Annotated in this window: 121 protein-coding genes and 2 pseudogenes (1 of these 123 cut by a window edge); 36 read left to right on the top strand and 87 right to left on the bottom strand. The window is 52.8% G+C overall.

Features of this window, described 5'->3' with window-relative positions:
- On the bottom strand, nt 1–216 hold the 5' portion of the coding sequence (locus GON22_RS15285; RefSeq protein WP_160396960.1) for a hypothetical protein. It extends 567 nt beyond the left edge of the window; the window shows 216 of its 783 coding nt (coding positions 1–216); its start codon is at nt 214–216; its stop codon lies beyond the left edge, outside the window.
- Nucleotides 217–447: 231 nt separating this feature from the next.
- On the opposite strand from GON22_RS15285, the gene GON22_RS15280 reads away from it, so the two are divergent.
- Both GON22_RS15280 and GON22_RS26450 read left to right on the top strand, forming a co-directional pair.
- On the top strand, nt 448–1,113 hold the full coding sequence (locus tag GON22_RS15280) for a DUF1963 domain-containing protein (protein ID WP_160396959.1): 666 nt from the start codon (nt 448–450) through the stop codon (nt 1,111–1,113).
- A gap of 7 nt (nt 1,114–1,120) precedes the next feature.
- Nucleotides 1,121–1,270 carry a DUF1963 domain-containing protein gene (locus GON22_RS26450; protein WP_160396958.1) on the top strand — a complete coding sequence of 50 codons (150 nt, stop codon included), beginning with the start codon at nt 1,121–1,123 and terminating at the stop codon, nt 1,268–1,270.
- 103 nt (nt 1,271–1,373) lie between these two features.
- Here GON22_RS26450 and GON22_RS15270 read toward each other — a convergent pair whose 3' ends face one another.
- The 3 genes from GON22_RS15270 to GON22_RS15260 are packed head-to-tail and all read right to left on the bottom strand — an operon-like array spanning nt 1,374 to nt 3,112.
- The gene (locus tag GON22_RS15270; protein WP_160396957.1) at nt 1,374–2,204 is read right to left on the bottom strand and encodes a DUF4097 family beta strand repeat-containing protein; all 831 of its coding nucleotides are present in this window, start codon (nt 2,202–2,204) and stop codon (nt 1,374–1,376) included.
- A 34-nt stretch (nt 2,205–2,238) separates the two neighbouring features.
- Nucleotides 2,239–2,796: an HAAS signaling domain-containing protein gene (locus GON22_RS15265; protein ID WP_160396956.1), complete on the bottom strand. Its 558-nt coding sequence runs from the start codon at nt 2,794–2,796 to the stop codon at nt 2,239–2,241.
- 1 nt (nt 2,797) lies between these two features.
- Nucleotides 2,798–3,112 carry a PadR family transcriptional regulator gene (locus GON22_RS15260; protein WP_160396955.1) on the bottom strand — a complete coding sequence of 105 codons (315 nt, stop codon included), beginning with the start codon at nt 3,110–3,112 and terminating at the stop codon, nt 2,798–2,800.
- A 242-nt stretch (nt 3,113–3,354) separates the two neighbouring features.
- On the opposite strand from GON22_RS15260, the gene GON22_RS15255 reads away from it, so the two are divergent.
- Together GON22_RS15255 and GON22_RS15250 are read left to right on the top strand one after the other, a co-directional pair.
- Nucleotides 3,355–3,924, top strand: a complete 570-nt coding sequence (locus GON22_RS15255) for a GNAT family N-acetyltransferase (protein WP_160396954.1) — start codon at nt 3,355–3,357, stop codon at nt 3,922–3,924.
- Between the two features lie 158 nt (nt 3,925–4,082).
- Complete coding sequence (locus GON22_RS15250; protein ID WP_160396953.1) at nt 4,083–4,736, top strand: Gmad2 immunoglobulin-like domain-containing protein; 654 nt, start codon at nt 4,083–4,085, stop codon at nt 4,734–4,736.
- Nucleotides 4,737–4,748: 12 nt separating this feature from the next.
- Here the strand turns inward: GON22_RS15250 and GON22_RS15245 are convergent, their stop codons facing one another.
- The 4 genes from GON22_RS15245 to GON22_RS15230 are packed head-to-tail and all read right to left on the bottom strand — an operon-like array spanning nt 4,749 to nt 8,821.
- The gene (locus tag GON22_RS15245; RefSeq protein WP_160396952.1) at nt 4,749–4,952 is read right to left on the bottom strand and encodes a hypothetical protein; all 204 of its coding nucleotides are present in this window, start codon (nt 4,950–4,952) and stop codon (nt 4,749–4,751) included.
- On the bottom strand, nt 4,949–6,217 hold the full coding sequence (locus GON22_RS15240) for a Ger(x)C family spore germination protein (RefSeq protein WP_160396951.1): 1,269 nt from the start codon (nt 6,215–6,217) through the stop codon (nt 4,949–4,951). Before GON22_RS15240 ends, GON22_RS15245 begins: the two co-directional genes overlap by 4 nt.
- On the bottom strand, nt 6,198–7,319 hold the full coding sequence (locus tag GON22_RS15235; RefSeq protein ID WP_160396950.1) for a GerAB/ArcD/ProY family transporter: 1,122 nt from the start codon (nt 7,317–7,319) through the stop codon (nt 6,198–6,200). The genes GON22_RS15240 and GON22_RS15235 overlap by 20 nt, the downstream gene beginning before the upstream one ends.
- Nucleotides 7,316–8,821 carry a spore germination protein gene (locus tag GON22_RS15230; RefSeq protein ID WP_160396949.1) on the bottom strand — a complete coding sequence of 502 codons (1,506 nt, stop codon included), beginning with the start codon at nt 8,819–8,821 and terminating at the stop codon, nt 7,316–7,318. Before GON22_RS15230 ends, GON22_RS15235 begins: the two co-directional genes overlap by 4 nt.
- Before the next feature lie 195 nt (nt 8,822–9,016).
- On the opposite strand from GON22_RS15230, the gene GON22_RS15225 reads away from it, so the two are divergent.
- Entirely contained in the window at nt 9,017–9,595 is a 579-nt protein-coding gene (locus GON22_RS15225) for a hypothetical protein (protein WP_160396948.1), read from the top strand.
- Between the two features lie 131 nt (nt 9,596–9,726).
- Here GON22_RS15225 and GON22_RS15220 read toward each other — a convergent pair whose 3' ends face one another.
- Nucleotides 9,727–11,124, bottom strand: a complete 1,398-nt coding sequence (locus tag GON22_RS15220) for an MATE family efflux transporter (RefSeq protein ID WP_160396947.1) — start codon at nt 11,122–11,124, stop codon at nt 9,727–9,729.
- A gap of 255 nt (nt 11,125–11,379) precedes the next feature.
- Between GON22_RS15220 and GON22_RS15215 the strand changes: the two genes are divergently transcribed.
- Both GON22_RS15215 and GON22_RS15210 read left to right on the top strand, forming a co-directional pair.
- The gene (locus GON22_RS15215) at nt 11,380–12,243 is read left to right on the top strand and encodes a lipoate--protein ligase family protein (protein WP_160396946.1); all 864 of its coding nucleotides are present in this window, start codon (nt 11,380–11,382) and stop codon (nt 12,241–12,243) included.
- Nucleotides 12,244–12,336: 93 nt separating this feature from the next.
- The gene (locus GON22_RS15210; protein WP_336604317.1) at nt 12,337–14,652 is read left to right on the top strand and encodes an ATP-binding protein; all 2,316 of its coding nucleotides are present in this window, start codon (nt 12,337–12,339) and stop codon (nt 14,650–14,652) included.
- A 79-nt stretch (nt 14,653–14,731) separates the two neighbouring features.
- Here GON22_RS15210 and GON22_RS15205 read toward each other — a convergent pair whose 3' ends face one another.
- The 8 genes from GON22_RS15205 to GON22_RS15170 all read right to left on the bottom strand — a co-directional run bounded on the left by GON22_RS15205 (nt 14,732) and on the right by GON22_RS15170 (nt 24,835).
- On the bottom strand, nt 14,732–16,810 hold the full coding sequence (locus GON22_RS15205) for an ABC transporter ATP-binding protein (protein ID WP_160396945.1): 2,079 nt from the start codon (nt 16,808–16,810) through the stop codon (nt 14,732–14,734).
- A gap of 148 nt (nt 16,811–16,958) precedes the next feature.
- Entirely contained in the window at nt 16,959–18,704 is a 1,746-nt protein-coding gene (locus tag GON22_RS15200) for an ABC transporter ATP-binding protein (RefSeq protein ID WP_160396972.1), read from the bottom strand.
- A 385-nt stretch (nt 18,705–19,089) separates the two neighbouring features.
- Nucleotides 19,090–19,593, bottom strand: coding sequence for a threonine/serine exporter family protein (locus GON22_RS15195; RefSeq protein ID WP_442954379.1), 504 nt, complete (start codon nt 19,591–19,593; stop codon nt 19,090–19,092).
- Between the two features lie 36 nt (nt 19,594–19,629).
- Complete coding sequence (locus tag GON22_RS15190; RefSeq protein WP_160396944.1) at nt 19,630–20,403, bottom strand: threonine/serine exporter family protein; 774 nt, start codon at nt 20,401–20,403, stop codon at nt 19,630–19,632.
- Nucleotides 20,404–20,481: 78 nt separating this feature from the next.
- On the bottom strand, nt 20,482–21,132 hold the full coding sequence (locus tag GON22_RS15185; RefSeq protein WP_160396943.1) for a TVP38/TMEM64 family protein: 651 nt from the start codon (nt 21,130–21,132) through the stop codon (nt 20,482–20,484).
- A 113-nt stretch (nt 21,133–21,245) separates the two neighbouring features.
- Nucleotides 21,246–22,517 (bottom strand): hypothetical protein, encoded by a 1,272-nt coding sequence (locus GON22_RS15180; protein WP_160396942.1) that lies wholly within the window; start codon nt 22,515–22,517, stop codon nt 21,246–21,248.
- A gap of 237 nt (nt 22,518–22,754) precedes the next feature.
- Nucleotides 22,755–23,540, bottom strand: a complete 786-nt coding sequence (locus tag GON22_RS15175; RefSeq protein ID WP_160396970.1) for a YheC/YheD family protein — start codon at nt 23,538–23,540, stop codon at nt 22,755–22,757.
- Nucleotides 23,541–23,632: 92 nt separating this feature from the next.
- On the bottom strand, nt 23,633–24,835 hold the full coding sequence (locus tag GON22_RS15170) for a serine hydrolase domain-containing protein (protein ID WP_160396941.1): 1,203 nt from the start codon (nt 24,833–24,835) through the stop codon (nt 23,633–23,635).
- Between the two features lie 232 nt (nt 24,836–25,067).
- On the opposite strand from GON22_RS15170, the gene GON22_RS15165 reads away from it, so the two are divergent.
- Both GON22_RS15165 and GON22_RS15160 read left to right on the top strand, forming a co-directional pair.
- A complete protein-coding gene (locus tag GON22_RS15165; protein WP_160396940.1) occupies nt 25,068–26,027 on the top strand; it encodes a metallophosphoesterase family protein in 960 nt (319 codons plus the stop codon).
- Between the two features lie 151 nt (nt 26,028–26,178).
- A complete protein-coding gene (locus tag GON22_RS15160; RefSeq protein WP_160396939.1) occupies nt 26,179–27,204 on the top strand; it encodes an ABC transporter substrate-binding protein in 1,026 nt (341 codons plus the stop codon).
- A gap of 111 nt (nt 27,205–27,315) precedes the next feature.
- On the opposite strand, the gene GON22_RS15155 is transcribed toward GON22_RS15160, so the two are convergent.
- From GON22_RS15155 to GON22_RS15125, 7 genes are all read right to left on the bottom strand, one after another.
- Nucleotides 27,316–27,555, bottom strand: a complete 240-nt coding sequence (locus tag GON22_RS15155) for a hypothetical protein (RefSeq protein WP_160396938.1) — start codon at nt 27,553–27,555, stop codon at nt 27,316–27,318.
- A gap of 290 nt (nt 27,556–27,845) precedes the next feature.
- Nucleotides 27,846–28,133 (bottom strand): alpha/beta-type small acid-soluble spore protein, encoded by a 288-nt coding sequence (locus tag GON22_RS15150; RefSeq protein WP_160396937.1) that lies wholly within the window; start codon nt 28,131–28,133, stop codon nt 27,846–27,848.
- A gap of 166 nt (nt 28,134–28,299) precedes the next feature.
- Nucleotides 28,300–29,043 carry a DsbA family oxidoreductase gene (locus GON22_RS15145; RefSeq protein ID WP_160396936.1) on the bottom strand — a complete coding sequence of 248 codons (744 nt, stop codon included), beginning with the start codon at nt 29,041–29,043 and terminating at the stop codon, nt 28,300–28,302.
- Between the two features lie 42 nt (nt 29,044–29,085).
- Complete coding sequence (locus tag GON22_RS15140) at nt 29,086–29,436, bottom strand: DoxX family protein (protein ID WP_160396935.1); 351 nt, start codon at nt 29,434–29,436, stop codon at nt 29,086–29,088.
- 118 nt (nt 29,437–29,554) lie between these two features.
- Nucleotides 29,555–30,013: an RrF2 family transcriptional regulator gene (locus GON22_RS15135; RefSeq protein WP_160396934.1), complete on the bottom strand. Its 459-nt coding sequence runs from the start codon at nt 30,011–30,013 to the stop codon at nt 29,555–29,557.
- A 148-nt stretch (nt 30,014–30,161) separates the two neighbouring features.
- Nucleotides 30,162–31,484 (bottom strand): PD40 domain-containing protein, encoded by a 1,323-nt coding sequence (locus tag GON22_RS15130; RefSeq protein WP_160396933.1) that lies wholly within the window; start codon nt 31,482–31,484, stop codon nt 30,162–30,164.
- A 32-nt stretch (nt 31,485–31,516) separates the two neighbouring features.
- Nucleotides 31,517–32,320: an AraC family transcriptional regulator gene (locus GON22_RS15125; protein ID WP_160396932.1), complete on the bottom strand. Its 804-nt coding sequence runs from the start codon at nt 32,318–32,320 to the stop codon at nt 31,517–31,519.
- Nucleotides 32,321–32,464: 144 nt separating this feature from the next.
- On the opposite strand from GON22_RS15125, the gene GON22_RS15120 reads away from it, so the two are divergent.
- Entirely contained in the window at nt 32,465–33,688 is a 1,224-nt protein-coding gene (locus GON22_RS15120) for an MFS transporter (protein ID WP_160396931.1), read from the top strand.
- Nucleotides 33,689–33,919: 231 nt separating this feature from the next.
- On the opposite strand, the gene GON22_RS15115 is transcribed toward GON22_RS15120, so the two are convergent.
- From GON22_RS15115 to GON22_RS15045, 15 genes are all read right to left on the bottom strand, one after another.
- A complete protein-coding gene (locus GON22_RS15115) occupies nt 33,920–34,087 on the bottom strand; it encodes a hypothetical protein (RefSeq protein ID WP_160396930.1) in 168 nt (55 codons plus the stop codon).
- 108 nt (nt 34,088–34,195) lie between these two features.
- Complete coding sequence (locus tag GON22_RS15110) at nt 34,196–34,870, bottom strand: S-layer homology domain-containing protein (RefSeq protein WP_237179173.1); 675 nt, start codon at nt 34,868–34,870, stop codon at nt 34,196–34,198.
- A 210-nt stretch (nt 34,871–35,080) separates the two neighbouring features.
- Entirely contained in the window at nt 35,081–35,281 is a 201-nt protein-coding gene (locus tag GON22_RS15105; protein ID WP_006040622.1) for a cold-shock protein, read from the bottom strand.
- 206 nt (nt 35,282–35,487) lie between these two features.
- Complete coding sequence (locus GON22_RS15100; RefSeq protein WP_160396928.1) at nt 35,488–36,036, bottom strand: class I SAM-dependent methyltransferase; 549 nt, start codon at nt 36,034–36,036, stop codon at nt 35,488–35,490.
- Nucleotides 36,037–36,138: 102 nt separating this feature from the next.
- Nucleotides 36,139–36,948, bottom strand: a complete 810-nt coding sequence (locus tag GON22_RS15095; protein WP_202113253.1) for a hypothetical protein — start codon at nt 36,946–36,948, stop codon at nt 36,139–36,141.
- Entirely contained in the window at nt 36,945–37,823 is an 879-nt protein-coding gene (locus tag GON22_RS15090; protein WP_160396927.1) for a hypothetical protein, read from the bottom strand. Before GON22_RS15090 ends, GON22_RS15095 begins: the two co-directional genes overlap by 4 nt.
- A complete protein-coding gene (locus GON22_RS15085; RefSeq protein WP_160396926.1) occupies nt 37,813–38,952 on the bottom strand; it encodes a hypothetical protein in 1,140 nt (379 codons plus the stop codon). Before GON22_RS15085 ends, GON22_RS15090 begins: the two co-directional genes overlap by 11 nt.
- 63 nt (nt 38,953–39,015) lie before the next feature.
- Nucleotides 39,016–40,032 carry a hypothetical protein gene (locus GON22_RS15080; protein WP_160396925.1) on the bottom strand — a complete coding sequence of 339 codons (1,017 nt, stop codon included), beginning with the start codon at nt 40,030–40,032 and terminating at the stop codon, nt 39,016–39,018.
- Nucleotides 40,019–40,609 carry a sigma-70 family RNA polymerase sigma factor gene (locus tag GON22_RS15075; RefSeq protein WP_336604316.1) on the bottom strand — a complete coding sequence of 197 codons (591 nt, stop codon included), beginning with the start codon at nt 40,607–40,609 and terminating at the stop codon, nt 40,019–40,021. The genes GON22_RS15080 and GON22_RS15075 overlap by 14 nt, the downstream gene beginning before the upstream one ends.
- A gap of 38 nt (nt 40,610–40,647) precedes the next feature.
- Nucleotides 40,648–41,265: a hypothetical protein gene (locus GON22_RS15070; protein ID WP_237179172.1), complete on the bottom strand. Its 618-nt coding sequence runs from the start codon at nt 41,263–41,265 to the stop codon at nt 40,648–40,650.
- A gap of 24 nt (nt 41,266–41,289) precedes the next feature.
- Nucleotides 41,290–43,356 carry a molybdopterin-containing oxidoreductase family protein gene (locus tag GON22_RS15065; RefSeq protein WP_336604315.1) on the bottom strand — a complete coding sequence of 689 codons (2,067 nt, stop codon included), beginning with the start codon at nt 43,354–43,356 and terminating at the stop codon, nt 41,290–41,292.
- A gap of 125 nt (nt 43,357–43,481) precedes the next feature.
- A complete protein-coding gene (locus GON22_RS15060; protein ID WP_160396921.1) occupies nt 43,482–44,930 on the bottom strand; it encodes a DEAD/DEAH box helicase in 1,449 nt (482 codons plus the stop codon).
- Nucleotides 44,927–45,256: an MGMT family protein gene (locus tag GON22_RS15055; protein WP_160396920.1), complete on the bottom strand. Its 330-nt coding sequence runs from the start codon at nt 45,254–45,256 to the stop codon at nt 44,927–44,929. The genes GON22_RS15060 and GON22_RS15055 overlap by 4 nt, the downstream gene beginning before the upstream one ends.
- A 222-nt stretch (nt 45,257–45,478) precedes the next feature.
- Nucleotides 45,479–45,931, bottom strand: coding sequence for a hypothetical protein (locus GON22_RS15050; RefSeq protein ID WP_160396919.1), 453 nt, complete (start codon nt 45,929–45,931; stop codon nt 45,479–45,481).
- 103 nt (nt 45,932–46,034) lie between these two features.
- Complete coding sequence (locus GON22_RS15045) at nt 46,035–46,697, bottom strand: glycosyltransferase (RefSeq protein ID WP_442954380.1); 663 nt, start codon at nt 46,695–46,697, stop codon at nt 46,035–46,037.
- A 274-nt stretch (nt 46,698–46,971) separates the two neighbouring features.
- On the opposite strand from GON22_RS15045, the gene GON22_RS15040 reads away from it, so the two are divergent.
- The 3 genes from GON22_RS15040 to GON22_RS26445 all read left to right on the top strand — a co-directional run bounded on the left by GON22_RS15040 (nt 46,972) and on the right by GON22_RS26445 (nt 49,967).
- On the top strand, nt 46,972–47,397 hold the full coding sequence (locus GON22_RS15040; RefSeq protein ID WP_160396917.1) for a DUF1641 domain-containing protein: 426 nt from the start codon (nt 46,972–46,974) through the stop codon (nt 47,395–47,397).
- A gap of 37 nt (nt 47,398–47,434) precedes the next feature.
- The gene (locus GON22_RS15035; protein ID WP_160396916.1) at nt 47,435–48,616 is read left to right on the top strand and encodes an NAD(P)/FAD-dependent oxidoreductase; all 1,182 of its coding nucleotides are present in this window, start codon (nt 47,435–47,437) and stop codon (nt 48,614–48,616) included.
- Nucleotides 48,617–49,043: 427 nt separating this feature from the next.
- Entirely contained in the window at nt 49,044–49,967 is a 924-nt protein-coding gene (locus tag GON22_RS26445) for a collagen-like protein (protein WP_160396915.1), read from the top strand.
- A gap of 135 nt (nt 49,968–50,102) precedes the next feature.
- Here the strand turns inward: GON22_RS26445 and GON22_RS15025 are convergent, their stop codons facing one another.
- From GON22_RS15025 to GON22_RS15005, 5 genes are all read right to left on the bottom strand, one after another.
- Nucleotides 50,103–51,458, bottom strand: a complete 1,356-nt coding sequence (locus GON22_RS15025; protein WP_160396914.1) for a polysaccharide deacetylase family protein — start codon at nt 51,456–51,458, stop codon at nt 50,103–50,105.
- A gap of 47 nt (nt 51,459–51,505) precedes the next feature.
- On the bottom strand, nt 51,506–52,222 hold the full coding sequence (locus GON22_RS15020; RefSeq protein ID WP_160396913.1) for a hypothetical protein: 717 nt from the start codon (nt 52,220–52,222) through the stop codon (nt 51,506–51,508).
- 165 nt (nt 52,223–52,387) lie between these two features.
- Nucleotides 52,388–52,594, bottom strand: a complete 207-nt coding sequence (locus GON22_RS15015; RefSeq protein ID WP_160396912.1) for a hypothetical protein — start codon at nt 52,592–52,594, stop codon at nt 52,388–52,390.
- Nucleotides 52,595–52,690: 96 nt separating this feature from the next.
- The gene (locus GON22_RS15010; RefSeq protein WP_160396911.1) at nt 52,691–53,206 is read right to left on the bottom strand and encodes a phosphotransferase family protein; all 516 of its coding nucleotides are present in this window, start codon (nt 53,204–53,206) and stop codon (nt 52,691–52,693) included.
- 313 nt (nt 53,207–53,519) lie between these two features.
- Complete coding sequence (locus tag GON22_RS15005; protein ID WP_160396910.1) at nt 53,520–53,807, bottom strand: hypothetical protein; 288 nt, start codon at nt 53,805–53,807, stop codon at nt 53,520–53,522.
- A gap of 94 nt (nt 53,808–53,901) precedes the next feature.
- Between GON22_RS15005 and GON22_RS15000 the strand changes: the two genes are divergently transcribed.
- Nucleotides 53,902–54,342 carry a MarR family winged helix-turn-helix transcriptional regulator gene (locus tag GON22_RS15000; RefSeq protein ID WP_160396909.1) on the top strand — a complete coding sequence of 147 codons (441 nt, stop codon included), beginning with the start codon at nt 53,902–53,904 and terminating at the stop codon, nt 54,340–54,342.
- Nucleotides 54,343–54,439: 97 nt separating this feature from the next.
- On the opposite strand, the gene GON22_RS14995 is transcribed toward GON22_RS15000, so the two are convergent.
- Complete coding sequence (locus GON22_RS14995) at nt 54,440–54,898, bottom strand: CBS domain-containing protein (RefSeq protein WP_160396908.1); 459 nt, start codon at nt 54,896–54,898, stop codon at nt 54,440–54,442.
- A 116-nt stretch (nt 54,899–55,014) separates the two neighbouring features.
- Entirely contained in the window at nt 55,015–56,388 is a 1,374-nt protein-coding gene (locus tag GON22_RS14990) for an aldehyde dehydrogenase (protein ID WP_202113252.1), read from the bottom strand.
- Between the two features lie 66 nt (nt 56,389–56,454).
- Between GON22_RS14990 and GON22_RS14985 the strand changes: the two genes are divergently transcribed.
- Nucleotides 56,455–57,129, top strand: a complete 675-nt coding sequence (locus GON22_RS14985; RefSeq protein ID WP_160396907.1) for a lysoplasmalogenase — start codon at nt 56,455–56,457, stop codon at nt 57,127–57,129.
- A 71-nt stretch (nt 57,130–57,200) separates the two neighbouring features.
- Here the strand turns inward: GON22_RS14985 and rlmN are convergent, their stop codons facing one another.
- From rlmN to GON22_RS14970, 3 genes are all read right to left on the bottom strand, one after another.
- Nucleotides 57,201–58,271, bottom strand: a complete 1,071-nt coding sequence (gene rlmN, locus GON22_RS14980) for a 23S rRNA (adenine(2503)-C(2))-methyltransferase RlmN (RefSeq protein WP_160396906.1) — start codon at nt 58,269–58,271, stop codon at nt 57,201–57,203.
- A gap of 186 nt (nt 58,272–58,457) precedes the next feature.
- Nucleotides 58,458–59,690, bottom strand: a complete 1,233-nt coding sequence (locus GON22_RS14975; RefSeq protein ID WP_160396905.1) for an MFS transporter — start codon at nt 59,688–59,690, stop codon at nt 58,458–58,460.
- Between the two features lie 16 nt (nt 59,691–59,706).
- Nucleotides 59,707–60,138 (bottom strand): MerR family transcriptional regulator, encoded by a 432-nt coding sequence (locus tag GON22_RS14970; protein ID WP_160396904.1) that lies wholly within the window; start codon nt 60,136–60,138, stop codon nt 59,707–59,709.
- Between the two features lie 203 nt (nt 60,139–60,341).
- Between GON22_RS14970 and GON22_RS14965 the strand changes: the two genes are divergently transcribed.
- Nucleotides 60,342–61,235: a copper amine oxidase N-terminal domain-containing protein gene (locus GON22_RS14965; protein ID WP_160396903.1), complete on the top strand. Its 894-nt coding sequence runs from the start codon at nt 60,342–60,344 to the stop codon at nt 61,233–61,235.
- A 387-nt stretch (nt 61,236–61,622) separates the two neighbouring features.
- Here GON22_RS14965 and GON22_RS14960 read toward each other — a convergent pair whose 3' ends face one another.
- The 4 genes and pseudogenes from GON22_RS14960 to GON22_RS26440 form a co-directional block, all read right to left on the bottom strand.
- Entirely contained in the window at nt 61,623–61,898 is a 276-nt protein-coding gene (locus GON22_RS14960) for a hypothetical protein (protein WP_160396902.1), read from the bottom strand.
- Between the two features lie 110 nt (nt 61,899–62,008).
- Nucleotides 62,009–62,239: a hypothetical protein gene (locus GON22_RS14955; protein WP_160396901.1), complete on the bottom strand. Its 231-nt coding sequence runs from the start codon at nt 62,237–62,239 to the stop codon at nt 62,009–62,011.
- Between the two features lie 141 nt (nt 62,240–62,380).
- Nucleotides 62,381–63,123 (bottom strand): annotated as a pseudogene (locus GON22_RS14950) (SDR family NAD(P)-dependent oxidoreductase).
- Between the two features lie 692 nt (nt 63,124–63,815).
- On the bottom strand, nt 63,816–63,944 hold the full coding sequence (locus GON22_RS26440) for a hypothetical protein (RefSeq protein WP_272898800.1): 129 nt from the start codon (nt 63,942–63,944) through the stop codon (nt 63,816–63,818).
- A gap of 155 nt (nt 63,945–64,099) precedes the next feature.
- Between GON22_RS26440 and ilvB the strand changes: the two genes are divergently transcribed.
- The 5 genes and pseudogenes from ilvB to GON22_RS14925 all read left to right on the top strand — a co-directional run bounded on the left by ilvB (nt 64,100) and on the right by GON22_RS14925 (nt 69,195).
- Entirely contained in the window at nt 64,100–65,848 is a 1,749-nt protein-coding gene (gene ilvB, locus GON22_RS14945) for a biosynthetic-type acetolactate synthase large subunit (protein ID WP_160396900.1), read from the top strand.
- 11 nt (nt 65,849–65,859) lie between these two features.
- Nucleotides 65,860–66,330: pseudogene (gene ilvN / locus GON22_RS14940) on the top strand (acetolactate synthase small subunit); the annotation flags it as partial.
- A 137-nt stretch (nt 66,331–66,467) separates the two neighbouring features.
- On the top strand, nt 66,468–67,076 hold the full coding sequence (locus tag GON22_RS14935) for a cyclic nucleotide-binding domain-containing protein (protein WP_160396899.1): 609 nt from the start codon (nt 66,468–66,470) through the stop codon (nt 67,074–67,076).
- Between the two features lie 55 nt (nt 67,077–67,131).
- Nucleotides 67,132–67,872: an SDR family oxidoreductase gene (locus GON22_RS14930; RefSeq protein ID WP_160396898.1), complete on the top strand. Its 741-nt coding sequence runs from the start codon at nt 67,132–67,134 to the stop codon at nt 67,870–67,872.
- A gap of 432 nt (nt 67,873–68,304) precedes the next feature.
- Nucleotides 68,305–69,195 (top strand): TIGR01777 family oxidoreductase, encoded by an 891-nt coding sequence (locus GON22_RS14925; RefSeq protein WP_160396897.1) that lies wholly within the window; start codon nt 68,305–68,307, stop codon nt 69,193–69,195.
- 125 nt (nt 69,196–69,320) lie between these two features.
- On the opposite strand, the gene GON22_RS14920 is transcribed toward GON22_RS14925, so the two are convergent.
- The 4 genes from GON22_RS14920 to GON22_RS14905 all read right to left on the bottom strand — a co-directional run bounded on the left by GON22_RS14920 (nt 69,321) and on the right by GON22_RS14905 (nt 75,337).
- On the bottom strand, nt 69,321–72,119 hold the full coding sequence (locus GON22_RS14920) for a starch-binding protein (protein WP_160396896.1): 2,799 nt from the start codon (nt 72,117–72,119) through the stop codon (nt 69,321–69,323).
- A 488-nt stretch (nt 72,120–72,607) separates the two neighbouring features.
- Nucleotides 72,608–73,075, bottom strand: coding sequence for a heme-degrading domain-containing protein (locus tag GON22_RS14915; RefSeq protein ID WP_160396895.1), 468 nt, complete (start codon nt 73,073–73,075; stop codon nt 72,608–72,610).
- Nucleotides 73,076–73,168: 93 nt separating this feature from the next.
- Complete coding sequence (locus GON22_RS14910) at nt 73,169–74,608, bottom strand: sensor histidine kinase (RefSeq protein WP_160396894.1); 1,440 nt, start codon at nt 74,606–74,608, stop codon at nt 73,169–73,171.
- The gene (locus GON22_RS14905) at nt 74,609–75,337 is read right to left on the bottom strand and encodes a response regulator transcription factor (protein ID WP_160396893.1); all 729 of its coding nucleotides are present in this window, start codon (nt 75,335–75,337) and stop codon (nt 74,609–74,611) included.
- 163 nt (nt 75,338–75,500) lie between these two features.
- Between GON22_RS14905 and GON22_RS14900 the strand changes: the two genes are divergently transcribed.
- Nucleotides 75,501–76,403 (top strand): hypothetical protein, encoded by a 903-nt coding sequence (locus tag GON22_RS14900; protein WP_160396892.1) that lies wholly within the window; start codon nt 75,501–75,503, stop codon nt 76,401–76,403.
- 91 nt (nt 76,404–76,494) lie between these two features.
- Here GON22_RS14900 and GON22_RS14895 read toward each other — a convergent pair whose 3' ends face one another.
- Nucleotides 76,495–77,511, bottom strand: a complete 1,017-nt coding sequence (locus GON22_RS14895; RefSeq protein ID WP_160396891.1) for an SDR family oxidoreductase — start codon at nt 77,509–77,511, stop codon at nt 76,495–76,497.
- 43 nt (nt 77,512–77,554) lie between these two features.
- Nucleotides 77,555–78,364 (bottom strand): lipase family protein, encoded by an 810-nt coding sequence (locus GON22_RS14890; protein WP_202113250.1) that lies wholly within the window; start codon nt 78,362–78,364, stop codon nt 77,555–77,557.
- 223 nt (nt 78,365–78,587) lie between these two features.
- Here GON22_RS14890 and GON22_RS14885 point away from each other — a divergent pair, with 223 nt between their 5' ends.
- Nucleotides 78,588–79,649 (top strand): LLM class flavin-dependent oxidoreductase, encoded by a 1,062-nt coding sequence (locus GON22_RS14885; RefSeq protein WP_202113249.1) that lies wholly within the window; start codon nt 78,588–78,590, stop codon nt 79,647–79,649.
- 553 nt (nt 79,650–80,202) lie between these two features.
- Here GON22_RS14885 and GON22_RS14880 read toward each other — a convergent pair.
- On the bottom strand, nt 80,203–81,060 hold the full coding sequence (locus GON22_RS14880) for an AraC family transcriptional regulator (protein ID WP_160396890.1): 858 nt from the start codon (nt 81,058–81,060) through the stop codon (nt 80,203–80,205).
- A 375-nt stretch (nt 81,061–81,435) separates the two neighbouring features.
- Between GON22_RS14880 and GON22_RS14875 the strand changes: the two genes are divergently transcribed.
- Complete coding sequence (locus GON22_RS14875; RefSeq protein WP_160396889.1) at nt 81,436–82,005, top strand: hypothetical protein; 570 nt, start codon at nt 81,436–81,438, stop codon at nt 82,003–82,005.
- A gap of 76 nt (nt 82,006–82,081) precedes the next feature.
- On the opposite strand, the gene GON22_RS14870 is transcribed toward GON22_RS14875, so the two are convergent.
- A complete protein-coding gene (locus GON22_RS14870; RefSeq protein ID WP_160396888.1) occupies nt 82,082–83,254 on the bottom strand; it encodes a YhgE/Pip domain-containing protein in 1,173 nt (390 codons plus the stop codon).
- A 176-nt stretch (nt 83,255–83,430) separates the two neighbouring features.
- Here GON22_RS14870 and GON22_RS14865 point away from each other — a divergent pair, with 176 nt between their 5' ends.
- Entirely contained in the window at nt 83,431–84,075 is a 645-nt protein-coding gene (locus tag GON22_RS14865; protein WP_160396887.1) for a TetR/AcrR family transcriptional regulator, read from the top strand.
- Between the two features lie 80 nt (nt 84,076–84,155).
- Here GON22_RS14865 and GON22_RS14860 read toward each other — a convergent pair whose 3' ends face one another.
- Nucleotides 84,156–84,911 (bottom strand): glycosyltransferase, encoded by a 756-nt coding sequence (locus GON22_RS14860; protein WP_160396886.1) that lies wholly within the window; start codon nt 84,909–84,911, stop codon nt 84,156–84,158.
- A 59-nt stretch (nt 84,912–84,970) separates the two neighbouring features.
- Complete coding sequence (locus tag GON22_RS14855; protein WP_160396885.1) at nt 84,971–85,558, bottom strand: TetR/AcrR family transcriptional regulator; 588 nt, start codon at nt 85,556–85,558, stop codon at nt 84,971–84,973.
- A 354-nt stretch (nt 85,559–85,912) separates the two neighbouring features.
- On the opposite strand from GON22_RS14855, the gene GON22_RS14850 reads away from it, so the two are divergent.
- Nucleotides 85,913–87,379: a methyl-accepting chemotaxis protein gene (locus tag GON22_RS14850; RefSeq protein WP_160396884.1), complete on the top strand. Its 1,467-nt coding sequence runs from the start codon at nt 85,913–85,915 to the stop codon at nt 87,377–87,379.
- Nucleotides 87,380–87,429: 50 nt separating this feature from the next.
- Here GON22_RS14850 and GON22_RS14845 read toward each other — a convergent pair whose 3' ends face one another.
- The 3 genes from GON22_RS14845 to GON22_RS14835 are packed head-to-tail and all read right to left on the bottom strand — an operon-like array spanning nt 87,430 to nt 89,635.
- Nucleotides 87,430–87,873, bottom strand: coding sequence for an NUDIX hydrolase (locus GON22_RS14845; protein ID WP_160396883.1), 444 nt, complete (start codon nt 87,871–87,873; stop codon nt 87,430–87,432).
- A 15-nt stretch (nt 87,874–87,888) separates the two neighbouring features.
- A complete protein-coding gene (locus GON22_RS14840; RefSeq protein ID WP_160396882.1) occupies nt 87,889–88,359 on the bottom strand; it encodes a hypothetical protein in 471 nt (156 codons plus the stop codon).
- A gap of 37 nt (nt 88,360–88,396) precedes the next feature.
- Complete coding sequence (locus tag GON22_RS14835) at nt 88,397–89,635, bottom strand: chromate transporter (RefSeq protein ID WP_160396881.1); 1,239 nt, start codon at nt 89,633–89,635, stop codon at nt 88,397–88,399.
- Nucleotides 89,636–89,865: 230 nt separating this feature from the next.
- On the opposite strand from GON22_RS14835, the gene GON22_RS14830 reads away from it, so the two are divergent.
- A complete protein-coding gene (locus GON22_RS14830; protein WP_160396880.1) occupies nt 89,866–90,330 on the top strand; it encodes a MarR family winged helix-turn-helix transcriptional regulator in 465 nt (154 codons plus the stop codon).
- Between the two features lie 31 nt (nt 90,331–90,361).
- A complete protein-coding gene (locus tag GON22_RS14825; protein WP_160396879.1) occupies nt 90,362–91,657 on the top strand; it encodes an MFS transporter in 1,296 nt (431 codons plus the stop codon).
- Nucleotides 91,658–91,745: 88 nt separating this feature from the next.
- Here the strand turns inward: GON22_RS14825 and GON22_RS14820 are convergent, their stop codons facing one another.
- The gene (locus GON22_RS14820) at nt 91,746–92,270 is read right to left on the bottom strand and encodes a hypothetical protein (RefSeq protein WP_160396878.1); all 525 of its coding nucleotides are present in this window, start codon (nt 92,268–92,270) and stop codon (nt 91,746–91,748) included.
- Nucleotides 92,271–92,285: 15 nt separating this feature from the next.
- The gene (locus GON22_RS14815) at nt 92,286–92,888 is read right to left on the bottom strand and encodes a TetR/AcrR family transcriptional regulator (RefSeq protein WP_160396877.1); all 603 of its coding nucleotides are present in this window, start codon (nt 92,886–92,888) and stop codon (nt 92,286–92,288) included.
- A 156-nt stretch (nt 92,889–93,044) separates the two neighbouring features.
- On the opposite strand from GON22_RS14815, the gene GON22_RS14810 reads away from it, so the two are divergent.
- Both GON22_RS14810 and GON22_RS14805 read left to right on the top strand, forming a co-directional pair.
- On the top strand, nt 93,045–93,803 hold the full coding sequence (locus GON22_RS14810; RefSeq protein ID WP_160396876.1) for an SDR family oxidoreductase: 759 nt from the start codon (nt 93,045–93,047) through the stop codon (nt 93,801–93,803).
- Between the two features lie 168 nt (nt 93,804–93,971).
- Nucleotides 93,972–94,568 carry a YdeI/OmpD-associated family protein gene (locus GON22_RS14805; RefSeq protein WP_160396875.1) on the top strand — a complete coding sequence of 199 codons (597 nt, stop codon included), beginning with the start codon at nt 93,972–93,974 and terminating at the stop codon, nt 94,566–94,568.
- 45 nt (nt 94,569–94,613) lie between these two features.
- On the opposite strand, the gene GON22_RS14800 is transcribed toward GON22_RS14805, so the two are convergent.
- The 3 genes from GON22_RS14800 to GON22_RS14790 are packed head-to-tail and all read right to left on the bottom strand — an operon-like array spanning nt 94,614 to nt 96,742.
- A complete protein-coding gene (locus tag GON22_RS14800) occupies nt 94,614–95,363 on the bottom strand; it encodes a class I SAM-dependent methyltransferase (protein ID WP_160396874.1) in 750 nt (249 codons plus the stop codon).
- Between the two features lie 21 nt (nt 95,364–95,384).
- Nucleotides 95,385–96,347, bottom strand: a complete 963-nt coding sequence (locus GON22_RS14795) for a hypothetical protein (protein ID WP_160396873.1) — start codon at nt 96,345–96,347, stop codon at nt 95,385–95,387.
- Between the two features lie 26 nt (nt 96,348–96,373).
- Entirely contained in the window at nt 96,374–96,742 is a 369-nt protein-coding gene (locus GON22_RS14790) for a winged helix-turn-helix transcriptional regulator (protein WP_160396872.1), read from the bottom strand.
- 158 nt (nt 96,743–96,900) lie between these two features.
- Between GON22_RS14790 and GON22_RS14785 the strand changes: the two genes are divergently transcribed.
- Together GON22_RS14785 and GON22_RS14780 are read left to right on the top strand one after the other, a co-directional pair.
- Nucleotides 96,901–98,100, top strand: coding sequence for an MFS transporter (locus tag GON22_RS14785; RefSeq protein WP_160396871.1), 1,200 nt, complete (start codon nt 96,901–96,903; stop codon nt 98,098–98,100).
- A complete protein-coding gene (locus GON22_RS14780) occupies nt 98,100–98,954 on the top strand; it encodes an aldo/keto reductase (protein ID WP_160396870.1) in 855 nt (284 codons plus the stop codon). Before GON22_RS14785 ends, GON22_RS14780 begins: the two co-directional genes overlap by 1 nt.
- A gap of 420 nt (nt 98,955–99,374) precedes the next feature.
- Here GON22_RS14780 and GON22_RS14775 read toward each other — a convergent pair whose 3' ends face one another.
- The 4 genes from GON22_RS14775 to GON22_RS14760 all read right to left on the bottom strand — a co-directional run bounded on the left by GON22_RS14775 (nt 99,375) and on the right by GON22_RS14760 (nt 102,530).
- Complete coding sequence (locus tag GON22_RS14775; protein ID WP_006040550.1) at nt 99,375–100,232, bottom strand: class II fructose-bisphosphate aldolase; 858 nt, start codon at nt 100,230–100,232, stop codon at nt 99,375–99,377.
- 271 nt (nt 100,233–100,503) lie between these two features.
- Entirely contained in the window at nt 100,504–100,845 is a 342-nt protein-coding gene (locus GON22_RS14770) for a zinc ribbon domain-containing protein YjdM (RefSeq protein ID WP_160396869.1), read from the bottom strand.
- 131 nt (nt 100,846–100,976) lie between these two features.
- Nucleotides 100,977–101,519: an NADPH-dependent FMN reductase gene (locus GON22_RS14765; protein WP_160396868.1), complete on the bottom strand. Its 543-nt coding sequence runs from the start codon at nt 101,517–101,519 to the stop codon at nt 100,977–100,979.
- A gap of 123 nt (nt 101,520–101,642) precedes the next feature.
- The gene (locus tag GON22_RS14760) at nt 101,643–102,530 is read right to left on the bottom strand and encodes a LysR family transcriptional regulator (protein ID WP_160396867.1); all 888 of its coding nucleotides are present in this window, start codon (nt 102,528–102,530) and stop codon (nt 101,643–101,645) included.
- A 133-nt stretch (nt 102,531–102,663) separates the two neighbouring features.
- On the opposite strand from GON22_RS14760, the gene GON22_RS14755 reads away from it, so the two are divergent.
- Both GON22_RS14755 and GON22_RS14750 read left to right on the top strand, forming a co-directional pair.
- Entirely contained in the window at nt 102,664–103,710 is a 1,047-nt protein-coding gene (locus GON22_RS14755) for a zinc-dependent alcohol dehydrogenase family protein (protein ID WP_160396866.1), read from the top strand.
- A gap of 17 nt (nt 103,711–103,727) precedes the next feature.
- The gene (locus tag GON22_RS14750) at nt 103,728–105,182 is read left to right on the top strand and encodes an aldehyde dehydrogenase family protein (RefSeq protein ID WP_160396865.1); all 1,455 of its coding nucleotides are present in this window, start codon (nt 103,728–103,730) and stop codon (nt 105,180–105,182) included.
- Between the two features lie 82 nt (nt 105,183–105,264).
- Here the strand turns inward: GON22_RS14750 and GON22_RS14745 are convergent, their stop codons facing one another.
- The 5 genes from GON22_RS14745 to GON22_RS14725 form a co-directional block, all read right to left on the bottom strand.
- A complete protein-coding gene (locus GON22_RS14745) occupies nt 105,265–105,720 on the bottom strand; it encodes an oxidoreductase (protein ID WP_160396864.1) in 456 nt (151 codons plus the stop codon).
- A gap of 126 nt (nt 105,721–105,846) precedes the next feature.
- Nucleotides 105,847–106,122: a hypothetical protein gene (locus GON22_RS14740; protein ID WP_160396863.1), complete on the bottom strand. Its 276-nt coding sequence runs from the start codon at nt 106,120–106,122 to the stop codon at nt 105,847–105,849.
- 101 nt (nt 106,123–106,223) lie between these two features.
- Entirely contained in the window at nt 106,224–106,964 is a 741-nt protein-coding gene (locus GON22_RS14735; protein ID WP_160396862.1) for a class I SAM-dependent methyltransferase, read from the bottom strand.
- Between the two features lie 21 nt (nt 106,965–106,985).
- On the bottom strand, nt 106,986–107,438 hold the full coding sequence (locus GON22_RS14730; RefSeq protein ID WP_160396861.1) for a GNAT family N-acetyltransferase: 453 nt from the start codon (nt 107,436–107,438) through the stop codon (nt 106,986–106,988).
- A 26-nt stretch (nt 107,439–107,464) separates the two neighbouring features.
- Nucleotides 107,465–108,412 carry a DMT family transporter gene (locus GON22_RS14725; protein WP_160396860.1) on the bottom strand — a complete coding sequence of 316 codons (948 nt, stop codon included), beginning with the start codon at nt 108,410–108,412 and terminating at the stop codon, nt 107,465–107,467.
- A 141-nt stretch (nt 108,413–108,553) separates the two neighbouring features.
- Here GON22_RS14725 and GON22_RS14720 point away from each other — a divergent pair, with 141 nt between their 5' ends.
- Entirely contained in the window at nt 108,554–109,027 is a 474-nt protein-coding gene (locus tag GON22_RS14720; protein WP_160396859.1) for a copper amine oxidase N-terminal domain-containing protein, read from the top strand.
- 53 nt (nt 109,028–109,080) lie between these two features.
- Here GON22_RS14720 and GON22_RS14715 read toward each other — a convergent pair whose 3' ends face one another.
- The 7 genes from GON22_RS14715 to GON22_RS14685 form a co-directional block, all read right to left on the bottom strand.
- Complete coding sequence (locus tag GON22_RS14715; protein WP_160396858.1) at nt 109,081–109,620, bottom strand: hypothetical protein; 540 nt, start codon at nt 109,618–109,620, stop codon at nt 109,081–109,083.
- A 114-nt stretch (nt 109,621–109,734) separates the two neighbouring features.
- The gene (locus GON22_RS14710; RefSeq protein WP_160396857.1) at nt 109,735–110,388 is read right to left on the bottom strand and encodes a sterol desaturase family protein; all 654 of its coding nucleotides are present in this window, start codon (nt 110,386–110,388) and stop codon (nt 109,735–109,737) included.
- A gap of 36 nt (nt 110,389–110,424) precedes the next feature.
- The gene (locus tag GON22_RS14705; protein WP_160396856.1) at nt 110,425–110,979 is read right to left on the bottom strand and encodes a pyridoxamine 5'-phosphate oxidase family protein; all 555 of its coding nucleotides are present in this window, start codon (nt 110,977–110,979) and stop codon (nt 110,425–110,427) included.
- 141 nt (nt 110,980–111,120) lie between these two features.
- Complete coding sequence (locus tag GON22_RS14700) at nt 111,121–111,564, bottom strand: SRPBCC family protein (RefSeq protein WP_160396855.1); 444 nt, start codon at nt 111,562–111,564, stop codon at nt 111,121–111,123.
- 28 nt (nt 111,565–111,592) lie between these two features.
- Nucleotides 111,593–112,105, bottom strand: coding sequence for a MerR family transcriptional regulator (locus tag GON22_RS14695; protein ID WP_160396854.1), 513 nt, complete (start codon nt 112,103–112,105; stop codon nt 111,593–111,595).
- A 128-nt stretch (nt 112,106–112,233) separates the two neighbouring features.
- Entirely contained in the window at nt 112,234–112,689 is a 456-nt protein-coding gene (locus GON22_RS14690; RefSeq protein ID WP_160396853.1) for a GNAT family N-acetyltransferase, read from the bottom strand.
- A 75-nt stretch (nt 112,690–112,764) separates the two neighbouring features.
- On the bottom strand, nt 112,765–113,358 hold the full coding sequence (locus tag GON22_RS14685; protein ID WP_160396852.1) for a TetR/AcrR family transcriptional regulator: 594 nt from the start codon (nt 113,356–113,358) through the stop codon (nt 112,765–112,767).
- Between the two features lie 243 nt (nt 113,359–113,601).
- On the opposite strand from GON22_RS14685, the gene GON22_RS14680 reads away from it, so the two are divergent.
- Nucleotides 113,602–114,051 carry a carboxymuconolactone decarboxylase family protein gene (locus tag GON22_RS14680; protein WP_160396851.1) on the top strand — a complete coding sequence of 150 codons (450 nt, stop codon included), beginning with the start codon at nt 113,602–113,604 and terminating at the stop codon, nt 114,049–114,051.
- Nucleotides 114,052–114,268: the final 217 nt, after the last annotated feature.

The raw sequence follows: 114,268 nt of genomic DNA, 5'->3' as shown, positions 1-114,268 counted from the left end.
CTGCAAGCTAGACAGCATATAGCATGCCGGCCATATGACCATCCCCACCATAATAATTCCCCAGAGCATAGCCACATTGCCGCTTGCGTACCGATACGCCAGATAAATCGATAACCCAGCCACAGCAACCGCGATCCCAGCGATGACGCGCTGGGACATCATCACGAACGACCCTTGCCGAAGTTCTTTGCCGAAGCAAGCCAACCAAGCTTTCATAATCAACAGCCTCCTCTTTCCTTTTCTCTGTACCAGTGTTCTACTTAGATAGTACACTAACACTTATATGCAGTCAATCGTTTCCATGACACAATTTAGAAATTTTTAATTTTGTTGTTTAATTGGCTATTGCTATACTTTTAATGAACCGACGAAAAACCCCCAGCAGCTTGGGGGAAGTTTGTTTCATGACGCCTTAGGCGCCTAACTCTGTCTGCTGGAGGAATATCCATGAATTACGGCCAAATTCACAGCATAATCAGCAGATTAGGGCTATCCGAATATTCCCATGAAATCATGCAAGCCATCAAACCCTCCGTTCGAATGGCACTACACCCTGCCCAAGAACAAGAACTGGCACTGGGATGCACCAAATTCGGAGGGAATCCCGATCTTCCGGCGAGTTTCCAATGGCCAGTTGATGGTGACGAGGCGTTCTCCTTCTTATTTCAATTGAATTTACTGGAGTTAGCTGCATATAACATCGACAGCCCGCTGCCCCAAGAGGGTATATTGTCTTTTTTCATCAATCCGGCCACATTGTTGAGCGAGGAACAGCATCTTCATTCGCATGCCAGAGCATTTCACTTCACTGGGACAGATAGCCTCGTTAGAAGAGAGCCTCCATTGGCAGCAAAAGCCGGCTATCCAACGAGCAGCACCACGTATCTCACTGAACTTACTCTCCCGCCTGCAGAATCCTCGTTCGCCGTCCGTTTAGGATTCGATTATGCCCAGCCGACAGAACTCGTTAACTATCAGGGTTTATTAACGCAGTTGAACGCTAGTTGCGATCCATCCGAACAGCCTTATCATCGGATTGGCGGATATCCAGACCAATTGCAAGGGGATCTTGAACGAAGAGCGAGCGCGATGAGTGCGATGTTTGGAGTCTGATGGTACAGTGGGTTGGCAGCTTCTGTTGCAGATCGATTCGGAGATGGTGAACGCGAACATGATGTGGGGAGACGGGGGCAGGCTTTATTTGATGATCCATGAAACAGATTTATTGCGCAACAATTTCGACCACGTCATTGGCATCATTCAGTCTTAGTCCGGCTTCACCGCGCTAGACGCGAAGAAAAGAGGAGCTGGCGGGAACGCCCGCGAGCCCCTCTTTTCCAATGCCGGGGCTATCCCCGTTGGTGTGCCTTTCCTTATTGCTGTTCGTTCATGGTGAAGTCGCCGGAGTCCGTGAACACCTTCACGGCAGGGCTGCCAGTTCCAAAAGTTTGGCTCAGCGTGCCGCCGCTATCAACGATTCCAGCGCCCCACCCGATTACGCCGTCACCGGAGTCAGAGGTGTAAGATACGCTCCCGTTTACCGGCTTGCGTGCCAATTGGAAAGCAACATCTCCGCTGTCGGTTCGAATGTCCGCTCCCCAGGCCAGCTCTTTGGCACTCCAGAGCAAATCACCGGAATCTGATTCGGATTTAAGGGAGCCTTCCGAATCCTCAAACACTTGGTCGCCGCTGTCTGTATCTGCCTCAATCGTCTTGGCTTTAAGCTGTTTGGCCATAAAGTCCCCGGAATCGCTTTTGAGCAATACTGCATCTGCTGCTAAGCCCACCAGTTCGACATCGCCAGAGTCCGTATCAACGGTTATCGATTCGTAGGTGCGGAGCGGAACTTCAATGGTCATTTTGAGACGGACGATGTTAAAGCCCACTATGGCTTGCTGCTGGAGCGCCCTCACGCTCAATGTCCCATCCTTTGCGACAGCATCAAGCTTCTCGCGCTGCTCTTGCTTTGCGCTTGCCTTACCCTCTAACCGGACAACGATTTCCCCTTCGCCACCGGGCACAATACGCACATCCTCACTATCTGTGTCCACCTTCAACCGCTCGATGCCTTCCGCCTTAATCGAAGTTTTCTCGTTCACCTGAACGGTTCCGAACCAATCGTCCTGCCAGCCACTCCATGGCGACAGCAGTCCAGCCGCTCCAATCGCGATTAAAATAATGCCGATCCCTATCCATTTACGCATCTATTGCACTCCTTCCGTATCGTTTGGATCACTATTAACGGCTGCTTTCCTGTATCAGCCTTCGATTCGCTTGCAAATAACGGGACGTGCCACGGACAAACCAGCGGGTTAGCGCTTTCGTCAGCACACCAAACAGAATGCCGAGGCCCGTTGTAATCAATGCAAGCGAGATGCCTGCCATGCCGCTATGCGAGTCTTGGACGAAGCCGCCCCATAGTGCAAGCAGCGCACTGCCGAAGAGCGCAACGACGACCGCCCACAGCGAGATAATAACTGCTATTACGGCGATAAACGGAGCCAGCACGAACAACAGATTGAATACCCCCAGGCTTGTGCCAATCAGCATGGCTCTGGACAGCTGCATCAGGCTTCCGCTCTTAACCGCCTTCTCCATGCCCATGTTTAACTTCAGTTCCCTAGCGATATCCCGCGGATCGCCAAGCTCCAGGCAAATGTCTGCCTCCGGCTGCCCATTCTCGATCGCTAAGCGAAAATGCTCGGTGTAATCGGCTAACCATTCGCGGCGCAGCGGCTCGGGTACATCCTTAAGCTCATGCTCCAGCATTTTTAAATACTGCGTGCCTGTCGTCATCTTATAGCCCCTCCCCAATCCATTCGTTAACTGCCTTCGTAAACATGTGCCACTCATCGGTCAATGCAGCAAGCTTTGCCCTGCCTTCCTCCGTCAGCCGATAATACTTGCGCGGGGGGCCTCCTGGCGATTCACGCAAGTAGGTCGTAAAGTAGCCCTCTTGCGTCAACCGGTTCAATATCGGGTATACACTGCCTACCGCGATATCGAACTTGCCCGAAATCGTGACGGCCAGCTCATAGCCATAGCGATCTTCCTTAGCGGCCAGCACCATGACGCACAGGTCAAGCACGCCTTTTTTAAATTGCACGTTCATTGGCATCACCACCTATTCAACATGGGGTACTATTCTTCAATAAATAATAGATGATCTGGAATCAGTATACAACCAGCTATTCATCATTGCAATATAGTATTCAAAAATGAATAGCCTATTTTTTCAAGCCCGCTGGCCAAGGTGCCGTTACGCCCCGGCGCCTGTATCATATGGATAATGTAGACCATAATAGGGACAGCCTCTGTTCGCAGGGATTGGACATCACGAAGGAGTGAAGCATCATGTATATTCGCGCAGCAGAAGCAGGAGATGCGGAGGCGGTTGCCCAATTAATTTACGAAGCGATTGATGATATTGCATTTCAATTAACGGGGGAGGGAACTAAAGAAGGGGCGGTAAAAGCGCTAAAGGAGCTTTTTCTCCAAGCTGGCAACCGGTTTAGTTCAAGCCAGGTGCTCGTAGCGGTGCATGAAGAAGCAGTGGCAGGCATGATTCTCTGTTACTACGGCGGCGACGCCGCGGCGCTCGATGCGCCGATTCGGGAAAGGCTGAGGCGCGTAAAGGGCGGCGTTATGCCTGCCATCGACAAGGAAGCCGACGAGGATGAGTATTATATCGACTCCGTTGCCGTATTTGCCGCCTACCGTGGGCTTGGCATCGCGAAGGCGCTGCTGCAATCTGCAGAGGACGCAGGGGCTGCCCATGGCTATAAGCGAATCGCGCTCAACGTCGAGTATGGGAACGATCGGGCGCATAGGCTCTACCACTCGCTTGGTTATGTGCAGGACAAGGACGTTCCGATTAATGGGCATGCCTACCGGCATATGGTGAAGCCGCTGCCTAGCGCATAATGAAATAGCAGATGAGCATAAATGGCGGCTTTAGCCCGTATTTATGGTTAAGCGCAACAACGGACAGGCTCGCGGCGTCGAATATAAAGCAGCAATGCTTCAAGTCCAAGCCGGCCGGCCAGCAATAAATAGCCCGTCTAACATCGGAGGTTGATGGAATGGCACGAAAGATGGAACGATTGCAGAGGCATACCAAGCGTACATGGGGAATCGCCTTTCTGGCGCTAATGCTCATGCTCGGGCTGCTAGCAGGCTGTGCCGATAAAGAAAGCCTAAGCCCCTCGGAGCCGCCTGCTCCACTGCCAACGCAGCCAACCGGCCAGGCACCTGCAAAAACAGCCAACGGCCCTGCCACTAGCAACGCGAATAATGGCGGCTCACCATCCCCTACAACGGGAACCGGGAAACCGGCAACCAAGCCGGCAGCACCAACGAAACCGGCGAAGCCCGCACCGGGTAAACCCACCATTGTCGCGGAGAATAAAGCCTTTCGCGTGTTTGCACCTGCCGAGAACAGTACCGTGGGCAAAACCTTCACCGTGAAAGGCGAAGCGCGCGTCTTCGAAGCCGCCTTTAGCTATTCCTTCGAGGACGGGCACAATGTGCTTGCTGAGGGGCATGTCATGGCGGACATGGGCGCGCCAGAGTGGGGGAAATTCTCGTTCAACGTCACCATCAAGGAAGCGAGCAGCCCTGTCGGCATCCTCACCCTCTATGAATCCAGCGCCAAGGACGGGAGCAAAATCAACGTGCTTCATATTGCAGTGAAATTCGCGGATGGCATCGTGAAGCCGGTTCGCGAAGGTGAATAACGAATAGCGGCATTACGAATCGGCCGGCGGAGGCGCTCCCTCCGCCGGCTTTTGCTGGGCGCTAGGATTATTCGTTGCCTGCTGGCTTTTCCATGTTGGCTCATACTGGCGGAACCTTATGCCCGCCCAGTAAAACAGCGTCGGAATGATCACGCATAACATGGCGCTCGCCATAATCCTCCCCGAAGGCAGCCGCCCTAACAAGTGCTCCATCATTCCGCTCCCTCCGTTCGATCAATATTGCCGCTCCGCCGGATGACGGTCTTCACTTCAACCTGAATCGGGCTGCTAGAAAACAACTGCTCGCCCTGCTCCCACTGTGGCGCAAGCTTTTGCCACTTCCTGTAGTGTTTTCTGTGCAGATAAGAGCCTAGGCCAATCACATCACAGTGATATTGCTGCTGCAGTTTGCTAATTGTCTTCTCGGTAAGCCGTTTGATTTCCTTAGCGGTTGCTTCCTGCATGCTGTGCATTGTACTTGCTGCCAATGTGTCCTGCGTGTAAGATGTTTCATTTAACGTCCCTTCCACCTGGACGTTTATCTTGAACGTAGGCAGCCCATTAGAACCAAACGAGGCACGCAGGTGCCGTTTCATCCGTTCAATCGCGAATACCCCCAGCTCATTGCCATTCTGAAACTCGATTTGGCCGCCTTTGATATCTCCTCGCAAGAAATTCAACCCTGCTGTCTCTTCCCCATCTAGAAATCCAACCAACTGCTTCGACTGCCCGCTAAACACCGCGGCATCGGATACCGTTGAAAACGTCCGATTGCCATCTTTCACATTTTGAATGACGAAGCTTTCGTGTTTCAACAAAAATTCATGCACATCCCCGATACGGGATTCGGGCAAAATGCGCGAGCTTTCCTTCGTGTTGCTGGAGACCAGCTCTAGGTAAGTTGCTGGCAGCTTATCCTCCGGCGGATGGGTATTCAAGATCTGGGCAGCCTTGCTGCGCGTAACCATGATTCGTGTGGAGCGGCGCATCTCGCTCTCCCGCAGGAAGAAATCGATGGCATTGGCGAATTGGTCCCCCTGCCGCGCCACTTCCTCAGACAAAATAATAACCTTAAGATGCTCGAAAAAAGGGGGACGGCTCGTACGCTGGGCCAGCTTGGCAACCATCGCCGCCATGCTGCTTCCCTGGACGACCATGTGATAGTAAGCTTTTCCGCTTATTTGCTCGCCATTCTGGGTCCCTCTCATGCCGCTTGGCGTTACGATCTGGTAAGTGACGCTATAGAGCGGACGTTTGGTTAGTTGCCCCGCTTTCTCCTTCGTCGGCTCTTCGACTTGCTCCTCCGTCTCATGATCCATCCCATCACCAGATTGCTGATCTTTCATCGGCGAATCAATGCCAACCGCCACAACAAAGCCTCGCTGGTCAATCTCAACCCGATCCCAGCAGCCGGCCAGGCACAGCAAGCTCAGCAACCCTGCTATTAGAAAGGCCAGCCGTCTAAGCGCTGCCGTTGCCATGCTTTGCAGCCCCTTTTTTGCCCCTGCCCAATAAAAGCAAGAGAATCGGAATTGTAATGCCGAAGCTTACCGCGAAATAACTGATCAACGTTCCGAGCATTGAAAACTCCGACATATTTTGCGGAAACATACAGACCAGATAAATAATCGGCGCGAGGATAACAATGCGGACTCGTTTCGTCAACCGCTTGAATAGAAAGCTTAGGCACTCTGTCGCCAAATCAAATCCCATCGCAGCCGTATTGAATACCGTCATGATCCATATCACAAAAAATAATGATTCGAATCGCTCGAAAAAATTGCCGGGGAAATTAATTTCTTTGGCTAATTCGATGGTTGGGTACACGATATTAACTGTGCCAATATTAGAAAAGATGCCGATTGCCAGCTGATAAATCACAAGATAAACCACAACCGGCACTGTTATTCCCGCCATAACTGCCTTGCCCGCTTTCTCTGGCTTATCCATAAACGCGATATAGTACAAGATGATTTCGAAGCCCAGCAACGAGAAGATGACCTCTTTAGCGCCCTTCAAGATTCCAGAAAAGCTAGTTACGACTAGCGGCTGCAAATTTTCGACCTCAAACCACCTGTAACCAAAAAGAACAACGATGCCCACCACCAACAGCACTGCAGGCAAGAAGAGCACATTCAACCGCAAAATGCCCGACCGGCTGCCTGATGCGGCATACACGATAACTAAAATAAACGCGAGCGACACATACTCCACCGGTGTACGATTAAATAAATACTGTTTGGATATATCTGCAATCGCTCTCGTCTCGTACGCGCAAAACCCCATAAAATAAAGGCCCTGCAGCACAGCAAGCACGCAAGCTAACGGACGGCTGATCAAGGAGCTGGCATATTCCAAAAACGGCTGTCCGCCTGTACGCACCGCCGTCTTGGTGACAAGCATGCCAAGCAGCATGGCAACGCCGCCGGCAAGCACGATGGATATCCAGCCATCGAATGCGACTGTTTCCTTCGCAAGCGCTCGCGGCAGTGATAGAATGCCTACGCCGATCAGCATAGACGCAATCGTCATGCTCATCTCCAAGGGCGTCAAGGGACGCTCCCCAAATGATGTTTCCCTCATCCATTGCGCCCCTCTTTCTCTTGTTGGTTCTGGCGGCCCTTATTCATGGTCTCCATAATATCCGGCCGGCGTTGCATCGCCTTAACCGGCATTCTCAGAATGAAGTCGCTCCAATCGTCCATCCGAAGGGGAGCAAGCGGCGCCGTATACGGTACGCCAAAACTTTTCAAATTCACGATGTGAATGCAGTTAATAATGAGCGCAAGGACAATGCCATACAAGCCGAATATGCTTCCCGCCAGCATAATGCCGAACCGCAGCAGCCGAATTGAAATCGCAAACCCATATGATGGGCTAGCAAACGAAGCGATCGCCGTCACGGCAACGACCACGACCATCACCGGGCTAACGATGCCCGCCGATACTGCTGCTTCGCCGATGACGAGCCCGCCGACCACCCCGATCGTCTGGCCAATCGATTTGGGCAGGCGAATCCCAGCTTCCCGCAACAGCTCCAGCGTGCCCTCCATCAGGAAAGTCTCTACGACCGCAGGAAAGGGCACGCCTTCGCGCGATCCCGCTACTGAAAAAGCAAGCTTCGAGGGAAGCAAGCCATGATGATATTCCAGCAGCGCGATGTAGATGCCCGGCAAAAATAACGCTGCGAACACGGCAAGCACGCGCAATATTCGCAGCACGCTGGACAATATCCAGTTCTGATAATAATCTTCCGGCGATTGAATGAATGAGGTAAGCGTAATGGGAAGGATCAATTGGAACGGCGTACCGTCCACCAGTATGCCTACCCGCCCTTGCATGATCGCCCCAGCTACCTTGTCCGGACGTTCCGTGTTCAATATTTGCGGATAAGGCGTCAATGTATTGTCCGTAATCCATTGCTCGATGAAGCCAGAGCCTTCTGGGTCATCCATATCAATCGATTCGACCCGGCGCCGAACCTCTTGAATGAGCATGGGATTAACGACTCCGTCAATATACGCAAGGATGACCTCCTTTTGCGCTCTGCGCCCGATACGATACGATTCTAAGCGCAACTTCGGGTCACGAATGCGGCGGCGGACCAATGCCGTGTTCGTGCGAATATCCTCCGTAAATCCGTCGCGCGGCCCGCGAATAAGCGCCTCTGTCTGCGGTTCCTCGACAGAACGGCTTTTCCATCCTTTGCTCCCGACAATCGTAATTTCCGGGCTGCCTTCGACAAATAACAGCGTGTCCCCGGTCAGCAACGACAGGATACTGTCATTCCAATCGCTTGATCGTTTAATCTCCTGAAGCATAAGCCGCTCGCCAATCCAGGCAGAAGGGCCTGCTAAGCTCTCCTCCATTGTCATTTGAACAAGCCGCTGGACGAATTGCTTATCCGCTAGGCCTTCGATACATACAATGGCAATGGATGTTGTTCCTCCGGCGGTGGCGGCGTTTCGAATAACCAAATCTTCCGGGGACGCTAGCAACTGCTGAATAAACTGAATATTAGCAGCCACTGATGAAGACGGCTTCACTGTTGGGGAAACTTCCTCTATTGGACTCAGCTCTTTCACGCCAACCGCTCCCCCACTTCTATTGTGCATATCATAACCTTGGCATAGGTTGCCCTCACGTGGGATTTTTATGAAAAAAATTTGGATATCCTTACTTATAGAACCACTCATAAACCAACTTAGGCATGCAACATTCTATTGCTTCACATCCGTCTAATCCGTATTAGCAACAACTTATAGGAAAGGGTGGCCCTTATGAACATATATCGCGCACCACACAAACAAGCCGTCGGAGCAGCCATCTTGCTTGCACTCTGTTTAGCGCTTATCGCTGGCTGCGGCAATAGCTCTACAGCAGATAAGACAGGCGCTACAAGCAAGCCCGATTATTCGAAAGAAACAAGTGCTTCCAGCACAGCAGCCACCCCAAGTGGGGACCAATCGGCGGAAGTATCCATTGCCTCGGCAGAGGAAACGACGAGCAATCCTTATGAAGTTGCCGGCATTACAGATGCGGCTGCATTCGACGCCATGTTCGGGCAAGTCCAATTGGCAGTTGCAGCAGATGACCGCGCCAAGGTCGCCAGCTTGGCGCTGTATCCGCTCCGCGTCAACTTCGCTGAAGGGCAATCGGTGCAAATGAAAGATGCCAGGCAGTTCATCGCGCAGTACGATACCATCGTAACCGGGCAGGTGAAGGAAGCTTTGCGCACGCAGGACAAGAAGGGCTTGTTCGTGAATGCACAAGGCGTCATGGCGGGTGCAGGCCAAATGTGGTTTGGCGGAACGGCGGAGACGCCCCAGAAGTATGGCATTATTGCTGTGAATCCTTGAATGAAAACAGGGGTTGCCCCGTAAGCTGTTTAGCTTACGGGGCAACCCCTGTTGTTCGATAAAGAAGTGGCTTATGCCGTTGCATTTCATGCAATGGCTCGCACTCTGGCTACTACCGTGCCGCAGCAAGCTTATACGGAAGCTTCCGCCGCGCCATGCACTGGCTCGTGCTTCACGAGCGCATGCTTCTCCCACTTGCGGGACTTCCAGCGGAAGTACATAATAATCGCGCGCAGCCATTCATCCGATGCGATAGCCAGCCAGATGCCCGGCAGCCCCATATCGAGCTTGAACACGAGCAAATAGCCAAGCGGTACGCTGATGCCGACCATCGTTATCATACCGATCCAGAGCGGGTACTTGGCATCGCCCGCAGCACGCAGCGAGTTAATGAGAATAATATTGATCGTCCGCCCCGTCTCCAGCACGATGCTGAACAATAGCACATGCGCCCCAAGCTTAATGATTTCCTCGTTAGACGTGAAGATGCCCATTAAGGAATAGCGGAAAATGATAACGATGGCAATGACGACGACCGACACAATGCTCGCAGACCATGCGCTTTTCCATACGCGCACATACGCCTCATCCTGCCGATTCGCACCAACTAGGCGGCCGACGATGATCGATGTTCCGACACCTACAGCAAACGCGAACAGGTAGATGAACATGGATATATTTTGCGCATATTGCCTTGCCGACAATGCTTCATCGCCTAAGTAAGTTGCATAATAGAGGAAAACGATCTGGCAAGCATGATACATCACTTGCTCGAAAGCAGACGGAATGCCGATCTTTAAAATTTTACCGATATATTCCTTCGTCAAGTTGAAGTAATACTGAAATTGAATACGCCACTTCATAACACGATACAGCAACCAGAAGAACACGATGCTTGCTAACGCACGGCTAACGATAGACGAGATCGCTGCCCCCTGAACGCCAAGCTCAGGCGCGCCAAACTTGCCGAAGATGAGTACGTAGTTGCCGATAATATGAACCAGATTCATGCCGAGCGAGACATACATCGCTTCCTTCGTATACCCGTGTACCCGCACGATAGCCGCTACCGAATTGATGATAGCCTGAAGGAATATCGCTCCGCCTACAATGCCAAGATAACTTGTAGCGTAGTCTAGCGTATCGCCTTTCAGGTGCATGCCTTCCATCATCGTGCCGCTCATGAACAAGAAAAATACGCTGATAACGAGCCCGACAATTAAATTGAGCGTTACGGACAACGCCGAAATTCGTGAAGCCCCTTCATGGTTCTTTGCTCCGATATATTGCGCTACAACGATTGAAGCGCCATTGCCGATCACCTCAAGGATGAGCAGCGCAATCATCATATACTGATTCGCAGCCCCGACCCCGGATACCGCATTGTCAGACAAATCGCTAAGCATGAACGTATCGGCTATCCCCATTAACATAAACAAGAAAATTTCTAAAAATATCGGCCAAGTCAGCAGAAACAAATTGAGTTCCTTGGACTGATCCTTGCCGCCTGAAGCTGCAGTCGCACTCATATAATAATTTCTCCTATCTGTAGATTCCCCAACTGGACTAGGCTGTAACAATAACTCTCGGGTATCGTAACACAGCTATACAGTGAATACACCCGGGGGTGCGGTTCTTTTTATATGTAGAATTGGCAAGTAAAAAAGTACCGTTAAGCGTGTAAGCGCAACCACTTGGAAGGGCTTACCCATAGGGGTCAAATAAGGTAAAATAAGACCACTATAAATCAACGGGTATCCCCAATAGAGGAGCAAACGACGCCAATGGTGGAATGGAACAACGATGATTACGCAGGGATGCTCCTGCTGGATCGAATGAACGAAAGCACCGAATCAACCGATGCGCTGCACGCTTTCGCGCTGGACGAGCTGCTCTGCCGCCAAGCGGGGGAAGGCGGACCGCCGATCTGCCATCTATGGCGCCATCCGCGCGCCTTCATTCTAGGCCAGCGAGATGCGCGGCTGCCGCAGGCAGCTGCTGCTATTGGGCGCCTCACGGCGGCATCGGTCCAAACCGCTGTACGCAGTTCAGGCGGCGCTGCCGTACCGCTTGATATGGGCGTCGTCAACGTATCGCTCATCCTCCCCATTGGACGGACAGATGAGGCTGGGCTCCGGTTTAATCATGATTTTGAACGAATGTACGCGCTGGTCCGCCAGGCATTAGCATCCGTGAACGTAAATGAACAAGTCGACAAAGGCGAAATTGCCGGCGCTTACTGCCCCGGCGACTATGACCTGAGCATTGGCGGGCTAAAATTTTGTGGAATCGCCCAGCGCAGGCAAGCCAAAGCGCTCATCGTGCACGCCTTCGTCGTTGCGGAAGGCAGCGGCCGTGCGCGAGCGGCAGCCGTGCGCGCTTTTTATGATGAAGCGGCGGGAAATATCGCCCCTAGCGGCAAAACCTATCCGCATGTGGAGCCGGGCAGCACCGCCAGCTTAGAGGAGCTGACTTCGATTGGCACACAGGCTTCCGCCACTTTCGCAGAAGGCGTCAAACGCGCCATCCGCGCTTGCCAGCGTCCAGAGGCAATCGCCCAATCCGCTGCTAAGCTCCGCCTTCCGGATGCGGACCAGCTAGCAGGAATGATTGCCGCATTGCGAAGCCGTTACCATTTTACACCTTGAAGGATAATGTCGAATCTAGTCGAATAGGCTACTAAGGCATTGTCTGCTGACAAGCATGCCATGCAGATGAACGCTTGAATAGGAGGGCATGACGTGTCGATTAAAGCCAAGCTGTCGATTGCCATCTCCTTGGTAGTCGCCATTATATTGACGCTCAATATCTCAATTTACTATGCCGCGGCCAAAGACGAACTCGAAGACGCAGCCGAACGCCGGATGTCCCATATCGCCAATCAGGTAAACCTGTCGGTGAAAGCGGCGGAAAACGCGCAAGAAACGATTGAAGCGGCGTTAGCCGAGCGGCTTCGTGCCGTGGCGATTGCTGCCAAGGAACAACTAAACCCCGACATTAGCCAAGTGACGAACGAGCAGCTCGTGAAGCTCAGCCAAGAGCTGGGCGTCAACGATATTTCGCTATGGCGCAAGCATCCTGACGATATCATCATTGAAAAATCTTCGAATCCGGAGGAAATCGGGCTAAGCTCCCGGTCGATGGATTACTTTTACCGTGCTTTTCAACAGCTATTCAAATACCACAATGCCGCTGTAACGCAGGGCCAGCGGCTCGACAACTTCTGGTCAGGGCCAATTAACTTTGCTAAATCCAATCCGGATCACATTAACAAGTGGGGCTATTATTACGACGGCACAACCAACTATATGATTAATCCTTTCATTGATGCCAAGCCTTTGCTTGCCTTTGATCAGGAGCACGGCACCGAAACGATCATCCACAGCATCCTGAACGATACGCCAGAGATTATAGAAATAGCCGGCCTCGATCCCCGGTTTTTCGGGAAAGAGCCGATTCTCAAGTTTAAAAAAGGCGAGCTCGTTCACAATTTGGACGTACGCGGCGTTATCTTCGGCACCTATACGCAATATAGCGAGGCAGCCGATGCACCGCTTGTCGAACAAGCTGTGAAAACAGGAAAGACCGTCACAGCCGATACCGACGAAGATGGCCGGTCCATTCGCAAAAGCTTTTACCCTGTCGCAAGCGAACATCCTTATGCCATCGGCATTCAATTCGACATGGCCACAATAGGCAAAGAGCTGCGCAGCCAGCTGTTGCTGCATGCCAGCATCTCGCTTGGCCTTCTGCTGCTTACGCTCGCGGCTAGCTACTGGCTTGCCGGCGTATTCATGCGGCCAATTACAGCCGTGCTGCGCAAGGTCAATGCAATGGCACAAGGCGACTTCGATACGCCGATCCCGATGCATGCCAAGGATGAGTTCGGACAGCTCATCTCCCATGTCAATGATATGGGGCGCAGCTTAAGCCGGTATACAGGCGAGCTCAAGTCCGCGGCGGGTGAGCTTCGGGAGACCAAAGATTATTTGGAATCGCTCATCTTCCACACTTCCGACTCTGTTCACGTCAGGGATCTTGACGGCCGGATCGTCCGTGTCAATCTCGCATTCGAGAAGCTGTACGGCTGGAGCGAAGAAGAGGTAGCCACGGGGCACATTGCCTATGTTCCACGCGATCGGGAGGCAGAATATGCCGAGATGAGCAACCGCATCCTGCGCGGCGAACTTGTTAATGGGTTCCAAACGGAACGTTATACGAAGGATGGGCGCAAGCTCGATATTAGCATTACCGTCTCCCCGATCCGAGGCGCTGATGGCGCCATCGTCGCCTTCTCCTGCATTTCAAGGGATATGACGGAGCAAAAGATCACCGCTGAACGGCTTCTTCGCTCTGAGAAGCTCTCTGCCGTCGGCCAGCTTGCAGCAGGCGTCGCGCATGAAATTCGCAACCCGCTCACGACGCTGCGCGGCTTTGTTCAACTCGGCGCAAGCCGTGGGAAGCTGGGCAATGAACATCTTGGCCTGATGCTTACTGAATTGGACCGGATCAATGCTATTGTCAGCGACTTCTTGGTGCTGTCTAAGCCGCAAAAAATGCAATATGTACATACCGATGTATGCCAGATCATGAGTGATACGCTGCTCCTCCTGGGGACAGAAGCATCGATGCAGGGCATAACGATCGAAGCTTCGCTTGATCCAAGCGGTGCTGCCCTCATTTGTGAGCCGAATCGGCTAAAGCAGGTGTTCCTCAATATCATGAAGAACAGCTTGGAAGCAATGCCTAGCGGAGGCACGTTATCTGCCCATGTCATGAACAGCGGCGACGCCGTGGAAATCAGCGTCTCAGATACCGGACGGGGCATCCCTGCTGAAGACCTTCCGCGCCTTGGCGAACCATTCTTCACAAGCAAAGACAACGGCAACGGGCTCGGTCTCATGGTATCGCAGCAAATCATAGCCCAGCATCGCGGCACCATGCTGTTCCACAGCGCCGTCGGCGTCGGAACGCGCATCGAGATTCGGCTGCCACAGCAACTGGCGGACACGGAGAAGGAACCTTCACAGCCTCTGCCCGAGCCGCTGCTCCTATAACAAAACCCGCAAGGCCAAGTATGTGCGCTTGAACGAAGCGCCGCTTGCCTTGCGGGTTTTGTTGGCTTTACCGCTTATTTCAAGGCGTGACCGCAGCCTCGCCCGCCTCAGCCGATGCAGCACCACCGCCAAGCTGGAGCTGGTACATGTCATAGTACTTGCCGCTATGCGCCATCAGCTCGTCATGGTTGCCCCGTTCAACGATCCGCCCGCGGTCCAAAACGAGAATTTGGTCCGCTCCCCGAATAGTCGACAGCCGATGCGCGATAACGAAGGTCGTGCGGCCTTTTTTCAACACATCCAGCGCCGCCTGAATAATCGCTTCCGTCTCGGTATCGATGCTCGCCGTCGCCTCATCCAAGATGAGGATCGCTGGATCATACGCCAGCGCCCGTGCAAATGAGATCAACTGCCGCTGGCCTGCGGACAGCGTCGCGCCTTTCTCGACTACCGGCTCATCGAGACCGCCCGGCAGTTGCATGAACATGTCGTACGCGCCAACGTCGCGCAGCGCTTGCTCGATACGATCACGGCCGATCAACGGGTTATCGAGGCTAACGTTCGACGCAATCGTGCCCGTGAACAGAAACGGATCCTGAAGCACAATGCCCATATGTTGGCGAAGCAGCTGCTTCGGAACGTCCCGCACATCGGTGCCATCCACCTTGATGCTCCCTTTGCCCTGTTCGACATCGTAGAACCGGAATAGCAGATTCAGAATCGAGCTTTTGCCAGAGCCAGTGTGGCCAACCAAAGCAACGGTCTCGCCTTGGCGCGCTTCAAACGTAATGTTGCGCAGAACATACTCGTCGTCCTTATAAGCGAACGATACGCCTTCAAATGCAACTTCGCCTTTGCTGCGCGGCAGGCTGCCAGCCGTAACGTCTGTTCCTTCTTGGTCCAGCAGTTCAAATACCCTTCCTGCCGAAACGCGCGCCGTCTCCAGATTCGAGAGCTGGTTCACGATGCCGACGATCGGCTGGAACATCCGGTTCATATAATCGATGAAGGCGAAGAGAACACCAACCGTTACATACGCACTGAGTTCACCGCCCCAGAAGAGCCAGAGCGTGATAGCGAACAACAGGTTGCGAAGCACGTTCACCAAGTTATGTGACGTAAATGAGTTCAGGCTTAACAGCTTATTCGCATGGTTAAAGTAGTCCTTGTTCAACTCATCAAACTCCGCCATCGTCTTCTTCTGGCGGCGGAACGCTTGGATGATTGGCATCCCTTGAATCGACTCATTGATCATGCCGTTAATATCACTCAGCTTGCTGCGAATCGCTTCGTTAATGCGGCCCGCATACCGCCGATAGATAACCACCCATAGGATGAGAATCGGAACGAGCGGCAACGCAATGAGTGCCAACGTTGGATCAAGCAGGAATAGCGCACCTAGTATCGCTGTCATGTAGATAATGCCCGAGAAGAAGTTCGCTAGAACCGCCACGAACAGCTCGCGTACAGCCTCTGTGTCATTCGTAATGCGGGAAACAACCTTGCCCGCGGGCAAATTATCAAAGTAATGGACCGGCAACCGTTGAATGTGGGCGAAAACATCCTCCCGCATCCGCTGGACGATTCGATTGGAAGTCGTTAACAGCAGCAAGCGCTGCCCGTACGTGAACCCAGCCGCTATAACGAGCAAGCCAAAGTAAGCGCCCGCTGACTTAAGCAGCCTAGGCAGCTCTGGCTTATAGAAGCTGTAAAGCTCGCTTTTGGACAGTTTCACCGCCGGATAAGCTGCTTTCTCTCCTGTCTTGGAAACGATATTCAGCGTGCCGTCGGCCACAGTTCGTGCGCCGTCGATTGCCACGTGGCCGTCTATGAAGTAATAATCACGACCCACTTGGAGGATGCGAACCTCTGTGCCCTTCTGGCCATCAGTGGGGAGCCGGTCCTCCCGCTTATAGTTCTTGCCTTTATACGAGGCGGAGCCGCTCGTTCCAGCCACCTCATACCAAGGCTTCTTCTCGATGCTGAGGATGTTCTGGTCGATCATCCGCTGCGCGACTAATGGACCGACTAGCTCCGAACATACGGCAAGCGCCAATAGCACGAGCGCCAGCACGATTTTGCGCTTATAGAGCATGGCATAACGGAACAGCCGCTTGCCTGTGCCTGCCGGTTTGGTCGTTATCACTTGGTTTTGCATGAATGTGTACACCTTCATTTCTATATCTAAAATACGTCCGGACCGCCGGCCAGCGGCTTGCCCGGGTGACTTGATCTTCGATCATACGGATAGCTAACGCAGTTTCAATCTAAAATGCGTTACTCCGCCTCCGAGGCTTCGCTTTCGCTTATGCTTCCGCAAGCGCCTCCAACTGCTGCCGCTCAAACTGCTCCTTGTACCAGCCGCCTAGCTCCAGCAACTGCTCATGCGTGCCTTCTTCGGTTACGCGCCCGCCATCCAGCACAAGAATCCAATCCGCATGCTGTACAGCCGACAGGCGATGCGTCGTAATGAGTGTCGTTTTGCCAGCTCGTTCCGTTCGAATGCCCTCGATAATTTCGGCTTCCGTACGTGCATCGACGGCAGACAACGCATCGTCGAGCATAAGAATTTCTGGATTGGCGATAAGCGCCCTCGCAATGCTGACCCGCTGCTTCTGTCCGCCGGACAGCGCAACGCCTTTCTCGCCAACCATCGTTTCCAGCCCTTCGGGCAGGAACAAAATATCCTTGGCGAATGAAGCCCGCTCCAACGCACGCTGCAAATCCGCTTCCTCCGCCTCTGCTTTCCCGAATAAGATATTCTCGCGAATTGTACGGGAGAACAAAATCGGCTGCTGCGGCACGTAGCCGACCCAGCCTAACATTTGGTCAACGGCAATATGCTCCAGCGATGTGTCCGAGACGGCAATCGTGCCCGTACCCAGCGGGTATTCCCTTAATAACTGGCGCAGCAACGTTGTCTTGCCGCTGCCAGTCCGCCCGACAACCCCGAGCGTCTGTCCCTGATTAAGGTGGAATGACACCTGTTCGAGGTTATCCACCGCCGAGGATGGATAGCGGAACGTCACGTTATCAAACGTAATCGAATCCGGTGCTGCGACCTGCTTCGGCTGCTCGCTGTCCGCCACGTCCGGGGCATATGCGAGCGTTTCCGTTACGCGGTCGAGGGACGCATTGCCCCGCTGCATAACGTTGATTAGCTCCCCGATGGCGAACATCGGCCAGATCAGCATCCCGAGAAAGATGTTAAACGAAACCAGTTCGCCGAGTGTAATTTGGCTGTGGAAGACGAGATAACCCCCGTAACATAAGCCGATCAAGTAACTAAGCCCAATTAGAATCTTATTCGTCGGCTCGAACAGCGCGTCGACTCGCGACACCTCAATGTTCCGCGCGAGCACTTCCTCCGTCTTCGCCTGGAATCGGCTGCGATCAGCCTCTTCTTGCACATAAGCACGGACTACACGAACGCCAGCAACCGATTCCAGCACTTGGTCGTTTAGCTCGCCGAACGCATTCTGCGCTTTCATAAACCGGTCATGGATACGGCTGCCAAAATACTTCAAAGCCAATGCCAACAGCGGCAGCGGCAATAGCGCAGCCAGCGTTAGCTTCCAGCTGATGAGCACGACCATCATGAACAGAATCGTGACCATGAACAAGGTGGAGTCGACAAGCGTCAAAATGCCGAACCCCGCTGTTGTCGAGATCGCACCCAGGTCGTTGGTCGCGCGAGCCATCAGGTCCCCCGTTCGGTTGCGCTCATAGAAGGTCGGAGTCATGCGCAAAAATTGCTTCATCAGGCGCGTACGAAGCAGGCGCTCCAGCAATATCGCGCCTCCGAACAGCTGATACATCCACACATACGTCATAAAGTAACAAATGACGGTCAAGCCAATCCAAGCGCCAATGACCGCATAAAACGAGCCATCACTGAGACGGCCCTGCTGGATGCCATCAATGGCATAACCGAGCAGCTTCGGCGGGATGACCTCCAAGAAGCCAACAATTGTTAATAAAATAATAGCTACCGCGTAGCGTTTCCGGTGTTCCCGGAAAAACCAACCTAGCTTTCGCAATACGTTTAACATAGGGACAAACCCATCCTTTCCTTGCCGTCCAATCCCATCCGCTAGCGCCAACATAAACACGAAAGGCGCATCGCCCCATTGTGCGATACGCCTTCTCTCCGCCATCAACGAACACCAGTTCGTAGCCAGCGGTGCAAAAAAGGCGCATAATTACGATACGTAATCATGCGCCACGGTAAGTGCGAGTGTCTAAGCTTAGCCCCGTGCGGATGGATTACGTTTCGATTGACCATTGTTCATTCCAGCGTTAGAGAGATGAATAAAATTAATCATGTCGTAATCCTCCTTTCGGTAATTTAAAGCTATTTGCAACTTTACCATCGTTAATAATTGGTGTCAATGGACTTTTTTGATATGCGCGCCGGCCTATTCGTGAAACCCCCGTCTAACCTTGGGAGCGTTTACTTCCGCTCAACAATCGGGTAAGCACCGGATTGACAACTTCCGACAGCACGAGCCCGATCGCGATTGCTCCAGACAGCATGAACGCTTTGGCCGCTAGCGGGAGCGAATCATCATAACGGTTTTCAACGACGCTTCGCATCGCGTCATACGCGACTCCGCCGGGCACGAGCGGGATAATGCCTGCTACGCTGTACACGATAACAGGCGTTCTATAAAGCCGGGCCATCAGCTGGGCGATGACTGTAACAGCGAGCGATGCGGCGAGCGTCGCCGGGACGGCGTCAATCTGGGCATCAAGCAGGACGTAAATGATCCAACCGACCATGCCGGCAAGCCCGCATTGCCCTAGCGTCCTGCGCGGAACGTGGAACAGGATCCCGAACGCTGCCGAAGCCACGAAGCTAGCCGCAGCTTGTCCAGCAAGCGGCAGCATTTTGGTCCACTCCCAGCCTGCTTGTAACATATATGCCATCGCCATTGCCATTGTCCCGCGCCTCCCTTGCATCGTTGTTCAAACCAATTAATATACCGACAGGACGAACGCGATGCCCGTACCGATAGCGAACGCTGTCAGAAACGCTTCGGCCCCTTTCGACAAACCGGACACGAGATGCCCCGCAATCAAATCGCGAACGGCATTGGTCAGAAGCAAGCCAGGAACAAGCGGCATCACGGAACCGATAATAATGCGGTCCAGCTCCTGCCCCAGCCCCGTCTGGACGAACAGGTACGATAATGTGCCGACGACTACAGAAGCTAGAAACTCCGCGAATAGCTTGACCGGCACGACGCGGTGAAACAACAGCATCGCTGCAAACCCGCAGCCGCCTGCCACGAGCGCTGGCAAGAAGTCCGCGAGCGTCCCTTGAAACATCAGCAGGAAACAGCCGCTCGCGAGCGCCGCAGCCGCGATTTGCAGCCACGAACGATATTCCGGCTGCTCCGCCTCGACCTTGCGCAAAAGCTGGCAGGCCTCGTTCGGGGACAGCTCCCCTCTGCCAATCTGGCGGGAAATATCGTTGACGAGCGTTACCTTATGCAGGTCCGTCGACCGTTCCGAAATGCGAATAAGCCGCGTCACCGGCGCAGCGCCATCAATCGCGAACAAGATGCCGGTAGGCGTGACGAAGCTGTGGGAGTCCGGCTTGCCAAAGGCAGCAGCAATGCGCATCATGGTGTCCTCCACGCGATACGTTTCGCCGCCGTTTTGCATCATGATTTTGCCTGCCAACAGGCAGGTTTCCGTGATTCGGTCTAGCGCATGCTGCTGCTCTTTAAGTTCCGGCTGCTCCATCCCCATGCCTCCTTGCCCTTTTGTACGCTTGTTCGCGGCTGTCTGTTTATATCTTCATGCGATTGTATCTTTATGTGTTCACTTCGCTTTTACATCGGTTATTGCGTCGCTTCCAGCGCTATTGCGTGCCGCCTCACTGCGCAAATACCGGGATTCTATTCGCTTCATAACGACGAGTGACAGCACCACCAGCAGCACCACATATAACAGCAGCGCCGGGTTGCGGTAGTACCTGCCTACATCGTGGCCGACTAGCGACACCGCGAACACCATCACAGCTTTGCCCGTGCCAACAGCGAGCAAGAACGAGCGAAACCGCATTCGCGCAATTGCCGCTGCGATATTGACGACGACGAATGGCCCGACGGGAAAAATGCTTAACACAAACACGTAGCTAAATGCGTTGCGCCGCACCCACTGGAGCCCTTTTTGCACCTTCTTCCGCTGTGCGTACCGTTCCAGAAACGGATGTCCGGCAACTTTTCGCGCGATCGCGAACGTAACCAGGCAACCCGCCACAAGCCCTAGCCAGGAATAAAGAAAACCTAGCCATAATCCGTACACCGCCGCGTTTACCCCCACAATAACAAGCGTTGGGAGCGGCGGCACGAACGACTTCATAAATGTTAGACCGATGCCTGGGAGCGGTCCGAACGACCGGTATTTCTCCAGCAAATCGAGTAGCGTATGCTCATCCGTTAACATTTGGACCCATTCCGATATCCCCATCCCTGCAACCTACTTTCATCTCAAGAAACCGCCCCCGATCCCAGGCTCGAATGCCTAGACTTGCAAGCGGCTCTATTTTTCCCTGTCGACTAACAGTTTATGTAAAATAACAGCTAGACTCGACCGGCACAGCGCCGAAACGCTTCCCGCGTCTCCTCCCGCTGGCGAAGCAGTTGTTCCTTCGTCCACGGCCCGCCTTCTGAGGCGGCAAGATCCTGCTCGATAAGGCGAAGCATCCAGAGCGAGAACACAGCTGAAAAAAGGCTGTACTCGCGCAGAAACGCCTCCAGCTTCTTCGGCACGAGCCCTTCTGCCGCCTGCTCCCAATATGCCGTCAGCAGCCGCTCCCATGCTGCATCGTCGACTTGGCGCGGAAACAACGGATGCGCCATATCGATCGCATGATGCAAGTCCCAATAAGGGCTGTTTCGATGCACATGCCCCCAGCCCAGCACGCGGAGCTTGCCGGATGCTCCTGCGGCACTTAAGCTGGCGTTATCGCTGGTGGCTTGCGTCTTGGCGTTATGGCTAACGGGGGAAATCGCGTTGCTTCCGGCGGGGGGAGCAGCATTAACAGGCAAAGCTGTGCTAACGTCCACGCCATAGCTACATGTACCACGGCGATCCGCCGTCCCGTAATTGCCCGCGTGCAAATTGCCATGGCATAGCGCGTAAACGATCACCGGCGGCGCTTGCTTCATCGCATTGCATACGCGCAGAACGAGTGATTCCGCTACGCCGAAAACGAGCGGTTCTTCACTTGCTTCGTGCGCATTGCCCGTATCCGCAGACGTTACTGAACCCCGCCAATCCCAACCAAGCTCCGTCAGCAGGTCAGCCGCCATCTCCACATAATCGGGTTTTTGTCCCCGCTCGGGGCCAAGTGCCATTGCGCCAGTCGGCAGTGCATGCCAACGTGCCATATGGCCAATCAGCTCTAACGCTGCACCCTCCGAGAACCTATGGTCTAGCTCACCTACATCTTCATATACGAGCCAAGCACGCTGTGTATCTTCGCAGGGCAATGCCGCGTTAGATGTTAGCTCGAGCACAGCGCCAATCGCTGCCTCGGGTCCCAATCCGGATTCTGGGCTACTGTCGGGTAACGATGCCGATTCGTCGGCTATTGCCTCTCCGTATGCCAGAAGCTGCGGGCAAATCGAGGGAGCAGCCAGTGCCGCTACAACCTTCCCGTACACCTTGGCCTCCCTCGCCGCCTGCGCGATGCCAGCTGTCGTTTTCAAAACCACACTTCCGCCAGACATCAAATAAAGCCGCTCCACCGTGCTGCCTTTCGGCCCGCTGTACAGCAGCTCTCTCCTCGCAATTCGGTCATCGCGAACCGTACCGTCCGCCGCTATGTAATCTGTCTTGTTCGGCACCATGAGCCTCTCATCCGTTCCTCTGTGATATGCCCCTATTGTAGCATAAGCTGCACCGGGCGTAGGAACAATTGGGCGAGGGGCTTGCGAATCGATAGGGCAGGTTTTCCTGCCCTATTCCACCAGTTCGCTCTCCATGCCAAAAAGGCATCCCTCCACCTATTCGGCAATTGGGACACCTTACACTGAGCAGGCCAGACCGCGCCATGCAGTATCTTGCCGCACGCTGCGGGCAGCGCGCTACTGGGCGTCATGGCGCCCATAAGCTTTGGCGAACGACATCATCCGCCGATAGGCGGCCGGGTCAATCCGCTTGAGCGGATGAAACTGCGGATGGTTCGAGTTCACTTCGAGCACCCACAGCCGCTCTTCACGGTCGTAGGCGAAGTCGATGCCCATCTCGCGCATGCCCTGCTTCTTGCGGCTCAGCAGTTGGGCCACTTCCAGCGCCTTAGCAGCCAGCGTTTCTGTTTTCGAGACGATGCGCGCATCGTCGTACCCTTTTTCTTGCCACAATCGGTTTAGGGTCCAAATCTGTCCGCCCTGATAATAGTTGGTCACAATACGCCCCGCCGCCCCGACCTTGACCATGAAGCCCGTACACGTCCACGGCCCGCCTGGCTTGCGCTGCACCATCGCACGGATGTCGTAGGGCAGGCTGCCCTCACCGACGCTGTCGATGGCAACGGCTTCTTGAATAATCATCGGCGATGCGCTGCGCCGCTTCAATGCCTTATAACAATCTTTAAGGTTCGCATACGTGTGCTTCACTTGCTTGCGCCACTGCGTTGCATGTAGCGTATACCCGCCATCCGAACGCGCCAGCTTGTTCACGCCAATGCCCATCGAACCAATGTCTGGCTTCACATATACAACGGCATGCTGGTCTAGCATCTCTTGCAAATGGTTCATCGTCAGCGCCCTAGTTTGGGGCACAAGCGGCTGCAGCACGGCATCGCTTGCGAGATACCGGCACACCCGTTTCTTGCCCCAGATTGCGGCGCTTTTATACGTTTTGGCATGCATATCGCTCACCTCAAGCTACCCTATGCATCGCTAGAAAAAGCAGCTTGTGCGATTCACGCACAGCAGGTGCACATTGTTTTGGCGCATGGGCGCTAAGGCGTTGCTTCTTTCACCGTATCTACTTCTATTGCCGGAATGATATACCGATCGATAAGCTCACGCGCTTTCCATTCCTCACTCGAGTCAGGATCAGACGTGACGACGACAACCAAATCGAGATCCGGAACGACGAGAATCAGTTGGTCGCCATACCCTTCCGCAGCAAAACTGCTGTGCTTAGCGCCATCAGCCGTCTTCACCGTTCCAAGCCAGAACAAATAGCCATATCCCCCAGCCCGGTCCGGCTTCACTTGATCCTTAATCGACTCCTCCACCCAATCCTTCGGCACAAGCTGCTGCCCTTGCCACTGGCCCTGCTTGAGATACAAGTACCCGAACCTCGCCATGTCGCGGGGACGCATTGACACCCCCGTCCCCCCAACACTAATGCCTTGAGGATCCTGGTCCCACGCGTATTGCGTAATCCCTAACGGGGCCAACAAATGTTGTTCAGCATAAGCAGCAGTAGACATCCCCGAAACGTTCGTAATCGCTGCTGATAGCAAATGTGTTAGTCCCGTATTATAGCCAAATACAGCGCCCGGCTTATCCGTAATCGGTTGCTCGACGACATGCTGTACCCAGTTCGGGCTTCTCGAAAAAGCGCTAAAGTCCGCATCAACCGCCCCCAAGCCTCCCGTCAACGTTAGCAAATGCTTAAGAGCCAGCGGCTGCTTCAACGCTTCGCCCGCCGCCTCCGGCAGCAAGCCGGCAACTGGCTCATACACATTCGTGAACAGGCCGTCATGGATCGCGATGCCCGTTAACGCGGATAGGATGCTTTTGCTCACCGAGTACACGCCTGCCGTGTCTTCTGCGCTTCGATTATGGTAATACTGCTCGACGACAACATGGCCATGCCGGATGACGAGCAAGCTATACATCCTCTGGTGTTCGGCTTTCACCACGCTTTCCAATTGCAACAGCAGCGTTTCATTCATCCCTTCCGCCGCTGGCGTCGACGGCTGCCAGAAGTCGTCGGCTACATCTTGGGCTTGCAATAAAGCCGCCTGCCCCGATCCATCGGCTGCCGTTGCCATCGTTCCTGTCGCTCCCTCTTGTTGCCCCGGTGCGAGTTCCGCCGTCTCCCTCTCTATGGTTTGGTCCCTGCCGGTGCAGCCGGACAACACAGTTGCAAGTGACAATGCAGCAACGAGCATAGCAGCATGCAGCCGCTTTTTCTCTTTTTGGCGCATGGTGAACCCCCCTTTTTTATACAGCCATGCTATTCTATTCGTTTAATAAATAGGTAAAACCTTCTATATAAAACAATGATTGCTGTAACAAATCAAGCCAAATTTCTACAATAAACGCATTTGCCACGCAACAAAGGGCCTCACCTAAAGTTCCGCTCCGTGCCATTGGAATAACGAATAAATCCATCCCACGGCTATACCTTATAGAACGTGACTTTAAGGAGAGAATGCTATGCAACCTTTACGCTTCCGGCCGGATGGGTCATTTCGCATCGTACAATTCACTGATTTGCATTGGCAAAATGACGAGGTTAACGATGCCCGCAGCCGCGTTCTCATGGATCAAATCATTGTGGAAGAGCAGCCCGATCTCATCGTATTCACAGGCGATATGATTCACTGCGAGTACGTTCAAGACCATCGCGCCGCTTTCATGAACGCTGTTGCTGCAGCATCAGACCGGCATATGCCATGGGCGTTCGTCTTCGGCAATCATGATGCCGAGACAGGAATTACGAAAGAGCAAATGACAACAGCCGCACAAAGATTGCCGGGCTGTGCCGTACCGTTGCAGCAAGCTGCATGCGGAATTGGCAACTATGACTTGCCTATCATCGGAAAAGATGGCACAGCTCACGCTGTGCTCTATATGCTCGATTCCGGCAGCTACGCGCCGTCCACAATCGGGGCTGCCGCTTGGATTTCACGGGAACAGATTGACTGGTATGTTCAGGCGTCGAAGCAGAGAGCAGCTGCCAACGGCGGAATTCCGCTGCCTGCGCTTGCTTTTTTCCATATTCCATTGCCGGAATTTCAGCAGTTATGGGATTTTCACACCTGCTATGGCTTTAACTATGAGGGAGTTGGCAGCCCACGGCTGAACTCGGGCATGTTCACAGCGATGGCAGAGCGTGGCGATGTTCGTGGCGTATTCGTCGGGCATGACCATCTCAATGATTATTGGGGGACACTGCATGGCATCCGGCTCTGTTATGGCCGTGCGACCGGCTTCAGTGGCTATGGGCAAGAAGATATGCCGCGCGGCGCGCGCCTGATTGAGCTCTATGAAGACGATCGGCCGTTCATGACATGGCTTCGGCTGGAGAATGGGGAGCGGATCGATGCACAGCCGGTTCATCGTCCCGTGTTTGAGGATTTATCTGTTCAAATTATGAAGCGGCTGCTGCCATAGCCTTAAAAAATAGAATTATATGGGTTATATACATGTTCTATTGACATTGATATTAATTCTCATTATCATGATACTTGAAATACGAGCCTGCGGGCGGATTCACATGGGACACCATGACGACAACTACAGATACTCAGGGGGCTACTACAGCATGTTTAACAAGAAATTCGGCAAACTTAGCATTTTATTAATGGGAATTCTCATCCTGACGATGTTCCTTGCTGCTTGCGGCGATAAGGAAAAAGCGTCGGATAGCGACAAAAGCACAACTGAAACGGTGCAAGGCGCAGATACGGAAAAAACGGATGAAAACAAAGCAGACGAAACAAAAGCTGCAGAACCAAAAGTTGTTACGGACGCAATGGGCCACCAAGTAACGATTCCAGCGAATCCGCAAAAGGTTCTCGGCTCATACCTAGAAGACCATCTTGTCGCACTCGGCGTAAAACCAGTTGCGCAATGGTCGGTTTCCAACGGCATTCAAGATTACTTGCAAACGAGCGGGCTCGAAGGAGTTCCAACACTCGGTTGGGATATGCCAGTCGAGCAAGTTATTAGCTTGTCTCCGGACCTGATTATCATCGGCCTGGAATCAGCTGTTGAGAAAGGCCTTTACGACCAATATAGCAAAATCGCTCCAACATACGTTCTAGGCGCAGAAGTTAATAACAACTGGCGCGCAGCTCTCACCAAAATCGGCGAATTGCTGAATAAATCGGACGAAGCGGCTAAAGAACTTGCAGATTACGAGGCAAAAGCAACCGAAGCCAAAGGTAAGCTAAAAGCGGCGATCGGTGATCAATCTGCTGCTGTTCTCTGGCTGGTTGGCGGCAAATTCTATATCGTCGACGAGACGCGTTCGAGCGGCGAAGTATTGTACAAGGATTTGGGCATGGCACAACCAAACATTGTAAAAGAGCTGCCTGCTGACCAAAAGGCAAACTGGAATGCGATTTCGGCTGAGAAACTGGCTGAACTGGACGCGGACCATATCTTCCTGATCAACAGCGACACAGCAGCTGCAGATTCCGCATTGAACCAGAACACGTGGAAGAACCTGAAGGCTGTTAAAGCCGGCCACCTCTACGAGCTTGCTCCATCGAGCAGCTGGCTGTACAGCGGCTACATCGCTAACCAACAAATCATCGACGATGCGCTCAAGGCGCTTGTGAAGTAATTTAGAGAAGCTGTTATGCAAAAGCACCCTTAGGATCACGGCTCGACTAACCCAGATGGGTTATATCGGCCTGATGCTGAGGGTGCTTTTTGGGGATGCCATGCTTGGTGGCTATATGGCGCGCATGTACGCCACCACTACATAATGCTGCCTATGGCGCTTAAACAAGCCTGTCGCTTGCGAGGCTGCGGCTTGCAGCGGTGCCGACACCTGCGATGGCAAGCCTGCGCCTGCGGCACTTGCCCTGTGGCATGTGACACCGACACCTGCGATACTCCACTCCACCACGCCTGCAGCATGCGACGCCAACACCTGCGATACTTGCCGCGCCTGCAGCATGCAAGATTGCATGATTGCACTTTGTACAATGGGAGTAGGGCAGGTGTCGCTTAAAGCGGCACTTCATTGCAGTCTGTACAATGAGAACTCGCCTCTTTGCTCCCAAACTTCGCTTTTAGCACGATATGCATTGCTGCCATTGTACCAGATACAATCAGACCACTTGCAGGAGGGATAGACGGCTGATGTCATTGCACGTTCTGCAATGGCATGGGCTATTTCTTGCTCAATTTGCTCCAACCGCCTACGCTAAGACACATAGGGCAGATTTCTCTGCCCTATTCCGCACATTTGCTCGCCCGCTACTCGCCCGGCTCTTCAGCCAACCGCTGCTGCGCCAAACGGATCATCTCGCGGACCATGGAGCCGCCGATCTTGCCTCCGACACGTCCAGCAGATTCCGTCGTCAATTGGCCGTTATCGCCATGCGAGAGCGGAACGCCGAGCGATTGTGCAACCTCGTACTTAACGTCATCGGGCCGAGATGGATCAACAGCATAGCCTTCGCGCCGCATGACCTCGCTTTTAAATGCATTCATGCCCTGGCGCGCCTCTGGCACGAGTAACCGATTGCGGTTTCTTCGGCTCATTCCCTCACCTCCCCGCTATAAGATGCCTGCTATTGCTACCATCTCCAAGCGAAGCTGTTTTATGTGCGCCATATCGAGGCAAAAGCAGAAGACCACCCTATGGGACCCTATGGGACCCTATGGGACAGCCATCTTCTATGCTCTATTCTAAATTTGCTGCTGCCGATTAGCCGCGAGGCTTCTCCCCATCGCCATCCCCAACTCCATCGATGGCGCAGCCATCATCCGTGCATACGCCGGCAGGTGCGCTGCCTGTATTCACGAGCTGAATCGGATTCGCATCCTCCCACGCTTGCTCCAACACCTGCAGGAATACCTCTGGCGGCTGTGCGCCCGACACAGCATACTTGCGATTGATGACGTAGAACGGCACGCCGCGTACGCCCAACTCATTCGCTTCCTGCTCTTCCGCTCGAACCGCATCTGCGAATCGTCCCGATTTCAGCGCTTCCGCCGCTTCTTCGCGATCGAGCCCTGCTTCTTCGGCGATATCGACCAACGTCGCATGGTCGCCCAGATGTTTGGAATCGCTAAAGTACGCGCGGAGCAACAGCTCCGTCACTTCCGAACGTTTGCCGTAATGGGCGCCAAAATGCGATAGCCGATGCGCATCGAATGTGTTCGTTAGCACCAGCGTGTCAAACCGGAAATCGAGGCCAACCTGTGCGGCTTGCTCGCTGAGATTCGCATTCATTTCAATCGCCTTCTCACGCGTCATGCCGTACTTCGATGCCAGCATGTCATGCACATCATGTGGAATATGAACGTCAGCGTCCGGCGCAAGCTCGAAGCTTCGATAGACGACATCAATATGCTGCTTATGCGCGAACCGCTCCAGCCCCGCCTCCAACCGGCGTTTCCCAATATAACAGAATGGGCAAGCAAAATCAGACCATACTTCAATTTGCATAAGTACCTTTACTCCTCTCTCTTGCTGTCCTTATTAGGTTGCTTACAAATTAATTAACAAAACGATGGCCGCCAGAATGAAAAGTACAACCGCTGGCATCGTTTCTTTGGCCGAATCCTTCGCACGAACATGGACCAATGCTGCTACAAGCATCGTCAATGCCAGCAGCAAGCCGCCCCATAGGGACCAACCGTTGCCGTCCGCCCAGATGCCCACGATAATAACCACTGCCGATACGACCTGGTAAAATCCCGTAAACACACGGAACCACTGTGGCAGCCCCAGCTTGCGAAAATTCTCCACATGCATTTTAACGCCGGACATCTTCATTATGCCTGCCATCAAAAACATCAATCCGAGCAAAGCTGAAATTATAATCGATACGACGTTCACAATCATTTGCCCCCTCACGTGTTCGTACATACTGAGCTGAAATCAAGCACAGTAAACCACAAAATAAAAGCAGCCAATAGTGACTGCAACGATTACAAGCACATTATAATTCAGCCGCTTACTTTTTACAAGCCGTAAAATCAACCTGCCGCATCACATCGTCCACCGTAAATTGGCGCAAGTATTCAATCGTATGCTGCTCCGCTTGTCCCATAATGGACTCCAGCACGCTGTCTAGCTGCTGGCCAGCTGCTCCGCATCCGCCTTCTTCGCCATCCGGAATAGCCCCTTGCTCCGCACCGCATTCCGATTTTACGGCCAGATATACGTCTGCCAGCGTAATGTCAGCAGGTGATTTGCGCAGCAAGTAGCCGCCATCGCGCCCTTCCTTCGCCTCCACCATGCCCGCTTGCACGAGATGGACCATAATGCGCCGCAGGAAAGTCGCGTGCGAGTTCACTTGGCCTGCCATCATAGCGCTCGACACGACGCATCCGCTCTGTGACAGCCATACTAACGCATGCACGGCTATGCCAAAACGAGGAGGCCCTGGTATGCTGCGATTCGTTGTACTCATCCATCCCCACTCCTTCTCGAAAGTAATAGGGCGCCCGCTCCGGAGACGCCCCTTTTGCCACTATTATATCGCTAATGATAGGACGAAGGCTAGCTCACTGCGACTCGCTCTCCAATCTATGCCCCACGTCCACTAAATGGAGAAACCTTCATCCCGCGTAATCCAGCACGGCGTCCCAGCCCCACTGCTCATAATAATTATCGCCGGGATCAATGCCGCTGATCCATACTGCTCCTGGTTTTCCAGCCTTGCCTGCAACCCAAACATTCGCTTTGAGCCCGTCGTATCGCACCCACGATAGCTGCTGTCCTGGCAATACAATCGGATCATACTCGCCAACTGCTGCTGCCCCGGCGGTAAGAGGGCGCTGCTTGCCGCTTGCGACATCAACAGCTACTAAGGAAGGGCGCATGCGTTTTGCTGGATCATTGCTGAATGGGCTCTCCACCGTCTGCGAAACGATGATGGACTGGCCGCCATTCCATGAGAAATCGCCTGCCACTTTCCCTTGCGGCGTATAGGCGGCAGGCTGTGAAGTTGGGGCCTTAAGCACCTTCAGCTGCTTGTTGGATGTTGCCTCTCGCCCAACGCCTCCAATGTAAGCCAAGGATTCGCCAATAGGCGACCACTGAATCCATTGCTCGTGGTTGACCATTTCGTCCACCTTGCGGAACACTTTGCCATCAGCAGACAAGAGACATAAAGTATTGCCATCTGCCGACAACGAGGCTGTTGGCGTCGCTAAGAAAGCGAACCATTTGCCGTTAGCCGACCACTTGAACGTGCTTGTTCCTACAGCGAAGAAATCATCCGACTGTTGCGGCAGCGTGTACAATATTGTAGCCGGTCCAACCGAGCCCGTAGCTGATATCGGAATACGAAGCAGGCGCACTTGCGTCCAGTTGCTTTGCCCATCCAATATCTTAGCTTGCGTAGACGCAAGCATCCCGCTTCCGTCCGGCAACCAAGCGAAGTTGCTCATTTCCCGGGCAATCTGTGTAGGCTTGGAAGGGGATTTAGCATCCACCACGAACAAAACGCCATTTTGCAAATAAGCAAGCCTGTTCTTGTCCGGCGACCAAGCGAATCGATCAACCGGCTTGACGACTTGATGCTCCGCTCCCTTGCTGATCTCGATCAACCGCAGCTGTTGGCTGCCCATCTCGCCCCTCGTATACGCGATCCATTGCCCATCAGGGGACCACCGCGGATAACGAACCGCTGCTGCTCCCGTCCCTCCGGGCACGAGCTGCCGCTCTTTGCCTGCAATTTTCGCCCATAAGCTCCCGCCTCGAATGAAAGCCGCATTCGGCACTGTGTGCTTGGATCTGATGCTCGGAAGCGTAGCGCCTTCCGTCTGGACGGCCACCGCCTTATTGTTTCCGGTCCCTGCCGCAGCTCCTATCGTTCCCGTTAACATGCTAACCAGCGAAACCAACGTAACGCCGAGGTATAGCACCACTCGCATCATAGCAAAGCCTCCTTGCATAATTGTCATTGCAGTTAACTTCCAGACCGAAACTGCTCCGGCGTCGTGCCGACTGATTTTTCGAATGCCCGATAGAACTGGCTAGCGCTCGAAAACCCCAGCCTAAAACTTATTTCCGTCACGGTATATGCGGTTTTGGCTAGCAATTGCTTGGCCTGCTCCATACGCAAATAAAGCACGTACTGATAAGGCGTGAACCCCGTTGCATTTTTGAATGAGCGGATAAAATGAAACCGGCTTTGCAGTGCAATAGCAGCCATCGAGTCGATGTCCAACTGATCGGTATAATGCGAATGAACATATTCCAGCACCCGGGCGATATGAGGATCAACAGCGCCCCACGAATGGGAATGCTGCCTCATAACCTCCAGCGATTTATTATCCGCTAACAGCCCTTGAAGGTCGCCCAATACCCGAAACTCCGTCTCTTCGGCAGCTAATTGGTCCAATTCATCCGCTTCAAACATCGTCGAGGTCCACTGGCGAAAACAACGTGTAATAACCGCCGGCGCAAAATGATGATGAATCGCCTGCTCGTCGCGCCTAATATCCATCAATGGCTTCAGGCGCTCATCCTTCACGACAACGATAATAACGCCGGCCTGGTCGTTCATATGAAAGTTGTGCCGGTCCCGGGGATGCAGCAGCAATCCCTCGCCGGCCGATAACGCCATTTGCTTATTTTCATGCGTAAAATGGCATGTCCCATGCGTCGTTATCGTCAGCTGATAGTCCGATTCATGCGCATGAGGCACGTTCTCGAACTGATTGACGATTTTGTGCAGCTCCAGCTGCGGCAGCTTGATTTGCATATGCATCGATAGTCTTGCCTCCTCTGACGGCTGCGTACCCGTGATTGTTGCTCGATTCCCGCAATTATCGCGATGGCATCGGTTCCTCTTATCAGGTAGCATAAAAACAAATGATAAGCTGCACCTGATACATGAAAGGATGATCGCTTTATGTCACAAGCCACGGCGTTAACCGCCACCAATCCCACTCGTACAGCCATGACCGTATTATTCGGCGTGAGCGCGGCACATCTGCTCAATGATGCAATGCAGAATGTCGTTCCTGCTGTATTCCCGATGTTTCAAGAGAATCTGCACTTAAGCTTTGCCCAAATCGGATGGATCGCCTTCACGCTAAACATTACGGCCTCGATTCTCCAGCCCTTAATTGGATATTACACGGATCGGCGCCCAATGCCAATGCTCTTGCCGCTGGGAATGGTATTTACGCTGCTCGGCATGATTGGGCTGGCGCTATCCCCGTCACTGGCCTACTTGCTTCTGTCGTCTGCGCTCATCGGCGTCGGCTCCTCGGTGCTGCATCCCGAATCTTCGCGCGTTGCCCATATGGCTGCCGGCAAAGGCAAAGGCTTTGCACAGTCTATTTTCCAAGTAGGCGGCAATACCGGGCAGGCGCTAGCGCCACTTATGGTCGCTTATATCATTAGCCCAATTGGGCAGTACGGCTTTCTCTGGTTTACCTTGCTTGCCGTTATCGGCATCGTAATCCAAGCGAAGATCGGCCAGTGGTATCGAGCCAAAACGAAGGAAATGACGCGTGCCAAAGCCCGTGTCGCAAACGCATCAGCCAGCCGCTTCAGCAAAGGCTTTATCGCTTTCGTGCTGGGCATTCTCGTGTTGATGCTCTTCTCCAAATTCGTGTATCTCTCTAGCATGAGCGGTTATTATTCTTTTTATTTCATGGACAAATACCATCTGCCACTCGAACGGGCGCAGCTATGCCTCTTCGCGCTTCAGTTCGCCGGCATGGCCGGCACGTTCATCGGCGGTCCGCTGGCTGACAAGATCGGCCGGCAGAAGGTCATCTGGTTCTCTATTCTCGGCACTGCACCATTCTCGCTGCTGCTGCCGTATGCTAGCCCGCTAGGTGCAGTGCTGCTGTGCTTGGCCATCGGTCTCATTCTGATGTCGGGCTTCTCTGTCATCATCGTCTATGCACAAGAGCTGCTGCCGGGCCATGTTGGCACAATCGCCGGCCTATTCTTCGGCATTTCGTTCGGCTTGGGCGGACTCGGCTCCGTCGTCATGGGCTCCTTAATCGACACGCATGGCGTGGACTACATGATCAAACTTTCGGCGTTCCTACCACTGCTGGGGCTATTCGCACTGCTGCTGCCGAAGGATTCCGTCATTATGAGTGGCGGGAAGAAGTAGGCTGTGATGGGCTAAAGCCGCTTCGTCGATCGATTCACACACCGGCACACCTCGCTGCTCCAAGCACGTGATGTGCCGAGTGCGTTGGCGGCCAATCACACATTACCGTGAACATCTACGCCCTCGTCATTGCAGTTTATACAATGAGACAGCGCCCACACTTCCGTATAACTCGCTATTGTTGTAATTCGTGCAATGGCAAAATGCCCTAACCGTGCATTTCCCACCTTTTTAACCAGTAACTTTCCTTACGCATTGTACAAAATACAATGACAGCGCCCATTTCCGGCACTTAAGCCGCTCCCATTGTATGAACTGCAATGGGAGCGGCTTAAGTGCCGTTACTTGAACCGCGAACGTTCGCAGCATAATGGCTTGGATTGCTACTGTTTGCAGCATAACTGCTCGGATCCCGGCTGTCCGCCGGAGCGCACATGCGCTCCACCTCAAAAAGGGGATGTCCCTAAGCCGTCAAGCGGCTAGGAACATCCCCTTTTCACTTCCCTCTTACTCCGTCGGCGCCTGCCCGGCTCCGCTATCTTTATGCGCAGCAACGAATTGTACCGCCTCGTAGACCATCGCCGCGGCTTGCTCGCGCGTTACGATCGCCTTCGGCTTGAAGTTGCCGTCGGCGTCCAGCGACGTCAGCTTATACAACAGCGCGCGCTGAATGGCGCCTTGATAAGCCACGGTCAAATCAGCTTCATCATTAATGTTGATATACATTTTGATCAGCGGATACTGCCCCGTCTTCTCCAGCCCCTGCACGAGCCAATAAGCGAACTGCTCGCGTGTCAGCGGCTGCTTCGGATCGATGTCGGCCGGAATGTCCAGCCCGTTGGCTTTGGCGATAACAAAATCATCCGCATACCAAGCCGTATTGCTCACGTTGCTGAAGTACCCTTCCGCCGTTGGCGCTTGGTTAAAATCGATCGCTGCCAAGCTAAGCTGCATGCTTCTGACGATTAACGAGACGCCCTGCGCGCCAGACAATGAAGCTGTCGGCTGGAATTCCTCCTCCGTCACACCGTGCACGATTCCTTGCGCTTGGAGCGCTTCAATCTGGGACTGCGCACTGCTGCCGCCAATATCAGTGAACGGTGCCGCAGCGAAAGCATGCCCGTTGCTTAGCGGTGCAAGAAGTGCTAGTGTAAGTGCTGCTGCTATCATCGTTTTTTTCATCATCCATTCCCCTTAGTCTTGATGTAGTGTATGCGTGTCGCATGGATTCTTCCATTCTAACGTGCCTCCCCATCAAAATGTTGCAAGCCAGGCTTATTTCTCTAATCCCACTCCCATCTGTGCTGTTACACACTCGGGTTAAATTGTAAGAACTCGAAAAAAAACAGCCCCAAACCGAAGTTCGGGGCTGTTTCTATAGGTAGCTGAGTACTACAGTTTTACAACGTTCTCAGCTTGTGGTCCACGGTTGCCTTGAGCGATTGTGAACTCAACGCGTTGGCCTTCGTCCAACGTTTTGAAGCCGTCGCCTTGGATAGCGCTGAAGTGAACGAATACGTCGCTGCCGCCTTCAACTTCGATGAAACCGAAACCTTTTTCTGCGTTGAACCATTTAACTGTACCTTGTTGCATGTGTATTACCTCCAAAAAGTGTGATGTTGATCATAAAGAAAAAAATTCACATATTGCAAAAGGTTGCATCGCACAAATGTTCACCTTTTGTAATATGTGAATTAAGGTTTTAATTTATGAGCATCTGTAGTATAACACACTCCGCTCAAGAAAGCCAACCCGTTTATGAAAACGTTTAATTGTAAATTTTAGGTTAACGATGTGCGCTAGTTTTTATACACGTAAATGCGTGTCCGATGCCTATCACGGCACGTAATGACGCGCTCCGGATTCCATCCGGGCATCGCGAAGCACACGCTTATAACGCAAGCGCCGGGGGCGAGCTGCCGCTCTAGCAATGGACGAAGCCGAGCCATCGCACCCGGATATAGATAGCAGACGATCGCATCTACCTGGCCAAACGGATACGCATACAAGTCGCTTCTCTCGAACGTTACATTCCGATAAACCATAAAACACGCGGCTGCTTTAGCAAACAGGTATGGGATGCGCGAGTTTTCTACGCCGATAATGCGCCATCCTGTGCATTGCTTTGCTATGTACATCGCCAAGGTGCCCCAGCCGGAGCCCGCTTCGACAAGCGTACCACGAGAGCCGATCCGGCTCAGCTCAGCTGCAACAGCTCGCCGGACTGGTGCAGAGGATGGCATTGGCGTGATGCCATTGCGCAAGCTTCGATACACAATGGAGACAACCGCTAGCAAGGCAAGAGCAATTGCTAATCCGTATGTATAGGGCCAGGCCGTAGATTCCATTAGGGTAACTCCTTCATCGTCACGCCCAATCTAGTTAGGGGCTATACAATGAAGCATACCATTATCCGGTGTTTGCAGAAACCCACGGCACCGCACCGCCCCTCATCCCCTGGCTTGAAACCACCGTTCCAGTATGTCCCGCATGGCGTCACGCCCTTCGGCAAGCTGCCGGTGGCGGTGGCCATTCGCGCCCGACGGATGCGGGAAGCCCCATAAGCATGCATCGCCATCGAGCTCCCCCTCCTCAGCCAACAGCCGCAGCACTCCCTCAACCGTCTTCCCTAGAGGAATCATTAAGGCAGGCCCGGTTAAGGAACGCAGCTCCTCAAGCATGAAGAATAGCGCCCGTTCCTTCAAAAACGCATTCGCCAACAGCGGCGGCCGCGTTCCTGTATAGTTGCTTCCCTCGAAAAATACGGGATATTTTAACAACGAAATCGAATGCAAGAGCTCTTGGCGTTCCTTGAACAAAGCGGCACAATCATCGATCTGCATATAATGCTGGAGCCCCAGTTCGTTGAGCATCGCAATCAAGTTCGTTCGCATCGGTCCAGCGAACCGTGCGGCTTCCTTCGTTCTGCGGAATATCTCTTCATCCGGGGCCCCTTCCGCCATCGCCTGGCGTGCTGTCTCATAAGCGATTCGCATCTGGGTCCAGCCTGGGGTTATGCCGATAATGAGCACCGTTGCTTCCGGGTTTACATGCTCGTTGTGCGGGGCGTAATACATCTCTAGCTTCCCGCTCTGCTCGACGCGAAACGCTTGCGCCAACAGGTCTTCTTTCGTTAACGCCCTGCCAACAGGCAGCTCTGCTATTAGCGGTTTATAGCCAGACCAGAGCTTCACCAACCGCTCGCTTAGAACCGGGACAGGCAAGCTGCTGGCAAGGCCAATGCCGTCGCTGCTAGTCATGGCTTCACCTCAATGTCGAATGGAATCGTCACCACTTCTCCTCGATATTGGAATTGCCCCCACACCCGGTATTTCCCGCCCGCAGGGAATTCCGCATGAAACATCACATTCGAGCCTTGGCTCATCTCCGTAACCGCATGCGTGTGGACGTACTGGTCGCCATTCTCGTTCAAAATAACGCAATGCCCCGACGTGCCTAAATACGGCTCTAATACAAGAGGCTCGCCCGTCCGCTCATCTTTCAAATGGAATTCCATCATCACCATCTGCCCCGCCTCTAGCGATTGGGCGTCTGGCATCATCGACAGCGAAGCCGTCACGCCGCTGACCGTTCGCTGCAGCGGCTCCTGCGGAGCAAGCTTCTGGTCCGTATGGCCTTCGCCAACAACGTTCAGCCACTCCCTAGTTACCGTAACGGGCTGATCATCCGGCATAAACTCCTGTATGAGCAGAAAATCGCCGCCGAACGGGAAGTTCGCCGTCACCTTGAACAATCCATTGCCCACATAATCAGGATGAATATGTGTGAATGAGGATAAATCTTCACTTACGACCATCAGGTGCATCAGCTTCGTCATATCTTCTGTAAAGGTTTGCACCGGCTTTCCTGCACGGTCCCGCACTTGCAACGACAGCGCGATATCGGTGCCACTTGTTAGCGGCTTGTTGCCGTCCACCGCCAACACCTCCACCTTGTAACCGTGATCCGACACATTCGCCATGCCGCCCTGTTGGAGCGCGTGCAGCAAACCGCGGGTAGGCGGATCGATATCGACGTTGCCCATGCTGCTGCCCGAGCAGCCACCGAGCAGTAACGCCATGCCTAAGACAGCGGCCAACACGCCTTGCTTGCGCCAACTCCTTTTATGCTTCATGCTGCTCTGTATCCGGCATCTTCGGCGGAACCGACAGCAGGCTCAGTGCAAGCGATGCGAGCGCAGCGCTAACAATCGCGCCGGTCCACAGCTCCGTATCCCAGCCGATGCGGTCGGTTAATTCAAGCACAAGGAAATAAAAGCTCCATAATACAATCGGCACGGCCAGCGCGAACATCCGCATCGCCCCAATCCGCTGGTCACTTGGGCGCATCAAGCGATACAGCACATCGGCTACAATGCCCGCGGCGAAGCCGATTACGATTGCAGGGAAATTTTCAAAACCATCCAGCACGCTCATCATAACAGTAAGTGCCGTGAATAATGCCGTAATAGTGCCTTTAGGCAACACCCACCGCTTAATGAGCAGAAATACAGGGAGCATGAATTGAATCGTATTCAGTATGATAAACGTTACGCCGCGCGTCGCGTTCACTTCCATAATGTGCATAGAATAGAACTGGTTCATGTACCACTCCGTCGTTTTCAACCCTGCCAAGTTATACCGAAACGTCCATGCGTACATCAAGAAGAAACTAACGATTCCCAACGTAAAAGCAACCGACAACAGCACGGGCGTGAATACCCGCCATGTTGGCTTGGCCAACCCCGCGTCATTCCATGCAGCACGGAACGGGCTCGCAAGAATTAACAGCCCGCCCACCAGCAGCATAAGATGCGAGGGGCTCAGCAGTGCCGCAATATCTTGCTCAATGCCGAAAATAATATGCCACATCATATCGCTTAACCCACCGAGGAGAAAAATAGCGACGCCTATTAAACCAACGCTATAGCCATCGGGAATCGCCTTCAACCAAGGAAGCCCAGTCTTTCGTTTCGATTCGTAGGTCAACCAGGCCATCCAGCACGCCGATGCTAGGAAACCAGAATAGAGCAGCGCATGCCACGGGGTGAAAAATGACTCAGGCACATTATGGTTATGCGCATACCCATCTACAAAAATTCCGCTAACTAACCACAAGGCAAAACCAATTGTCATGTAGTGCCGCCCTATCGAAATGCGCGGCGCACGGGCGGCTCCTGCCAGCCCCGCTGCTGCCGTCTGCGCCTGTGGCGCTCGTTGTGCCTTTTCCTGATGCGTTTGCGAATGCAGGCGTGATTGAACCACTCGCTTAACCTCCTCTTGAGCATGTGATTGACTAACGGGAATCCGTTTACGCTACTGCCCTTGCTATTGCTCAGCCATTCGCTCTGCAATCGCGATAAGCTCTGCCTTGGGCAATGCAACAGACTCGCTTCCCACACTGTAAACGATCGTGCTGTTCTCCCTCGTTTCCAGCCACTGAATGGATTTATACTGTCCAGAATGACTAGCTAGAACAAACGTATTGTTTATATAGATCGCAGCGGCTCCGTTTACTTCAATCGTCTCCTCTTCGTTCGAGCCTCCTCCATTCACCATGCGAATGTCCGTTTGCTCGCTCACAAGCTCTATCCCAATGTCGATGTGATCGCCGCGCTCATTTTGATAAACCGCCGTATATTGGGGGAATGAGTTATCGCGCGCATCTCCTCCGCTAGCCGGCGCAATGGTTTCCCACGCACTTCCAGACTGCGACGCTTCCCGCTTCAGCTTGGGCAGCAGCGCCAGATCCTCTTCCGTCATTCTTGGCCCAAACGCCCCTTCCTCCTTGCCGCCAATGAAGGTTAACGCTCGCCCATCGGCAGCCTTAGGAAGTGCATAGCTGCCGACCTCTTTTTCCAGCACGCCTTCCCATGTACGCAAATCGCTTATCAAAATGGGGTTCGATATCTTCAGAATCGGCGTCTTGGCAAGCTGGGGGAACAATTCTCCAATAACCGGATCGTACACAACTGCTTGCCCACCCACAGGCAGTTGCCCCCTCACCTCTTGCAATCGCTCACGCAGTGCAACTAGCGTCGATGCGTCCATTGCATGATGGATGCCTTCCTCATACCGGATGCTTACCCGCTCGTCGCTAATGCGGAGCCACATATAGTCGGCAAACCCGGACAGGACACCTACGATGCCAATAATTACGGCTGCCTTTATGAACGTTGGCTTTAGCCGCCTTGAACCGGTTCCTAACCTCGACGCCCTGCGGGACCCCGCCTTAGCCATATGCCGCCTGTATTGCTGCAGCACCTGCTCCGCTTGCTTCTCTGGAGGGACAAGCTCCAGCGCGCGCTGTTCGTAGGCTTCGCTCAACTGCTTAGGTATGGACATGCTGCTTGCCTCCTTCCCGATCAACGGCCCAAGCCTCGCCTAACGCCTGGCGAAGCTTGCTTATCGCTGCATGATGCCGCGACTTGACTGTGCCAAGAGGCAAGCCTAGCGCAGATGCTATCTCCTCATAGGAGCAATCTTGATAATACCGAAGCACGATAACCTCTCTTAGCTTCGCGGATAGCCGGTTCACATGCTGGAGCATCTCGCGCTGCTCCTCTGTTGCGAATAACCCTTCCTCTGGGGCCGGGGATGGATCGCCGATCCATAGCTGCTGCCCGCGTGCCTTCAGCCGCATCGCACGCCATAGCTTTCTTTTCCAATTGCTTGCCTGCCGCACAATAATGCCATTGAGCCATGACCGGAAAGGCCGCTGGGCCTGATAGGAAGAAATCGCTTGGAACAGTGCCATATATACCTCACTTACAATATCGTTAACATCGCCCTCATTTGCCGCTAGAAAATAGGCTGTACGGTAAATATGCGGATGGACCAAATGATACAATTGGCGAAAAGCCGCCTCGTCGCCCTCCATGATCGGCTGCAGCAAGGGCTGTATTTCCATGTCGTTTATCACGCCTACCTCCAAGCTTTAGCTTCGCTTATCCCGTTACACTAACGAAACATGCCAAACTCCGATACGATAATGGCAACAATCCGGTCGCTCGAAATAACAAACTCGAGTACCTGCTCCCGCTGCTTATCGATGTATCCAATCAATTCATTACTTTTCTGCTTCCTTGCATAGAAATCCTTTCCATACGATTCCGCGATGCTGCTCTGCCGATCGCCAATTTGCAGCCCTTTGGCCGTCTTATGCTTAGGCATTAGGGTATAGCCAGCGACATGCCCATTCACGATGCTGTACTGATAATCCGCATATTCCAAAATAACCGTTTCACCGTCTGCCTTCAGCCTTCGCAGCGGCTTCCCCCGATGCTCCTTCACTTGCTGCTCCGTCAGCCCCCACTCGGCAAATTCCTTGTTCTCCGCACCCAGATCAACGCCACTCACCTTATCCTTGTAATCTAGCGGCGTCTTCGTGCTCGCACCGCATGATACTAGCAGCATAGCAAGTACGGCAATCGCAGACAGGACGATTAATCCCCGTCCTATGCCCGTCCACTTCCCCATCTCTGGCACTCCCCTTCTATCGCTGTAATACACATCCAGCAGATATTGGTTCTGTCCTTCGAAAAAGTTCGATTGGCACAAAAAAAGACCGGCACGCATCGGTGCCAGCCTTCTCATATCGAGCTATTTAAGCTCCACCTGAACCCGACCGGAGAAGAACGTCGCTCCGCCCCCCATATCGGCAGCCCGGTCTGGCGTCAGTGCGTTAACAAAATGCTTCGCATTCCCGTTATCCGCCCACAAGCCTTGGCTTACAACGACGCCTCGCAGCACCGTCTCCCCTACCGATGCAGCCATCTCGCATTCGCCTCGTTCGTTCCAGATCCGTACGATATCGCCATCTGTGATGCCCGAAGCCGCTGCATCCGCCGCATTCATGAATAGCTTGGGCAGCTTCTCCATGCGAACATGCTTCTCATTGTTGGAGAACGTCGAGTTTAAGAAGTTATGGTTCGGTGCTGGCACAAACAGATACGGGTAATCCCCGTCTTCTACGAGCGGCGTGTAAGTAGGCAGCGGCGGATAGCCGTCTGCTTCCATCGCAGCTGAGTAAAGCTCGATTTTGCCGCTAGGCGTCGGCAACTGCTCGATAAACGCGGGCGTTACGTCCGCTTTGGCGAATGTCTCCTGTTCTAGCCGCTCATAATTAATGCCCGCTAGGTACGGATTCGCCGGGAAATCGAGCGCCTGCCTGATCATGTCCGCTTCCGTGTCATCGAACATTGCATCCTCATAGCCCATGCCATGGGCCAGAAGCCGGAATACTTCGACGTTGGACTTGCTTTCCCCATATGGCTCAATAACAGGCTGCTGCAATTGCGCGTAATGATGCCAATACGACGTGTAGAAGTCCGTATTTTCAAACGAAGAAGTTGCAGGAAGCACGATATCCGCGTACATTGCCGTCTCCGTCAGGAACAAGTCATGCACGACCAAGAACAGGTCCTCGCGCGCCAGCCCGTTACGCACCTTATTGCCCTCCGGCGCGACAAGCGCGGGGTTACAGCTATACACATGCAGTGAACGGATCGGCGGATCAAGCTCCAGCAGCGCACTGCCAAGCTGATTCATATTAATATGGCGCGCGTTCGGGTCAGGCCTTGTATCTGGCCGTTGCAACGCGTCCGTATTAAACTGCAGGAAGCCGCTGTTCCCTTTCATTGCGCCGCCTCCCGGCACGAGCCACTGGCCCGTAAGCGCAGGCAGGCATGCAATCGTCCGAATGCACATGCCGCCATTGTCGTGATGCTGCAGCCCGTTGCCAATACGGATGAGCGATGGCGCAGTGTCCGCATATAATCGCGTGAGCTTGTAGATTTCCTCAACCGGCACGCCTGTAATCGTCGAGACCGTCTCCGGGCCATACTGCTTCACATGCTCCCGCAGTTGCTCGTGGCCGACGGTGTATTGCTTCAGGAATGCTTCATCCGTGCGATTTTCCGCGAACAAAATATGAATCATCCCCAGCGCAAGCGCGCTGTCTGTACCGGGCAGAATCGGAATGAACCAATCCGCCCACCGCCCTGTCTGGTTCTGATGCACGTCGATAACGACAACCTTGGCGCCGTTTTTGCGTGCTTTTTCGGCGTATACGACCTGATGCATGTTCGTGCTAACTGTGTTAATGCCCCACATAATGAAAAGCTTCGTATGAACCGTCGATTCCGGGTCCGTGCCGAAGCTGCCGCCCATCGTATAGGAATAGCCAACGCCCCCCGCCGATGCGCAAATCGTCTGGTCCAGTTGGCTCGCGCCTAGCCGATTGAAAAACCGCCGGTCCATCCCTTCGGCATTCAGCCGCCCCATGTTCCCATAAAAGCTGTAAGGCAAGATGCTCTCCGGACCATGCTCCGCCACGAGTGACTTCCAGCGCGTTGTAATCGTATCGATCGCGTCTGCCCAGCTAATCGGCTCGAATTTGCCCTCGCCCTTTGCTCCGGTCCGCTTCATCGGCTGCGTTAAGCGCTTCGGATCATACAGCCGCTCGCCCATGTGGCGCACCTTATTGCATATATTGCCTTGCGTGACGGGATGGTTGGGATCACCGGTCACTTTAATGATTTTGCCGTCCTTCTTGTGCAGCAGCAGGCCGCACTGATCCGGACAATCCAGCGAGCAAACGGCGGGCACGACACCGTCGCGCTGATGGAGATAAGATTCTGGTTGTTGTTGACGCTGTTGCGTAGGCACTAGCCCCGCCTCCCACTCTGTCATGTATGAAATGTTTATTTATAGCAAGCAGGCGCGACTACGGGACACTTGATCACTCGACTCGCCCTCCGGCTATATTCTGCCTCGCTTGCCAGCGGACAGCCTCACTTCGCCTTATGCACCTTCAGCAGCTTGCCCTTAACGGTCGTGCTCTTCATCGCCTGCAGGACGAGCAGCCCTTTGCCGTTCAAAATATCGACGAACGTCTCATTATCCTGAATCGCAATAATGCCGATGTCATCTGCGGCCATGCCGTCGATACGGGCGATGGTGCCGACGAAGTCGACGGCGCGAAGCTTTTTCTTTTTGCCTCCGTTGAAGTAAAGCTTCATGATGCCCGCTTCAGCGCTTACCTGCTCGCCTTTGTCCTTCTTGCGGCGCGTTTGCCGATAAATTTTCTGCTCGAACGCTCCTCGCCCCGATTCGACTTCCTCGGCAGATGGCTCCTCTACGCGGCGAATGCGGAATCCAATGTACTTCTCCACCTCAGCTAAACGCCCTTCATCGCTCGGCGTCACGAAGGTGATCGCCTGGCCGCGCTTGCCCGCCCGGCCCGTCCGCCCCGTTCGGTGGACGTAACCCTCCTTATCGAGCGGAAAATCATAGTTGATCACATGCGTAATATTATCGATATCGATTCCGCGTGCCGCAACATCCGTCGCAATTAGATAACGGAATTGTCCGCGGCGGAACGCACTCATCACTTCAAGCCGTTCTTCCTGCGCCATCCCTCCATGGATGCGGTCGCATGGATACTCTAACCGCGCTAGCCCACGGAACAGGTCGTTAACCCCTTCTTGCGTCCGGCAAAAAATAATACAGCTGTCCGGGTTCTCCACCATGGTGACATTTTGCAGCAGCTCGAACTTGTCCGCTTCGCTCACTTTCATCTGCGCATGCTCGATCGCATCGGTCGTCAGCCCTGTCGCTTGAATTTCAACCGAGACCGGATCACGCATATACTTCTGGCGCAGTTGGTCAACATCCTCCGGCAGCGTCGCGGAGAACAGCATCGTCACCCGCTCGGCCGGCAGCCGCTGAATAATCGCCTCTACTTGATCGATAAAGCCCATGTTGAGCATTTCATCTGCCTCGTCAATGACGAGATACGCCAGCTTGCCAAGCGGGAATGTGCCTTTCTCAATATGGTCCAGCACGCGGCCAGGCGTACCGGCAACGATATGCGTCTTTTGCTTCAGCTCCAGCTTCTGGACGTGAAACGGCTGTTTACCGTATATCGCAGCTGCCCTCACCCTTTTGAACCGCCCAATGTTCGTCAGATCCTCTTTCACCTGTACCGCAAGCTCCCGCGTCGGCGTTAGAATAAGCACCTGAGGCTTATTCTCCTCCCAGTTCACAAGCTCGCACAGCGGAATGCCGTATGCAGCCGTCTTCCCGCTCCCCGTCTGCGATTTCACTACAATATCCCGATTATGCATCACCACCGGAATGACCTCACGCTGTACCTCCGTTGGCTCATTGAACCCTAATCCCTCTAGTGCCCTGACGATGTCTTCACTCAATCCATACTGACCAAACCCACTCCAACTCATCTCTCGTCCTCATCTCTATGCGGCGGTCCCTCGTACCGGTACTTGTCCAAATCAATGCGCCCACTGAGGCAAACGACGCCTTCCTGCTCAAGCAAAAACAACTGCGTATCGCGCCCTTCGACGTCTTGAATCGCAATCTCGCCCTTCGCATTCACGACGCGATGCCAAGGCAGCCCATGCTTCATGCTCAGCGAATGCAGTAGCCGTACAACCTGCCTTGCCGCCCGCGGGCTGCCTGCCCACGCCGCAATTTGACCATAGGTCATAACATGGCCTGCCGGGATGCCTTTAATGATCTCGACCACTCGCAGTGTAAATGGTTCCACGCGTGCCCCTCCACCTGCTTATTTGTTTTTATTATAAAGTAAGCTTGGCACAAAGGCACATCCCCCGCCCAAATGAATCACTGCAGCTCTCCTTTTTCCTTTCGTCCCAGGAGGATCGATTCCATCGTCGTTATCTTCGTTAATGGGAGGAAAGTGTAAACAGCGCAAAAATAGCCCACCGCCTGCCGCGCGATGAGCTTCTATCCTTTTATATCGTGGTTGTTAGCGCATGCGCCGAATGCGAACCAGATTTTTCTGCAATACTGTATCGCCCGGCTGCGGCGTGAATGGCGTGTTGCTTACGCCGAACACATTAGTGACCAAATTGCGGTCAATGGGCCGTGTAATGCGCACTTCATATTTAAACTGCACATTTGAAACATCCGCATACAGAAAGTCCGACCGGTTCGCACCAAGCCATACTGTACAGCTACGTGTCTCGCAAGGGAATACAGGCAATGCCACTGGCGTGCCGCTAGACCAATCGTATACGCGCACAGTCACGCTCCGGCTGAACTTGCTAAGATTCACGGCGTCGACGAGCGAAAATTGTGTTCCTGGCGGGCGGCGCAGAATGCCGGTCGTGTACGTGCCGAGCGTAGCGCCAGATAACCGCCGTTTTGGCCGGCACTTGGTCGCGCATTGGCGCTTTGCGGATGCTTTTGAGCTAATCAATGGATTCAATCCTCCTGTAAATTGACGGGATGCTACAGCAAATGCAGGAGGACGAATCGTTGCTTGTACAGTTGGAGGGGATCGAACCCCCCATTACGGCAGATTATTGTTGAAATGCTTTGGGAAACTGCTTCATAATGCCTGCAGACAGGATGTCAGCCAGCATCATGAGATGGTCTTCCCCTTTGTCCGTCGCGAGAATATCCGCAGCCCAGTCTTTCTTCAGCCGCGCTCCAACGATCTCCGTTATAATCTCCAGATGCTTGTACAAAATATCTCTAAGCTGCTTCTCTGGCCAGTTCGGGTTGATGCCGCTCCAAAATCTTGCAAGGTCGTCCGCATTGCGGTACCACTCCTTGTTCGCCGCAGCTAACTCCGCCTGATTGCCCGCTTTGGCCGCCGCTAACACCTTGCCCGCAAGCATAATATGCTCCTGCAACAGCATTGTCAGCTTATTGCCCGCCGCCTCGCCATAATAAAGCTTAAACGTGTTGCCGATATCCTGCTGATTGCGAAGCAAGCGAGCCAGCACTTGCTCTTGATCCTCCAGCCCTGCGATTGCGCTAATAATGTAATACTTCGTCCACTCTGAATGGTCGATCCAGAGCCGGCGCATGTCGCAGGTGAGCTTCACTTTACTGTTCGTCCAGCCCGAGTGTGCCTGATGCGCTACAGGCTTCTCAGCTGCCGCTGCGCTAACCGCCGCAGGCGATATTACAGTTGTTTCCAGCAAGCAGGCCATTGTAAGTCGCGTGAATCGTTTCATCATGAACGTTTGTTCTCCTTTTTGCACGCAGAATTATCGAATTTCGCATATATTGTGGGCGATTTCTTCGATTTCATTCCATTCCCAGCAATAAATCGCTTACATTCGAGTTAAAAAAATTAAATTGTTTTTTATTTTGATGCAAAAAGGTGTAGAATAGAATCAATAGGTCAAACCCGATTAGGTTCATATGCGTGATGTATTGTGAAAAATGTTACAACCCTATATCGAGACCACAACCTAGGAAATTTCAACGCAAAGGAGGACGTTCTCTATGTCTCAAACAGCTCAACAAGAGGCGGCAGTAGGCCTCGCACAGGAAGCTAAATCGTTAGACGTGCTTGATCAATTGACGAAGCCGGAGATCCAACAATCCCTGACTGTATTGGTGGAAAACCTGCCAAAGCTTGCTGAAATGGTTACGATGCTGACGAAAGCTTATGATTTCGCTTATGGCGTAGCAACGGACAAAGTACTTATTAATGATTTTGCACAAGGCATTGGCGAGTTCGTCAAACCAGTTCAAGAAAAAGCAAAAGGCATCGCAGCAGCTGCAATCGAAGCAGGAGACCGCGCACAAGCGGATACTTCGACAATCGGCCTGTTCGGCATGCTCAAAATGCTCAAAGATCCAGAAGTACAAAGAACGCTTCGCTTCGCTCAGGCTTTCCTGAACGTGCTGGGTGAACAGAAAAAATAACACCAACTAAGCGGTTGAGTAAGAATGGAGGATGGACATGTCGAAACAAATTTTAATTCTGGGCGGCGGCTATGGCGGCGTCCTCGCAGCAATGACAGCTCGCAAACACCTGACACCTGCGGAAGCAAGCATCACGATCGTTAACCGTTTCCCGACTCACCAAATCATTACCGAGCTGCACCGTCTTGCAGGAGGCACAATTGCAGAGGGAGCCGTAGCGTTGCCACTGAATAAACTTCTGGGCAGCAAAGACATCAACATCGTTATTGATACGGTTAAGGACATCAAGCCTAACGAGAAGCAAGTCATTCTTGAGAGCGGCGCTGTACACAAATATGACGCACTCGTCGTTGCCCTCGGCAGCGAAACGAACTACTTCGGCATCCCAGGTTTGGAAGAGAACAGCCTTGTACTGAAGTCGGTTGCTGATGCAAACCGCATTCGTAACCATGTGGAAGCGCGTCTTGACGCTTACAAAAAATCAGGCAACAAAGCTGACGCAACAATCGTTGTTGGCGGCGGCGGCCTGACTGGTGTCGAGCTCGTTGGCGAATTCGCTGACAAGCTGCCAGAAGTATGCCGTGCCAAAGGCATCGACTTCAACGACATCAAGCTGTACTGCGTAGAAGCTGGCCCTGCTGTATTGCCGATCTTCCCTAAAGTGCTGATCGACCGTGCAATGGAAAGCTTGACGAAACGTGGCGTTAACTTCATCACTGGCGTAGCAATCACGGAAGCAACAAAAACGTCCGTATCGCTCAAAAATGGCGAAACGATCGAGTCCAGTACAATCATCTGGACGGGCGGCGTTAAAGGCAATCCGGTTGTCGGCAGCTGCGGGCTCGCAGAAGACCGCGGCCGTTCGACGGTAACGCAGACGCTGCAATCGACGTCCCACTCGGATGTATTCCTCGCAGGCGACTGCGCGGTTGTATTCCCAGAGGGTGGCGAGCGCCCTTACCCGCCAACTGCACAGCTGGCTTGGCAAATGGGTGAGGTTGTCGGTTTCAACCTGTCCGTTATGTTCAAAGGCGGCACAATGGATAAATTCGTGCCTGTATTCTCCGGTACGCTGGGCAGCCTCGGCCGCAAAGACGGCGTAGGCACAATCGGCGGCAACGCTACGCAGCTCAAAGGCTTGCCTGCTACACTCATGAAAGAAGCGAGCAACATCCGCTACCTGTCGCACATTCACGGCATGTTCGCACTTGCTCACTAATATTGATTCATTCATAAGAAGAGGTTTCCCTACAGCAGTTCTGCTGCTTCAGGGAAACCTTTTTTTCTAACGGACCTCAGGGCCGTTATAGCCCTCCAAACGTTCCCGTTGCAATTGTAACGGACACCACAGCCGTTATTTATCCACTCTGCTGCCTCCTGTGGACGATATTGGCCAAATAGCGGCTGCTCAGTCCGTTAGAACATAATTAAGACTGATTTGGATCAAATAAGGGCTGCTCAGTCCGTTACAATTGCCATTACACGGTTTCTTTTTGTTTTACAATTAAAGAAGGATATCCCAAGTTTATGCTTTGGGACACCCTTCTTTGCTATATTACTCGCTCCAAAATATTCATTGACGCTAATTTACAGCTAAACTATGATACGAAAGGTATGTAATCATAATTGGGATGGTGTCAGAATAAATGTACATCAATAAAAAAGCATTTATTATCGTTACAGCTATTATTCTTCTATGTATGTCAGGCATCGGCGTTTATGCGGCGACAAGCCAACCCGCAACTAAGACACAAGTGCTGCAAGCATGCGTGAAAAAAGACGGAACGATGCGCTTACTGCTTCCTGCCGCAACCAAAACCGCTTCGTCCAGCGATAAGAAATCGAAAGAAGCAACCACCCCTTCTTGCAGCAAAACAGAGCAATTGATCTCATGGAATGTCGGTGGGCCAAAAGGCGACACCGGTGCTACGGGCGCTACTGGTACTCAAGGAACTAAAGGCGATACTGGGGCTGCTGGAGCGAAGGGCGCCGAAGGCGACAGAGGCGCTACTGGTGCAACCGGGACCAAAGGTGATACTGGTGCCACAGGTGCAGCAGGTGCGAAAGGCGATACCGGCGCGGTTGGTCCCGCTGGCCCGCAGGGTGCTCAAGGCGATACCGGCGCGGTTGGTCCCGCTGGCCCGCAGGGTGCTCAAGGCGATACCGGCGCGGTTGGTCCCGCTGGTCCGCAAGGTCCTCAAGGCGATACCGGCGCGGTTGGTCCCGCTGGCCCGCAGGGTGCACAAGGCGATACTGGCGCGGTTGGTCCGACCGGTCCGCAAGGTCCGCAAGGCGAACCGGGACCGGGCGTTAAAACCTTCAACGGGGTTATCACTGATAGTGGCAGCGTCTTGGCTGGCACTGGCGTTCTCGCCTCGAAACAACCAGATGATTCAATCATCGTCACTTTCCCAGCTTCGCTGCTGGGCTCCGGATTCTATTACATTCCGTATGTGACGCCAGGCGCCACGGTTAATGGATGGACCTTTAGCGGCGGCGACCTGACAATCTACGTCACGCCTACTGGTGGATATAGCGCATTCGGCGTTACCGCGATGCAGGTTAAATAATACGGCCAAATAGCAAAAACATACGCAACAGCAGAAGCAGCAGCTTGGGGACCAACACCGTAGCTGCTGTTTTCTTGTCCTCCCAAACAAAAAACGCCGGCCCCATCCAAGATGGGACCAGCGTTTCGTTATTACTTATTGGAAAATGACGAATTTCAATTGTTTCTTCTTTAAGTATTGGATGATTGCAGGCAAAGCTTCTACGGTGTGCTTCTTCTCATGCAGCACGTATATGCCGCCGGATGGATTCACCTTCTCAAAATAATCGATGATTTCATCACGCGTATTGGCATCCCAGTCCTCAGGATCACGGTTCCACATCAACACCTTCATCTGCTGATCCTTCACCACGCTCGCTAAAGCCTCATTAATTAATCCGTATGGCGGCCGGAACAACGTAACCGACTTGGCCCCGTCCTTATTCAGCTCGCCATTGGCCTTCGTGATATTCGCTTCACTGCTCTGCTTATTCACACGCGTCAGCTTGCTGTGATCCCACGAATGGTTGCCCACAGACATGCTTTGCGTATAAGCATATTCAACAATATCCGGATGGCGCTTCGCATTGTTCCCAATAAATAAGAAAGTCCCCGCTACATCATTATCCTTCAAAATATCGACCAACTGCTTCGTATACGCAGACGGCCCGTCATCGAACGTCAATGCGACATAGCCTTTAGGCAAGTCGTACGTGTACTTGTCAGCAGGAAGCTTTACGATTTCATAACCCTGCTTAGGCTTCGTCACTTCTGCCGGATGCTTCACCGGTTTAACCGCTGGCTTGCCTTCCGGCTTTGCTTCAGGCGTGCTTACAGCCAGCTTATTCGGCTCCTGCTTCTCAACTAGCAACTCAGGCATTTCCCGCAAAAACCCGCTCGGGGCAAGCCCCACGCCATTCGTCTCGATCTTGGTAACCGTCGGCCCTTGCGCTAACGGCATCCTGACATTCGAGCTGCTCGCTATGGCCGGATCATTGAACAACAAGTCATTCGCCCGTAAAATCAGAAGCAGCAGCATAACCCCAATAACGAGCCATCGCAGCGCCATGGTCCATCTGTTCTGCCCCAACTGAACCGTTCCAACTGCAACTGCTGAAGCTTCGCCTGCTGCCGCCCGGTTAGCGTTCTTCTTGCCAACGGTTTCGGCTGCATTGCTCGCTTCCTGAGGCGCAAACTGCTTCAGTTCCTTCAATTGCGACACATAGTCTTCGGAGCAAGCAAAATAAAGCGTTTCCCTAAAAGCGCCGTTCACGCGGACCAATGTACTATAATAGCTTCGCTGATAAGGGTCCCACTTCGCATACAGCGAGAGCCGGACACGGTTGCCCAGCGGCTGCAGCAGGGAAAGCTGATCGTACGTATATGTATCTATCTCAAGGGCATCGTTGAACACATGCCCATCGTTTCGGGTTATGATAAGCTCCATCTGATACCCAGTGGAGCTTTGCTTGAGCGCTAATAGCTCTATCATCTGGACGGTGTAGTTTTCCATGAAGAGGTCCTCGTCTTTCTCCTACCGTTGTGACAAGGACATCGATATTAATCGCCTGCGCGATCGTTCTTGCCTTGCCCAAGCGGTGCGGACATACGACTCGTGAAGTCGCTGATCATATTGGACAAATAATTCTTCTCTTGGCGCATCGATTCGTATTTCTGCTTCATGTGTGAGTTCTCAACTTCGAGCCTTCCGATCTTGTCCTCGAGATCATTAATTTTCTTGGCTTTCTCTGCCAATGCTTCGTTATGCTTCTGCAGCAAGCTGCCGTATTTCTGCTGCTCCAAATCGATTACGCTCTTCAGTTCCTCTATCTCGGCGGTCATCGTGCCTTGTTGCTCCCGATAATCCTCCATCACTTGATCGACCTTGAGGTTTTTCTCCGTCAACTTTTGCTCCAGCTCAAGGATGTTTTTCTCGCGCTCATCAATCACTTTATTAAGGTTCTTAAGATCTCGATTGAGGCGGTCAACATGTCCGGCGGAATGCGTCAAACGGTCTTGGAGTTCATAAATGCTCAATTCCGCATGCTGCCTAGCTTGAATGATCTGCTCTACAGCAAATACCAAATCAAGCGATTTCTTATCCATATTCGCTTTGCCCACTGAACCCATGACGGACTGTGCATCCTCCACAAATACTTCAGCAGCGCGTTCTTCGCCTAGGCCTTCTTGAGGCTGCGTAGAAGCGTTCGTTTTTTTAGCGCTTTGCTCGGCCTGCTTGTCTGTCGAATCTTTCTTCTTGAAAAAAGGAGAAATCACTTCCTGCTCAACACCTTTTCAGTTAAAATGTCAATAATTGACACACCATGTCGAACTATATCATTACTATTATAGAGGAATTGCTTCTCCGTAAGGTGAGACCTTGTGCCTAAATTTAATTAGTTCTAACGTCCTAAACCAATTTCCCCGATTTTTCTCTTCCTTCTATATCGGCTTTTTAAACCCATTCTTAGAGATCCCAGCAGGAATTGATTGCCGCCTGCCTACCGGAGAAGGCGTTTCTAACCGCTTCAACAAGCTGTTCATATACTCGTCAGCCCGCTCTGCCATCAGCGCATCCGTTAAGCCTGTCACGCCAAACGCGGTCCAGCCGGGGTAAACAGCCGGCGGTCCATACAGAAAATCAGCCATCGTGAGAGCGCATTCGTCGGATGATAGTCGCGATGGATGAATACGGGACTAAACGCAGGCTGCGACCCTCGCACGATCGCTTGAATCGCCGCCCATTTACTCTGGCACTCGGACCACGCAGGAGCTTCCCATTCGGAAACATCTTGGTAGGTAAAATGCCCACACAACCTCTTTAGCATCCGTTGCATGTATGCGTGACAGCACTGCAGCTAACTCATCCAGCCAAAGGGACTGATCGTGAGGCATGAGGTCAATCTCTCCCCGCATGTATGTCATCAGTACAGCAGGCATGCCAGCTTCGCTGCCTAGCTCATCATAAGCAATCAATTGGGGGACAGGCAAATTTGCGCACGCGGTCATGCTTCGAAGCACAGCTCCCTCATGCCGTGACAAATCCGGCTCTTCCCGAACCCAGCCTGCGTTATCAAACAGGCGAAGCACGGCCTGAACACTGTCTTGCCCGACGCGCAGCGTCACGCCATACACGGCAGCAGACACGCCCCCCTTCAAGCGGCGCGATGATACCCATTGCGCCTTTTGGCCAAACGATTTCAGCACCCACAACTGCGCCCGCTCCGGCACTGCATGCTCACTTGCTTCGATACTAGCCAAATTGAGGCCCCCTTAGCTACTAAAATAAGACCGTTAGCTACGGCCCTGCCGGGCGCAAACAACGGTCTGCTTTTTATCTCTTCGGTTATTTTCCACCGTCGGCGCTTGCTGGCGAAGCCACTTGCCACTCTAGGGCAGGTTTCTCTGCTCTATTCCACCCGGCGGGCCGTCCCTTTACAACGTATGCTTCAGCTGGCGGACCATCGGGCGAAGCTCTGCCTGCGTGTCCAAATCGGCCAGATACACACGCACCAGCAACAGGCTCGGTGAATCTAGCTCCAGTGCTGAAGGGCAAGATTGAATTGCTGATGCATTACGCTACGGAGTACCATCTGTTTTTGATCGATTTTAAGGGCTTCCCATTAAGGTGTGCCTTCGGGTCCAGCTTCTCCCCAGACTTTGAACGGTCCAGCTCCTCCGCTTGTGCGAACAAAAGATGGTGGCATGCGGTAAACGCATCGGTAAATAAATCTTTGCTTTCCTTGCCCTCTTGAGCGGCATTCTGCTGCTGATGGGTGGCGCCTTCGGCCTTAGTGCGCTGCTTGGGCTGCTGCATAACGTATCGCCAGCAACAGCGTTCCTCCGCTGCTGCGCCTAACATTCAAAGCAATCCAGCGGCGCAACCAGGCTAACGATGTTAAATCGATGGACAATATGCTACGATAGGTTCATATTGCACAGTTGGAGGAATGGTTATGTACGATCCAGCGATCGAAACGATTGAGCTTGAGATGGCATTGCTATTGCGCCGAATCACGTTCTTATCTAACCGTAAACTGGGCAATCTGGACCGATCCGCCTATTTGCTATTGCATTACATCGCTGCCCATGGTCCCGCAGGTGTCAAAACAATGGCGGACGGGCTTCATCTCGATATCTCGACCGTTAGCCGGCAAGCGGCTGCTCTCGAGCAAAAAGGGTTTGTTTACAAGGTTCAGGACCCGCAGGACCGCAGATCCTATGTGCTGCACAAAACGGAACTCGGCAATCAAACGTTAGCGCATTTCAAAGAAATTCGGCTGAATTTCATGCAGAATATGCTAGGCGAGTGGCCCGAAGAGGACCGCAAGCGGTTCGGCGAGCTGCTCGGCAAATTTAATCAATCGTTTCTCGATGCGATCCCACAGGATTGCTAATCGGCGCAACAATAACAAAACCGCAGGCCAATGGCCTGCGGTTTGTTATCCTTTTATCCTACTAACGCTTATGCGTTTCTATCGGTTAATGGCTTAGCTACAATAAGCTCTTGAAAGCGTGCCGAATCACATTGCCGCGGCTTATGATGCCGACAAGCACGCCGTTGCGGACAACCGGCACTTTCTTGATTTGTTTGTTCCCGAGCGTCGCCGCGATGGTTTCTACTTCATCATCCCATTGCGCCGTCTCAATCTTCTTCTTCTTCGCGATCGTCATCACGTTCAGGTTCAGCAATTGCTTGGCCCGTTCCTCAAACTCCTGGTTGTCTCCCTTGACGACTGCCAGATAGTAGAACCAATCAATCACATAATCCTTATGCTTGCCAATATAGCGCATAATATCGCCATCGCTCACATAGCCGACGATTTCATTGCGATCGTTCACAATCGGAAGCCCGCTAATGCCATGGGCGAGAAACTTCTCGATAACTGAACGTACCTTATCGTTCTCTTTCACTTTATACACTTGGCTGTTCATGATCTCATGCGCTTGCATGTGTCATTCCCCCTCATGTAGCGAATAAGGCAAACAAGCTATATTTGTATTGTACAACTATCACTCGAATAATTCAATTGTAAGCGCTTTTATATTTCGTGCATTTATGGATTTTTCTACCGCAGCAGCCTGCGGATGATCGCCAATCCCCACTGTGAATTGGGGTACCGGAATGGGATATCACAGAACGTCGCCTGATGCAGCACACTCTTCTGGTGCGAGAAGGTGAAGAAGGAGCTCTCCCCATGATAGCGCCCCATTCCGCTGTCACCGACACCGCCAACTGGCAAATATGGCGAGGCAAAATGAAGCAGCGTATCGTTCACGCAGCCTCCGCCAAACGAGATCCGTTCCAGCACCTCTCGCTGCAGCTCCCGGCGATTGCTAAACAGATACAGCGCAAGCGGCTTCGGCCGCTCCAGCACCGCCTCGTACACCTCCTCGATCGATTCATACGACAACAACGGCAGGATCGGGCCGAAAATCTCCTCCTGCATGATGGAGGAGTTCCAATTCACCCCTTCAAGCACCGTCGGAGCGATGCACCGCTGCTCGGGATCCACCTGTCCGCCAACTACGGGATGGCCATCGGACAGAAAGCTTGCCAATCGCGCAAAATGCCTGTCGCTAATGATATGCGCATAATCGGGATTATGCAGCGGCTCCTGGCCATAGAGCGCTTGTATCGCGTGCGCCAATTGTGCCACGAACTGCTCCCGCACATCACGATGCACGTACACGTAGTCCGGAGCGACGCATGTCTGCCCGGCATTCGTGAACTTGCCGAACGCGACGCGCTTCGCAGCCAAGGCAATGTCTGCATCCCTATGTACGATGCATGGGCTCTTGCCGCCCAGCTCTAGTGTCACCGGCGTAAGCTGGCTCGCAGCCGCCGTCATGACAGCCCGCCCGATCTTCACGCTGCCGGTGAAAAAGATATAATCCAGCTTCTCCGCGAGCAGCGCTGTGCTCACTTCCGCGCCACCTAGCATCGCTGTCGCCCACTCTGGCTCGAAAGCCTCGCCAATGGCCGCAGCCAGCACATCCGCTACGTGGGGCGCGAGCTCCGACGGCTTCAAAATAACCGTATTGCCTGCTGCAACCGCGCCTATCAGGGGCAACAGCGACAGCTGCACCGGGTAATTCCAAGGCGCAATAATAAGGGCAACGCCGTAAGGCTCTGCCATGATATAGCTTCTGCTTCCCCAATGCGTCAGTGGCGTTCGCACCCGTTTGGGCTTCATCCAACGCTTCAATCGTTTTAATGTATGGTTAATCTCGTGGTAGACGAGCCCGATCTCGGTCGAATAGGCCTCCATCTCCGATTTATTCAGGTCCTGCTTTAACGCATTCAAAAGCGCTGGCTCATGCCGCTTAAGGGCTGTCTTCAATGCGCGCAGGCGTTGCTGCCGCTCTTCGAATGGACGCGTTCGCCCCGAGGCAAATAACTGCCTTTGAAGCTCAAGCAACTCATAGATTTGCACATTCATCGTTCCTTTCTAGAAGGTTCGTGATAGAATGATACCGTATGCCATCTTTCACCAAGGAGCGATACGATGACACTGAAGTACGCATTGCCTGCACTCATCTTGCTCACGAGCGCGCTTTATATGTTCATCATTCCTGCTGAACCGCACGCGGTCAAGCTTTTATTCAAATTAATCCCGATGTGGCTAATGATCTCCTACGCCTACTTAAATAGTCCGGATAACAGTAATCGCTTTCACTGGTTTACCCAAATCGGGCTAATCTTCTGTATGCTTGGCGACGGGCTGCTGGGATGGTTCGTCATTGGCTTGTCTGCGTTTCTGATCGGGCATTTGTTCTACCTGAGCGGTTTTCTTCGGCAGTGGCGCTTCTCTTGGCTTCGTGCCGTTACCCTTCTCCCTATAGCCGGATACGCAGCATACATAGGCACACAGCTCGTCCATTCGCTAGCCCAGGATAACAAACAAGAGCTGATCATTCCCGTGGTGCTCTATATTACGGTCATCGGGCTAATGACATGGTCTGCTATTATGACCGGCCGCATTTGGGCAATAATCGGTGCGATCCTATTCATGATCTCCGACTCGATCCTGAGCTGGAACTTGTTCATCTCCGAGATCGAATATGCAGGCACACTCATAATGGGCACGTACTACACCGCCCAATTTTGCATCGCACGCAATCTCCGCCCGCGCTCACCCAGCACGGCGGAACACGCGGAATCCCCTACTGTTGCTGGCTAGCTAACATCAACAATTCCAACGAGCAACGTCCCGCTTCTCTCAGACGAGAGAGGGCGGGACGTTGTTGCATTTTACGCTTCTTTTACAGATCGAATTTGCTTGCTGCGCAATTGGCCGCACGCGGCATCTATATCGGTGCCGTGCTCGAGGCGGACACTGCAGCTAATGCCTTGCTTCTTCAAAATATCATAAAATTCGCGAATCGATTCCGGCTCGCTCCGCTGGTATTGGCTATGCTCATCAACCGGATTGTACGGGATAAGATTTACGTTTGCAAGGCTGCGGCGTTCGCCAACCAGCTCTGCAAGCTCCAGCGCGTGTTCCTTGCGGTCATTAACATCCTTGAGCAAAATATATTCCAGCGTAATCCGGCGCTTCGTCTTCGCCAAGTAATAATCGATCGCTTCCATCAGCTTCGCAATCGGAATCGCGCGGTTAATCTTCATAATGCGCGTGCGCAGCTCATCGTTAGGCGCATGCAGCGAAATCGCCAGATTGACCTGTAGATTGGAGTCGGTAAATTCGTAAATTTTGTTCGCCAGCCCGCTGGTCGATACCGTAATATGCCGCGGCCCAATCGCCAGCCCTTTATGGTCTTTCACGACGTTGATGAAGTCCGCCATATTCTCGAAGTTGTCGAACGGTTCGCCGATGCCCATCACGACGATATGCGTTACCCGTTCGCCTTTCCCCGCCTGATCGAGGTGCAGCTGCACCTTCATGATCTGCCCAACAATCTCGCCACTCGTCAAATCACGGCTCTTCGCCAACAGCCCGCTTGCGCAGAAGCTGCAGCCGATGTTGCAGCCGACCTGTGTCGTCACGCATACCGATAGCCCAAACTTATGCCGCATCAGTACGGTTTCAATCAAGTTTCCGTCCGCCAAGCGGAGCAGAAACTTAATCGTGCCGTCCGTCGACTCCTGCTTCGTATGCTCTTCCAGCACCGTAATTGCAAAGTGCTCCGCCAGCAGCGCGATACAATCCGGATTCACATCCGCCATCGCCGCAAAATCGGTCACCCGCTTCCGGTAAAGCCATTCCCATACCTGCGTTGCCCGAAACTTCTTATGCCCGCGCTCCAGCAGCCATGCGGCAAGCTGGTCCTGCGTTAATCCATAAATGGAGGGTAGGTTTGTCATCTGTTGGTCCTCTTTTCACCATCGCCAATTCACTATGCGGCCTGTTTCAATCGCTCTCTCTATTGTCCCAGAACTGGCCTAGGAACACAAGAGAGGTCACACCCACTATTAGGCGCGCCTTTCAATAGAAAATCCCCTTCACCAGCCATGCGGCTGCGGAAGGGGATTTGATTGGCTGCGGCCTGCTTAGTGGCCTTCTGCTTCATCTACATGCTTCAGGTGTTTGCGGTTCGCCCACAGATAGATCACAGAGAGCATAACGCAAATGCCGCCGACCGTGAATGGCACATGCGGGTTATACCATTCAGCGAGCTTGCCTGCGAGGTAAGGCGCAATAGCGCCGCCGATGAAGCGCAGGAAGCTGTACGCGGCCGATGCCGTCGAACGCTCGACTGGCGCTGCGTTCATAACTGCCGTCGTAATGAGCGTGTTGTTGTTCCCAAGGAACGCACCTGCAAGAATAACCATACAAATGATGACCGTTTTGTCCGTCGTCCATTGCGCCATTACGAACAGCGTCAACGCGAACAGGAAGAGCATGAGGCACATCGACGCAAGCGTACCGAACCGCTTCTGCAGCTTAGGCGCCATGAACACCGATGTGATTGCCAGCAGCAGCCCCCAACCGAGGAACACTAGGCCCAATCCGTGCTCATCAAGGCCCAAATGGCCAAGCACGAGGGCAGCATAAACGAGCAGCGTGAAGAAACCAAAGTTGTACAGGAACGCGGCGATGCCGAAAGTGCGAAGCGCACGATGCTTCAACGCGCGGAATGGATCAGCAAGCGAAGTTTTGCGAGCCGTCTTGTTTGCCTTCTGAGATGGCATAAGCACGACCAGAAGGATGAATGCGATAACCATAAGTATCGCAACTCCGAAAAACGGACCGCGCCATGAAATCGAACCAAGCTCGCCGCCGAGCAGCGGACCAACCGAAATGCCAAGGCCTACGGCTGTTTCGAACAAAATAATTGACTTCGCAACACCTGTTCTCGACAGCGATACGATCGCTGCGAGCGCCGTTGCTACGAACAAGGCGTTGCCTAGCCCCCAGCCGCCGCGCAGCAGCACGAGTGCTGTAATGCTATTCGAATTGCCGCCGAGCGCAGCGAACACTGCGATAATGACAACGCCGAGGACAAGCGTCCATTTGGCGCCTAAGCGGGATGATATAACGCCGGTAATGAGCATCGCGACGGCCATGACGGCATTATAGCTCGTGAAGAGCAGCGTAACGTCACTAGATGATGCATGCAACTTCTTCGCGATAGATGGCAGAATCGGATCGACTAGCCCGAGCCCCATGAATGCGATGATGCTGGCAAAAGCGATTGCCCATACAGCAATCGGCTGATTGAACATGCTCGTATTCGGCTGTAAGGGTGATGATTGGGAATGGGATTTAGACTGGGACTGCATAGTTGTTCAAACTCCTTTATTTGGTGTGGTGTTCTGGATCGAGGGCATTGCATACACGCTGATAGATCTGGCCGATCTCCTGGCGAAACTGCGTCATCTTCTCCAGTTTCCCGTCGAGCATCTGCATCTGCTGCTCGATCATCGGCCGGATCATTTCAAGCCGCTGGCGCTTCTCGGCTTCGTCTACGGATTGGCCGTAAGCTGCCTTATGGCCCTGAAGCTCTTCCCGAATCGCAACGAAAGCTTGAATCTCCTGCAGCGAGGATCCGAGAATATCGCGGGCATTCACGATTTGGATCAGCCGATCGATGTGCTCCTGCGTGTATAACCGCATTCCGCCATCGGTCCGCGCCGGTTGCGGCATGAGGCCTAACTCCTCGTAATAGCGAATCGTCCGTTTCGTTAAGCCGGATGCCTTAGAAACCTCGTCAATCTTATATGGGCCCATTGCGCCTCGACCTCCAATGCTATTTCCGTATCGTAGTATCGCGACATCCCTATACTATTCCAAACCTAACGTTCACGTCAACGTTAAGTTTTGGGCGTGGTTATAGCTGCTCAACTTGACGCTATCGGTACATAACTTCATAATTGTTAGTAATTGGATACTGCAATAGCTCGCTATTCCACCAATGAACCGGAGGACATTTGATGAAATCATTCAAAAAATCATTCTTTATTCTGGCTCTCTGCGTCTCCATAACGGGATTGCCGGCAGCTTCATTGGCAGCAACTGCAAGCTCAACTGCAACTGCAAATACAACTACAACCAAAAGCTCCGCTAAAAACGTTCCGGTGTTGCTTCAGATTAATGAATTCAACATTTTGTACACCTTACCTAAAGAGCCTTACATCGATAACAAACAAAGGTTGATGATCCCATTACGAGCAATAAGTGAGTTGTTAGGCGGGACCGTCTCTTACGACGCCCATGCAAAACAAGCCTCTGTCCGAATGGGCGAGAAAGAATTAACCTTCACAGCTAACTCCACAAATATTAAAGCAAATGGCCGCAATTTATCGATGGATACTACACCTGTCGTTTATAAACAATCCTTATTTGTACCGGTTCGCGCATTGATCGATCATCTGGGGTTAGAGGCAACACGGGACGCGACGACAGGAGTGCTAGGAGTGCTACACATCGAGAGCCCCTCTCTTGATAACTTCGCAATGATCCAATCCATTAAAGAATCCGATCAATCACCAGAGATCGCCAATAATTTCGCTATACAGCCACTGTTCTATAGCCTAACCATGAATGATCCCAGCAAGTCCACCTTGCTGTCTGGAACTGCTCAGATTACTGCCAAGAACATCAGCGGCGAGCAAGTCCAACAAGGCAAAGAGGATTTGCATGTGATCTTTCTGTATGATTCTGCATTCCAAATGGAAGCCGACTCCAATACGACAGATCAAAATAATGAGCGCCCTCGCCCGGCATTAACGAAAGGCCAAACCTTCCAGCGCCATTTGGATTTTACTGCTAGTAATTATGGCGAAAAGTTAAAATATATATTAGCCGTAGGGCGAGTGTTTAAATAATAAAAAGGGCATCCCAAAGGCTTAAACTTGGGGACGCCCTTCTTCCTGTTTCTCGGGAGTTCTAACGGACTCAGGAGACGCTATTGGCGGTTATTCGGCACTTATCCGAAGCTAACGGACCCAGTAGCCGTTATCCATCGAATTTGGCATCAAACTTGTGCTTTTTCCGCGAAATAAGGGCTGTGGAGTCCGTTACATTCCTAGCGAGCGCTTTTTTGCCCGAATAACGTCATTTGGGTCCGTTACATTTGCAACGGGTGCGTTTCGCGGTTAGCGGCTTCGAGCTCCGTTAGAAATCAGAAAAGAGGCCTCCGCTTGTGGGCAATAATGACATTGCCGCTTGTGGGATGCCTCTTTCTTTGATATTGGCCTCTTGCCTGTCCGCACTTAGTGCAGCTTCAGGGCGCGCCCCTTCTCATCGAGCACGAATTTCCCTTTGCGCACCGTTTCGTCCTTCAACATGATGAGGACGCGCGCGCTGGGATCCGAGCTGTCGACTTCCGTCTTCCAGCCCTCCGTGTTGAGCAATTCCAGCACTTGCGCAAGATCCATGTCTTTATAGCCGTAAAAGCCGCTCAGGCCAGCCCATTCCTTCAGTTGCACCGTCACCCGGTGATCAAGCTTGCTTACGCCTGCGACACGTTTGTTTTTCGTTCTAACCATATTCACGTTCTCCTCTGCGATTAGCCCCCGTACGGGCCGCTAATAGTTGCTGCTCCTGAGATCATAGCATGTTTGAGGGAAGCCGTCTATTCAGCCTGGCGGCCATGCATTTACCGGAATAGGCTAACGAAAACAACCGCTAGGGCAAACACCGCTCCGGCCGTCATAAAAAAGTATCCGAAATATCGAATTGGTGCAGGCATAGCGCTAAAATCCACCCTTTTGGGACTGCCGCCCGATTCGATTGCTTGCATAGGCAACAAGGTTTCGTTGTTATACGCTGTCTCCAGCCTGCCCTCATAGGCACCTTGCGTTTCATGAATGCGATTGGCCCCACTCATCCTAGCCCCTCCTTGCGATGGCGTTTCCCCAAGCATACTGCCCCCCTCACTGTATAGCATAAGAATTTAGAACTATTTTACAAAAATAGTGTGTAGAAGCAAGAATAGCCCTGCCGCATATTCGTGTGCAAGGCCATTGCTCTATACCGCTGTGTATCCGCCATCGACGAGCAGCGTCGTGCCGGTAAGAAAGATGCGTCCTCGCTGGCGAGGAATAGCACCGCCTTGCCAACCTCCTCTGGCCTGCCCAGCCGTCCCATGGGATGCAAGCTGATCAAATGCTCATTGACCGCTTCGCTTCGCCCTTGGATCAACGGGGTGTCAATATAGCCGGGACAAATCGCATTGGCGCGAATGCCCTTTGTTGCATAGTCCGCTGCAACCGACTGCGTGAGCAGTTTGACGCCGCCTTTGGCCGCTGCATAAGCGGTTACGCTCCCCTTGCCGACATGGCTGTGAATCGAGCCGCAATTGACGATAACGCCGCCCGTCCCTTGCGCCAGCATTTGCTCAATCGCATATTTGCCACATAGAAACACGCCCGTCAGGTTGATGTCGATCGTCCGCTGCCAACTTTCTATCCCGAGCTGGCCTGCAGGGGCGTCCTTGGCGATGCCGGCGTTCGCGAACAGGATATCAAGCTGCCCGTATTTCTCTACTGTCTGGCTAACCATTCGGGCCACCTCTTGCTCCTTCGTCACGTCCGTCTTCACGAACATTGTGTCGAACCCTTCCTTGTTCAACCCGTCCGCTACCTATTGGCCATGATCGGCAAAATCAGCAATGACAACCTTCGCCCCATCCTGTGCAAAAAGCCGTACCGTCGACTCGCCGATCCCGCTGGCGCCACCGGTTACGATGGCAACTTTGGATTGAAACCTCATGCTTAAACACTCCATTTTCTATGCTGATTTTGTACAGATTTTGTCGATTAATAAGCCCTTGTTCATCTTTTGCCAACGGGTGCATATTTATGTGTAAGAGCCTCTTTGCGCCCTGCCTGCCTTCTGTAGGGAACAAAAAAAACGCATTATATGTAGGTTTCCTATTATTTCAAGTAGCCTCTTTGCAAGTCGCTTGAACTATGCTATCATGGGTAAAATTCAAAATGAATCCTGCTTAAAAAGCGCAGATGAGAATGAAAGTGCAAGGGCTCTTATGTCCAGAGAGCGAGGGAAACGCTGCAACCTTCGCCATAACCCCCTGTATGATGTCCTCTCGGAGCTTTCACCCGAACGCCTAGCGAATCGCATATGCGGCCGCACAATCTGGCAAGTAGGCTTGAACGAATTGGCACCCGTTACCGTGCCGTGACAAGGCGATGCTTCCGTGCATGCCTTGCCCCATAAGGCTGGCCGCCGCAAGGCACCAGCGAACCAGGGTGGTACCGCGAAATCTAACCCCTTTCGTCCCTTCGTACTCGGCACATGCTGCCGGTATGGGATGAGAGGGGTTTTGTGCATTGATATGCGAATGCGATGATGAGAATAAAAGTGTGCGGGCTCTTGCGTCCAGAGAGTGAAGGAACTGCTGCGACCTTCGCCGTATTCCCGCCATGATGTCGTCTCGGAGCTTTCTAGCGGAACGCCGATTCGGCGGAGCCAGCAGGTGCCGCGCACCGCTGCCCTCCCCGAGCAGACAATATCGGCCTGTATGCCAGAACGGCCATGCGCCCGTTATCGCGCGGAGACAAGGCAGCTTCCATGCGCCTTGCCTCCTGAGGCTGGACATTGCAAAATGCCAGCAAATCAGGGTGGTACCACGATAAGCTAACCCCTTTCGTCCCTTCGTACTCGGCTCACGCTGCCGGTATGGGATGAAAGGGGTTATTTTGCCATTACACGCGAGGAGGAAGCATCGATGACAACAAGCACGAACGCGAATGCAACGACAAATTTGGGAGGCGAGCAGGTGGTCCCGGCTATGGTGACCGGATCCGAAGCACTGCTGCGCAGCCTATTGCAGGAGGGAGTCGACTGTGTCTTCGGCTACCCTGGCGGCAATGTTTTGTATATCTACGACGCAATGGTCGATAATCCCGACTTCAAGCATATTCTAACTCGCCATGAACAGGGAGCGATCCATGCAGCTGACGGCTATGCCCGCTCCACAGGCAAGGTGGGCGTCTGCATCGCCACTTCCGGACCGGGCGCAACTAACCTCGTAACCGGCATCGCCACAGCGTATATGGACTCGGTGCCGATGGTTGTCATTACAGGCAACGTGTCGACGACCGTTATGGGGACGGACGCTTTTCAGGAAGCTGATATCGTGAGCATCACCATGCCGATTACGAAGCATAGCTATCTCGTTCGCGACGTTCGGGACCTGCCGCGTATCGTGCATGAAGCGTTCCATCTCGCAAGTACAGGGCGCCAAGGCCCCGTGCTCATCGATATCCCAAAAGATATTTCGAACCACACATTGGCATATGAACCGTGTACATCTATTGGGCTGCAAGGGTATCCCCAAACGCCTGCGCCTGACCCGGCACCTATCGGACGGCTGCTGGAAGCAATCGCACAAGCTGAACGGCCGGTCATTCTTGCAGGCGGTGGCGTCGTCTATTCCGGCGCTGCGCAAGAGCTGCTAGCTTTTGCAGAGAAAACCCAAATGCCGGTAGCCGCTACCCTGCTGGGACTCGGCGGTTTCCCGAGCGGCCATCCGCTGTTCATGGGCATGGGCGGCATGCACGGCACTTACACCGCAAACACCGCGATCCAAAATGCCGATTTGCTTATCTCAATCGGAGCACGTTTCGACGACCGGATTACGCTGCGGGTGGAAGGCTTTGCGCCGAAGGCGCGGGTGGTGGCCCATCTCGACATTGATCCCGCCGAGATCGGCAAGAACGTGAAGACCGACATTGGCTGCGTTGGAGACATTCGTGCCTTATTGGAGCTGGCGATTGCGAATGATGCATTGAAGCCTGCCCGCACAGCAGCATGGCTTGCCGAGATTGACACGTACAAGCGGACCCATCCGCTCCGCTATGAAGACTCAGAGACGGAGCTGAAGCCGCAATACGTACTCGAGCTAATGAACGAGACGACCCAAGGCGAAGCCATTGTGACGACCGACGTTGGGCAGCACCAAATGTGGGCCGGGCAATTTTACAAATTCATGCACCCCCGCTCGCTCATTACATCCGGCGGCCTTGGCACGATGGGTTTCGGCTTCCCCTCCGCTATCGGCGCACAGATCGGAAATCCGGATCGGCTCGTTATTTCGATCAACGGGGATGGCGGATTCCAGATGTGCGCGCAGGAGCTTGCGATTTGTGCCATTCACAACATCCCGGTGAAGATCGCCATCTTCAACAATCAAGTGCTCGGGATGGTGAAGCAGCAGCAGGAACTGATGTATGCGCAGCGTTTTGTGCACATTGACTTGCAGGGAAGCCCTGATTTTGTAAAACTAGCGGCCGCGTACGGCGTAAAGGGGCTTAGGGCATCGACGAATGATGAGGCTCGGCTCGCATGGCAGGAGGCCCTTGATACACCGGGTCCCGTGCTCGTCGAGTTCATGATTCCGAAGGAAGAGAACGTATATCCGATGGTGCTTCCAGGCACTAACTTAGACCAGATGATTGAGGGGGATTGCAAATGACAACAAAGCAAATGGCTACGCATACGATTGCCGTGCTTGTACAGGACCAGCCCGGCGTGCTGCAGCGGATATCCGGCCTATTCGGCCGCCGCGGCTTTAACATCGACAGCATTACGGTAGGGGCCAGCGAGGAGCGCGGCTTGTCGCGGATGATTATTAAGACGATTGGCGACGGCGCCATGATTGAGCAAATTCAAAAGCAGCTGTATAAGCTTATCGATGTTATCCAAGTGCGGCTGCTCAGCGCAAGCCCGATGGTTGCCCGTGAGCTCGCCCTGATCAACGTATCGGCGCTGCCAGCACAGCGCCCTGAGATTATGGGCGTTGTCGATACGTTCCGGGCATCGGCCATCGACATCGGACCGTCCAGCCTCATCATTCAGGCGGTCGGCGATAGCGACAAAGTCGATGCCATGATTGAGCTGCTGAAGCCGTATGGCATTCGGGAGCTGTCGCGAACCGGTACGACCGCGATGCTTCGCGAGGGCCAGGAGAAGGTGGCGCAAGTGCAGGTACAGCACGCGAGCCAACTGCAGGAGCAGCCAGATGCGCAAGCGCAGCTAAGGGAAGCGCGGACGGCACACACGCTTGCGGTGCCATGCGCAGAACGGTCACTCGCGTGACCGGCGAATTGCATGGCAACGCGGCTAGCGAAGCTATTTTGCGCGCTGCGTTCAATCGGATCGCGCCGATTCCAGATAGCCAGTGGGAGCCGTTCTGGGCGAGGTCTGCTAAGCAGACGGTCGCGAAGCACAAGCATTGGCTCCGTGCGGGAGAGCCGGCGCAGTACATCGGCTTTTGCACCAGTGGACTGTTCCGGATGTACTACACCACGCCCTCAGGTGAAGAGTACAACAAAAGCTTTTGTGCTGCCGCCGATTTCGTCGCCTCATACAGTTCGCTGCTGTTAGACGCCCCAGCCTTCTTCTCTATCCAGGCTCTTGCCGACAGCCAATTGGCCGTATTCCGCTACAGCGATTTCCGTGCCCTGTACGACAAGCATCCCTGCTGGGAGCGGATTGGACGGACGTTGGTCGAACAGTTATATATCAAAAAAGAAACGCGCGAGCGCGAGCTGCTTATCCTATCTGCGGAAGCCCGCTATCGCCAGTTTCTTGATCAGTTTGGCAGTACCGCGGCCGCTATTCCGCAATATCACATCGCTTCTTACCTCGGCATTACGCCGGTCGCGCTTAGCCGAATCCGCCGGCGCATTAACTTAGGTTAATGCGGCTGCTCCCCTCTCTGTTCTACAGTTAAAGCAAAGAGAGGAGTTAGGTGGAATGAAAATATCTGGCCACACCGTACTCATTACTGGCGGCGCATCCGGCATCGGGCTGGCGCTAACGGAGGCATTCGCAAAAAACGGCAATCGCGTCATCGCCGTCGGCCGGGATGAAGCAAAGCTAAAGCATATAACGAAGCAGGTCCCCAACACGGTAACTATGGTGTGTGATTTGGGAGATGAGCGGCAGTTGGAGGAGCTTGTAACGAGATTGGCCGCCGATTTCCCCGAGTTAAGTGTGCTCATCAACAATGCAGGCATTCAGCATATAGACGATTGGACGGTGGCTTCGCCGGAGAGCCTTGCGCCACGGGTCACCCGTGAAATTACAGTTAATCTGACCACGCCGGCCTTGCTCACCGCCAAGCTGCTGCCGCTGCTATCTCGCCATAGGGAAGCTGCTGTCGTTAATGTCTCCTCCGGCCTCGGGCTCGTGCCGAAGCAATCCGCCCCCATCTACTGTGCGACCAAAGCGGCGATACACAGCTTCAGCATTGCGCTTCGCTATCAGTTGGAGCCCACGAACGTTCGCGTGTTCGAAATCATCCCGCCCGTCGTCGATACCGAGATGACGAGAGGACGCGGAAGCGGCAAAATATCGCCCGAAGCACTCGCTGCCTCTTTCATGAAGAACTGGCGGCGCAACCAGTATGAGGTGCTGATCGGCAAGGTGAAGCTGTTGAAGGTGCTGAACCGTTTGGTTCCAGCTGTGGCAGCGGGCATATTGCGCAGAAGCTAGCCGGCTGCCGTTGCATTTCGTGCAAGTGGTCATCAGCTATTGCAGCCTGCTGCAGCAGGCTGTACAATTGCTTGCCTCACTGTAGAGGCTAGGCAGGGCGGCTGGTTGCCATTGCAGTTTGTGCAATGAAATGGGCTCGTTAAGTGTAAAAGTGGCTTGCCGTTGCATTTCGTGCAATGGCGATTGCCCGCTCAAGGCAAATGGCAGTTGTTTCAGCCCATTTAGGCGATAAGCCGGCATTTTCCATTGTACAGACTGCAATGGCACATCAATTTTCGCCGTCCAAGGGCCGCCCCCATTGCACAAACTGCAACGGGAGCGGCCCTTGCCTACAACAAGAGCATCCATCACAACAAACAAATAGATTGTTAAGAACGGACAAGTATACTACGATGGGGACAAATGGATGCGCATACACAGGAGGAATGCCAGGTGACGAAGAAGGTTGTGTTGGCAGGCGGAACCGGCTTTATCGGACAGTATTTGGAACGCAAATATCAAGAGCTCGGCTACGAGACCCTCATCATATCAAGGCAGCCGCAGCATCTTGCATGGCAGGATACGAACCGAATTAAGGAAGCGCTGGAGAGCGCGGAGCTGCTCATCAACCTCGCAGGCAAATCGGTCAATTGCCGCTATAACGATGCGAATAAAGAAGCGATACTCCGCTCGCGCACCGAGACGACGGCGATTCTCGGACAGGCGCTAGCGGGCTGTACCAATCCGCCGCCGCTATGGCTTAATTCCAGTACGGCGACCATCTACCGGGATGCAACGGATCGCCCAATGACCGAAGCAACTGGCGATATTGGCACGGGCTTCTCGGTCGAAGTAGCCCAGACGTGGGAGCGTGCCTTATTCGCCTTCGAGCTTCCCAGAACGAGACAAATCGCGCTTCGAATCTCGATTGTGCTCGGTGCAGACGGCGGCGCCATGACGCCCTATCGGAACCTCGTCCGCTATGGGCTTGGCGGCCAACAAGGCTCCGGCGACCAGCGCTTCAGTTGGATTCACATCGAAGATTTGTTCCGCATCATGCAGTTCCTTCAACAGCATGAGGAGCTAAGCGGCGTCTTCAACTGTTCCTCTCCCAATCCAGTGACGAACCGCATCTTCATGCGCGAAATGCGCCGGGCGATGAACCGCCGAATTGGCTTGCCAGCTGCCGCATGGATGCTCGCAGTCGGCGCTTTTGCGCTTCGCACGGAAACGGAGCTCATTACGAAAAGCCGCTGGGTAATGCCCGAGCGGCTCTTGCATGAAGGCTTCGTGTTCCAATTTGCCGACTTAGACGCCGCATTGGCTGACTTATTGAAGCATTAAGCCGCCCTAGCCGCCTAAACGGAGCAAATAAAAAAGAGCACCAGCGTCGCTAAACGCCGGTGCTCTTTTCGTTATGCTTCAAAACTTGGTGTGCCTCAAACGCTACGATTCATTCCAAGCTCTAGTTATTGAAACGTAACGTTTACTACTGGATTGCTGGCAGATACCGTGTACGTATGGTTGGCGCCGCCTTCCCATACAACGCTGCTGCCGCTTTTCTTAATCGCTTTAAACTGGATCGCCGCGCCTTCAGGCAGGCTCACCGTGAACGACCATGTCGGGTAGTTCGTGGTGCTGCCAGGGCCGACTGCCTTCGCTGCATCCCAGTTGCCAAGTTCAGCCGTGCTGCCGACGAGGTATACATTTTGCCCTGCAACTGTCGTTGCATTACTCACATTAAACGTAACTGATACCATCTGGCCGTTCGGAATTTCTGGTTTCGAAGCCGTTATAACGCCGTCTTTAATCCACGCGTTCTGCGTTACCGAGTAGCCTGGCTGGGACGCAGCAGGAAGCTGCTGCCCGTTGCTATTAAAGATTACTTTCGCTTTGGACCAGCCGGTCAACGTATAGGAGTACCAACCGTCGCCTTCGCTAGTCATTGCCGTGCCCGGCCATGCAACATTGATTTTCGTCGGGCTTACAGTGTCATCATAAGCATACACATTTGGGGTACCCCATGCGCTTGGCTTGTAGAAATGGACCGTGATGCTATTGGTCGGCTGAAGCTGCTTCGTGAATGTGAACGTCTTCGTCGTGTTCGTTCCTGCAGTTGCATTGGAAGCCGTAATCGCCAACGTGTACACCGTGCCGGAAGCATCGCCTGCACCGATCGTTACCTTTTGCCCCGAAGTAAAGGAAGTTGCAGCCCCGCCATTCAAGGAATAGCTAGCGGATGTAGCATTCGTGTAGCTCATCGCTACTTCAAGGCTATCCGTGCTGAACGTTCCTTCTGCCTTGTCGATCGACACAGTAGGCGTTACAACCGTAACGTCAGGGTTGCTCGGATAGATGACGCTCTCCTTGATCCACTTCTCGCCCGTTACTGCGAAGCCTGGTTGGCTCGCGCCCGGCAACTGGTTGCTGCCAGAGTTAAAGATTACTTTCGCCTGCGTCCAAGCTGGAATCGTATAAACGAACCAGCCGTTGCCTTCATCCTGCATTGCGGCGCCTGGCCACGCTACGCCAATCTTCGTCGGCGTTACGGAATCATCATAGAAGTAAACGTTCGGCGTTCCCCAGCTTGCTGGCTTGTAGAAATGCACTTTGAGCGCAGCATTCGGGTCTGCTTTCGTAAACGTATACGTCTTGGTAACCGCTCCTGCCGTAATTTTCAGTACGAAGGACGAGCCAATTGCCGCGCCTGCACCGATGCTGATCGTGGAGCCCGAGCTAAACGAAGTAGCCGCGCCGTTGTTCACCGAGTACGTAGCTGACGTCGAGCCTGTGTACGACATCGTCACGCTCAGAGCATCCGTATAGAATGCGCCTTCTGCCTTATCGATTGAAATGCCTGTTGGATTAGCTGCTTCATACAGAACAGCGATTTTGCCGCTGCCGATGCTGCCCGTAATCTTGCCATTGGAGACCGTAAACGTGCCGCCGCCTGATGCTTTATTCGTATAAGTGCCGTTTGCTAAGTTCGTATCCGAGTTAATTTGGGCGTCCCCGCCAAGGTTAACGATCGTCATGCCTTTCGTTCCGCGCTCCACCAGCATGATTTGGCTGCCTTGCGTGCGCAAGAATTCGCCTTGGCCAACCATTGCATTGTGGAATTTGTTTACCGCAACTACATCTGCATCTCTCCACAGATCGTTGCCTTGTTGGCCGAGCGAGCTTGCGAACTTGCCGCCGCCTGCTGGCCGGTTGAAGAATAACGGCGCTGATTCCGCACGAGCTGCGATGATCGACCAGCCCATTTTGATCTGCCAATCGTTCAAATATGTCGATACACTGCTGTTATTCGCATACGTATCATGGGATTCGACCCACGTTACGAGCTTAGATGGACTTACATTATTCGCGTCGTAGGCCTTCGCGACGTCAACATTTTTGTTCGTTACCGCGTTTCTGATGCTGCCGCCGTAATGGTCAGCCAACAAACTCATGTAGTTCGAATAATCGAAGAAGCGATCGGCTCCGCCTTGAAGAACTTCACCATAAATGTACTTGCTTTCCTTGTTGGTCAGTGAGCCTAACACGCGAGTCCAGAAGTTTGAAGCAGCGCCATTAGGGTCATCAGGAAGCTCGATATGCTTCGCAGCATCAAATCGGAATCCGTCCGCGCCAAGCGCAATTGCATCATTCAAGAAGGCGATAATCATATTTTGCAGCTCTTGGTTGGACGTGTTTAGGTCCGGAAGATTAATGCCCCACTGGGTCACCTGCCATCTGTTGCCCCAGTCTTGTACGGCTGTAGCTTGATGCCAGAAGTTCGGGTTATTGCGGATTGCAGCATCTACATTGTCAGATGGCTGCATTTGCTGGCTGCCTCCGCCGGCATTCGCTGTGTGGTTCGCAACAACGTCGACGATAATATTGATGCCATATTTGGCCGCTTCTTCACACATGCTCTTAAATTGATCTCGGCTGCCCAGCTGTGCATTGCCGATTTGGAAGTTGGTTGGCTGATAAAGCACCCACCATTTGTCCCCGCCCATACTGCTTTCCTTCGTGCCCTGGATTGGGGACGTTTGAATCGTCTTGTAGCCCGCAGCTGCAATAGCCGGAAGGTTATTCTTAATCGTATCGAACGACCAGTTCCAAGCATGGAGAATAACGCCTTCTTTCGATTGGGCTGGAAGGCCATACTCCTCCCCTGCCGCTTGCACCGTGCTTGGCGCCGATGCTGTATAGCTAATCGCTTGAATCAGCAATGCTGCGAATAAAACGATACTCCAAAACCGTATAGCTCTCGATTTCATACTTAATTTCCATCTCCCTTATCGGTTGTTTAATCCTTGTTCCGAACAATCATTGATTTATCAATCTCATCCACTCAGAAGTAAAAATAATAAGCTGGGTTAACGGCCTCGTGGTATGTAACCGCTTCCAAAATTACTCTGATTATAAGTTGCCCGCTATACGCTCCCCCCTATGAGCTCGCTTCGCTCGACTTTACCAGATTCATCCCATATACGTTTTGTTCGAATTCCGATCCAATTTGCAAACGTTTGCACATTGGCATGTATGCGGTTACAGAAGTATTCTAACATCACAAAATCAACCAGTCAACGAAAAAAAGGAAACCGGTATCCTTACACGCTGAGATGCTCATTTAATCCCATAGTTCAGCGTAATAATATGCCCTGTTATTTGGAAAATTCAGAACGGTTCCGAGCCACGGCTAAACGAACCAAACAAGGGCAACTCCAATTGGAGCTGCCCTTGTTTGAATGTTGTGCTATTGCCATTAGCGGCTTGCCAGCAATCGCCGAACGCCAGCAACCGCTACGGCATGATCCTCTTCGCCCGTCAATCCGGACACCGTTACCGTGCCGACTTTGCCTTGTCCCCGCACGATAATCGGGAATGATCCGCCCTCGCCTTGGTAATCCGACAACGGCAGATTCGCGCTTTCTGCGAACGTCGTTCCTTGCGCTTTATACGATTCGCCAACATACAGCGAGCTATGGCCAAAATGGTTCACGACATTTTTCTTCGTGTTCACCCAATACACATTATCCTTGCTCGTACCCGCCATGTAATGCGTGAACAACGGATGCTCCTCGTTCTCGATATGAACGGCAATGCCTTTGCCCACTTCCTCATTGGCGACCTGAATAATGAATAAACCCAACTGCAGTGCGTCTTGATGGGTGAAAGCATCGAATTGAAGCTCTTCTTCTTGGGTAAGCAGTTCCTGCATGATGTCATTCATTGTCGCCATCTCCTTCAGCTATCGGCTCTGTGGCCCATCCCTTTATTTTAATCGGTAAAATGCAGGGACCGCAAGATGAGGGCGCTCCGCTGATCAGAACTGGGGAAAGGCAAACCGGAACTCGGCGCCGCCTTCCCGCCGGTTGGCAGCCGATAAATTGCCCCCGCTGCGCTCCACAATAGCCCGGGAGATCGCAAGCCCAAGCCCCGTCTCGCCGCCCTTGCCTTTGACAAACCGATGGAATAAGTTCGGAAGCAGCTCCTCTGTGATCCCTTCGCCATCATCCGCAATCGTCATGATGACCTGCCCTTTGGCGAGCATCGCCTCTATCCGAATCTGCCCGCCCGCATGCCGGATCGCATTCGCCACCACATTCAGCAGCGCCTGCAGCAGCTTATCCCGGTCCGCGTACACCATCAGCCCAGCATCGCAAGCAAGGTGAAGGCTCTTGTCATGCTTCACGAGCATCGGGTTAACACGTTCCGCAGTCTCCGTCAGCAGCTCCTTCAAAGAAACAGCCGCAGGCTTATAAATATCTTCTTCGCTATCGAGCTTTGCAAGGAGTGTCATCTCGGTGACGATTTTCTTCAATCTGCCGCTTTCGCGGACGATGATGTCCAACCCCTTGCGCACGCTCTCCCCTTCGAATATGCCGTCCCGTATGCCCTCCGCATAACCGGCGATCGACATGAGCGGGGATTTTAGTTCATGCGAAGCATTTTGGAAAAACTGCTTCTGCACACGATTAAACCGGTTTAGCTCGCCCGCCATCTCATATACCGTCTTCGCGACCGATCCGATCTCGCCGCCCGCCCGCACGAGGCTGACCTGCGCGAATTGGCGCGACTTGATCTTCGTCAATTCCTCGCGCAGCTTCATAAGCGGCTTAATAAGCTTCTTCGTTACAAAATAGCTCAGCAGCAGCATAAGCACGCCGCTCAGCCCAACGATGAGCATCAATTGCTTGAGCAACGCCAGCTCAATTTCTTTGATCTTGCTCACCGGCGACAGCAACGTCAATGTCCCTTGTGGAATCTGGCTCACTTCGACCAAATACCGTTCATCCGTTCCATCCCATAGGTGCTGTATGCTAACCGAATCCGCCCTCGCTGACGCGGTTACAGGCACCGCGGGCAATGTCGCACTAACGGCTTCGAGCGATGCCGGCCATTCGTTCAGCACGTTGCCTTGCGCATCGGTCACGATCGCTTCTACGCCTATGGCCAGCGGAGCCGGCTTCGTTTCGGCAAGTGTTGGCGTAAAAACCGGCATTGGCGCTGTAAGGCCACTATCTTGAATATCGATAGCCTTGGATTGCTCCGTTATATGATAGCCAGGCAGCCCCACTATCGGTCCACCCGGCTGCGCGTTAGCCAACTGGGCGGTAATCGCTGTCCCCATCGTGCGCATATCCGCTTTCTGTGAGCCAATAAAGTGATCAAGCAAGACATAATGGATCAACAGCGCCGCAATGCCAAGCACCAGCAGCAACGCGGCACCAAATGCCAGATTGATTTGATGAACCAGCTTCATCTACTGCACGCTCCCCTCAATTCGCATTCGGTAGCCATGTCCCCATACGGCTTCAATCGGCAGCATATCAGCCTTCTTCCGGATCCGCTTGATTAGATGGTCGACCGCGCGGTCGCTGCCGTAATAGTCGTCCCCCCATACAAGCGTGAGCAGTTCCCCTCGCGTAAAAGCACGGTTCGGATGCTCGGTGAACACTTTCAGCATATCGAATTCCTTATTGGTCATATCGACCTCTTCGCCCTGCCAAAACACGCGCCGCTCCTCGGGGATCAACGCGAGGCCGTTCACCAATATCCGTGCCGCAGAGGAGACAGCTTCGGCTGCCAAAGCACCCGCGCTCTCAGGTACGGCCGCCCGCTGCTGCCGCTGGAGCTGGCGCTTCACACGCGCCACCAGTTCGCGAGGGCTGAATGGCTTCACCATATAATCGTCGCTGCCGAGCTCCAGGCCTAATATTTTGTCCACCTCGGTGTCCCGGGCGGAGATCATAATAATCGGCACTTCCGCTTCATTGCGAATCCGCCTGCACAATTCATAGCCATCTAAGCCCGGCAGCATAATATCGAGCACCCACAGGTCCGGCGGGCTTGCCTTCCACAGCTCCCAAGCTTCCTCCCCGTTGCCGAGCCCAACCGTTCGATATCCTTCTTTATGCAAATAAGCCTCTACCAGCTGGCGAATCGCCTCATCATCGTCGACGACCGCGATGCAATAGGAGCTGTTGTCCATGACCGCCAAACCTCCCTGATTATCCTCCTATAAGTATAGCAACACACTAGGCCCAATAGGGTTCATGCCATCGTTTTTCCACAAATCCACCAACGTTCTGCCACACCCGCCTTGTACAGTTAGTCATGCAAGCCCAATTCACCTAAATAGGAGTGTTGATAGGATGAAGAACAAGCTCACAATTACCCGTTTGGCAATGTCCGCCGTCTTGCTGTCCGCCGTTGCTTTCCCAGCCATTACGAATGCTGACAGCACGAATAAGCCTGCTGCAACCGCGCCTCTTAACGTATTGGCATCCAAAACAGAAACGGCAACTGCGCCCGCTGGTACCGTCGTCGCGGCGCCTGCTTTCGCAGTAACAAGCTTTGCTGACCCTGCGGAACTGGCCAAGAAGTACGCACCGGAAACTGTAGCCGATTGGAAGGACACGCTGGCACAATATAAGAAGCTGGCGGGCGACAAAATCATTCACAGCGGATTCGCTATAGCTGCTCCTGCAGACGGTGTGCCAGCACCAGCTCCTGGCGGGAAGATGATAACGATCCAGGCTGACGGGAAAGGCGCAGTGACGGTTTTCGAAGGCAAAGAAGGCGAGCTCCCTCCACTGGCCGCACCGCCTGCAGGCGCTGCGGCCACTGCACCTGCCAAGCTCGTTCCTGCTAAGCCCGGCCAGCCTTCCGCGGATGGCAAAGTAACCAAAGTCATCATTACGCAAGACGCTGGCAGCACGGATACAATGGCTGCATTGCCTGCACTGCCTACGCTCCCAGCCGGAGAAGCAGGCAAAGGTACGCTGAAGATTACAAGCGCACCGACGTTGACGCTTCAGGAGGGTGTTGCGATCACCCAGATCGAGGGTGGCAACGCGATTGAGATTCAAGCGGTTTCCGAGATTGGCGAGTCCGATTTGGCATTCATCAACGCGCAGATCGCTCTCGCTGAGGCTGTTCAAGCCGACAAGCCGAGCGAGATTAAGCAAGCGCTCAGCGAGCTGCTGAAGCAGTACAAAGTTCAAATCGCCGAGTTAAAAACAGAGACAGAGGCGGCTAAGAAAACGACGAAATAATAGCAAATGTGCAGGATGGGTTCCCTGCACCTCATCGAAAAGCCCTCGCATCCTTCGTGGCATATGCCGCGAGGAGCGAGGGCTTTCTGTTTTATTGCCTAATCCGTGCAGCCGCTTCTTCCAATGCCCCGACCACTCGATCGCACCAACGGTCGAACGCTTCATCTTCGGCCTGATGCTCCGGATGGGCCAGAATATAATCAATCGTCTGCTTAACGCCTTGGTCAAAGCGCGTCGTCGCTACGAATTCCGGCACAAGCCGCTTCAGCTTGCTGTTATCGAACACGACAGAATTCGCCTTGTCCCCGAGGAGCCCGCCCCTGTAATCTTCCGTGCTGCATGCGTCTAAGAATGCCGAGGCAACATGCACCGCATTCAGCTTCACGCCGAGCGCGCCAGCAATCGACTCGTAAATTTGGTTCCACGTTAGCGTCTCGTCGGACGTGATTTGAACCGACTCGCCAATCGCATGCAGGTTGCCCATGAGCCCGATGAACCCTCGGGCAAAATCGCTGTTATGCGTCATCGTCCAGAGCGACGTGCCGTCCCCGTGAATAATAACCGGCTTGTTCTCGAGCATCCGCTTCGCAACCTGCCATGTGCCTTTGCTGCCGTGCACGCCAAGCGGAATCGACCGTTCGTCATAGGTATGGCTCGGACGAACAACCGTAATCGGGAACCCTTGCTCCCTATATTGCTTCACGAGGTACTCTTCACAAGCGATTTTGTTACGGGAATACTCCCAGCATGGATTAGACAGCGGCGTGCCTTCGGTGATGCGGTAATCAGACAATGGCGTTTGGTAAGCAGATGCCGAGCTGATGAACATGAACTGTTTTGTTTTGCCATGGAACAAACGATAATCACGCTCTAGCTGCTCCGGCACAAAAGCAATAAAATCCGCTACAACGTCAAACGAATGGTCCGCAATGAGTTCTGCGACACGCGCTTCATCATTAATATCTGCTTGCAGAATGTGAGCGCCTGCCGGCAAACCCTCGTTCCGCGTACCCCTGTTGAGCAAATATAACTCACAACCCTGCGCCAACAGTTGCTTCGTAATCGCCGTGCTAATCGTGCCTGTGCCTCCAATGAATAAGGCTTTCATATCGCACCTCCATTTATTGATGTTGATGGAATTGCTGCTGGGATTAAGCGCTTGGCTTGCTGCACTTGCAGATGTCCGCTTGCTCGTCCCCCATTACATACAAGTACGTACTTAACGCATGATAACATGTAATCGAATGCTTGAGCGGGAACAACGTTGAGTTAATGGACAAGCCTGGCTCAATATGGCGATAGCCTGCCAGCTCAATCGGCATTTTCGGCACGATATCCGGCTCATTGTATACGCGTGTCTGGTTCATGTTCAGCGCTTGGAACGCTTCGACGAACGCCTTGTCGCCTACGCGCGGGGAGGCGAATGTGACAAGCTCAGTCTGAACGCCTTTGCTTGCAGCCACGAAAGCATGCAGCGTTGCAAGCGAACTTCCCAAGCTATGGCCCGTCACGACGAGCTTCGTGCCTGCGGGCAGCGTATCAATCTGCGCTAGCAGCGATTGCTGCAGCGGCTTGCTTGAATCGGGATCGGCATACTCGACGAGCATGCTGCGGTAAAGATTAGTAAACCCCTGCTCGGTCTTGCCGCTGCCAGGCACCTCATGGAACGTTTCGAGAATAAATTCAAAATCGGACATCCAGTCCATGCCACTCTCCGTGCCGCGAATTGCAACAATCTGCTGCATTGGATCAGTAGCCGACTGCGCAATGAAGCCCGCGAATTCCCGTTCATGAATCAATTCAAGGCGCGGCGTCATGGTCAGGTTTGCCACCCGCTCCCAACCCGCTGGAAAATTGGCCGGCGTTGGCGGATTTATTTTATCGGATGCATACATTTGGTACGCTACTTCTACAAACTGCCCCCATGCAATTGCTGCTGCCATACTAGTTGGTTGATCCATTATTGAGTCCCCCTGTTGTTTGCCAGATATTTGCTGGTTTCTTCTCCCATTGCTTCTACGCGGGCGGGCTGGAAACCTTCTCGGCATGATGGGCATTTGCTAGGATTTGCGAGGGAGAGCTCATGAATGATGGCGTGTGGAGGTGTCACTTATTTTTATTGAGAAACTCTAAAATATTTAGTAAACTGAACATAAAGCATTTACTTGAGGAGGCGTGTTCATCATGACTAACCCAGCCAACACGATGGAGATAGGCATCAGCACGTTTTTGGAAACGACACCGGATCCGGCGACTGGCGCCATCATGAGCCACGCCGAGCGGCTGCGCAATGCCGTGGAGGAAATTGTTCTTGCCGATCAAGCCGGGCTAGATGTATACGGCATCGGCGAGCATCATCGCCCCGACTACGCAGGCAGCTCCCCCGCTACTGTATTAGCAGCTGCGGCGGCTATGACCAAGCATATTCGTCTAACGAGCGCAGTAACTGTCCTTTCATCGGACGACCCCGTCCGCGTGTACCAACAATTCGCGACGCTGGACGGCATCTCGAACGGCCGTGCCGAAATTATGGCGGGTCGCGGTTCATTCATCGAATCGTTCCCGCTGTTCGGCTACAGCCTCGACGATTATAACGAATTGTTCGATGAGAAGCTGGAGCTGCTGCTAGCAATCCGCGATTCAGAAAAGGTGAACTGGCGCGGCGGCCATCGCCCTGCTATTCAAAACCTAGGCGTCTACCCGCGTGCGGTCCAAAGCCCGCTCCCGGTGTGGATCGCTACTGGCGGCAATCCCGAATCCGCCGTTCGCGCGGGCATGCTAGGGCTGCCAGTTGCCTTTGCTATTATCGGCGGCATGCCGGAGAGCTTCGCTCCGCTAGTAGAGCTATATAAGAAAGCCGCGATTCGCGCGGGACATGACCCAAGCAAGCTGCAAATCGCGACGCATTCGCATGGCTTTGTTGGCGACACGACCGAGCAGGCAGCGGAGTCGTTCTATCTGCCAACGCAGGCGCAGATGAACGTCATCGGCCGCGAACGGGGCTGGGGCCAATCGTACAGCCGCGCCACCTACGACCAAGCGCGCAGCCTCCGCGGCGCGCTGTATGTCGGCGATCCTGAGTATGTGGCGGAGAAAATCCTGCTGCTCCGCAAAAACCTGGGCGTAACGCGCTTCTTCCTGCACGTCAACGTCGGCACAATGCCGCATCGCGAGGTCATGCACGCAATCGAGCTGCTCGGCACGAAGGTTGCGCCAATCGTGCGCAAAGAGCTCGCGAAGCTGTAAGCTGCCGTCGTGCGGGGCTGTGCCCAGCGGCGCAAGGCTGTGCAGGATCGCGCCGTGCGGGGCGTGGCTATGCCTGGTTGCACCGTAACCTTGCACTGATGCTTGCTTTGGCGCCGCCCCTTCATTCGGGGAAGGTGCTGGCATGCCCCGGACTCCTCGATTGATGGCGTGCGAGTCCGAGTCGGCTGATGCCATTGTAATTTGTACAATGAGAGCGGCGCATTAAGCTCAAAAGTAATCTCCCATTGCAGTTTGTACAATGGTGTTTGCCGGGGTACGGCAAATGCCCGCTAATTCAGCCTACTTTGGAGGAAATCCACCTTTTGCCATTGTACAGATTGCAATGGCACATCGATTTTTACTGTTGAAGGGCCGTTCCAATTGCACAAACTGCAATGGGAACGGCCCTTGGCATTTGTTGCGCCGGGCAGATGCGGTTTGTTGACCGTTTGTTGTCCGCATGACCATGCTCTTGCCTGTTCTGTCTATCCCTGTTCCACCCCACGCCCGCAGCTGCAACAAAGGCGGCTGGCTCGCAGCCACCCGCCCTCGTTTATTTTTTCACCACCGGTACCCACAGTTCGTTCTTGTTCTGCTCAATCGGCAGATAGTTCTCAATCGTCGGCAAATACGCTAGCTCATAGCCTGATACGGGCACCCATTCGGTATAGAGCCTTTTCCAAATGTCCTGAATGCCATCCGGCGGGCCCGGCGCATCGAATACCGCCCATGTCGCTTGCGGGAGGTCGATTTTGTTCATGCCCTCTGGCAGCTCCGTGCAATCTGAAGCGATGGCCAGCCAGTATTCGAACGACTCGTTTGTGCCAAACTCCCCATTCGCGCATACCCCGAGAATGCCGCCAATTGGATGTTCCTCCCGGCGAATGTCCCACAACGTGCCGAACACGCCCCTGTCCCTTGCATCCGCCCACAAGCCCGGTATGATCCGGAACGCTTCCTCTGTGCTCACCTGCTCGCTCAGCCCAACCACCGAAAACGGTGCAACCTCTTCAATCCGATAATTCATCTCCGCAGCCCCTTTAATCGAGAGTTGAAAGGACATCGGCGGATAGGCTTTGAGCACGGTACCCGCTTTACGAGCAGCTGTTGGTGTCGTTCCATGCATCTGGACGAACGCACGAGTGAATGCCTCTGGCGAATCGTACCCATAACGAAGCGCGAGATCGACTACTTTTACTCCCGCACTATGCTGAAGATCAAATGCCGCAAGTGTCAGCCGCCGCCTTCGAATGTATTCCGCCAAAGACACATCCGTTATAAAAGAAAACATGCGCTGAAAATGATACGACGAACAGCATGCAGCCTTCGCCGCCTCAGCATATGAAATCTCTTCCGTGATATGGCTCTCGATATAGCGAATCGCCCCGTTCATCCGTTCTACCCATTCCATTGTCCATCGACATCCTCTCGCCCCTACTATAGCGCCTTTCGATTGCTAGAGCCGTGCATTTCTTGCACCATTATGCATGGTTTCGTTTCAGGCTGCAATTGCTATTCAGCAGGCAATAGAAGAACGTGCTAACCCTAGCATGCGAGGTGTGCAGCACTTCAAGCTGCTGTTCATGGCGGCTCATGATGCATTTTGGCCAAACCAGATTTGTGCATTCTTTTTTACAGCCACACATTAAGGGTGGTATAATTTTGAAATTAATGCGCTAGCCATTTATCGAGGAGGGATGTTGTGCGGTCCATCACTTGCATATGCATATTAGTCTTGTTGTTAGGGATAACGGGCTGTGCCAAAGAAACGGAGCCTTCCATTTCAGTGGGCGGGGAACCATCCCATACAGAGGGCAATAAAGCCAACACAGTGACGATTACCCCTATTGACCTGTTCAAGGGCGGGGGGAAAAAGTTTCAACCTTTTCTAGGCCCCATGTCGGGAGCATTCAAATTACGCTACGAGGGCACGAAACAACACGCATCTCTTGATATCGAGATATGGAAAAACGGCAAAAAAACAGGATCAGCCGGCTCACTTACCGATTTGTTCTTCAAGGCCAATGATCAATCCCAGCATGAAATCGAATTTATTATATCAGCCGAAACGATTGCCAATATGCATAACACGCATGAACAGTTCACGACCATTAAAATCTCGTCTATCCGTGATGAAGGATCTGCCCTCTATACGTTCACGACGCCTCGGGACGAAAAGCTAACTTCAAGCGGGCTCATTCTCAACACTAGCCCGCAAAGGTTTGCCGATGATGCCCCTGTTTATGTCATGGGCGTGCATGCTACAAGCACGGGGATGATTCCAACGGCAGATTTCTCTCCGGAATCGTTAAGCCAATTAGAATATGCACTTTTATTCACTTTACATTTTAGCTAAATGCCGTGCAGCCTCAGCTGTCCCTAACTAAAAGGCCATCCCTCTCAATAGAAGGATGGCCTTTGCCTTTTCATTATTAAGCCGCGGAATTCGAAGCTGCCTGCGCCTTGCCTTTCTTAAGGCCCGACAATAACAGTAACACGAGGAAGCCGCCCGCAATGCTCCATAGCACTGCCGCATTGCCGCTTGCCGCATCCAAGCCGCCGAAGTACATCACTTCGCGCAAGCCGACTGCGACGAACCGAAGCGGTGTCCACGAATAAATCCAATCATGCGAAGCTGCGGACAGGAACTCCGGCGCCATATTGAGCAGCGGCATGGAGAAGAACATAAGCACAACGAGAATGCCCATTGCCGGGAAGCCAATCCAGCCCAGCAGCGCCGACTGAATGAAGAAGAACGCCGCGCCCGCCAGCCACAGGAACAGCCAGGTTGCCGTTGCTTGCGCAAGCTCCATGCCGTACCAGGAGGAGGCCATCCATACGAGGAAGCCAGAGCCGATCCCTACGAAAACTGTGCCAACGATAGGCTGTGCAATGAGCGCTTGCCATTTTCCCAATCCGGCCTTACGCGCGCTGCCATTGGAGAGGAACAGCACCATTGCTGTAACCAAGCTGCCCATCCACATAATTTGCGTCAGCATGCCTGGCGCATTGCCCGTCGCGTTGTTAGAGCCGACTGCGTGCACCGTCTCTTCCGTTACATTGATCGGGGACAGGAGCGCCTGCGCCGAGGCAACCGGGATTTGCCCTGTCGCTTTCCCCATTTGCTCAAGCATGGACTTCGATAGCTCCGTATTAACCATTTTGATCGCGAGACCCAGACCTTGCTTAACGACGGTAGATGCCTGCGTATTCAAGCCTTCGTTCGCGATCACAAGCGCCGTCGCCGCCTTCGGTGCCGGGCTCATCATCGAAGCGACCCCCGCGCTAAGATCAGCTGGCAGCACCAAAGCGCCGTAGTATTCACGATCATCCAAGCCAGCCCTTGCTTCCTCTTCTGATGCTACGACCGTCCACGTAATCGGCAGATTCTTGTTGCCCGTAAGCTTCTCCTTCAACGTATCGCCGATTGCCAGCTTACCGCCAGCAGGCAAATCAACGGGCTGGTCGAGCACGACAAGCGCCACCGGCACGTCCTTCGGCTTTATTGACACTACAGACCCCATCATCGCCGCGCCAAAAACAACCAGAACAAGCACTAGGATCAGCAGCCCGATCCACACCATTTTTTGTTTCAAGAATGCCATATCGCCATTCACTCCCTCGCCTATATTGAACACCTTGTTGATTAATGATCACATTGTTAATTATAATAATAGAGCGCATAATAACAATAATCACTTCCGCTCGTAGTGTTCATTATTCATCACTCGATTATGCCAGTGTTCATTACCTATCAACTTTTCCTAATGTGAGGTGCCCGATGGCTGAGAAAATGGACCGCAGGCAGCAGCGAACAAAGCAACTGCTATACGATGCCTTAATGAGCCTTATTGAAGAAAAAGGGCTGGAGCATGTGACCGTCACTGATATTTCGAATCGCGCCCAAGTAAATCGCGGAACCTTCTACTTGCACTATCAAGACGTTCCTGACATGATCCAACAGCTCAAAGACGCCATATTCAATCGGATTCGGAGCTATGTCGTTCAAATGGATGCCCAACAGGTGATGCAGCATGCGAACAAGAACGAGCCTCATCCGCTCATTGTCAAGATGTTCGAGGAGTTGGCGAAGCATGCTGATTTTCACCGCATTATGCTCGGGTCCAATGGCGATCTCTCTTATGCTATTCAGCTGCGAACAATGATCCGTACACATATGTATGAGAAATTCAGTTTCTTGCCACGTGAAGGGAACTCCGTTCCGCTCGATTATATGTTGGCCTATGTGTCTTCGGCTAATCTCGGAATGATTATGCACTGGGTTGAGTCAGGGATGGCGTTAACCCCTTATCAGATGGGCTTGATGATGACCAATATTATTAATTTTGGCCCCCTTATTGCGTTCGGGCTACGGGAGTTCCCAGTGCGCGGGCTGCCAGACAATGAACAGGCGGGACAGCCTTAGCCCGTTTGGCTCCAGATGCCTGTATGCAAAAAAGCCAGCCGCCCTGTAAGGGGAAGCTGGTTTTGCTCACCTTTTGCGATCTACCGTTGTTGATTCTCATAATAGGCAAGATCGGCTGCTTCGCGGTTGCGGCCGCCGGTCCAATAGCCCTTAATAATGCTAGGATTTTTGAAAATAGCCCAGTCACCCATCTTATCGAACTTACGTGTTGAGGTAAACAGCGTGGCGGTGCGGATAATGCCGAATGCCTTGCCCTGCTTCTTGCCCCATTGCTTCAACCGTTTGGCAAAGTCTGCATCCTCTGTCATGAGCATTCGCTCGTCGAACCCATGAATCGCCTCGAAGTCCTTCTTATAGCACCAGAACATGCCAACTGCAATGTTGCCATACTTGAGCATGAGCGGGAGCAGAATAATTAAAGCCGAAGCAACAATCCCAAGCGACACACGCTCAAACTTAATGCTTCCTACGCCTCCGCCAATCGTCTTGCCGGCCGACAATAACCGGCCAACCTCGGCCAGCATATTTTCCGCCATCCAGCTATCCGCATCAATCGTAACGATAATATTGCCTCGTGCCGCACGAACGCCCACGTTACGGATCAACGAGAGGTTTTTGCTATCTTCCGTAATCGTGACACAATGGTAAGATTCCGCAATCTGCTTCGTCTGGTCGGTGCAACGGTTCAGGACAACGATTACTTCAATGTTTCCCTTGTATGATTCGGCCGCTGCTGCAATCGAATTTAAGCAGCGCTTAATATACTTCTCCTCATTATGTGCGGGAATAATGACGGACAGATCTACACGGTCCTGCTTGTCAGCTCCTATAAACATATGATGTCCCCCTGCCATTCATAATGTGTGCCCGGCCTGCAATAAGCCATCTTCACCGGTTACGGCCGTATGCCATCGAGCAATAATGTTGTGGCTTTGCGGAATAGCGGCTTCATCGCTTCCTTAGGCAGAAAAGCATAACTGTCGCCAAGCCCTGAATAGAAGCTTAGCACCATGAAAGCTAGCTCCTTCGGGTCCTCTTGCTTCAATTCCCCAGCGTTGACGCCCTCCGTAATAAACGTTTCAAAATGCTGCATGTAGCCTGTAACCAGCCCGATGAATTTCATTCTGGTTTCATCTCCTGCCGCGCTCTTGAGAAACTCTTCGGCTGCCTTCGACAGCGGGCGCTGCATCGTATCGACAAAATAATCAGCGAACGCATACAGCTTCTCAACCATTGTCCGGTGCTGGGCAGCAATAACGAGCCACTGGTCCCAAGAGACTGTGAACGTCTGTTCCGCAATATAAACGAATAACTCTTCCTTGTTCTTAAAATGATGGTAAATCGCGCCTTTGCTGCAACCTACCTCTTCGCATATCGATTGGATCGATGTTGCGCCATACCCTTTTTGAGCGAATAAGCCTTTAGCTGTGTCCACGATTCTCTGCTTGGTTGCGATGTTGTCGGACGCTTCATTTCGATTCATCTTCGGTTTCCTGCCTTTCAATCAACATACCGAACGGTCGGTATGTATAGTTCAAGCTTACTCTTTCTCCCATATGCCGTCAATATGCCCAGTAAACATTTAACAACTCTGTAACAAATGCCATTTTGTTATTTCGCTATTCTGCCGGCCCATCCGGCAGCAGCAGTTCCATCCGCCGGCTCTTATCCTTAAAGCCTAGCCGTTCATGAAACGCAACCGAGGATCAGCCATAATTAGTTAACAGTCGACTTAATCCGACTCGAATACGGCGCTTACTGTAAATATTATGTCGAACTTTGCCGTTATATGGTATCATGGGGACAACAAATTGAACTGGAAAAAGGAGGATATGTTGTGCATTATATCGAGACTCTGCACCGCCGCAACAAATTGCTCGTCAATATTATCTGGGGGATGCTCGTACTCGGCATAGGCGTGGACCTGTTGACTGGGGCTGGCACTGATTCTATCATCGCCCTATTGATCGTCGGTTCACTCACCTGTGGCATAGCAACGGTAATGACTTATAAACGGTGGCTCACGCACTACATCATGTACATTATTTCCACGATCGTGACCTTGCTTACTTTACTTCTCATCCATACCGGTCCTGTTATTACAACCTATTTCCTTGTATACATTAATCTTGCCATTATGACGCTCTACAGCAGCTCCCGGGCCATTGCCTTCTCCGGCACTATGGGCGCAGTGCTTACTGCATACTTCTTCCTGAGCGATATGAAAGAAGACATTTTCGCGGACAATAGCCCTGTAACGATGTTCATGTACTTAGGCATGGTAGCGGTTCCCCTATTCGTGTCCACCAAATTCAGCGAACGGCTGCAACGCGAAGCTACTGAACAGCGGGAGCACGCAGAGGCTGAGCATGCCAAATCGATGAAACTCGTCGATCAAGTATCCCATTCGCTTGCTATGCTCAACGATTTCAGCACCAACTTAAAGTCCAACGTCACATCGACAGGCACGATTTCCAAAGAAGTGACGGTAGCCTTCTCGGAGATCACGTCCAGCATCGAAACACAAACGTCCAGCATCACCGACATTAGCGAAGCCATTCGCCAAATCGAGCAATCCGTTACATCGCTGGCGGACCGCTCCAATGAGATGAGGGAACTCTCGGTAAGCTCCGCAAAACTAACAAAAGCCGGCAGCCAAGAAGCCGAATCACTAGAAACAGAAATGAGGCATGTTAACGAGACGATTGATGCATCCGTACAGCTCATGGATGAGCTTGGTGAGCAAAACAAAGTCATTAGTGACATCGTATCTACGATAAAAACAATCTCCACACAGACCAACCTGCTCGCACTCAACGCTGCAATTGAAGCTTCGCGTGCTGGAGAGCATGGCAAAGGATTCGGCGTCGTTGCGCAGGAAATTCGCAAGCTCGCGGAATCGTCCAAGCAATCCACCGAACAAATCGAACAAATTCTCGATCGCATTCGTTCCAAAACCGTAGAGGCAGCCAATCAAGTTCAGCAGGGCCAGCAGTCCGTCATCAGCGGCAGCGCCGCTGCTGCGAAGGTTGTCGAGGTAATGCGCGCGCTCGCTAGCGATTCCGGCCATCTGGAGGATCAATCCGAGCAGGTCGACCGCTCAGCAGAAGAGCTGCATCAGCAATATACACGCATTACCGACCAGATTGTCACCATTGCCGGCATCACCGAGGAAAACATGGCAGCTACCCAAGACATGTCCGCCAGCATGATCACACAGGATAGCCAAATCCGCGACATTGTTGAAAGCTTCTTGCAGTTGGACAAGCTGGCTTCCGGCCTGAACCAAATGACCGTGCGATAGCGCCAGATACAGCAAAGGCACCCGAGGGGGTGCCTTTGCTCCATTTTGCATTATGTATTGTAAGATTGTAGGGTTTGTTTGCCTTGAAAATCGTAAGGCACGCTGTTCGATTCGATCAAGGTTTTTATGCCGCATTTGTAGTATGGCATCCTTTGGTCCGCCTCGTCCAGGCTAACCCATTGCACCTCAGCTATTTCATGTGGTCTCGAAACGTATAGGTCTGCTTGTTTAGCCTTCGCCTTAAAGGTTGCAAAGATGACATGCTCGCCCCTGTCTTCAAAGAAGCACTCGTTGATGGCGCATACGCCTAATACATCAACCTCAATGCCAGTCTCTTCTCTCGTTTCTCTCTTAACAGCAGCCGACCAGGATTCTTCTGCTTCAACAGCGCCGCCAGGCAATGACCAGCTAGAAGAATGTATATTTCTCACGATTAATACCTTATCCTGCTCCTCATTCGTAATGAGTGCGTATACCACATCTACTCGAAACATAAGGTCTCCTTTTTATTAATCTCCAGATAATCGAATAACTTTACGTTCATAGAGCCGCAGCTTCTCTTCAAAGCTCTCTCTGCTTCTCTCAAAATCTTGCGTCCACTTATACATCATTCTCAACATCTTTATATCCGGTTGATAATGGCACTTTTCCAGGCCAAGGTTTTGCTTCAAGAACCTCAACAGTATCCTTGCCCGACGTTTCCACAATGGCGGGTCAAGAAATAATATGATATCTGCCATCTCAAATAAACATTGATAGGATTCGCGATCTGTACCTTCGAATATCCAAGATCCTTCACGATCGATCTGATTGATAACCTCGACCTGCTCGCTTGCAGTCCGTTTATAACGTTCAGTTGCTGTTTCATGATGAACAATACAATCGAGTTCATACCAGGGGATATTCATTTCATTTGATAGCCTTTTGGCTAATGTTGTCTTGCCGCTTGCCACTATTCCAATGATGAATATTTTTGTCATGCCTATTTCCTCCACAAGCTATTGCTCCAAATATCAGCTACATCCACCCCAACCCCACGCCCCCGGCAACCCCTGCCAGCACCACGCTCCAAGGCGGAAGCTTCCAGTAAGCCAGCATCGAGAACAGAATGGCTGCCAGAGCGACATCGCCGCCACCGCCAATCGCCGACGTCCAGATCGGATCATACAACGCAGCTAGCAAAATGCCGACCACAGCGGCATTAATGCCGGCCAAAGCCCCTTGCATCCGGGGACTGCTGCGCAGCTGGCTCCAGAACGGGAGAACGCCAACGACGAGAAGAAACGCCGGGAGAAAAATCGCCACGGTCGCCACTATCGCTCCGGGCAGGCCGCCTGCAATCGCGCCGAGGTACCCTGCGAACGTGAATAACGGTCCCGGAACAGCCTGCGTAACGCCATAGCCCGCCAAGAAATCCTGCTGGCTAACCCAGCCGTTTGCCATCACTTCATGCTCAAGCAGCGGCAGCACGACATGCCCGCCCCCGAATACGAACGCGCCCGCCCGATAAAAACGATCGAATAGATCGGCCCATAGGCTTGGGCTCCAATGGCTCAACACCGGCAGCAGTACAAGCAGCGTGCCAAAAGCAGCAAGGCTCGCTAGCCCCAGCTTCCGGCTCACTCGCATCGGGCCGCTTGGGCTATGCTCTGCCTGCCGAGTATGAAATAACCATAGCCCAACTGCCCCCGCAGCCGCGATAAGCAGCACTTGGCTGTACGCAGTCTGCCACAGGAGGGTCACGGACATCGTCATGACGGCAATCGCAATTCGGGCTCGATCCGTCAGCAGCTTCTGCCCCATTCCCAGAAGGGCATGCGCCACGACCGCTACAGCGACGATTTTCAGCCCGTGAATCCAGCCCGCTGCGCCGATATCGAGACCTTGCATGAGCAGGGCGAAACCGATTAATGCAATAAGCGATGGCAGCGTAAAGCCGATCCAAGCCACTATGCCGCCCAGCAGTCCGGCTCTTGCGATCCCAATGCCGATCCCGACCTGGCTGCTCGCCGGTCCCGGCAGCAGTTGGCAAAGTGCGACCAAGTCCGCATAGCTGCGTTCATCCATCCATTGCCGGCGACGGACATATTCGTTATGAAAATAGCCCAGATGCGCGATCGGCCCCCCGAATGAGGTGAGCCCTAGCTTCGTTGAGACGAGCAGTACCTCCAATAATGCAGCGGTCTTGCCGAGCCTCTCCGGCTTCTCCTGCTTCTTGATAGATTGCGCTTGTTTCGGTACAGGTACATTGCCCAACCTAAATACACGCTCCTTTCCTAGTACACCATACGATTATCGTATCGTATCAGCGTAGCTAACGATCAGCTTTTGCTCCACTATAGGGCATGTATGTAAGCTTACGATTAACTTATCACACAATTGGGCGATAAAGCGCCTATTGACAATTAAAGCTAATGGATTTATCTTTGTTGTACATACAAAATAAAACGGCAAATCAATCCCACTCCCCGAGGAGGCACTCCTACATGTCTAGCGAAATCATTCCGCCCGCAGGCGATCAGTCCCCCGGTCCTGACGAAGCTTTTTTGCACCACTGCCTCTATTTCACGACGAACCGGCTAAGCCGAGCAATTTCGCGCATTGCAGACGACGCGTTCGCCACTACCGGCTTAGCGCCCGCTTATGGTTACTTAATTCGCCTCGTCATCGGCAAGCCGGGCATTACACAGAAGGAGCTAGCTGAGAAGCTCTACATTACGCCCTCCACACTAACCCGCTTCATCGATAAGCTCGAAGGCAAGCGGCTTGTCGAGCGCCAAGTGCAAGGCAAGACGGTGCTTGTCTATCCGACAGATAAAGCTTTTGAGCTGGAGCAGCCCCTTCGCCAAGCATCCAAGAAACTGAAAGAAACGTATGAAGCAATTCTCGGCAAGGAGGCTGCTGCACTGTTGACGGCAAGCGTAGAGGACGCTGGCAAACAGCTGGAGTGAGCCTTTCACGAAAAGTACGGAGGGATAACCCATGAATACAACAGCTTTACCCCAAGAGCCAAAGCGCCGCTCGCGCCTTTATTACGGCTGGATTATCGTAATCCTGACCTTCGCAACATTGCTCGTATCAGCGGGCATTCGGTCGCTGCCCAGCATTCTGCTCGTCCCTTTTCAAGAGGAATTCGGCTGGAGCCGCGGCGGCATCTCAAGCGTAATCTCGACTGGCATCTTCCTATATGGCCTCGTCGGGCCGTTCTCAGCCGCGCTGTTGCTTCGCTACGGCATACGCAAAGTCGTCATCGGAGCGTTGTCCGTGGTGGCGGCTAGCCTAGCGGTTACGCCGCTCATGTCCTCCTTATGGCAATTCGAGCTGCTCTGGGGCGTCGTCTCCGGCCTTGCCACAGGCATGATGGCGAACGTGCTCGGCGTTACCGTCAGCAATCTATGGTTCGTGAAGCGCAAAGGGCTCATCGTCGGCCTGCTCACAGCGAGCGCCGCTACCGGCCAACTGCTGTTCCTGCCGCTGCTCGCCTCCATGACCGCCAACTTCGGCTGGAGGTACGCCATCTATACCGCAGTTGCGGGCGTGCTGCTCGTTCTCGTCGCTATCGTCATCTGGATGCGCAATCACCCCTACGACTTAAGCGTCGCGCCTTACGGCTCGGATGAGATCGTGAAGCCGGCTGTTTTCAAAGGCAACCTGTTTCTCGCACCGCTGCAAAGCCTTCGGATCGCTACGAAAAGCCTGACGTTCTGGCTGCTCGCCGGCACGTTCTTCTTCTGCGGCTTCTCGACGAATGGGCTCATCGGAACGCATCTGATCGCAGCATGCGGCGACCATGGCATGCTGGAGGTAACGGCCGCTAGCTTGCTCGCATTGATGGGGCTGTTCGACTTGTTCGGCACGACGATCTCTGGCTGGTTGTCCGACCGGTTCGACAGCCGCTGGCTATTGTTCTGGTATTATGGGCTGCGCGGGCTGTCGCTTCTGTTCCTGCCTTATGCACTCGATGCCACGCCTGCAATGCTTCTTGTCTTCTCCGTATTCTACGGGCTCGATTGGATTGCCACCGTGCCGCCAACCGCCAAGCTCGCAGGCCAATCGTTTGGCAAAGAGCAGTCCGGCATGATTTTCGGCTGGATCGTTGTGACCCATCAGATTGGCGCTTCGACAGCAGCCTACGGCGCAGGCGTTCTGCGCGATTGGCTCGGCAGCTACTCGCAAGCCTTCGTCATCGCCGGCTTTACCTGCTTCTTCGCTTCACTCATGGCGATTCGGATCGGCAGAGGCATGGCAAGCAAAACAAGAGTTACGGCTCAAGGCTAAACGAGCCTCGCTCGCCGCGATTAGCGGCATCAGGGCTGCATATTAGCAAAAGGACACCCCCGAGTTCCCACGGAGGTGTCCTTTTGTTCTACACACGGCTTGAATAGCTCGCTTGGCCCGATTGATTCGCTCGTCTAGGCCGGCTTCGCCAAACCCATGCCATGCTGGCAATCAGCAGCGCCGCAGCTATTCCCGCTAACAAGTTCCAATGCCAATGCGGTATGGGCACGCGAGTTAGCATTAAAATCCCAACATCATTGTATATATCCTCCAACGTAAACTCTTCTGAATTATACCAGCCTACATCATATACCGTCGTTAGCCCCTGCACCCACACATACCAGCCTCTTAAAATGCCAAGCAACAGCGTGCCGAAGGCTGCAACTAATAAATGCTGGAGCGCTAGCAAATAGACATAGCGTGGCGCAGCCGCTCGAAAGTAAAAGACCATTATGCTGCCAGCCAAGACTAGCGTAAAAAGGGCAGCTGTAGCAAAAATGTACAGCGGCATATAATTGTGCTGCAATGAGAGTTGCACGAGAATGCCCCATAACACCCACAAGCTCAGTACGGTACTAAATAAAATAGCTAGAATGATCGATAGCGCCTTCATCCTCTTCCCCTCCTGTCAGGCATCCTTCTTCGCCTTAACCTCCATCGGCCGCCATTGAATGATCAGAATAAGCTGCTCCTGCATATACGAGACCGATTGCTCGAAGCCGGATTCCACCCAATGAAAAATAAGCCCCAGCAGCGCATGGATTGAATAGATCGCCAGCAGCTCCTGGTTCACCCCAGTGGCCGGATATTCGAGCTCGTCCATCGATATTTTTTTGAGCGCAAGAAACATCTTCTCCCGCAAGTTCGGCATGACATTGCTGCGCAGCAGCGTCGTGTAGATCTCGGCATGCTGATGGATATGGTCGAATATTTTGACCGAATTAGCGGTTAGCTCGTTGACGCGAAAAACATCCTGATGCTCATAGGGCGCTCGAAAAGAAGCCAGCAGTTGCTGGATTAGCTCCTCGATAATATCGTCCAGCAGCGCCTCTTTGTTCTCATAGTGGGCATAGAAGGTTCCGCGGTTATAGTTAGCCGATTCGACGATTTCAGTGATGGATATCGCATCGAAACTCTTATGGGACATCAACGCGAGCAGCGCCTGCTTTAGTGCTTCTTGGCTGCGAACGACGCGCCGGTCCTTTTTGGCATTGGCATGATCCTTCGGCATAATTCCCATCCTTTTAATCAACAATATGGGCTGGACTGTTCGTTACCTAACACTTCGCTGGTTTTTACTGATTGTTTGCGTTCCTTCACCTCCATTATACTTCAACTAACAGGTGTATGTTATTGAACATCTGTACAACAACGGGAGGCATTTCACATGAGACTTTCTGGAAAAGTAGCCGTAATCACAGGTGCAGCTTCGGGTATGGGCAAAGCGATCGCCGAGCTGTATGCAGCTGAAGGAGCTAAAGTTGTCGTCTCCGACCTTCGCGTAGAAGCCGCTCAAGCGGTCGTTTCGAACATTGAGGCTAGTGGCGGTACAGCCCTTGCCGTAGCAGCAAATGTAGCAAAAGAAGAAGATGTCCAACATTTAATCGATACAGCAGTACAACATTTCGGCACGGTCGATATTCTCGTCAACAATGCAGGCATCATGGACAATTTCGTGCCAGCAGGCGATTTGACGGACGAGCTATGGGACCGTGTATTTGCAATCAATACAACTGGCCCTATGCGGACGATCCGCAAGGTGCTGCCGATTTTCACGGATAAAAAGAGTGGCGTTATTATCAACATCGCTTCCGCTGGCGGGCTGCAAGGCTCCAGAGCAGGCGCAGCTTATACTGCGGCAAAGCATGCTGTTGTCGGCTTGACCAAAAACGTCGGCTTCCAATACGCGCCTCTCGGCATTCGCTGCAACGCCATTGCGCCAGGCGGCGTCAACACCAACATCGGCACCTCCCTTACCGCGCCCAACGCATTCGGAATGGAGCGTGCAATGGCCGGCATTACGTTGAATCCCCGTACAGGCGAGCCGGAAGAAATCGCGAAGGTTGCGTTATTCTTGGGTTCGGATGATGCGAGCTTCGTGAACGGCACAGTCGTTACAGCGGATGCGGGCTGGACGGCGTACTAAGATACAAACTGCAATAAGCAGGCTGCTGCACACAGCAACACAAAAAAACAGGGATGCCTCTGAGCCGTCTTGGCTTGTGGGACATCCCTGTTTTGCGCATTGCAACAGCATTCCGGCTTGGAGATGCTCTAATATATTTAGTAAAATAAAGAAAAGGAGGCCATGAAGTTGAATAAAAAACAAGCTCCGCTGCCGATTCTGCTTTGTTCCGGCCAACAGGTGTTCGAACAATGGCTAGCGGATCATCATGCTGAATCCCCCGGCGTACGGCTGCAAATCGCCAAGAAAAACGCGGGCATTGCTACCGTCACTTATAGTGAAGCGCTTGAGAGCGCCCTATGCTTCGGATGGGTAGACAGCCAGAAGGAGAAGCTGGACGAGCAGTCGTGGCTTCAACGGTTCACGCCGCGCGGGCCGAAGAGCATCTGGTCCAAAATCAATAAGGACAAGGCCGAGCAGTTGATCGCAGACGGCCGCATGCAGCCCGCTGGCTTCGCCGCCATCGAGGTTGCCAAGGGCAACGGGCAGTGGGATAAAGCCTACGAATCGCAAAGCGTGGCTTCAATGCCTGATGATTTTGCGGCTGAGCTTGCGCAACATGAGGCTGCCAAGCAGTTCTATGAGCAGCTTAATCGGCAAAATCAATTCGCTATCCTGTTTCGCATCCAGCAAGCGAAGAAGCCAGAAACCCGAGCGAAGCGGATCGAGCAATTCATCGCGATGCTGGAGCGCGGAGAGATGCTCTATCCCAAAGCGAAAGCATGAGCAGCAAGGGAGCAACGTCTCCATTGGACACCAAGCTTCGGCCGCTTAACCGGCAGTAGGCGCCCCCTTAACTGCCGCCACCAGCAGGAAAATCGGGCGGCGCGTCTCATCGCGCATGTCCGGATACTGCGCAATCGCTTCTGGCGTAGGCTGCGGCTCGGACAGCTGCGTGATCGTAAAGCCCGTGCTGATCAGCGCATTAAGCAGTGTGGCAAGCGTGCGGTGATATTTCACCACATCGTTATCGAGAAATCTCGTCTGCCGCAGCCCCTCGCTTTGGTAATCATCGATTGGCCAATGCAGCCGTTCTCCCTCTACGCCATAGTGCCAGTCCTGGGCTGCACGGGCCGTGAAGACCGGATGCTCGACCGACAGGACGAACGTGCCGCCTGGGGTGAGCGCGTGGGCGATCCGGCGGCATACCGCCTCGAAATCCGCTATGTAGTGCAGCGCAAGCGAGCTTATAACAACGTCGAATTGCCCTGCAGCAAAATCGATATCCTCAATCGGCAGCTGTATGTAGGTGATTGCCGGATCGCCGCCGTATGACTTTGCGCGCTCCAGCATTTTCGCTGAGATGTCGACACCGACGACCGAACGCGCCCCATGCTCCCGCGCATAGCGGCAGTGCCAACCGTAGCCGCAGCCTAGATCGAGCACGCGCTTGTCCTTCAGATTAGGAATGAGCTGCTTCAGCGCTGGCCACTCCCCTGCCGATTCCAGCCCGCCAATCGAGCGAGGCATTTCCTTATATTTATCGAAGAAACCTTGATCATCATACTTATTCTGCTTCAACTTTGCTTCATCCCCCAATGCCTAACGGCCACCAGCAATAATATATCGGAAATTCTCGACGGCGAGCGGATTCAGTGACGCCACTCGGCTCATATGGCTGTAGAAACTAAATGGGAACTTGAACACATGGCCAAAGTCCCAGTCCGCTTCCGCGTAATCAACCGCCCAATAATCTGGCTCCATCGGCAGCCGCTCCGACCTTCCAGCTTTGCGCAGCGGCAAACGGTCTACTGGCGAGAACAAGGGAACATCCGCGCCAGATGGCAAATCCCGGCTGGCGCGCAGCACCTTGGCTAGCTTCAGGACCGCCGGCACCCCTCGCTCAAAGTATGCCGGGCATCCCAGTTCGAACAGAAGCGCCAGCGCATGCGAGTACGTCAGCAAGTGGCCGATCAAATCATGATGCGCTTCCGCCCGGTATATCGTGCCGAACGCGGCAAGCTCTGCAAGGACCAGCTCGGACAGCTGTTCAGGCGTACGAATTTCAGGCCAATCGCCATGCTCGTCCAGCGCTAACGCCTTCACTTGGGAAGCGGAATAGCCAATCCATGACCGCCCCGGAATCGTTCGTTCGAAAGAGCGGATCAAATCACAGATGCCCTCAATCTGCTCCTGCGTTCCCCAGCCGCCCAGCTCGCGGATAGCCAGCAAGCTAACAGCAGCATAGATGGCATTGTGTCCCACCCAATGCAGCCCTTCAATTGAACCGTCCAAGGCCGCAATGATCTGCTGCTCGGCCTCTTGCCCATTGATCGCCTTCCTGTTAGCATCGGCATTTCCCTCATTGTTTGGCTGGCGTGCATCAAGCATTGCTCTGGCCTGCTGCCCAATACGGCTCGCCAGCTCCCCCGACAGCCCATGATCCCGAACCAAAAAATAGCTCGCAATCCCGCCAGCGCCATAATGCGCGTTCCAACGGTCCCCCGTCTCCGCTTTGCATCGCGAGATAATGGAAAGGCCGCCTTCCAATATGCTTTTGTCCATCGTATTCTCTCCCTGTGCCTGATACCCTAATGGTTCAAAATGCTGTCCTCTAGAACCGCATATTTATCCCCGTATTCCTTAATAATATGAGTCTCGCCCCACTCGCACAGCATTGTCAGGATGGATTTGAGGCTGTCACCATATTCGCTCAGCTCATATTCCACCTTCGGAGGCACTTGATTGTAGCTGATCCGATTGATAATGCCATCGTCGGCCAGCTCTTTGAGCTGTTGGATCAGCATTTTCTGCGTAATCCCTGGCATAAGGCGCTTCAGGTCGCTGGTGCGCTTTTTTCCATGCGTTAGATGGCATAAAATCACGCATTTCCATTTGCCGCCGATGACCTCAAGCGTCGCTTCCACGGATATGTTGTACTTTTTCTGTACGGCTGTCATGGCTTCCGCCTCCTTGTTTTCGGCTCTAAAGACCGCCATTGTCCATATGTTACTTTTTAGTGCCTATATCACTTAGAAGTAGGTACTGTTCTTTATCGCTTAGGTCTATCATAATAGCACTTACCGGCCGGCAAAACCATACGAAAGAAGTCGTTCCTATGACGCAAAATACAAAAAGAAGCACGTTTGCTCTTCTAGCGCTCGCAATTAGCGCATTCGCGATCGGCACCACAGAATTCATCAGTGTCGGGCTGCTGCCCCTCATCGCTGAAGACTTGCATATATCCGTAACAACCGCGGCTTTGACGGTTACGCTGTACGCCTTGGGGGTTACAATAGGCGCTCCCGTCCTAACGTCGCTGACAGCCAGCATCCCGCGCAAAACGTTACTATTCGGCATCATGATCGTATTCATCGCCGGCAACAGCTTAGCTGCTGCCGCTGGCGGGATCGGGCTGCTGCTGGCGGCACGCATCCTATCGGCATTCGCCCATGGCGTATTCATGTCCATTGGCTCGACCATTGCAGCCGAACTTGTGCCTGCGGATCGCCGAGCGAGCGCCATCGCGCTTATGTTCTCCGGCCTGACCGTAGCGACCGTTACGGGCGTGCCGCTTGGCACTTTCCTCGGGCAGCAGATGGGCTGGCGCGCAGCTTTTATCGGGATCGTTATCATCGGTGTTCTGGCGCTTATCGCCAACATGATTCTCATTCCTTCCGACTTGCCCAAAGGCACGCGTACGCCGCTTCGCGAGCAGGTAAAGCTCGTTACGAATGGGCGGCTGCTGATGGCATTCGCCATTACAGCTATCGGGTATGGCGGAACCTTCGTCGTCTTTACTTATTTATCTCCGCTCTTGCATGATCTATCCGGCTTCAAGGAGCACACGATCGCCGTCATCTTGCTCGTCTACGGCGTTGCCATCGCAATCGGCAACATGATCGGGGGAAAAGCAGCGAACCGCAACCCGGTGAAGGCGCTGTTCTACATGTTTATTTTGCAGGCCATCGTCTTGCTCATTCTAGCTTTCACGGTGCCGTTCAAGGTTGCCGCCATACTGACGGTATTCCTTATGGGGCTGTTGGCTTTCATGAACGTGCCTGGCTTGCAAGTATATGTCGTTATGCTTGCAAAACGTTATGCACCACAGGCGGTAGACGTTGCGTCAGCGGTTAATATTGCAGCATTCAATGCGGGTATCGCGATTGGCGCATACTTGGGTGGGGTTGTCACGGACTCCATCGGGCTTATTCATACGACGTGGGTAGGCGCAATTATGGTTGGCGGCGCGGTCTTGTTAACTGGCCGGGCACTTGTTTTGGAAAATAAAGAACATACACTCAGGAGGGTTTCATAATGACTGCACAAACAGCACAACATCTGCAGGATACAACGACGTTGCATAATGGGGTTGCAATGCCTTGGTTTGGCCTTGGCGTATTTAAAGTCGAAGAGGGCGAAGAGCTCGTTCAAGCGGTCAAAGCAGCGATCAAAAATGGCTATCGCAGCATCGATACAGCCGCAATCTACGGCAATGAAGCAGGGGTTGGACAAGCTATTCGCGAAGCGATAGCTGAAGGTTTCGTCTCAAGGGAAGAGCTGTTCGTCACCTCGAAAGTATGGAATGCCGATCTTGGCTACGAATCGACGATTGCAGCTTACGAAATGAGCTTATCGAAGCTTGGCTTGGAATACCTCGACCTGTATCTCATTCACTGGCCAAAGGCTGGCAAATATAAAGACGCTTGGCGTGCGCTGGAAACGATGTACAAAGAAGGCCGCGTGAAAGCGATCGGCGTCAGCAACTTCCAAATCCATCATCTTGAAGATGTAATGAAGGATGCAACGGTTAAGCCGATGATTAACCAAGTGGAATTCCACCCTATGCTGTCGCAAGAGCCATTGCGTACATTCTGCGCGGCGCAGAATATCCAGTTGGAAGCTTGGTCTCCGCTCATGCAAGGCCAACTGCTTGACCATCCTGTACTGTCGGAAATTGCAGCCCGCCACGGCAAGTCGATTGCACAAGTCATTCTGCGTTGGGACCTGCAGCACGGTGTCATCACCATTCCGAAATCGACCAAGGAGCCACGCATTATCGACAATGCAGCGCTGTTCGACTTTGCCTTGACTGCTGAGGATATGGCACAGATCGATGCGCTCAACGAAGACCGCCGCGTCGGTCCGGACCCGGACAACTTTGATTTCTAATCATTTGATTGAATGATTGATGGATCCCGAATGATGAACCCCCGGACTTTCGGAGGTTCGAAAGAAGAGAAATCCACGTTATATAAACGTTGGATTTCTCTTCTTCTGTATTCACACTTCGGTGCGCTAGCTGATTGGATAGGGCAGGTTTTCCTGCCCTATTCCCTTGCTGCGGCTGGTTAGCCGGCAATAGGGCAGATTTTCCTGCCCTATTCCCTTGCTCCGGCTGGTTAGCCGGATATAGGGTAGGTTTTCCTACCCTATTCCCTTGCTACGGCTGGCAAGCCGGGAATAGGGTAGGTTTTTCTACCCTATTACTTTGCTTCGGCCGACCAGCCGGCAATAGGGCAGATTTTCCTGCCCTATAGACGCAAAAAAGGGTTGGACGCTTGTCCAACCCTTCTTGCTTGTGATGCTATATTAGGCTTTGTTCGACGAACCGAACTCGCGCATTTTGCCTGCAACCGTTTGTTTGATCGCTTCACGGCCTGGCGCCAGGAATTTACGTGGATCGTAAACTTCAGCGTCGTTCGAGAGGATCTCGCGAGCCACCTTCGTGAACGCGATTTGGTTTTCAGTGTTAACGTTGATTTTAGCTGTTCCCAGGGAAATCGAACGTTTGATGTGCTCAGTAGGAATACCCGTACCGCCGTGCAATACCAATGGAAGTTTGATCGTTTGGCAGATCTCTTCCATTTCTTTGAAGCCGAGGTTAGGCTCGCCTTTGTAAGGGCCATGAACGGAACCAAGTGCTGGTGCCAGGCAGTCGATGCCAGTGCGCTCTACGAGCTCGAAGCACTCTTTAGGGTCTGCATAGATTACGCCTTCAGCGATAACGTCGTCTTCTTGTCCGCCAACTGTTCCCAGTTCAGCTTCTACCGAAACGCCGCGCTCGTGAGCGTACTCAACTACTTGTTTCGTGATGCGGATGTTGTCTTCGAGCGGGTCATGCGAAGCGTCGATCATAACGGACGTGAAGCCAGCGTCGATCGCTTGCTTACATTTCTCGAAGCTCGAACCATGGTCCAGGTGGATTGCAACTGGAACCGTGATTTTCATTTCTTCAATCAGGGATTTAACGATCGCCGTAACAACCGTGAAACCGCCCATGTAACGTGCAGCGCCTTCGGATACGCCGAGGATAACTGGCGATTTCTCTTCTTCAGCAGCTGCAAGGATTGCTTGCGTCCACTCAAGGTTGTTGATGTTGAATTGGCCTACTGCGTAACCTTCTTTAAGACCTTTGTTGAGCATGTCTTTCATCGAAACCAATGCCATTGTGAAAATCCTCCTTCAAAATAATTGCGATTTACTGCCGGTGACTGACCTTTCAATCATACCCAATTGATCCCTTGTTTAATAATTTAAACAACAGATGAATAAGGACGAACGAAGAGGCCTTTTGGATCCATTCACGTTCACCACATCAGTCTACATGTTATCACAAATATTGTGATAAAACCACCTGTGGTGCATGCTGAAAGCCCTGTCATTCGCGGTATGCAACAATTCATGCACATTATTTTTTGTTCGGAATGCGATTTATCCGTTATGCCTTCTTTACGTACTGCGATTTCAGCTGCATCGCGCCGAAGCCGTCGATTTTGCAATCGATGTCGTGATCGCCCTCGACAAGGCGAATGTTTTTGACGCGCGTGCCGATCTTCACGACGGAAGAACTGCCTTTGACCTTCAAATCCTTGATCACTGTGACGGTATCGCCATCCGACAGCACGTTGCCGTTGGCATCCTTCACAACCTTCTGTTCATCCTGCTGCTCCACATCGCCTTGCTGCGGCCACTCATGGCTGCATTCGGGGCAAATATACAAGCTGCCATCCTCATACGTATAGACGGAATGGCATACAGGACAATTGGGCAAATGGGACATTATAGTTCCTCCTTGAGAGACGAATCGGCTTTATAAAACTCCCCTTATACTAGCATCGGCCAAGCCAGCCTACAATATAAAGCCAAATAAGCACCCTCCATAAGAAGGGTGCCCCACAAGCTTACCATCATCTATTGGCGCAACGTCTTAAGTGCGCCGCTCCAAGCTAGCACCTGATCCAACATGCCATTCACATTCGTCAGGTGCAAGTCCGCCGGTTTGAATGCCGAACCGTTCTCGAAGTCTGTAAACAGGGACAATGCCGGATGAATGCGAACATCGGCTACCGACAGCTCGCCCAGAATGCCGCGCAGATGCTCGGCTGCACGCGCGCCGCCGACTGAGCCATAGCTCACGATGCCAGCTGCCTTGTTGTTCCACGCTTCACGGGCATAATCAAGCGCGTTCTTCAGCGCAGCCGTAATGCTGTGATTGTACTCCTGCACGATGAAGACGAATCCGTCTAAGCCCGCCAGCTTTGTATTCCAAACCGTCGCTTGCTGCGTTGCATCCTCTTCACCGAACAACGGCAGCTTGTACTCCGCGATGTCTACGATCTCGTAGTTCGCATCGTTGCGCTTATCCGCGATGCCCTTCACCCATTCCCCTACTTGCGGGCTTACGCGGCCTTGGCGCGTGCTTCCCAGAATAATTCCGATGTTCAAATTCGACATGGCTATCCCTCCCTAATTGAATGCTAAGCCGTTGAAAGTTGTTTGGACATCTTGTGCATCCTTATTTTAATAGTATCCAACGAGCCTGCGGGATAGTCCTGCTTGTTAGCAAATAACTCTTATCTAGTTAATGCCCTGAAAATAGTCGATGACGAATTGGCGGAACCGCTGCGCCGCAACCGACAGGTAATGCTTGTTGGACCAAACTAAGCCGGTCGTCACTTGGCAATTGGAGCTGTCGGCAATGCGCAGCCGGTGAGGCATTAAAGCCGACCGTTTCTCCCATGCCAGCTCAGGCACGAACGTAATGCCCAACCCTTTGCGCAGCAGCAGCAGAACGGCGTCCGCCTCATCAAGCTCGAACACCGTATTGGGCGTAAAGCCTGCTCCCTGCCTGCACATCTCGTCCGTAAATGTGCGGAACCAGTAGCCCTGCCTCAGGCCAAGAAATTTCTCTTCTTGCAATTCAAGAAGCGACACGCTCTCCCTGCCCGCCAACCAATGGCCCTCATGGACAGCCAGATAAATATTTTCCGTCCGCAGCGGCGTCCATTCCATATCATCCCCTTCAATTGGCGCCGTCGTGATGCATAAATCAATCTCGCCGTCTTCCAGCATCCGTTTGATAACAGCCGTCGGTTCAAGCACTTGCCGAAAATGCACATTCGGATACTGGTCCAGAAAAGCACTTAGCAGTTCGGGCAAAACGCTAATAATTGAGGCTGCCAGCGTAATGCTGCCCCGATTAAGCCCTGCCATGTCGCGGACCTCCCGCTTGCCTTCCTCCAGCTCCTGAAAAATTCGATCTACCCGCTGTAGAAACACTTTGCCGAACGGATTGAGCCGAATGTTGCGCCCTTGCCGGTCAAATAACGGGACGCCAATGTTCGCTTCGAGCCGAGCGATCGTCTTGCTGAGTGAAGGCTGTGCGATCTGAAGCTCCTCTGCAGCCTTAGTAATGTGCTCCAGTCTTGCGACTGTCTGGAAATATTGCAGCTGAAGCAGCTCCATATCGGTTAATTCCCCTTATAGATAGACTAGAAGCTATCTTATCATAGTTTATTATGTATTATACCCCACTAATACACCTCCCTATAATAGAAATCGAAGCCCATACAATTGACATAGGGAGATGACCCTTTATATGAAAGCAGCAGTGTTGGAAGCGTTTAACGAACCGTTGGTTGTCAAAGAAGTCGCAGACCCGGCCCTTACGCCAGACGGCATTATTTTAAAACTGGAAGCAACCGGCGTATGCCGCAGCGATTGGCATGGCTGGACCGGCCATATGAAAAATGCGATGAAATCGCTCCCTCACATCCTCGGCCACGAGATGAGCGGGATTATCGAGGAAGTCGGCAGCAACATCCGCAATTTCAAAAAAGGCGACCGCGTTATCGTGCCTTTCAGCCAAGGGGACGGCACTTGCCCGCATTGCCAGGCTGGCCATCACAATGTATGTGACAACCTGAAAATGGTCGGGTTCAGCATCGAGGGCGGATTTGCTCAATACGTTCACATCCCGAATGCCGACCTTAACCTGCTCCACCTTCCTGACGGCGTCGATTTCCTGACTGCCAGCGCAATGGGCTGCCGATTTATGACTGCCTTCCATGGCGTCGTATCGCAAGGCGCCGTGCGCCCTGGCGAGTGGGTTGCTGTCTACGGTTCCGGCGGCGTCGGGCTTTCCGCCATTCAGATTGCGTCCGCTGCAGGCGCTAACGTCATTGCCGTTGATATCGCGGACGACAAGCTGGATTTTGCCAAACAGTTCGGTGCAGTAGCTACGGTTAACAGCAAGAACACGAATGCCCCGCAAGCGATCAAAGAGTTAACCAAAGGCGGCGCGAACATCGCAATCGACGCGCTCGGCATTCAAGATACGGTAATCAACTCGCTCCTTAGCTTGAACAAACGCGGACGCCACGTCCAAATCGGCCTTAGCTCCAATCCGAACGGCGGCATGACGCCTGTACCGCTCAACCTTATTACGATGAATGAATTGTCCCTGCTCGGCTCCGTATCGATGCCGATTCCGGAATACCGCGAGATGCTCCAGATGGTTGAGAAAGGCAAGCTGAATCCAGGCCGTCTCGTAACGAAACAAATCGCCTTGGATGACATCAACTCAGCGTTCGAAGATATGACCAACTATGCCGGCTTCGGCTTGACAGTGGTCACCAAATTTTAAGAGCGGAGGGCATCCCCATGTCTGAAAAATATAACAAGCAGTACATCAACGGCGCCTGGCGCGATGGCTCCAGCAAGCAAGTGTACGATAGCGTTAACCCTTACAATAACGAAGTGATCGCTCACATTAAGCTCGCTAATCGCGATGACATCGATGAGGCTTATGAAGCAGCACGAGTGGCGCAAAAAGCGTGGGCAAAGTCTTCCGCAGACGAGCGCAAGCAAGTGCTCCGGCGCGCCGCTGGGCTGCTCATGGAAAGAAAAGAAGAGATTATCGGGCTAATGGTTAAGGAATCCGGCAGCTCTGCCGTCAAGGCAGGCTCCGAATTCATGGTTGCCGTAGGCTCCATCATGTCGGCCATCGAATATGTCGATTCAATGTTCGCGCCGCATGTGTTTCCTTCGCTCATCCCAGGCAAAGAGAACATTGTGTATCGTTATCCCGTTGGCGTTATCGGCACGATCAACGCCTTCAACTTCCCTCTGTACATGGCACTGCGCGTCGTCGCGCCTGCGGTTGCAGCAGGTGACGCGGTCGTGCTGAAGCCCGATTCGCAGACATTCATCACGGGCGGACCGATCATTGCGGACATTTTCGAACAAGCGGGCCTTCCCAAAGGTATCGTGAACGTCATCGCTTACGATGTAGCAGAAGTCGGCGACTACATGATCGAGCACCCTGTGCCGCGGATCATGTCATTCACAGGCTCGACTAGCGTCGGACGCCATATTGCCGAGCTCTGCGGCAAGCACCTGAAGCGCACGTCGCTTGAGCTTGGCGGCAACAATGCATTCGTCGTGCTTGAGGATGCGGATCTCGACCAAGCCGTAGACGCCGCCATCTTCAGCAAATTTATGAACTCCGGCCAAGTGTGCGTTTGTACGAATCGCTTCATCGTGCATCGCAGCCTATACGATGCGTTCATCGAACGGTTCGTCGAGCGGGCGCAGCAAGTCCCTCACGGCGATCCTGCCGATCCTAAGGTCGTTATTGGCCCTCTTATCAATGAGAGGCAAATCCAAAAAGTGCTGGGCATCGCCGCAGAAGCGAAGCAAGACGGCGCACGCCTCGTGCTCGAAGGCAAGCGCATCGGCAATGTGGTAACGCCGTTCGTATTCGCGGATGTCGATCCGCAATCGCGATTGGCAAAAACCGAAATTTTCGGTCCCATTGCATCGATCATTCCATTCGATACCGAGGAAGAAGCGTTGGCTATGGCGAACGATACCGAGTACGGCCTGTCCGGTGCCGTCTTCTCCCGTGATATTGTGAAGGGGACCGCATTCGCTCGTGCCGTGGAGAGCGGCATGACCCACGTCAACGACACAACGATCAACATGGACATGAACGCGCCGTTCGGCGGCGAGAAATCATCCGGCATCGGCCACTATGGCGGCGAGATCGGCTTCGAGGAATTTACGACCTGCAAATGGGTATCTGTTCAAAAGAAACCACGCGCATTTCCTTTTTAACTGGAATAAAGTGGGATCACTTATACAGCAGAAAAAGAGCCTGTTGAAATTGCTCAACAGGCTCCGTTTTTCCCTCCCAAGGTTACGCTTCCTCTTCGAGTACAGCTGACAAAATCGTTTTTTCATATTTAGGCCATTCAAATTTAAATGGTCCCAAATGTATTGATGTACTATTTTCACCATCCTCACACCTAAAATCTTTCCACACGGCAAGCTCTTCTTCCCGTTGAATTGAAACTGTGATAGCTCCACAGCCCAAATCAGCACACATCGGACAAACAAATAACATATAGCGCCCGCTCTCTAATTCTGATGGAGCGTTTAGCAGTAATTTATCAAATTCATTACGTTGTAGTTGTTCATCGCTATGGCTCAATGCAGATATGAAGTCATACGACTTGAATCTATTATATAGTGAATTTCCATCAATATGGAAATCATAAAACGGGGTGTTGTATTCGCATTTTTTTATTTCACCATCCACATATCTATCCGCGAACCCCTGTCTTATAGCTTTCTTACATTCTAAATTATTCATTCAAATAAGCCCCCTTCAAATACTAATAAAGCACATCAACCCAGTAATCATGTCGATCACATAATGTCTAATAGCGGGTACACGCTGCAATCCACATTAAAAAAGGCGCCTTTCGGCACCCTTTCATTAAGCAAACAAGAACAGGGACCCGATGCCAACCCACCACAACAGCGGCACAAGATTCCAAATAATAGCCGCCCGTTTGCTGCGTTTATGCAGGATCCAACCGAGAATCGCGCCGGCTATGACCGCTACGGGATATAGTGCGATGCCGCCTACGAACGAAACATTCCACACGCCAAACCCTTGATCGAAGGACATGAACGACATGCCGAATACGAGCAGCCATGGCAGAAAACTAATCACATAAATAATTTGGCTAATAGCTAAAAATATTTTCAATTCTACGTTCCCCCTGCCGCGAATCGCCGCTCGATGCGTTCACGGTTTTTATATAGGCAATCGAGCGTTACTATTCTATTACAGGTGAACCAGCTTGGCAATTAGCCAATTCCGCATTCGAATGCGTGAAAGTACGTGCCTTCCCCATATCCATCCTTCACTTCATGAACGACAATTCGCTGGAACCCGTTAGACGCTAACGTCTGTTCGAACTCTTCCAAGGCATACAAGCGGAGGAGAAAGTCCATCATTTCGGTCTGTACAACCTGGCCATCCCTTACGAGCTCATATTTCTGATGGGACGTGAGCAGGTTTTGTTCCGCGTTGTAATGCACTTTCTTGTAAAAGACAATCGTTTCGTCCTGAAATTGCTTCTCACTGGCCCTCGTCCACTCCGGGATTTCCTGAATGCCGTCATACTGCAACATAATCGTTAGAAGCAGCTTGCCTTCTGGCTTCAAAGCAGCCCTCATCGCCGCAAGGCTCTGGCTTGCCAGCTCATTGGGCAGAAGGGAAAAGGAACCGAAAGGAATCATAATGAGATCATATTGCTGCTCACTTGTGAATGCCTCAATGCGTTGCTTGTACACATTAGGCGCAAGATTAAGCTTCTTCCCTTTCTCTAGGCAGGCATGAAGCATATCTTCTGACAAGTCGAACCCTTCAATTGTAATGCCCTTCTGCATGAAAGGAATGAGCATTCGGCCATTTCCGCACATCGGTTCCAGTACATGCATATCTTTATTCGTGACAAAGGAAAGATAAAAATCGAGCTCTTTGCCCTCTGCAATCGACTTATCGCTCTCATACAAGCGCGTGCATAATTCGCCGTAGTAACCCATCGTTGTTAAGTCCACCTCTATTTATAAGGATTGTGATAATCGAATCATATCCATAACCTGTAGGCCATTCTCATATAACGGCTCACTATAGTTACGGACGAAAAAGTCGCGGTCTACGCCTGTAATGCGGAAGCCGCATTTTTGATAAAAGACAAGCTGCCCTACGCTCGAGTTGCCGGTGCCCACTTCAAAGGACGTGTAGCCGCCTGCCTTCGCTTCGCTGATCGCGTGGTGAATGAGCTGCTTGCCAAGGCCCTGGCCTTGAAGCCGCTCGTCGATGGCAATGTTCATCAGCTCCACCGCCCCCGAGTGAGCGGGGAGCAGCACATACGCGCCGGCAATGGCGTTATTGTGTTCTGCGATGTAGCATTGCCCTGCGGCGAGATACGCCTTGACCAGCTTTTCCGAGGGATCCGCCTGCAGAAGCAGTTCCATGGGCGGTTGTTCACCCGGCAATAGTTTTCGTATGTTCACTTGTGTTGCTCCTTACAGATTATTGTTTACATCGAAATCCGGCTTTGTTGGCTGTCTGCTGCCGCGCGCGGCTTACTCTGCCGTGAGATCGAGAAGATGCCTGCAAGCACGAGCACAATGCCTACCCCATGGTACCAGTAGATCGATTCGCCCAGTACAGCATAAGACAGCACCACGGCGCTTACTGGCATAAGTGCCGAGAATACGGCCGATGAGCCCGTAGCAATTTGGGACATAGCCCGGTTTAGCAGCAAAATGGCCAGCACTGTTATGACCACTCCTGTGTAGAGGAGCAACCCCCAAGTTCCCGCCGACAGGTTCGCTAATTCCATGTGCGCCGCCTGATAGATTGCAACCGGAAGAAACAGCACGCTGCTGATGCTGCTCGTTAGCGCCGCTGAAGCCAGTGGGCTAATATTCGCCGATAACAGCTTGCTGAACGTCATGAAGATTGCTTCCCCAATGACCGCTCCGAAAATGAGCAAATTGCCCAACAGCGACCCGCCCCACTGCGATCCTGATAAAACGCCATACACGTTAATAACCAATGCGCCTGCCAAGGCTAGCGCAATGCCTGTTATTTGGTACCGGTTGAACCTTTCCTTGAAAAACAGCAATGAAATGATTCCGATAGCCGCTGGCGTCGTGCTCGTAATGATCCCGCTCTCTACCGCACTGGTATGTTTCACTCCGTAGAGCAAACAGATGCTGAACAGAAACACGCCGACGAAGGACTGGGTGAACACGATTAGAAAATCTCTCCGGGACAGCTTGGGATATCCACGCTCCCAGTACCATAGCAGCCCATTAAGAATAACGGCCCCGATCGTCAGCCGAATGCCTGATGCGACAAATACAGGAACCGATGCGCTCAATACTTTATTCACGACAATAAAGCTGCCGATCATGCACATCGCGATTGCTAATTGGATGTATGGGCTTGCCACAGCCTTCCACAAGCTGCTAACCCTCATGGTTGCATCACCTTTTTCTTCCTTTTGTTGATCATGATACCATATAAAGCTAGCATTTTCCTCCCCTATCCTATATTCGTTTCAACATCCTAATTACTGGTTTATATTATATTAGTTGTTAAAATCAAGGAGAGTGTCGTCATGAAAAAATTCAATTCCTTTAAGTTGATGTTAGCTCTTTGTCTCGCCATCATGCTGATGTCAGTTGGCATCGCCAATGCGTCAAGCAGTAAGCCCACTATTTATGTAAATAATGAAAAACTAGATCTCTATGCTAGCGTTAGCTATTCTGGCGCTACTCTGGTACCGCAACGTGAAATTTTCGAAAAATTCGGAATGGACGTATCGTGGGATAATACATCAAAAACAGTAACAGCTACTAAAGGTGAATTGACAATTCTTTTAACAGCAAATTCTCGTGATGCCATTGTCAATGAAACTGTAGTCAAGCTGGTACAGAACCCAATTCTCGATCAAGATAATGTCTTCTTTGTTCCACTCCGTTTCGTCGCTGAAGTATTACACGCTACAGTAATTTGGGACAAAAAATCTGATGCGGAAGCATCCGTGTATATTAATTTCCCTGACGAATCCACAAGCAAGGCCACAAAGTAATCATAGCAATAAAAAACAGCGCCCTTTATCCGAAAGGCGCTGTTTTTGCCCTGTCATTTCTTCCGCACAGTCGAAAACTGAATGCTCTTCCCGCTAATAATCGTGCGTGAAACATTACGGAATACGAAGGCTGCGACATTATTGTAATTGGCATAGAGATCGGACAAGTCATCGTTAAAGAACTGGATAATCCGCAGCTTGTAGACCGGATACACATACGTTACGCCGAAAGCCGTATGCACGGTGACGAAGCTAAAATAGCGATTCGACTTGTATGCCGTACGGTACAGCGCTACGATTTGGTTAGGCGAGAGCTTGCATGTTAGTGGCTTCACAAGCTTCCCAGCGTTCCGCACGCGTACGAGAATGCGGATCATGCCAAACGTTTTAGTACGGGTCAGCAGGGTGGCAAGCGCCTTCGCTTTGCTTAGCCCTTGGACGTGCAGAGTGATGAGAAACACGCCAGGCGCGATCTCGCGCAGCGGATCAACGCGAACGAGCGGGTCGTTGCCGACCGAAAAGGAGACCTCGCGAAAGTACGTAAACTGTGGCGGAGACACGCTAACCTGAATTCCCTTGCGGGCAATTGCCATGTTGCAGCCCCTTTCTGCTGACAGCCCCTGTTGGGCGGCGCAGTAACACTCCTACCTAATAGGGTATTAGGTACGAGCGGTCACAGGTTACATACACCCGCCTATCGGAATCGCCTATTTCCCCCGCTGCTCCAGCTGCTTCACTGTATCGCTCACTGGCACATCCTTCTCGTCCTTCAACGTTCCGAACAAAGCATCCACGAACGGTGTAGAGACGCCGTACCAGTAGTTCTCATTCTTATAGTGATGCAGCAAATGCGTCCGCTTCACCCACTTGCCTAGCTTCGTAACCGGTTGGATCGGCCGATGGGCGACGTAATGCTTCCACTCATACACCAGCAGCATGCATACAAGCCCCGCCGCGAACGCGAGCGTTGCTTCAAGATTTCCCGTCACCACATAAAATAACGCCGAAAACACGGTCAAATTCGGCAAACTGTACCAAACCGGCAAAAACAGCAGCTTCAGATCATTCGGGTCAGTATGATGATCATAGTGTAAGCGCTTAAGAAATCGAAGGAAAAGTGCCTGCTTCGGTGTTTTTAAGTGAAACAAAAAACGATGTGTCGTGTACTCGCTGAACATGAACGCCGCTAGCCCCGCAACGAACAGCAGCCCGCTTAATAACGTAAACGCCTTATTCAACGTAAATGCTGCAAGCGCAGCGAGCACAACCATCATGATAACGATATCCACATGCAGGAAAAATTCACGGTATAGCCCTTGTTTTGCCACGGCGCCTGTGCCTCTCCCTGTCGCCTTCGCCATTGATGCCATCTCTCCTGTTGGTTGGGTTGTCAGTCTCTAGCTTTGCTGCCCTAGCGGCGTCGGCAATCCATCGATGCTTCGCATGTTTTTCTCCTGCCGATAAGCGATGAGCCCTTCTTCGCCCTGCTGGACAGACCAGCGCTGCAGCGTCGGACGGTCTTCCGTATACGTCATAAAAGGAACGGCGAAGCCGCATGAGGTCTGTACTTTGTGGACGTCAACCTCAATGATTTGCCGCGCCCCCGGAAGCGGCGGAAACAGCGGGTACAGCTCTTCCCATTCGACCGTTTCAGGCAAAATAACTTTCCCCGTGCCATACAGCCTCAAAATATTCGGCGGTCCCTCGAAAGCGCAAAACATCACCGTGATCCGGCCATTTTCCAACAGGTGAGCGCTCGTCTCGTTCCCGCTTCCGGTCATGTCCAGATAAGCCACTCGATTCGGGGATAAAATCCGAAAAGCATCATGTCCCTTAGGGGAAATGTTGACATGCCCATCTTCGGACAGCGGAGCCGACCCTACGAAGAACAGATACTGCTTCCGAATGAATTCCTCGTGCACTGGCAGCATTGATTCGAACTGTTTGCCCATTATTTATCCTCCCCCAGCATCCCATTAGCTTTATTAGCTCTATATTCGCGCCGCTCGGCGTTGCTGTCAACCGCCTGTTCCGGCGGCAGCAAAAAAAAAAGCCGTCGAATGAATTCGACAGCTTCAAAACATGCTGCGTTCTTACGCTTCGCCCTCCACTAGCTTGCCGAGTGCATTAAGCATTTCGCCCGTTCCATGCTCCCGCATCTCCGGCGTATCGTGGCCATCGAAGAATGCGCCCTGTTCGGTAAAAATAAGCCGCGTTCCGCCTTCCACCTTGATAAGCTCAATCGTCGTAACCGAAACGGATATCCGCGTCTCGCCCATATCCAGCGTATAGGAATATACGATACGCTGCTCCGGCACGATCTCTTGATACGTTACGTCGAACGTAAAAGTTGGGCCTTCCGGCGGTCCTCCACTGCTATACTCCTGGCCGCCTACGCGAAATTCGAAACGGTCCGCTTTCGAAAACCACTGCGCTTTCGTTTCAGGATCTGCCCAAGCTTGGTATACCCGCTCCGGCGCTGCTGCATAAGTCCGCTCGACTACGAAAGTCGCATGCTTTACGAATCGTTCACTCATTAGTCATTCCTCCTTTAATAGCGGCCAATTAATCGTGGCCATTCCATCCTTCGGAGCTCAGGCCATTCGCTAAGAAATTGCCAAGCCGATCCAAGTTCATTTCCCAACTCTTCTGCCTCTGGATAACAGGCTTCTCCATCTCCATCTTCATCGCTTGCAGCAAACTCGTGAAATCCTCTACCGTTAGCTCCGCCTTGTCTTGCATCAGTTTGGAGGCATGCCGCAGCTGGTCCAACAGCTTCTGCTGCAGCTTCATCTGCTCCTTTACCCGCTCAATCTGCAGGTTCACGATGCCCAGCGGGCTCACCTGTTCGCCAGCGATGGCCGATTTGATCTCCTCAAGCGACAAGCCAAGCTCCTTCAGCGATACAATTTGATGCAGGCGAGATAAGTCGGAGGCATCGTACAGCCTGTGTCCGGATTCGGTCTGGGCGGATGGCGAGAACAGGCCGATTTGATCATAGAAGCGTAATGTCCGCACCGTCAGCCCTGTGAGCTTCGCGAGGTCTCCGACTTTCCATTGGCTTTGGCTGCTGCTCATAACGCGCTCCTTTCGGACATGCTTGATGCCGATGGGTTTATTATAAAACCTGACGTAACGTAAGGTGCAATAGGGCTGGTCCCAAAATAAATAGCACGTTCAAGTAGCTTGAACGCGCTGCAGCAATGTTATAATTCTTTGGTCATAAACAAGCTATATGGATCTTCCGGGTAGTCCGCGAATGGGCCACAATACTCGAAGCCGAAGCTCTCGTACAGCTTGGTAGCAGGCTTGAAGGAGGGCAACGATCCCGTCTCCAAGCTTATCCGCTTGTAACCACGATCTTTCGCTTCTTGCAAAATCCGCTCAAGAATATGCCTCGCTACGCCTTTGCGGAGATGCGCGGCCGACGTACGCATCGACTTTAGCTCGCCGTGTGAGCTGTCCAGCTCTTTGATCGCTCCGCAGCCGAGTATTTCATCATCCTCCCAAGCGCTCCAGAAGGTGACGCCCGGCTTCTTTAATTCGTCAATGCCAAGCGCATAGACGCTTTCAGGCGGCGTATCTTCGTGCATGCCTTTAAGATGCTCCTGGATTAAAGCTTGTACTTCCGGTCCCGTGAGGTCATCTACGATGATTTTCAACAGAATCACCCCGACATTTAGATTGAATTATAATTAAATCCCTGTCGCTATCATACCACTTAGCAACGGCTAGTGTTAGGCCAAGCACATTCCGCTCAAATGCGCCCGCAGGCTTTCGATATTCATGCGCACATGCCGGTTATCGCCCTCCAGCTTGCTAAGCATGATGCCGCCCTCCATGATGGAAAGCGTGAACGTGGCTAGCGCGTCAATATCGAGGCCTTTTTTGAATTCGCCGGACTGTACGCCTTGGGCAATAATCCCCTTCATCGCGTTCAACGTTCGTTCCAAGCTTCCTTGCGCCACCTCGCGCAAAACCGGATGGCCGTCATCGCTCTCGGTCGCAGCGTTAAGCAGTGGGCATCCTCCGATAAATGGCGGCTCTTCGTTGACGTTGGCATACACCTGCAAGTAAACAAGCAGCTTGCCCATCGCCGTTTTTTCCCGGACAAGCCTTTCTTGAATGGTCTTGCCTACGATGCTGCCCGCGTAGTTATAGGCTTCGATCGCGATTTCGTCTTTGCTGGCGAAGTAGCGGTAGATGCCGCCTTTCTTAATGCCCGTCAACTCCGTAATATCCGATAAAGACGAGCCCGCATAGCCTTTTTGGTTAAACAGCTCAGCGGACTTCGCAATGATATGGTTGCGTGTGTTCTCTCCCTTAGACATGTGAATGCTCCTCTAGTTCCGTTAGAATGTTGTTTTCATTATAGCAGATGCCTTGGCCGCTCCAAGCATGAAACTGGCGTTTACAATATCATAATAAAACCACTCGGTATCTTTTCGTTCATACGGCATGCGGCCGGAAGATGTTTCACAAAATATTTCTGCGCCAATGCTGTCACAAATTCACGGGCTCGATTGTCTTAAGTAGCGAGAACAACAAAAACGATCCAATTGGAGGAATTGAATATGAAAATGCGTATGGACCACCGTACAGCCAACCCAGCCGGTTTCCAAGCAATGCTTAAACTAGAGGATGCAACGAAAAAAATGGGGCTCGACCCGCTCCTATACGAGCTCGTCAAAATTCGCGCGTCGCAAATAAACGGCTGTTCCTTCTGCCTCGATATGCATGTGACCGATACGCGCAAAATGGGCGAAACCGAGCAACGGCTGAGCCTTATCGTTGTATGGCGCGAAACGCCTGCATTCACGCCGAAAGAACGCGCAGCGCTTGCGCTGACTGAGGCGGTTACGCGCATTTCGGATGGCGGCGTGCCGCAGGATGTTTACGACGAAGTGCGCGGGCACTTCAGCGAAAGCGAAATCGTCGCGCTTATTATGGCGGTCAACGCCATTAACAGCTGGAACCGCCTCGCGATTACGACGGGCATGTTCCCGGGCTGCTACGATAACTAACGGACCGTTCGAACGATGAGGCCGTTGCTTGGTTCGCCAGGCAGATGGGGGCGCAGTATCGCAGGCGACTCGCCTCCTCATTGCAGTTTGTGCAGGCCTGTTGATTAACCTAGAAATGGTAAAAAGATCGCACTCTCGGGTAATGGGTAGTACCACCCACTCCACCCCCAAGAGGCGATCTTATGAACAAGTCTACTACGTTTAGCCAGTTAGTTCA

The sequence above is a fragment of the Paenibacillus sp. MMS18-CY102 genome (genome assembly GCF_009789195.1).
Taxonomy (GTDB): Bacteria; Bacillota; Bacilli; order Paenibacillales; family Paenibacillaceae; genus Paenibacillus_T.
The sequence above is the reverse complement of the archived record's forward strand: the minus strand, read 5'-3'. Positions and strand labels throughout refer to the sequence as shown.

Coding starts and splice junctions, on each gene's coding strand:
- GON22_RS15280 (WP_160396959.1), top strand. CDS start 448: ATGAATTACGGCCAAATTCACAGCATAATCAGCAGATTAGGGCTATCC.
- GON22_RS15270 (WP_160396957.1), bottom strand. CDS start 2,204: ATGCGTAAATGGATAGGGATCGGCATTATTTTAATCGCGATTGGAGCG.
- GON22_RS15265 (WP_160396956.1), bottom strand. CDS start 2,796: ATGACGACAGGCACGCAGTATTTAAAAATGCTGGAGCATGAGCTTAAG.
- GON22_RS15260 (WP_160396955.1), bottom strand. CDS start 3,112: ATGAACGTGCAATTTAAAAAAGGCGTGCTTGACCTGTGCGTCATGGTG.
- GON22_RS15255 (WP_160396954.1), top strand. CDS start 3,355: ATGTATATTCGCGCAGCAGAAGCAGGAGATGCGGAGGCGGTTGCCCAA.
- GON22_RS15250 (WP_160396953.1), top strand. CDS start 4,083: ATGGCACGAAAGATGGAACGATTGCAGAGGCATACCAAGCGTACATGG.
- GON22_RS15245 (WP_160396952.1), bottom strand. CDS start 4,952: ATGATGGAGCACTTGTTAGGGCGGCTGCCTTCGGGGAGGATTATGGCG.
- GON22_RS15240 (WP_160396951.1), bottom strand. CDS start 6,217: ATGGCAACGGCAGCGCTTAGACGGCTGGCCTTTCTAATAGCAGGGTTG.
- GON22_RS15235 (WP_160396950.1), bottom strand. CDS start 7,319: ATGAGGGAAACATCATTTGGGGAGCGTCCCTTGACGCCCTTGGAGATG.
- GON22_RS15225 (WP_160396948.1), top strand. CDS start 9,017: ATGAACATATATCGCGCACCACACAAACAAGCCGTCGGAGCAGCCATC.
- GON22_RS15220 (WP_160396947.1), bottom strand. CDS start 11,124: ATGAGTGCGACTGCAGCTTCAGGCGGCAAGGATCAGTCCAAGGAACTC.
- GON22_RS15215 (WP_160396946.1), top strand. CDS start 11,380: ATGGTGGAATGGAACAACGATGATTACGCAGGGATGCTCCTGCTGGAT.
- GON22_RS15205 (WP_160396945.1), bottom strand. CDS start 16,810: ATGCAAAACCAAGTGATAACGACCAAACCGGCAGGCACAGGCAAGCGG.
- GON22_RS15200 (WP_160396972.1), bottom strand. CDS start 18,704: ATGTTAAACGTATTGCGAAAGCTAGGTTGGTTTTTCCGGGAACACCGG.
- GON22_RS15195 (WP_442954379.1), bottom strand. CDS start 19,593: ATGGCAATGGCGATGGCATATATGTTACAAGCAGGCTGGGAGTGGACC.
- GON22_RS15190 (WP_160396944.1), bottom strand. CDS start 20,403: ATGGAGCAGCCGGAACTTAAAGAGCAGCAGCATGCGCTAGACCGAATC.
- GON22_RS15185 (WP_160396943.1), bottom strand. CDS start 21,132: ATGGGGATATCGGAATGGGTCCAAATGTTAACGGATGAGCATACGCTA.
- GON22_RS15180 (WP_160396942.1), bottom strand. CDS start 22,517: ATGGTGCCGAACAAGACAGATTACATAGCGGCGGACGGTACGGTTCGC.
- GON22_RS15175 (WP_160396970.1), bottom strand. CDS start 23,540: ATGCATGCCAAAACGTATAAAAGCGCCGCAATCTGGGGCAAGAAACGG.
- GON22_RS15170 (WP_160396941.1), bottom strand. CDS start 24,835: ATGCGCCAAAAAGAGAAAAAGCGGCTGCATGCTGCTATGCTCGTTGCT.
- GON22_RS15165 (WP_160396940.1), top strand. CDS start 25,068: ATGCAACCTTTACGCTTCCGGCCGGATGGGTCATTTCGCATCGTACAA.
- GON22_RS15160 (WP_160396939.1), top strand. CDS start 26,179: ATGTTTAACAAGAAATTCGGCAAACTTAGCATTTTATTAATGGGAATT.
- GON22_RS15155 (WP_160396938.1), bottom strand. CDS start 27,555: ATGCAATCTTGCATGCTGCAGGCGCGGCAAGTATCGCAGGTGTTGGCG.
- GON22_RS15150 (WP_160396937.1), bottom strand. CDS start 28,133: ATGAGCCGAAGAAACCGCAATCGGTTACTCGTGCCAGAGGCGCGCCAG.
- GON22_RS15145 (WP_160396936.1), bottom strand. CDS start 29,043: ATGCAAATTGAAGTATGGTCTGATTTTGCTTGCCCATTCTGTTATATT.
- GON22_RS15135 (WP_160396934.1), bottom strand. CDS start 30,013: ATGAGTACAACGAATCGCAGCATACCAGGGCCTCCTCGTTTTGGCATA.
- GON22_RS15130 (WP_160396933.1), bottom strand. CDS start 31,484: ATGATGCGAGTGGTGCTATACCTCGGCGTTACGTTGGTTTCGCTGGTT.
- GON22_RS15125 (WP_160396932.1), bottom strand. CDS start 32,320: ATGCATATGCAAATCAAGCTGCCGCAGCTGGAGCTGCACAAAATCGTC.
- GON22_RS15120 (WP_160396931.1), top strand. CDS start 32,465: ATGTCACAAGCCACGGCGTTAACCGCCACCAATCCCACTCGTACAGCC.
- GON22_RS15115 (WP_160396930.1), bottom strand. CDS start 34,087: ATGCTGCAAACAGTAGCAATCCAAGCCATTATGCTGCGAACGTTCGCG.
- GON22_RS15110 (WP_237179173.1), bottom strand. CDS start 34,870: ATGAAAAAAACGATGATAGCAGCAGCACTTACACTAGCACTTCTTGCA.
- GON22_RS15105 (WP_006040622.1), bottom strand. CDS start 35,281: ATGCAACAAGGTACAGTTAAATGGTTCAACGCAGAAAAAGGTTTCGGT.
- GON22_RS15100 (WP_160396928.1), bottom strand. CDS start 36,036: ATGGAATCTACGGCCTGGCCCTATACATACGGATTAGCAATTGCTCTT.
- GON22_RS15095 (WP_202113253.1), bottom strand. CDS start 36,948: ATGACTAGCAGCGACGGCATTGGCCTTGCCAGCAGCTTGCCTGTCCCG.
- GON22_RS15090 (WP_160396927.1), bottom strand. CDS start 37,823: ATGAAGCATAAAAGGAGTTGGCGCAAGCAAGGCGTGTTGGCCGCTGTC.
- GON22_RS15080 (WP_160396925.1), bottom strand. CDS start 40,032: ATGTCCATACCTAAGCAGTTGAGCGAAGCCTACGAACAGCGCGCGCTG.
- GON22_RS15070 (WP_237179172.1), bottom strand. CDS start 41,265: ATGCGTGCCGGTCTTTTTTTGTGCCAATCGAACTTTTTCGAAGGACAG.
- GON22_RS15060 (WP_160396921.1), bottom strand. CDS start 44,930: ATGAGTTGGAGTGGGTTTGGTCAGTATGGATTGAGTGAAGACATCGTC.
- GON22_RS15045 (WP_442954380.1), bottom strand. CDS start 46,697: ATGAAACGATTCACGCGACTTACAATGGCCTGCTTGCTGGAAACAACT.
- GON22_RS15040 (WP_160396917.1), top strand. CDS start 46,972: ATGTCTCAAACAGCTCAACAAGAGGCGGCAGTAGGCCTCGCACAGGAA.
- GON22_RS15035 (WP_160396916.1), top strand. CDS start 47,435: ATGTCGAAACAAATTTTAATTCTGGGCGGCGGCTATGGCGGCGTCCTC.
- GON22_RS26445 (WP_160396915.1), top strand. CDS start 49,044: ATGTACATCAATAAAAAAGCATTTATTATCGTTACAGCTATTATTCTT.
- GON22_RS15025 (WP_160396914.1), bottom strand. CDS start 51,458: ATGGAAAACTACACCGTCCAGATGATAGAGCTATTAGCGCTCAAGCAA.
- GON22_RS15015 (WP_160396912.1), bottom strand. CDS start 52,594: ATGGCTGATTTTCTGTATGGACCGCCGGCTGTTTACCCCGGCTGGACC.
- GON22_RS15005 (WP_160396910.1), bottom strand. CDS start 53,807: ATGTTAGGCGCAGCAGCGGAGGAACGCTGTTGCTGGCGATACGTTATG.
- GON22_RS15000 (WP_160396909.1), top strand. CDS start 53,902: ATGTACGATCCAGCGATCGAAACGATTGAGCTTGAGATGGCATTGCTA.
- GON22_RS14995 (WP_160396908.1), bottom strand. CDS start 54,898: ATGCAAGCGCATGAGATCATGAACAGCCAAGTGTATAAAGTGAAAGAG.
- GON22_RS14990 (WP_202113252.1), bottom strand. CDS start 56,388: ATGAATGTGCAAATCTATGAGTTGCTTGAGCTTCAAAGGCAGTTATTT.
- GON22_RS14985 (WP_160396907.1), top strand. CDS start 56,455: ATGACACTGAAGTACGCATTGCCTGCACTCATCTTGCTCACGAGCGCG.
- rlmN (WP_160396906.1), bottom strand. CDS start 58,271: ATGACAAACCTACCCTCCATTTATGGATTAACGCAGGACCAGCTTGCC.
- GON22_RS14975 (WP_160396905.1), bottom strand. CDS start 59,690: ATGCAGTCCCAGTCTAAATCCCATTCCCAATCATCACCCTTACAGCCG.
- GON22_RS14970 (WP_160396904.1), bottom strand. CDS start 60,138: ATGGGCCCATATAAGATTGACGAGGTTTCTAAGGCATCCGGCTTAACG.
- GON22_RS14965 (WP_160396903.1), top strand. CDS start 60,342: ATGAAATCATTCAAAAAATCATTCTTTATTCTGGCTCTCTGCGTCTCC.
- GON22_RS14960 (WP_160396902.1), bottom strand. CDS start 61,898: ATGGTTAGAACGAAAAACAAACGTGTCGCAGGCGTAAGCAAGCTTGAT.
- GON22_RS14955 (WP_160396901.1), bottom strand. CDS start 62,239: ATGAGTGGGGCCAATCGCATTCATGAAACGCAAGGTGCCTATGAGGGC.
- GON22_RS26440 (WP_272898800.1), bottom strand. CDS start 63,944: ATGGAAGCTGCCTTGTCTCCGCGCGATAACGGGCGCATGGCCGTTCTG.
- ilvB (WP_160396900.1), top strand. CDS start 64,100: ATGACAACAAGCACGAACGCGAATGCAACGACAAATTTGGGAGGCGAG.
- GON22_RS14930 (WP_160396898.1), top strand. CDS start 67,132: ATGAAAATATCTGGCCACACCGTACTCATTACTGGCGGCGCATCCGGC.
- GON22_RS14920 (WP_160396896.1), bottom strand. CDS start 72,119: ATGAAATCGAGAGCTATACGGTTTTGGAGTATCGTTTTATTCGCAGCA.
- GON22_RS14915 (WP_160396895.1), bottom strand. CDS start 73,075: ATGAATGACATCATGCAGGAACTGCTTACCCAAGAAGAAGAGCTTCAA.
- GON22_RS14910 (WP_160396894.1), bottom strand. CDS start 74,608: ATGAAGCTGGTTCATCAAATCAATCTGGCATTTGGTGCCGCGTTGCTG.
- GON22_RS14905 (WP_160396893.1), bottom strand. CDS start 75,337: ATGGACAACAGCTCCTATTGCATCGCGGTCGTCGACGATGATGAGGCG.
- GON22_RS14900 (WP_160396892.1), top strand. CDS start 75,501: ATGAAGAACAAGCTCACAATTACCCGTTTGGCAATGTCCGCCGTCTTG.
- GON22_RS14895 (WP_160396891.1), bottom strand. CDS start 77,511: ATGAAAGCCTTATTCATTGGAGGCACAGGCACGATTAGCACGGCGATT.
- GON22_RS14890 (WP_202113250.1), bottom strand. CDS start 78,364: ATGGATCAACCAACTAGTATGGCAGCAGCAATTGCATGGGGGCAGTTT.
- GON22_RS14885 (WP_202113249.1), top strand. CDS start 78,588: ATGACTAACCCAGCCAACACGATGGAGATAGGCATCAGCACGTTTTTG.
- GON22_RS14880 (WP_160396890.1), bottom strand. CDS start 81,060: ATGGAATGGGTAGAACGGATGAACGGGGCGATTCGCTATATCGAGAGC.
- GON22_RS14870 (WP_160396888.1), bottom strand. CDS start 83,254: ATGGCATTCTTGAAACAAAAAATGGTGTGGATCGGGCTGCTGATCCTA.
- GON22_RS14865 (WP_160396887.1), top strand. CDS start 83,431: ATGGCTGAGAAAATGGACCGCAGGCAGCAGCGAACAAAGCAACTGCTA.
- GON22_RS14860 (WP_160396886.1), bottom strand. CDS start 84,911: ATGTTTATAGGAGCTGACAAGCAGGACCGTGTAGATCTGTCCGTCATT.
- GON22_RS14855 (WP_160396885.1), bottom strand. CDS start 85,558: ATGAATCGAAATGAAGCGTCCGACAACATCGCAACCAAGCAGAGAATC.
- GON22_RS14845 (WP_160396883.1), bottom strand. CDS start 87,873: ATGTTTCGAGTAGATGTGGTATACGCACTCATTACGAATGAGGAGCAG.
- GON22_RS14840 (WP_160396882.1), bottom strand. CDS start 88,359: ATGACAAAAATATTCATCATTGGAATAGTGGCAAGCGGCAAGACAACA.
- GON22_RS14830 (WP_160396880.1), top strand. CDS start 89,866: ATGTCTAGCGAAATCATTCCGCCCGCAGGCGATCAGTCCCCCGGTCCT.
- GON22_RS14825 (WP_160396879.1), top strand. CDS start 90,362: ATGAATACAACAGCTTTACCCCAAGAGCCAAAGCGCCGCTCGCGCCTT.
- GON22_RS14820 (WP_160396878.1), bottom strand. CDS start 92,270: ATGAAGGCGCTATCGATCATTCTAGCTATTTTATTTAGTACCGTACTG.
- GON22_RS14815 (WP_160396877.1), bottom strand. CDS start 92,888: ATGCCGAAGGATCATGCCAATGCCAAAAAGGACCGGCGCGTCGTTCGC.
- GON22_RS14810 (WP_160396876.1), top strand. CDS start 93,045: ATGAGACTTTCTGGAAAAGTAGCCGTAATCACAGGTGCAGCTTCGGGT.
- GON22_RS14795 (WP_160396873.1), bottom strand. CDS start 96,347: ATGGACAAAAGCATATTGGAAGGCGGCCTTTCCATTATCTCGCGATGC.
- GON22_RS14790 (WP_160396872.1), bottom strand. CDS start 96,742: ATGACAGCCGTACAGAAAAAGTACAACATATCCGTGGAAGCGACGCTT.
- GON22_RS14785 (WP_160396871.1), top strand. CDS start 96,901: ATGACGCAAAATACAAAAAGAAGCACGTTTGCTCTTCTAGCGCTCGCA.
- GON22_RS14780 (WP_160396870.1), top strand. CDS start 98,100: ATGACTGCACAAACAGCACAACATCTGCAGGATACAACGACGTTGCAT.
- GON22_RS14775 (WP_006040550.1), bottom strand. CDS start 100,232: ATGGCATTGGTTTCGATGAAAGACATGCTCAACAAAGGTCTTAAAGAA.
- GON22_RS14770 (WP_160396869.1), bottom strand. CDS start 100,845: ATGTCCCATTTGCCCAATTGTCCTGTATGCCATTCCGTCTATACGTAT.
- GON22_RS14765 (WP_160396868.1), bottom strand. CDS start 101,519: ATGTCGAATTTGAACATCGGAATTATTCTGGGAAGCACGCGCCAAGGC.
- GON22_RS14760 (WP_160396867.1), bottom strand. CDS start 102,530: ATGGAGCTGCTTCAGCTGCAATATTTCCAGACAGTCGCAAGACTGGAG.
- GON22_RS14755 (WP_160396866.1), top strand. CDS start 102,664: ATGAAAGCAGCAGTGTTGGAAGCGTTTAACGAACCGTTGGTTGTCAAA.
- GON22_RS14750 (WP_160396865.1), top strand. CDS start 103,728: ATGTCTGAAAAATATAACAAGCAGTACATCAACGGCGCCTGGCGCGAT.
- GON22_RS14745 (WP_160396864.1), bottom strand. CDS start 105,720: ATGAATAATTTAGAATGTAAGAAAGCTATAAGACAGGGGTTCGCGGAT.
- GON22_RS14735 (WP_160396862.1), bottom strand. CDS start 106,964: ATGGGTTACTACGGCGAATTATGCACGCGCTTGTATGAGAGCGATAAG.
- GON22_RS14725 (WP_160396860.1), bottom strand. CDS start 108,412: ATGAGGGTTAGCAGCTTGTGGAAGGCTGTGGCAAGCCCATACATCCAA.
- GON22_RS14720 (WP_160396859.1), top strand. CDS start 108,554: ATGAAAAAATTCAATTCCTTTAAGTTGATGTTAGCTCTTTGTCTCGCC.
- GON22_RS14715 (WP_160396858.1), bottom strand. CDS start 109,620: ATGGCAATTGCCCGCAAGGGAATTCAGGTTAGCGTGTCTCCGCCACAG.
- GON22_RS14710 (WP_160396857.1), bottom strand. CDS start 110,388: ATGGCGAAGGCGACAGGGAGAGGCACAGGCGCCGTGGCAAAACAAGGG.
- GON22_RS14705 (WP_160396856.1), bottom strand. CDS start 110,979: ATGGGCAAACAGTTCGAATCAATGCTGCCAGTGCACGAGGAATTCATT.
- GON22_RS14700 (WP_160396855.1), bottom strand. CDS start 111,564: ATGAGTGAACGATTCGTAAAGCATGCGACTTTCGTAGTCGAGCGGACT.
- GON22_RS14695 (WP_160396854.1), bottom strand. CDS start 112,105: ATGAGCAGCAGCCAAAGCCAATGGAAAGTCGGAGACCTCGCGAAGCTC.
- GON22_RS14685 (WP_160396852.1), bottom strand. CDS start 113,358: ATGTCTAAGGGAGAGAACACACGCAACCATATCATTGCGAAGTCCGCT.
- GON22_RS14680 (WP_160396851.1), top strand. CDS start 113,602: ATGAAAATGCGTATGGACCACCGTACAGCCAACCCAGCCGGTTTCCAA.